Genomic DNA, 115343 nt, shown 5'->3' with positions numbered 1-115343 from the left:
AGGGAAGTAATCTTTTTTATTGAATAATAAAGAGGGCGATTTATAAAAATGGTTGTAGCACTTCAAAGAGTTCAAGAATCAGAAAAAGAAATATTACGTAATTTGTACGCATTATATCTTCATGACCTTTCCAAATTCACCACTAATATAACGATTGGAGTAAATGGTTTTTTGGGAATATAAAGATTTACACTTGTTTTGGAAAAATGACGGAATCACTCCATATTTTATAAAAATTGATAATAGTATTGTAGGATTTTTATTATTATTAGAACGTCCATTTTTGAAGAAAGAAAACGATTTTTGTATGAATGACATTTTCATATTGAATCAATATAGGGGAAAAGGAATCGGTAAACAAGTTATTGAAAATTTACTAGAAGAGAAACGAGGACAGTATTTCGTTATCGAACTTCTAAAAAATGTACCGGCAGTTTCGTTTTGGAAGAAAGTATATAGAGAGTTAAACATTGAATTTGATGAACGAAAACAAATGATTGATGATGAAGAATGCCTCGTTCAAACGTTTAAAATATAATGAAATAAGTGTTCCTCGTATATTACTTTGAAATTTAGCTTTATCCCGCTATTTGTGGGAGTCGGGTTGCTCGTAAACGCCCGATTGGTGAGGGCTGATAATCAGTGGGGGATGAACAGCCCTCCTACTGATTAAAGTTTCACTTTATTTTGAATATAAGGTTCACCCTTGAAAACAAAGTATGTATCGCTTATATTGTCATATAGTATTTGTTTTTTAACAAAGCAATGAACGAACCAGGGGGCGCAGTATGGCAATTAACATGAAAACAATCGAGGAATGGATTGCGGAATCAAACGCAAGACAGGAAGAAGATTTTGGACACGTTGTTGAAGAGATGAAAGAAGTATGTGTCGGACTTGATAATGCGACATTAATTTATACGAAAAATGTATTTTGCTTCGGTAAGAAAGTAGAAGTATTGTTTTTCTTCCAAGACCATGTCGTTATCGGACAAGAAAAAGACGAATATGTTGAGATTGAAAAATTAAAGTATGATGCCATTACAAATAGTAATTTAAAAACAAATGACAAAAATACAACGTTAGAATTAAAGTTTGCTAACGGACAAACTATCAATTTAGATAGTTTAAATGATAACTATGGTACGAAAAATTGGTTATTTGCAAGACAAATTAAGAGTATCTTTAAAGTAATCTAGTAAAAAAGCAGACTCTTAAGGGTCTGCTTTTTTACTTATTTCCGATTACACAGATACAACCTCTTTCTTCATAACATTTCACACTTTTAAATCCCGTCTTATAAAAAAGGTTTATTAATTCTTCCGTCGTTTTAAATTTCTTCATATGATATTGAATTTTGAAAGTTTCAGCCACTAATAAAAAGGATCCGTTCGGTTGTAAGACGCGAAGCACTTCTTTTATATCGTGTTCAACATCGGGCCAAAAATAATGAGTTTGAAAGGCGGTAATGAGATCGAAGAAGTTCGTATTGTAAGGAATAGAGGAGACGTTAGCTTGATGAATGATTACTTTCCCTGTTTTTACATCTTTCATATTTGCTTTTTTTGAGTTTTCAACAGCTTGATCGGAGTAATCAATCCCGTATATTTTCCCAAATGTAGTTCTTTTTGAAAGAGTGTGTATTGTTTTGCCTCCGCCACAGCCGATATCTAATATAACTGCCTCTGTCTTTATATGCACTTTTTGCAACGCCCACTTTGTTAATTTCGTATGTGCAGCGTTCATAATACAAAGCATGGAAGAACCAATTGTTCCACGAGGATTTTTTGCTTGCTGAATTAATTGTTGTAAAATGCTCAAATCAGACTCTCCTTTTATGTAAGAATATATACTTATTTCGCTTTTTATAAATTAAGTCCTTTAAAAAAGCACGCCGGTGGACGGCGTGCTTTTAATTATGCAAAGAACCTTTTAACCAATTCCGCACTCGATACGCCCCAACAGGAATTTGAATAAGTGATGTTTCATTTCCACCATCAATCCCGTACAATTGATCACAAGAATTTGTATCAAAACTTAGTAACGGATGACCACCCATCCCCATAGCGGTCGCAGCGAAAACGAGTTTATGAACGAGTATACCAGCTTCCATTTGGTGAATGCGATATCCTCTATAGCCTAATGCACGTGTGTAGTAATCCTTCTTTCCAACTACATGTAAGCAAAGTGGTACTTGAAAAAGGTTTACGTTATCCATCGTCATACTAGACTGAAGGGGGTAACGAAGGTCTCCATACCGAATTGGGTGTATGGAATGTGTTTTACTGTTATAAGCATAAGCCCCGTTTTCAATAGTTTTTACGTTATAAAAACATCCATATAAGGAGACGCGTGCATTTTCATTTATATACTTGCCATCAAGGTCGTTGTAATAGGGGAAGGAGAGACTCGCTTCTTGTAGTAAAGTAGCGAGCTCAGCTGCATCCCATTTCGTTAAAGTAAAGTCATCGTTAGGGGAGTACCGTTCTTTACAAAGTTGTAAGAAATTATACGATAAACGCTCTACTTTCGGTAGCTGTACAGTGTGCGCATGATGTTGATAGTACTCTTCATGAGCTAGTGTTTGGAAGTGTTCTGTCGATTCAATCATAGATGCTTCATTTATTTTTGTTATCATTGGATATCCTTCCACATGTTTGGAACGAATGAAATGCTCATGTGCTAAAGGTGGAATTTGCTGCAATAAGTCATGAGAAGTAACGGTTTTATTTTTACGATAATCATCGTGGAACCAATCTATATTCGGTTCTGTACTTAAAGGAATAACAGCATACACACTTTCTTCTCCTTCGGTCAGTCCGAGTAAATGATTGATTGCACGGTCTAGAAATTGAAAGTATATGCCATTTTTGTAACCGAACTGTTTCGCACATTCGAGTAATTGACCGATGAGAACGCCGCTATCTAATCCTTGCAGACGATACGAAAAGTTATTGTATTTAAAAAAGTTTTTCCAAAACATAGTGGATACAAATGCAGCACCAAAGCAAGAATGTATGTTACAGCGATTGCCGAGTGTGTCTATAAGATAAGAATCAAAATTTCCTTCGCGAAGTAAGATAAGTCGGTGATGCGCAGCGTCATAATGGTAAATGCCGTCTGGATAATGATTCAATTTTAAATATATATACAATTCATTCGGATATAAAGCACCACCTGAAGGGATAGACCTCCGGAATAAATTTCTTTCGCTATTGAGCTGACATAATTGGGTTATACCAAATGAATACAAAAGGTAAGCACCAATCTCATCCAAAGTAGGTGTAGTAGAAGAGTTCGGCAAAGATATTGGGATTTCTGAAGAGAGAGGGATGACAGGTACATTTCGATATAACTTATAAGGAAGCGGTGCGTCTTCCCAGTCCACCTCATGATTCGGCATAATTTCATCAATAGTGAAATGGAGATGATGTAAAAAAGTATCTAGCTGCATGAAATCCCCCCTTTACTATGGAAATGGATGAGGATGTGGATTTAATTGTTCGTTTGTTAAAGGCTCAGCCCTATATCCAAGTGTCATCGGTACAGTGTACACTCTATCCAGTCCGGTAACACGAGTGAGATGGTGACCGAACGTCATCGGTAGCATGCCTGGGATCATGACTTTTACACAATGTAATCCGTTCTGCTCTATAAGGGGGACGGTTTGATCTACAACGATTACTTCGAGCCCAGATTGATGCAAACGATTTAAAAGTTGATGAAGATCAGATGTCAAATCCATATCAAACGATTGTAATGCATTCATTTCTTGGAACGATTGCACCGGAGCATCTTCACGTAAAAGGAAATGAAGACGTTCTTCCGTTTCTTTTAATCCGTACAGCATACTATGGTCTTCCATTTTATTAACGAGATAAGGATCTTGTAAGCATTTTTCGTAGTACTCTCTTTTTTGCTCGAGCTCATCATCTGCTATTAGTAACATGCCTGCTATTTCGTGAATTGCACTTTTTATAGCTCGAATAGGATCTAAATGAGAGCCCCCTGCACAAACAACGTTCATTCCATTTGCACGCGTATTTTTCGCAATTACCCATAAACTCGGGATGCCATGTTCCATCGTCGCGTTAAAAACGTGTAATTCATACCCGGTAATCGTGCGTAACCGCTGAATCATTAATTGTAATTCAGTATCGTTTGCTGAGCTAAGATCAAGGCGGGGAAGAGGTAATTCAGCATACCAAGTGAGCAAGAAGGCATCACGCTCTACAATTTCTAAAATGCCGTGAAAAATTGCTTCTTCTAAACTACCACCAATTGCACAACCATTGGATGTTTCATACACGAAAGCATCCCGATGACCGAGGCTATAATAAGCGATTGATTCTGGAACTAAAAGTGGCTTGTTTTGTGATAAAGAATAGCCCCATACCCAGTTTTGTTCATAGTCAGGATCAAACGGCTTAAACGGAAAACTATCACGATTATAATGTTCATTTGTATGTACACCGAGTGTGAGAGGATTCAGTGCATGATCCTCTAAATCATGAAAACTACCATGCACATTTGTCTTTTTTCCTCGAGGTGACATACCACAATATCGTTCTAAACCTTCTAAAATAGCAGTTGCTTCACTCAGTGCAAATGAATGGGTTCGACCTGCAACACCTTCATTCCCAAACATTAACGGCATGTTTATAATGACGTCAGCGAATGGTAATAAAGAATGCTGCATTTTTCCATTCAACATACCAATCCGGTAATCTAAATAGTCTCTCGTTAAAAATGTATTTAGTTCATGAATAGAACGACAGCGATACGTTTCAGCACTTGTTTTTAAGCTCGGTTGTAAAGAAATCTGTGCCGCATCCGCAGTATCAGTAGGTAAATTACTACATATAGGACAGAGAGGATCTGGAAGAAAAGAATGCCGCGTACATTGCAGTGTTTGTAAGTTTAGTAAAATGAGTTCATTTTCTAAAGAAGAATGTCCGTGAGCTAATATTTTCTCCGTTTCAGCATGAATGAGCTGGCACATTTGCAGAATGCCATTTTGAGTGGCGCGTACATCACGCCTCGTTACGTGCTCTGATTTCAATGCATATTTCCGCTGTAATTCCCACATTTCTTGTTGATCAAATCCGGCGATAAAGCGTCGTCCATCGGCACAATGGGTGCATCCCGTTGCAAGAGGATGAATATAAGGTCCGATAACACCTTCACCAAATGAAGTAAACGCACGTAGCCACGGAATATGATTGGAACGAAAAACAAGCTCAGCATCATGATGAATAGTAGAAGGAGAGCCGTCATGTAATACGAGAGCGAGGTTGATATTTTCAGGGAGTTCGTCTGTAATTGTATGTTGGCGAATGATGGAATATTGTTTGCGTAATTGATCATGTACATAGTCTGCAAGTAGGCCATCTCCTATAAGCAATATATGTTGAGTCATAGACCGTCCTCCTTTGCAATTAATACCCCGTACACACCATCTAAATTTTCTTTCAAAAATGATTCAATCGCTAAATCAAACATGAATGGATAAAAATTATGTTCTCCTAAATGCTGCAAGGCAAGCTGTAAAGATTGCACATCTGGAATTTCTTCGTCCGCTTGTATTTCTATTCGAAAAGAATCAGTGTCATATAAAATAATAGATGATTCGGGCAAAACAGTAGCTCTGTATGGAGTTTCTTCATTTTGAATGTGAAGAAGAGATAGTTGTAGTGCGTTACGTAACGCTAACGTCATATTAATACTGGATGCGCCATACCATCTATCATTTACACCGACCCAAACGACTGGAAAACTAAGAATCTCTTCACTCATTGCTATTTTAGGTGCTTCATGAATTGTAGAGAGAGCATCGTAATAAAACTTACAATGTGTATCATGAATTTCAGCTAGGTCAATCGTTGTAATTTCTTCTAGCATATGTGATTGCCGCTCATATAGTTTATTGTTTAAATGTTGTTGTAGTGCCCGGTATACACCTTCTGTCATCGTTTCCCCAGCACCAATACCGATATCGTTATGTTCAGGAATAAGGCGATGAATGATTTCAGCTACATATGTTTCAATTCCTGTTAAACCAGCTTCACGGCGAGCTTCATTATGAGTCAAACCAGCGCAAGTCATAAGAGGCAGGAGGGAAGCGGGACCATCGGATAGTGGTGTAGCTACTTGAATATTACATTGTGATAACGGTAGTTGATATGAATTTTGTTCATCCCACACATGGAATATACCAGCTTCTTTAGAAGTTAATGAGTCGAAAAAACGGAACAATTCAGTTGAAGTATGTTGGTTGGACCGCTGCGCAAGTTTTTCGGTAAGATTTTCTATTGTATCAATTGTAAAACTTTCATCAGTTGCGAGAGGATGTTTTATAAAAGGATGCCATGTCCCTTCGAGTGTTTCACAGTTTAATAAAAAGAATTGTGGCTCTTTTTCTCGATATGAATCATCAGCGACGTGTTTAAATAATTCAAAAACAATTATATTTGCTAACATTGCGCCAGTAATTGGTGAAAAAGGAGCTGATGCATTTTCATTTTGCAAAGTAGTTTCATGTAGCCGATGCCAAGCTGATTCCCAGCATTCTTCACGATCAGCTGTTACGACAGGACCAGCCAAACCGAATGTTGATAAACAAATGGCGGGTATGAAGTTCTTTCCTACTTCCTTGCAAATCGTGTGAACTGTTCTTAAGCCTTCAATGTCTCCATTTTGAGAAACGTATAAAATCCAGTCAAAGGGTTCGAACACTTCATGCAGGGGGCGGTCAATTGTAGTATCTATTTCTTGAACAAGTACATTGTCATCAACTTCATATGCACGTTCTACTAGTTCATGAATTCGGTCGTAATTTGTTTCCATATAATCTGTGACAAGGTAATGAAATGTAGGTAATCCGGATTCTAGTAAAGAAGAAACTAAGGAAGTAAGCATATCCCCAGAACCAAGTATAAGGACATTTGCTGCGCGGTACGTCTGGAATTTTAAAGCACCTGAATGAGAATCAGCTTCTAGAAATTCAATTTGCGAAGCATACCTATCGAGTAATGCACTGTTTAATTCATGAGGTGCATCTTGACTTACATCACGAACAAAACCATTTTCATATAAAATCTCTCCAATTTCAAATACACGATGTTGATAGGGGAGAGGAAGACCATCGGTTATTTCTGCTAAAGAATGATCACCATTAAACATAGGCATTAATTTTTCAATCCAGTTATAAATTCCATCACCGTCCATGCGGAATGAACTGGCGTTATTTCGAAAATAGACACCCCCGTTTGAGTCGGGAAGGAAGAAAGTATCCTTATTTGCTTTAAGCTTTGCATGAGCTGGAAGGTTATTCATTTTAATCCTCCTTACGTTTTAAGCATACATTATTAGCTTATGTCATGAAATTTGTCCCGTATGAACGCAATAAAAAAAGGCTGTAGAATGATTTATTCTACAGCCTCTAATAGACTATTAGTCTATCAACCTTCTAATAATAATGATTTTGGATCTTCAAGCATATCTTTAACAGCAACAAGGAAGCTAACTGCTTCTTTACCATCAACAATACGGTGATCGTAAGATAGTGCAAGGTACATCATCGGACGATTTTCCATACGTTCTGCATCAATTGCAACGGGTCTTACTTGGATTTTGTGCATTCCTAAAATACCTACTTGTGGGCTGTTTAGGATTGGTGTTGACATTAGAGAACCGAATACACCACCGTTTGTAATTGTAAATGTACCACCTTGTAGCTCTTTTAATGAAAGTTTATTATCACGTGCTTTCATACCTAAATTACGAATTTCGCTTTCGATTTCAGCGAAGTTTAATTGGTTAGCATCGCGTACAACTGGAACAACTAATCCATCTGGAGCTGCTACTGCAATACCGATATCATAGAATTTTTTAATGATAAGCTCGTCGCCTTGAATTTCAGCATTTAATAATGGGAATTGTTTTAATGCTGCAACAACTGCTTTTGTGAAGAATGACATAAAGCCAAGACGTACATCATGTTTTTTCTCGAAAGCATCTTTACGCTCTTTACGTAATTCCATGATTGCACTCATATCAACTTCGTTAAATGTTGTTAACATTGCAGATGTTTGTTGTACTTCTACAAGACGTTTTGCAATTGTTTGACGGCGGCGGGACATTTTTACGCGCTCAACTGGTTTTTCAAATTCCGTTTTTGCAACTGGAGCAGGAGCTGGACTTTTTGGAGCAGCTGGTGCTTCTTTTGGTGCTGCAGCATGAGCTTGTACATCATGTGGTCTCACACGTCCAAGTGGATCTGTGCTACGTACGTCGTTTAAGTCGATTCCTAATTCACGAGCCATTTTTCTAGCAGCTGGTGATGCGATAGGACGGTTCGTATTTGGTAAACCTTGTAGAGCCGTAGCTTGTTCAGCAGTTGGAGCAGCAGCTTTCGGTGCTTCAGCTGTTTCTTGTTTTGGTTGCTCAGCCACTGGTGCAGGTGTACTTACTGCCACTGGTGCGCCATTTGCATCTAAAATTGCGATAGTTGCGCCAACTTCAACTGTATCCCCAGGCTCGCCTAGTAACTTTGATACAATACCTGAATCTTCTGCAATGATTTCTACATTGACTTTATCAGTTTCAAGCTCAACAACGCTGCCACCTTTCTCAACTTTGTCACCTACGTTGATAAGCCATTGTGAAATAGTTCCTTCTGTAATAGATTCTGCAAGCTCAGGTACTTTAATTTCGATCATTTTAAATGTCCTCCCCTTATTTGCCTAACGGTGTGTTTTGTCTTCTTTAATCTTCGGTAATCTCCATTTGTTAGCTCGACTTGGGCAGAATATCTGCCCAAGTCGAGCCGGGAAAAATTCATTGTTACTTTTAGTTGCTATAAACTTCAATTTCTTGTTTATCTTGACGGAAGTTATACTTCACATCTAAAGCGTGCGCCACAATTAGTTCTTGCTCAGCTTTGTGAGCGAACGGATCGCCACCAGATGGGCTAGAACGATCTGGGCGTCCAATGTAACCTGTTTTCACTGTATCTCCAGCTAGTTCGAACAGAATTGGAGCCATGTAATGCCATGCACCCATATTACGAGGTTCTTCTTGAACCCAAATAATTTCTTCTAAGTTTTTAAAGCGTTTCATAATAGATTGAACTTTTTCAGCAGGGAATGGATACAACTGTTCAATGCGAACGACATGAACTTCATCTAAGTTGTATTCATGTTTACCAGACTCGATTTCCGCTGCTAAGTCAATCGCCATTTTACCTGTACTTAAAACAAGACGTTTAACTTTATTTGGTTTCATGCCAAGGTTTTCTTGTTCTAAAGCAGGTTGGAAACGTCCTTCGCTTAACTGACTAGCAGTTGAAAGCGTAAGTGGGTGACGTAATAAACTCTTCGGCGTCATAAGTACTAAAGGTCGAACAGCTTCTGTTCCTAAAATAGATGCTTGACGACGCAAGATATGGAAGTACTGTGCTGCGCTCGTTAAGTTTGCAACTGTCCAGTTGTTTTCAGCAGCTAACTGTAAGAAACGCTCTGGACGTGCACTAGAATGCTCTGGTCCTTGACCTTCATAACCGTGTGGTAATAGAAGAACTAAACCAGATTTTTGACCCCATTTTGCTCTTCCAGCTGAAACGTATTGATCAAATAATGCTTGCGCAGTATTTGAGAAGTCACCATATTGCGCTTCCCACATAACAAGAGTTTCTGGAGCAAATACGTTATAACCATACTCGTAACCAACAACAGCAGCTTCTGATAACGGACTGTTATGAACAGAGAATGAAGCGTTAATGTTTGGTAAGCGATGTAATGGTGAATATGTTTCATTTGTATCAGTATCGTGTAATACGATGTGACGATGCGCGAATGTACCACGCTGTGAGTCTTGACCAGTTAAACGAATTGGTGTACCTTCTTGTAAAATAGAAGCGAATGCTAATGACTCAGCAAGTGCCCATTCAATTTTACCGTTCTCTTCAAGAGCATCTTTACGGCGTTCAAGAATTTTCTTCACCTTCGGATATACGTTAAAGCCTTCTGGCCAAGATAATAGACCTTCATTCATTGCACGAAGTGAGTCAAGTTCAACACCAGTATCAATTGGCTGAATGCCTTTTGCAACAACATCTGGTACTTTAACGTGAATTGTTGCATCGCTCGTATCAGCTGGTGGTACTTGTGCATAATCAGATTTTAATTGTTCTTGTATAAATTGAGTAATTGTTTCAACCTCATCTGCATTTAGAACACCAGCAGCTTGTAATTGATCTGCATAAATTGCTCTTACAGTTGGGTGATTTTTAATTTTTTTGTACACTTGTGGTTGCGTAACTGCTGGGTCATCCATTTCGTTATGACCGTAGCGACGGTAACCAATTAAATCGATTAAGAAGTCTTTTTTGAACAACGTACGATATTGAATAGCCAGGTTAGCAGCAGCAAGACAAGCTTCTGGATCATCAGCGTTCACGTGAACAATCGGAATATCAAAACCTTTTGCAAGGTCGCTTGAATATTTCGTAGAACGAGAATCATAGCTATCAGTCGTAAAACCAACTGCATTGTTTGCGATAACATGAATTGTTCCGCCCGTTTGATACGCGTTCAATCTGCTTAAGTTTAGTGTCTCAGATACAATACCTTGACCAGGGAATGCAGCGTCACCATGAACTAAAACTACGAATGATTTAGAAGTATCTTGTTCTGGAAGACCAGACTTTTTACGATTCTCTTGAGCTGCACGTGCGAAACCTTCCACAACAGGGTTAACGAACTCAAGGTGACTCGGGTTATTCGCTAATGTAACGCGAGTGCTAACTTCTTCATTCCCAACGACTTGTTCTCTACCTAAATGGTATTTCACGTCGCCAGTCCATCCAGCATTTGCCACTGCGCCTTCTATTTTTGCATGTTTGAATTCAGCAAACATGTGAGTATATGGTTTTTCTAATACGTGAGCAAGTACGCTTAGACGCCCGCGGTGAGCCATACCAATCATGACATCTTCAACGCCGCCTTTAGCACCTTCAAGGACAATTTCATCTAGAACAGGTACAAGCATATCAACGCCCTCGATAGAGAAACGCTTTTGCCCAACGAATGTTTTATGCAAGAATTGCTCGAAACCTTCAACAGCTGTTAAACGTTTTAAAAGAGCAGTACGTTTTTTATTTGATAATGGTTGACGCAATGAATTTGATTCCACCATTTGATGCAACCACGCGCGTTCTTCACTATCTTGTATATGTGAGAATTCATAAGCTAAAGATTTTGTATAAACGTCTTTTAATCTATGAATTACATCAAGTGCAGTGTGAATACCCTCTGGTGCATCTTGCCATACTGTTTTAGCTGGAATCGCTTTCAAGTCAGCATCGCTCAATTCGTTCATTGCTTTCTCAAGAAGAGATTGTCCGTTTGCAGCATCTTCCATCGGGTTGATGTGAGCCAACGTATGCCCGAAAGAACGAATCTGTTCAACAAGTTGAACGACTTTAAGAATTTTTTCAATGTTACCTGTGTTTTGAGGAGAAAAATGTGTTGCTGTGTTGTCCCCTGTTACGACATCATCTTGAAACGAAGGAGCTCCAAAAATTTCAAAAAGCTCTTGTAATTCCGGATCAACAGAACCTGCTCCAGTTACGTAAAGATCATACTGTTCAATAACATAACCAAGGTTCGGACCATGGAACTTGGCCCAAGGGTTTGTCGTTGTATTCTTCCTCGTCATTTGTTTAAACCTCCCAATGCATATAATCCTTTTCCTATACAAAAGGTGCATTTTGCTCTTTTTCAATAATTGATGAACTAATAATTAATGTAAATGTTGTCTTTACTCTTATGTTATTACAATAATTTACATAATACCAAACACTATTACTTATCTGTTTTGTAAAAAAACATTCACAATAACTTATCACCCAAGTTAATCTTTCATGTTATAAAGTAATTTTACAGAAAAATGGAGTGGATATATTTGGTATACCTACACTAACAACTATAATTGTTGCATTTACATATAGGTATAATAGTTAGAATGTTTCGATAAAATAAAGTTCGAATTATGTATATTGAAATAATAAGCGCTTTCATTGATATTATACAACAATATAACGGAATATAGTATAAAAAATAAAAAATTATGAATTTAGAGTAAACTTTATTTCGGTAGTGTTAAATATTGAAAGGAAAACGAAGGATTTCTACAAAAAAAGTGGCTAAACATAAAAAATGCTTCATAAACCGTTAGTTTCTATTAATATGCCGAAAAATACCGTAAAACAAATAACGCATTTCATCTAATAAAGCGGCAAATAAAATATTTTAAAAGGATAAAACAAATATGGAGATATTAAATTTTTATAAAAATGGAGAAGGGATATAGTAACGGATATATACATTGTTCCATGTTGCATTACAAAATAGACGTGCTGAAATTGAAAAAGTTTCTTCTATAATAAAGTGAAACTTTAATCAGTGTGGGGTTTGTCCATCCACCACTGATTATTAGCCTTCACCAATCGGGCAGTTATTTCCCACCTAAATTCCTCGTATTCACTGAATTTTGAGGTGTGAGTCTTACTGCCTGTTAATGCGGGATAAATAGCGTGAAACAAACTGAAATATATGTAAAGGAAACTTGACGTAAAGTTTACTTTACATATATACTCGATATAAGGGAGGAGGGAGAAATTTCCTTGGAAAATAAAATGGTCGAATATCGAAAAAAATTTGGACTATCTCAAGAAAAATTGGCTGAGAAACTTGGAGTTTCCAGACAAACCATCATTTCAATTGAAAAAGGGAAATATGATCCATCACTTCCATTAGCATTTGAAATAGCGAAAACATTTCAAACAACGATAGAACATGTATTTATTTATGAAGGAAAAGAAGAGGGGGAGAAAGGATGAATGATTCACAAAAGTATTTTGTTATTATGGGAATTATCTTTTTAATTATGAGTGGATTTATGATACTAGCAGGTATAATGACACATTCAGCACCACCAAGTCCTACTTATACGTTACTAGCAATGATGATTATGTGTTTCTGCTTAAGTTACTTACACCCGCAATTTAAAGAAAAAGATGAGCGAATGAAACTCATTCGTTATAAAGGGATGTTCTTCAGTTTTTTTGCATTAACAGCGTATTATCTCCTTTTCTCTATCGGCTTAAATTTAAAAGTAATGACACTATCTGCGGTTGAACTATTACATATACTTATGGCACTTACAATGAGTACCGTCTTTATCTCATTTGTTGTTTTGGCAAAAAGATATTAAGATGGAAGAGAGAAAGGAAGATTAACATATGCAAATGATGTATGCTTTTGGTATGGGGATCGTTTTATTTTTAGCGGTGTTCCTATTCATTCGTAAAGACGTTCAAGGCGGGACGTTAACGAAACGAGGATTTTATAAAATGATTGGCTGTTTAGTTGTTATGTTTATAGCGATCATCGTAATGATTGTATTAATTACTCAATCATTATAAATTTTAAAAATGAAACCTTACTTTTTGCAAGGTTTTTCTTTTTGTATAAAAACCTAAAAATTACCACAAAAACCATTTACTACATGGACGCTATATTGTATAATCCAATAAAATAATAGAAAAGGAGAATAGTATATGAATCAAAAAGCTATCTTCTTTTTATTAACAAGTCTACTACTTGTAGCTAGTATTACTTATATAATATGTAACACACGAGAACAAGTACCACCTATATTAGTATGGGAGGACCAAGAATACTACGTTACGGATGAACCTGCTCAAGCAGAAGAAGTCGGGCAAAGGCTCGGAGAAGTGACAAAGAAAATTGAAGCAAGTAAAGCACCTACTAAAAATAGTGAATCTAATACATTACAAGAAAAAACAGAAGTATTCACAATGATTGAAGAAAAAAAAGATGATCAATCGCCTTTAATCATAAAGGAACCTTATGGTGATGAATATAGAATAGTAAGGCCGATGTTAAAGCAAGTACTATAATAGAAAAGGAGACTCATATGCAGACAATAGCTTCATATCCGTGGTCGTTAAGAAAAATATTTGTCTTTTTCCTTTGCTTTATTCTGCCTCCTATCGGTTTCATTTATATTTTGATGAATAGAGAAGCACTACAAAAGAGAGATTTCATTTTATATGTATTATTTGCTGCTATTAATATATCGCTTTGGTTATCATTGATGATTTTTGATAGGAGTATGTGGATGGTAGCGGGGCATGATGTGCTTAGCGTAATTGTTATTATTGTTTCGAATATGAATAAGGGATAACCCAGCAATTTTAAAGTTGCTGGGTTTTATTTTGATATTTATAATGAAATAACAAATCTTTAATAGAGAGTAGTGGCATTATGAGATGGAGAGCAGGAACGTTTGAAAAAATAGAAACAAACCATGCATCTATTGAACAAATTATAAATACATATAAGAAACAAAACTTAAATGGTGGAGCGGTTATAAGCTGTTTTAAAGTACATAACGAAAACTTTTTCAAAGAAATACCACATGGAGAAGATGGACACGAGCACTTTTTCAGAAGAATCTGCAACTCTTTAGATATAATCAATAACTTAGAAGAATTAAAAATACATACATCAGATAAATATAAGTTTCGTTTTAAAGAGCATCAGGCAGTCATGCTTGATGGTAGCATTGCCGCTCAAATTTTGTGGGGCGGAGCGTATGAAGCATTTCAAGAACGGCCGGTTGCTGCGAAGCAATTAGCGATTAATGTATGCCAATATATGTTCCAAGATCGATACGAAGATATTAAAGTGTTTGAAAGTGACCACCCTTGGACAGATTGGTTTTACGATGTTGTATGGGATGCTACTTGGATGGTATTAGATAGTAAGGAGCATAAAATGTGGTTAATTTGTGCTACGGATACGGATTAAAAGATAAAGAGTCTTGTAGAAATGCTACAAGGCTCTTTATCTTTTGGGAAAGAATAGAAAATAAATCGTATAAATGTTATACTAAAAAATGTTTGTAATGTAAGTTTTATACTGTTGTATAGTGATGGCTTACTAGAAAAGAAAAGGTAAGGTAAGAGGAGAATGAACGTGAAAAAGGTAAAGAAATTATTGCTACTAATGATGGTAATAGGGTTAACAGTTGGTGTTCTAGCAGGATGTGCAAACCCGAAAGATACTGCTGAAGAATTTTTAACAGCAATACAAAAAGGGGATGTAGAGAAGGCTCGTACATTCGTTGAAAGTGACAAGGAATTTAATAAACTAAATGAAAAAACAGATGATGCTGAAGCAAAAGAAATGCTAAGCGCAATTACGAAAAACTTTAAATTTGAAAAACTAGAAGAAGTATCAAAAACAGATGATAAAGCAGAAGTGAAAGTGAAAATTACATCTGCTGATCTATCTGTTGCCGTAACGAAAGCAATGGGAGAAGTTATGCCAATGGCCTTCGCTAGTGCCTTTAGCGAAGATAAAGAGCAATCTGAAAAAGCAATCGAAAAAACAATGACATCAGCTATCATTAAACATTTATCAGATAAAGATGCAATAATGGCAACACGCGAAGTTACATTGAACTTAAAGAAAAACAAAGATGGTGACTATAAAATCGTTGCTGATGATAACTTGAAAGAAGTATTGTTTGCGAATGCTAAAGCTTTGGAGAAGATGTTTGGTGGGAAGTGATTGACTTACATAAAAAAGAGACATCATATCACGTAGTAGGGTGATATGGTGTCTTTTTTTATGACCATGGAGAGGTTTGAACTCACGATATCCATTCTAAAAATTTTATATCATGTTTTTATAAATATATAACATAAAGCTAGTTGTAACAGGGAAGATACTGTATTCGATGTTTTCTTAGGCAGATCCTGTAACGTAGAAAAGTGAAATTTCTAGACCAGATTTTAATTAGTTTTCTTTCAGTTTTAATGAGGAGATGTACGAAGATGTTGTGACTATGCCTGCTGAATACTATTAATTGTGAAGTTAAATAAGACAACAATTTATTAGAGGAAGATTAGTTAGTTTAATTATAAGATTTAGGTGTTTAACAGGGTTACTAATTAATTTCAGTTCTCCCATGAAAAATTAAAGAAAAAGTATTGATTAACAAATTCGTGTTTTAAGTGAATGTGGGGGCTTCTTTAAATAAAGGTGGTCAACACTATGTAAATAATTAGGAGTGCTAAAATATGCAAAATTGCATATTAATTATTTTAAATCTTATGCTAACCTTATAATGCGAAATATAACATTTGTTGGTAATGATTCATTTTTGAAGGATAAAAAATGAGATATTACAGTGAATTGTGTGCCATCGTCCTATATTATAAACGATAATAACGAAAGCTATTTGAAGTCCTTTGAGGGAAATAAGTTATTAAAGAAGATACCATATAGAAGATTTTTCGGAATTTAAGATGTTACAAATGTCATCTTATTTTTAATGTCTGATAAAAGTGATGCCATTAGAGGGCAAAATATTGTGGTTGACTATGGATATACAATTGTATAAATAAATCATCTTGGGAATTAAGGTTGTGGATAATGAGTTTACTAATTAAAGATTTAACAAAGAAATTTGACGAGCATGTTGCAGTGAATAATTTGAATATCGAGATACCGAAAGGTGAAATATTTGGGTTCTTGGGCGGGAATGGAGCAGGTAAAACGACTACATTTCGAATGATACTTGGACTTTTATCGAAATCAAGCGGAACCATTTCATGGAATGGTAAACCTATAAATTATGATGTTACAGATAAGATTGGGTATTTACCAGAAGAACGTGGTCTTTATGCGAAAATGACTGTCAAAGAACAAGTTAACTTTTTTGCAAAATTAAAGAATATGAAAAGTAAAGATGCAGAAAAAGAACTGCACTATTGGCTGGAGCGTTTTAATATAACTGAGTATCTGAACAAAAAGGTAGGAGAACTTTCAAAAGGGAATCAGCAAAAAATTCAGCTGATAACAGCGATTATACATAAGCCTGAACTCTTAATTTTAGATGAACCATTTAGTGGTTTAGATCCAGTAAATGTTGAAATGTTAAAAGAAGCTGTTCTTGATATGCAAAAACAAGGGTCGTCGATTCTTTTTAGTTCACATCGTATGGAACATGTGGAAGAATTATGCCAACACATTTGTATCATGCACAAAGGAGTATCTGTTGTTCAGGGAGACATTGCCAAAATTAAAAGTGACTTTGGTAAAAAGAATGTTGTAATCGTTGGCGATCATGACTTTGATTATTTAAAAGAAATAAAAGGTGTGGAAAGTATGAAGAAACGTAAGAATGCAGTTACTCTTAAAATTTCATATGAAGAAGTTTCGCATGTTTTATTTAAAGAGATAACGAAATTAGGGTATGTTAAAAAGTTCGCAGTGGAAGAGCCTACACTAAATGACATCTTTATTGAGAAAGTAGGTGCACAGCATGAATAGTTTCTGGACGATTTTTTTACAAAACTATAAATCTAAGGTAAAAGCTAAATCATATATTGCTATTACAATCATAATTTCTATGTTAATTATAGGACTGATGAACTTTGACAAAATTTATAACTATTTTGTAGGTAACGAGGAAGAGCAAGTTGTCATTGTTACAGAAAAAGAAGAATTATATACAACTATTCATCAAGTGTTTAAAAATGTCGATAGTAAGATGCATGTTAAACATAGTACGGATAAACAAAAAGCAGAATCGGGCGTTAAAAATGGTGATTATTCATATGCTATCGTTGTAGAGGAATTGGAAAATAAACAACTAAAGGCTACGTATATAACTGAGACAGATGTAAATCAGCAAGATGTTAGCAAGGTTCAAACGATTTTATCTCAAATACAATCTTCTAATTTCGCTCAGCAATTGAATCTATCGCAAGATGAATTAAAGGTGTTAACGACGCCAGTAGAAATTCATACCAAAACTGTTTCAGATAAGGTTAAAGATGGAGAACATACAGAGGGTGTAGGAATTTTAATTAATACCTTTATCATGCTAAATTATTTTATGATATTATTGTATGCTGCGCAATTAGCTACAGATGTTGCAACAGAAAAATCTTCTCGTGTAATGGAGTTAGTTGTTTCAAGTATTTCGCCTACAAAACATTTATATGCAAAGCTATTCTCAACATTATTGGCAGGTATTACACAAATGATAATTTGGGGCTTGGTCGCAACTGTTGGGTATAAAATAGCAATTAATGAATCGAAAAATGATATTTTAAATAGTATTGATTTAAACTCTGTTGCTCCTACTCTAGTGGCGTATGGGATTTTATTCTTCACATTAGGATTCTTATTATATGGCTCATTATCTTGTCTACTCGGCTCTATTATTAGTCGTATAGAGGAGTCTTCTCAAGCTGTTATGCCACTGATGTTTATGTTAATTGCTGCTTTGTATATCGCACTTTATGGAATGTCAAATCCAAGCAGCACGGTTGTTACCGTTACTAGTTATATACCTTTCTTTACTCCTATTGTTATGCTCGTACGAATTGGATTCCTCAATATTCCAGTATGGGAGATTGCGCTTACATTAGCAATTCTATTAGCAACAATATGTATGATGATTGGTTTAACGAGCCGTGTTTACCGCGGCGGCGTATTATTATATGGTAAAGGTGCATTTAGTAATATAAAGAAGGCAATCAAGTTAGGGAAGAAATAAGATTAGCTCATTCATTTTTGAGACTTATATTTACAAAGAACTACATGGTTAATCTATGTAGTTCTTTGTTTTTTTGTAAAATGTATATAAATAAATATAAAAGAATGTGTTGTCAATTTAGAAAGCGTTGATAATTTAAAAAACCTTATGTTGTAAACGATAGAAAAAGAAGAAGTAGGATCATAAACACATATGCACCATTAGGTAAATACGTGGAATTTATAAAATAGGTAAGGACTGTTTCGTTCCCTACCTATCCATTTCTGAATATTAATATTCAATTTTGTATATAAAAAAATAAGCTCCGAAAAGCTTATTTTTTCATGATTATTCTCCTCTTCCTATAACTGTCATTCCTGCTGTGTAAATTGTATCTACAGAACCATCAGCGCTTACAATTTCAACTTTGTAACGGTATGTTCCATTATCTCCAATATCTTCGCCATATCCTGTGAAAGTAGAAATTTCATCATTACTTCCAGCTGGAACCCATTGATTTTTCCAATTGAAGAAAGTATCATATTCTCCCCAGCTATCTCCATATTTCTTTTCGATGCTGACATTGTAATGAATATCCTCAGTTCGGTCATTTGTAATTCTTGCAATTACGTTTTGCCCAAATCGGTATTCCGTAGCGTGTACTTGAACTGTAACACCATTCACCGTTTCGCTAGGTCCACAGATATAACGACAGAACTCGCTTGCTCCGTCGGCATGTGCTTTAGTTGTATCAATGTTCATAACCGTGAAACCGCCCAAAGCTAAAGCTCCTGTTAATAATACTTTACCAAATGTTTTCACTTGAAATTCCTCCTAAGTATATTCTCAATTCGTTCAATAGATATCACATTAAGTAGTTTTATAACATGAATCTAATCGAACGCTGTTTTTCCTCGAATGTATTCGCTAGTAATCTTGTGTCGTGTAGTAATCTAATCTCTACATAAAATTCCATAGTTTTGATTCCATATATGTATCATGATTTACATAGAATAAATCTGTTAATACGTTTTGGGTATTTACTTATCCCACCTTCCTCGTTACCTTTTATTGGTAAAATATTTTTTTTATTATATACTACTATTACCTATTTACAAGAGAAAATAATCCTGTATGCAAAAGTGCATAATAAAAAACGAACCAATACTATAGTTCGTTTTTCATCATGCTAAGTCTGATAAAGTCTCATTAACATTTTCTTTAATTTTTTGATGATTCGATTTTTTAACATCTTCAATTATAGATTTGTACCCTCATTCCATATCCTTTAACCATTCTTCACGTAGAAATATACTCGTGCCTTTCGTCCGTCTGATGGGTTTGATTTGTCCCTTTTTCAATAGCGCATTCATACGAGCCATTGAAATCCTCAATATTTCAGTCACTTCCGAAGTCAATAAAATTTCTGTTTTGGCAAATTCCCTTTTATCGAATGGTTGCATTATATATACGTCGATCATAGCAATTACTCCTTATAAAAAATGGGCCTATGTCAAACATAGACCGTTGTATACCATTGTGCTGAGTAGGTGCTTGGGTTACCTCGTGAGATATGTTCAATTTGCTCAGCGGATTGAAAATCAAACAATTTTATTACATGCAGTAAATCACAGCATCTCGTTTCCTTGAGAATTTCCGCTACCAAACTTGCATCTTCTAACGGCCCCATTTCTACATAGCGCTCCATTGTTCTGATTCCTATTTCTGTATCTTGATGCACGTAAATATGGCCATCAAAGCATACACATTCATTTTTTAATCAATAAACCCAGTCATAAATAAAATTTGTTGTAATATCGGTCATATAGAATATTTGAGCATTTTGTGTTCCATGAAATGCTTTTATACTATTAAACATAAGAAGGAATTGATTCAATGATGTTGGGGCGTGAATTCTGTTTTACTTTACTATCAATAAATCTTTCGAATACGCGTTCAACAGAATATTCTTTTGAAATTTTGCTAGTTTTCCGTTTGTGGGGTTGTCGTTTTTTTACGATTTCTTTTTCTGTGAAGTATGTTAAAGACATAAAAAAACTCCTTCATTCTCATTTAGAGTTAAAGGAGGAGTCTCGATCAAAACTTGAGCGGTACTCACCGTTAGTTTTGCTCAAAATATGAAATTATCAACAGTTGATACAAAAGGATATGATCCCGGAGAGGTTCGAACTCACGACCTCCACCCTGTCAAGGTGGCGCTCTCCCTGCTGAGCTACGGGATCTTCAAAAATACTTATGTAATAGCATCTTTAATAATAATGATAAAGCAATTATATATAATTAACTGAAATTTTACAATATTTATACAGGAAGTTTTTAAAGATGGATCTTGTACAATCATGCTAGAAGTGAATAAAGGAATAATTAATAAGAAGGAAACTGAATAGAAAGTAGGTTTTAAATGTAGAGGTTATATTATTTACGATATTTATCCAAAGGGTTTTCATCGCTTAAATCAACAAGTAAAGGACATAAGAATAGCAAAGGTAAAGCAGCATTAGCATGATGAAAGGTATCGTTAGAAAGGTATTGCCTTCCAAAACAATACGGACAATCTTTTTCAAATGTCACAAGTATCGACCATACATCTTTTATTTTCCACTTCGTCTTACAATATGTACAATGTGCCATAGAATTCCTCCTCATTTTTAGTTTTTTTAATATATTCCATTTGATTGTACGAAAGCAAAGTGTATTTGATGTGATAAAATGAAAGTTGTGTTGTTTTTATACGGATGTATTTAGTAATGTATGACAAATTGTATAACGTGTGATGGCTATGTAGAATAAGGGATTTTCACTTTCGATATTCAAATTGGCCAATATATCCTTTTTACAATTTACTTAAAATCATGTATAACAGAGATACAAGATTTTTTTACCCCGCATTAACGGGCAGTAAGATCCCCGCTCAAAATTCAGCGAAAGCAAAGAAGTTAGGTGGGAGATCAACTGCCCGTAAAAGCCCGATTGGTGAAGGCTAATAATCCGTGGGGGATGAAGAAAATCCCCACGGATTAAAGTTTAACTTTATAAATATTCAAGAGTAGAGGGAGAATTATTGTAATGGTAAGAAAAACGTTCAAGATGCGCGTTTCTAGAAATAGAACGATTTCGATTAATGGCTCGATTCTTGATGTAGATGTTACGCATGATGAGTTTTTGCAAGAGCTTGTTGAGTGGGTCGATTCTAAAGGTTGGTCATTTATGGGGATGACGGATGAGATTACGCCTGAGGAAGCAAGTCAGAAGTTAATAGATTCGTTAATTGATGAGAAGGATAAGAAAGAGTAATTCCTTCTTATTTTTATTGTATAATTATGTCCTTTATCGTAAAAATATGATATAGTAAAAAATAGTGATTTTTCTTCCAATTTAATACAAATTACATATAGATTGGTAGATTCATTTTTTATTTGTAGGAGTAAAGTGAAAAGGGAGAGTCATATGGTAAATTTCAAGAAAATTTTGGTTTTTATTACAGTTATTAGTTTGTTTTTATTGACACCTATGACGTTGCGTGCTGAGACGAATATTGGAGTGAATCCGGAGCAAGTGGCACCACCACCTAAGGAAGGGCCAAATGTTTTTAGTCAGTTTGCAGCTACGATTGATGCGAAAACAGGTGATTTGTTGTATGACAAAAATGCACATCATCGTGCGTATCCAGCTAGTGTGACGAAAGTGTTAACAGCGATTTTGTTAATGGAGCATACGAAGCCAGAGGATCAGTTTACATTTTCGCAATTAGCATTAGATCAAGAGAAGAGCAATTATCAAATTGAGTTTCAACCCGGTGAGACGGTGAATAGAAATACCGCGCTTATGATTTTAATGGTGTTAAGTGCGAATGATGTGTCGTATGCGATTGCAGAGCATATTGGTGGAAGTGTTGAGAATTTTGCTAATATGATGAATGAAAAGGCAAAACAGTTAGGTGCTACAGATAGTCACTTTGTAACACCAAATGGACTGCATGATCCGAACCATTATACGACGCCGTATGATATCGCTATGATTACGAGAGGTGTGCAAAAGTATCCTGAAATTTTGCAAGCGATGAATACGAAAAGAACGACAGTTACTACATCTAGGCAGACGGTGTCTATTTTTAATAAATCTATTTATTTTGAGAACCCATATAGTATCGGCGGTAAGACGGGGTTTACGAATGAGGCACGTAATACGCTCGTTTTATTAAATGAGAAAGATGGAAATCGTATTATAAATGTAGTAATGGCTTCTCAAAGACCTGAAATCTATGAGGATTTAAAGCAGATGGCGGAATATTCTTTTGGGCAATTTACGAAACAAACGGTGCTAGATAAACATAGTTGGCATCAAAAGACAACGTATTTAAATAAAGATATTGATAGCGAACTTGAAAAAAGTGCAGAGCTTGTGCTTAAGAAAGATGAAGGGAAAAATGTGAAAACTATTTTTCGGGCCGCTTCATTAGATAAAGACTCTTTGTATCATAAGGGAATCCATCGTGGTGAGGTAGTTGGTGCAGTCGATATTACGAAAAATAATCAAACAATTGCGACGATAAATGTTCTTTCAAAAGAAGATGTTACTTTTGCGATGCCTAAAAAGGATACAATTGAGCCTGAAATAACAGAGTCAAATGTGAAAGTGATAAGTATTGGGATAGGTGCGATTGTATTAGTTGGAGTCATTTTATATGCTGTGGTGCGCCATAATAGACAAGGAATAAAATCAGAAGAAAAGTAAAAAAGCATGAGGACTGTGAAGAGATTTTGTCACAGTCTTTTTTATATACGGAAAAGAAGTTTAACTAATAATTGTAAATTTTCTTATTGCAATAACTCGAAGTTCGTTATATCATTTACTTGTGTTCTTGTTAAAGAACACAAGAAGCATTGCATACTTCAAATAATATAAAACAACGGAGAGGGAGAGAGACGATGAAATTAATTTGGAAGATAATTAGCAACGCGATCTCATTTGTTTTATTTGCATTGATGGTTTTCTTAGCTTTTGTAGTCATTTCTTCAAAAGCGAGCGGTGGGGATCCGACAGTGATGGGATATCAGTTTAAGAGCGTTCTTTCAGGATCGATGGAACCGACGTTTTTAACAGGATCAATCATTGCAATAGAGCCAAAGAAAGATGGTTCTAAATATGAAAAAGGTGATGTTATTACCTTTAAAGAGAAAGATCAAAAAATTATCACTCACCGTATTATCGGTGTGAAAGATACAAATGGAAAAGTAATGTATGAAACAAAAGGGGATAACAACAACGGACCAGATTTAGAACCAGTACTTGCAGAAAATGTAGTTGGGAAATATGCAGATATTACAGTTCCGTACGTTGGTTATTTACTGAATTATGCGAATTCAAAAGCGGGAGCAGCATTACTTCTTATTATTCCAGGCGTCTTTTTACTTGGTTATTCCGCGATTTCTATTTTTGGCGCTATTCGTAGCATTGACGGAGAAAAGAAAGATAAAAAAGTAGAACAATCCGTCTAGATCGTTTGGTTATACTTTCCGTTTAGGAAGTTAACAAATATATATATATTAAGGGGATATGGACATGACTTTAAAGAAAAAGTTAGGAATGGGTATCACATCAGCAGTACTAGGAGCAGCATTAGTTGGTGGAGGAACATTTGCGTTTTTCAGTGATAAAGAAGTGTCAAACAATACATTTGCGGCTGGTACACTTGATTTAGCATTAAATCCATCAACAGTTGTTAATGTATCGAATTTAAAACCTGGTGATACAATTGAAAAAGAATTTAAACTAGAAAATAAAGGCTCCTTAAATATTAAAAAGGTTCTACTGAAAACAGATTATAATGTAGAAGATGTAAAGAAAGATAATAAAGATGATTTTGGTAAACATATTAAAGTAACATTCTTAAAAAATGTAGATAAGCATGAGACAATTGTGAAACAAACTACATTAGATAAATTGAAGGGTGACACACTTACAGCCGTAGATAATGATTTAGCTGCTTGGTTCTGGGATGAAAAAGGTATTTCTGCAGGTAAATCTGATAAATTCAAAGTGAAATTTGAGTTCGTTGATAATGGGAAAGATCAAAATCAATTCCAAGGCGATAAGTTACAATTAAATTGGACGTTTGATGCACAACAAACAGCAGGTGAAGAAAGATAATAATAAAAAAGGGCTATCATATGGATAGCCCTTTTTCTATTTTTCTAGTATATAGCTATCATTTTATATAGTTCTTTATTATAATAAAGATAATGTTCTGTATAAAGAACGGAATGTTCGATGGGAGAGATTAAGATGCTGAAAAGACCACGTAATTTAAAAAAGATGCTTATATTGCCGTGTATGTGCTCTATTACGTTTTATTTAGGATCTCAAGTTATGACGCATACAGAAGCGGCATTCATTCATGAAACGAAAGTAGAAGCGAGTATTTCTACAGCAATTATATTTCCGAAAACAGTTACTACATTAAAAGAACAGGCTGAGCAACATAAAAAGTTTATTGAGCATGAGTATGGAACAATGAAGGGGAAACTGAAAGTAACTTCTATTGAAGAAATAAAACAGGCAATTTCTGTATGGCAACAAGGTCGTGAGAAAATTGTTTCTGAGAAGGAAGCCTTGCAAAATGTATATACTGAAATAGAAGCTCCTTACAACCAAATACAGGAAGAATTAAAAGTAACTAAAGATGAGTCGATTCAAAAAGTAGCCTTATATGTGAATGAAGGCTTTCAGATTATAAAAGAGAAGCGAGATTATATTGAGAAAGAAGTTAGTTTGAAAGCTATTGATGAGCAAATTCAGGCTCTACAGCAACAATTAAACGTTGCACTTGAAGCGGAAGGACAAAAGAAAGTAGAAGAACAGAAGAAAGCAGAAGAACAAAAGAAAGTAGAAGAACAGAAGAAAGTAGAAGAACAGAAGAAAGCAGAAGAACAGAAGAAAGCAGAAGAACAGAAGAAAGCAGAAGAACAAAAGAAGGCAGAAGAACAAAAGAAGGTAGAAGAACAAAAGAAAGTAGAAGAACAGAAAAAGCTAGAAGAGCAGAAGAAAGCAGAGGAACAGAAAAAATAGAAACAGATAAAAGCGGGGTAACTGCTTTAGTGAAACAGCTGGAAAACAAGAATGTGGTGCAAGAGATAACGAGCGAATAAGCAAAACGATTAATGTTTTATAGGAGTGTGAGGGAACGTTAGCCCTCACCTCTTTGTCTTTCTTTTTTCTTATAATATGAAATGTATTTGCGTGTGAAAAAAGTTATAAATTAGTATAAAGTAGTATATATTATTTTCTGAAAAATCGAAATAATATTGAGAAATAAAAATAATTGAAAATACTAAAAAATGTTGTTGTATTTACATAAGCTTGTTCGTTATAATGAACTTAAGGTTTTTGAAAAAGAACAAATATTAGCATCGCTAATATAGTTTTATTTACATCTCTTAATTTATATGAGAGATAGCAATGTAAAAATACAAAAAACAGCTAGGGGGAATTGATTGTGAGTCTGAAAAAGAAATTAGGTATGGGAGTTGCATCAGCAGCATTGGGGTTATCTTTAATTGGTGGAGGAACGTTTGCATTCTTTAGCGATAAAGAAGTATCAAATAATACATTTGCAGCTGGGACGTTAGATCTTACATTAAACCCTAAAACGCTTGTGGATATTAAAGATTTAAAACCAGGGGATTCTGTTAAGAAAGAGTTCTTACTAAAGAACGATGGTTCGTTAACAATTAAAGACGTTAAATTAGCAACAAAGTATACTGTGAAAGATGCAAAAAATGATAATGCTGGGGAAGACTTTGGCAAGCACATTAAAGTAAAATTTATTTGGAACTGGGATAAACAAAGTGAGCCTGTATATGAAACAACTTTAGCAGACTTACAAAATGCGGATCCAGATCTTTTAGCTAAAGACATCTTTGCTCCTGAGTGGGGAGAAAAAGGTGGATTAGAAGCTGGTACAGAGGATTATCTATGGGTACAATTTGTATTCGAAGATAATGGTCAAGACCAAAATAAATTCCAAGGTGATACATTGAATTTAGAGTGGACATTCAATGCTAACCAAGAAGCTGGGGAAGAAAAATAAAAAAAAGCGGGTATCCCCCGCTTTTTTTTATAAAGAAAAAGAAGTGCCAGTTTGTAAGCACTCCTTTTTATATATTATTTTTGATTTTTCTTCCACTGTGTAAATTCAAGAAATTCACGAAACTGTTCTTTAGAGACACCAGAGTTCATTGCGTCTTTAACGAGCTGTGTCCATTCGGAGTCTAGGCGAGCTTCCTTTTCTGTTTCGTCATGAAGTAAAGTATCAACTGGAATTTGTAGAACTGCTGCGATTTTTTCAAGAAACTGAATGGAAGGGTTTTTTTGTAAATTTCGTTCTATAGAACTAATGTAAGATTTAGCAACACCAGCTTTTTCGGCAAGTTCAGTTAATGAAATACCTTTTTGTAAACGAAGGCGTTTTATACGTTCTCCAATCATGTTTGCGCACCTTTCTATCAATATGTCGTCGTCTTATGATGTCATTATTATAACATAAACTTCGTTAAAAAGAACAAGGCTATTGAGCTTGACTTGATGGCTTCATACGTTGGAAAAAGTGTTCGATATCTTGTAGGGCGATACCAGCATCTAGAGCTTCAAGTATTAAATCAATCCATTCTTGATCCAGTGTGTCCGTCTTATCTTTGTACAATTGTAATTCCTCCCTAATTATCGGTCATAACTGCTGCTACAGAATAAATGATAATAAAACCGAATTTTTTATTTTATGTATCGAATTATCAAATATTGTGTAGGTAAAACAAAGATAAAATCCCCATTAAACTCCCTCGATGGAAATAATTATAAATTGTTCGATAAAAACTTTCAATATTTTCAGAAAACATTGTTGAATTGTGATATATCCGTATACTAACTATGAAATTTTTACAAATATATTAAAAAAATTACATAATATAACTAAATATTGAAAAAATATTGAATTTTTAATAAAATTCAAATTGTAATACATATTATTTATTAGGGGAGGAAATAAGGGATGAACAAGAAACCATTCAAAGTATTATCATCAATTGCTTTGACAGCTGTATTAGGTCTTTCATTTAGCACGGGCACTCAGTCTGTGTACGCTGAAACGCCTGGGAATAAAGCAGCTACAAGCCCAGTTGATGACCATTTAATTCCAGAAGAGCGTTTAGCAGATGCACTGAAAAAGCGTGGGGTAATTGATTCGTCAGCTTCAGAGAAAGAAACAAAGAAAGCTGTCGAAAAGTATGTAGAGAACAAAAAGGGTGAAAATCCTGGGAAAGAAGCAACGAATGGGGATCAACTTACGAAAGAAGCATCAGACTTTTTAAAGAAAGTGAAAGATGCGAAAGCAGACACGAAAGAAAAACTAAATCAGCCAGCAACAGGGACACCTGCAGCGACAGGCCCAGTTAAAGGCGGATTAAATGGTAAAGTACCAACTTCTCCAGCAAAACAAAAAGCATATAACGGCGATGTTCGTAAAGATAAGGTACTTGTTTTACTTGTAGAGTACGCTGACTTTAAACATAACAACATTGATAAAGAACCTGGTTATATGTATTCGGAAGACTTTAACAAAGAACACTATGAAAAAATGTTATTCGGTGATGAGCCATTCGCATTAGAGGATGGAAGCAAAATCGAAACGTTTAAACAATATTACGAAGAGCAATCCGGTGGTAGTTACACAGTGGACGGAACAGTTACAAAATGGTTAACAGTTCCTGGTAAAGCTGCTGATTACGGTGCAGATGCTGCTACAGGCCATGATAATAAAGGACCAAAAGGACCACGTGATCTAGTAAAAGATGCATTAAAAGCAGCTGTAGATAGCGGTCTTGATTTATCACAGTTTGATCAGTTCGATCAATACGATGTAAATGGTGATGGAAATCAAAATCAACCGGATGGTTTAATCGATCACTTAATGATTATTCATGCGGGTGTTGGACAAGAAGCTGGCGGTGGTAAATTAGGTGATGATGCAATTTGGTCACATCGCTGGACAGTTGGACCAAAGCCGTTCGCAATTGAAGGTACGCAAGCGAAAGTTCCATATTGGGGCGGAAAGATGGCAGCATTCGACTACACAATTGAACCAGAAGATGGTGCGGTTGGTGTATTCGCGCATGAATATGGTCATGATTTAGGTCTTCCAGATGAGTATGATACAGACTATACGGGTCATGGTGAGCCAATTCAAGCTTGGTCTGTTATGAGTGGCGGTAGCTGGGCTGGTAAAATCGCTGGAACAACGCCAACAAGTTTCTCACCACAAAATAAAGAGTTTTTCCAAAAAACAATCGGTGGTAACTGGGCAAATATCGTAGAAGTAGATTACGAGAAATTAAATAAAGGTATTGGTCTAGCAACATATTTAGACCAAAGTGTTACGAAATCTAACCGACCAGGTATGATTCGTGTTAACTTACCAGATAAAGATGTAAAAACAATTGAGCCAGCATTTGGTAAACAGTATTACTACAGCACAAAAGGTGACAATCTTCACACGAAAATGGAAACACCACTGTTTGATTTAACAAATGCAACGAATGCGAAATTCGATTTCAAATCATTATATGAGATTGAAGCTGAGTATGATTTCCTTGAAGTACACGCTGTAACAGAAGATGGACAACAAACGTTACTTGAAAGACTTGGCGAGAAAGCAAATAGCGGAAATGCAGATTCGACAAATGGAAAATGGATTGATAAATCATATGATTTAAGTCAATTCAAAGGTAAGAAAGTAAAATTAACATTTGAGTACATTACAGATGGTGGTTTAGCATTAAATGGTTTCCTACTTGATAATGCATCATTAACAGTAGATGGTAAAGTTGCATTCTCAGATGATGCAGAAGGTACATCACAATTTAAATTAGATGGTTTCGTTGTTTCTAGCGGAACAGAGAAGAAAAAACATAACTACTATGTAGAGTGGAGAAACCATACTGGATCAGATAGCGCATTGAAATTTGCTCGCGGTCCAGAATATAACTCAGGTATGGTTGTATGGTATGCAGACTCAGCTTACTCAGATAACTGGGTTGGTTTACATCCAGGACACGGTTTCCTTGGTGTAGTTGATTCTCATCCAGAAGCAATTGTAGGAACTTTAAATGGTAAGCCGACAATTGACAGTAGTACACGATTCCAAATCGCTGATGCGGCGTTCTCATTCGACAAAACGCCAGCTTGGCAAGTTGTATCTCCAACGCGTGGAACGTATACGTACAATGGCTTAGCTGGTGTACCGAAGTTTGATGATTCGAAAACGTATATTAATCAACAGATTCCAGATGCAGGACGTATTTTACCGAAGCTTGGTCTTAAGTTTGAAGTAGTAGGACAAGCTGATGATAATTCTGCAGGTGCTGTTCGTTTATACCGTTAATACCGTAAAACTACCGAGAGATTTTCTTTCGGTAGTTTTTTGTGAGCAATGAATTTTATATAAAAGAAAAAATTATATATAATGTAATTTTACGAGTAAAAAAGTTCTATATAAATAATGAAAGAATTGGATAAAAATAGTGGGAGAAGGTGAATAGATGAGCATTTCTTCTATTGTAAATAAACAAAAGCAATATTTTTATAATGGATATACGAGAAGTATAGAAACAAGAAAAAATAATTTAAAAAAGCTTTATGATGGAATTCAGCGTTTTGAAGAAGAGATATTTCAAGCATTGAAATTAGATTTAAATAAGTCAGTTCATGAGGCGTTTACAACGGAAGTGGGATATGCATTAAAAGAAATTTCTTTTCAATTGAAACATATGTCATCGTGGAGTAAACCGAAGCGAGTTCGAACAGCATTAACTCATTTCGGATCGAAGGGGAAGGTAGTACCAGAACCGTATGGTGTGACGCTTATTATTGCGCCATGGAACTATCCGTTTCAGTTAGCAATCGCACCTCTAGTAGGAGCGCTGGCAGCTGGGAATACAGTTGTTTTAAAGCCGTCAGAGTTAACGCCTAACGTTTCAAAAGTGCTTACGAGAATGTTAGAGGAATTATTCCAAGAAGAGCTTGTAGCGGTAATAGAAGGCGGGATAGAAGAGAGTACGGCATTGTTAAAGGAAAGGTTTGATTATATTTTCTTTACAGGTAGTGTTGGTGTTGGAAAAGTTGTGATGGAAGCAGCAGCCAAAGAGTTAACGCCGCTTACGTTAGAACTTGGCGGAAAAAGCCCATGTATTGTACATAAAGATGCAAAAATAGATGTAACAGCAAGGCGGATTGTTTGGGGTAAGTTTTTAAATGCAGGGCAGACATGTGTAGCACCGGATTATATGTACGTTCATTCTTCCGTGAAAGAACAGTTAATCGAGGCGTTAAGACATGAAATTACGGAGCAGTATGGAAAAGAGCCACTGAACAATGACAATTACGTAACAATTGTGAGCGAGCGTCATTTTGAACGATTATGTCGATTCTTACAAGATGGTCAAGTCGTAATTGGCGGGAACTATAAAAAAGATACATTACATATTGAGCCGACAATAGTAACAGATATCACGTGGCAAGATGCTGTTATGGAAGATGAAATTTTTGGTCCGATTTTACCGATTATAGAGTATGACAAAATAGAAGATGTTATTGGCACAATTCAGCAACATCCGAAGCCGTTAGCGCTATATGTATTTTCTGAAAATAAAGAAGTGCAAAAGAAAGTGACGAGTAATATTTCATATGGCGGAGGGTGCATTAATGATGTTGTCTATCATCTTGCAACGCCATATTTACCTTTTGGGGGCGTTGGAAGTAGTGGATTAGGTAGTTATCATGGGGAAGAAAGTTTTCGGACTTTTTCACATTATAAAAGCATTTTAGCCCAATCTACGGCATTCGATATGAAAATTCGTTACTCTTCTACAAAAAGTGCTTTAAAATTCATACGAAAGTTGTTAAAATGATGATGGTGTTTATCAGTAGGCGTAGCCGTATGATAATAACCCCTTCGCAATGGAAGGGGTTTTTCTGTTCGACATTATGTATCATGAAAAAATGAATCAAACATACTACATAAAGAATAGAAGTGAACGCTTGCTAAATAACCATTTTGTTTGGATCGAAACAAAAAATAGTCTATAAAACATAAATATTTATTCATGAATATAAAAATTAAAATTTAAGGTAGATAGGACGGGAAAATGAAAAAAATTATTAAAGTTGAAGCAGTAGAAAAACATTTTGGAAATCAAGTGATTATCCCACCGCTTTCTTTAGATATTAAAGAAGGAGAGTTTTTAACAATTTTAGGGCCGAGTGGTTGCGGGAAAACGACGTTACTTCGTATGATCGCAGGATTTGAAACTCCAACTAAAGGGAATCTTTTATTAGATGATGAAAAGATTAACGATTTGCCGCCATATAAGCGTCATATGAACTTAGTGTTCCAACATTATGCACTATTCCCGCATATGAATGTGGAGAAAAATATTTGTTTCGGTATGAAAATGCAAAAAGTACCAGCGGCAGAACAGAAAGAACGTGCTGAAGAGGCAATGCGTTTAACGCAGTTACTAGAGTTCCGTAATCGTAAACCTATGAAGCTGTCTGGTGGGCAGCAGCAGCGTGTAGCAATTGCGAGAGCGATTGTAAATAACCCACGTGTATTACTATTGGATGAGCCACTTGGAGCGCTTGACTTTAAGCTAAGAAAAGATTTGCAACGTGAATTGAAAAACTTACAACGCAATTTAGGGATTACGTTCATATACGTAACGCATGATCAAGAAGAAGCGATGAGCATGAGTGACCGTATTGTCGTTATGAATAAAGGACATATTGAACAAATCGGAACACCGAAAGAAATTTATAATAAGCCGAAAACGTTGTTCGTTGCGACATTTATCGGTGAAAATAATATTGTGAAAAACGGGGAAGACTACGTAGCAATTCGCCCTGAAAATGTAAAGGTACGTTCGGTTGAAGAACCAATTTTAGAAGATTACCATCTTGGACATATTGAAGACATTGAGTTTGTTGGAAATATGGAAAAGCTTTATGTACGTGATGAGAAAACAGCAGAATTATTGATGGCGTATCAAACAGCTGAAGAAGCAGCACAGTGGAGCATTGGAGATAATGTATATGTAGGATGGGAGCAAGAGGACGAGGTGACCTTAAATTGAAAAAAGGGAAATTACTCGCACTACCTACAGTCGCGTGGCTGTTAATCTTCTTCCTAGTTCCACTTGTATTCGTATTGGGTTTTGCCTTCATGCAGCGCGGAGCATACGGAACAGTGGAAATGCAATTTACGTTAGATAATATAGTACGTGTGTTTGACCCATTGTATATGGGAACATTATGGGAAACAGTAAAGATTGCTGTTATTACAACAGTACTTTGTTTATTAATTGGTTATCCATTTGCGTATACAATTACAATTGTTGATCGTAAATATCGTTCTATTCTTTTATTATTGGCAACGATACCGTTTTGGATTAACTTCCTTGTTCGTTCATATGCGTGGATTGTTATTTTACGTTCACAAGGTCTTGTGAACACACTGTTATTAAAATTAGGTATTATTAGTGAACCGTTAAATTTACTATATAATACGCCTTCTGTAATACTTGGAATGGTATATTCTTTATTACCATTTATGATTTTACCAGTGTATGCAGCAATTGAGCAGCTGGATAAGCGTAAGCTAGAAGCAGCTTATGATTTAGGTGCAACACCAGTAAAAGCATTTTGGAATGTAACAGTACCAATGACGATGTCAGGAATTGCTACTGGTTCTATTTTAGTATTCGTTTCTTCTATCGGAATGTTTGTTGTATCAGACGTGATGGGTGGATCGAAAGTAGCATTAATCGGAAACGTAATCCAAAACCAATTCTTAGGTGCGCGTGACTGGCCGTTTGGATCTGCGTTATCTATGATTGTTGTTCTATTCTCTGTTCTGTTAATTTACTTATATTATCGTGCAACGAAAGTATATAAATATGATGGGAACGGAGGGGAATAGGCAAAAATGAAAAAGTTTTTAGTTTCTTATTCTTGGTTAATTTTATTGTTCTTGTATTTTCCAATGATGGTTTTAATGGTATATTCCTTCAATGATTCTCGAATTAATGCGGAATGGGAAGGCTTTACATTCCATTGGTATACAGATTTATTTCAAAAACAAGATGTTATTGATGCGTTTGTAAATAGTATGACGATTGCAGTTATAACAACAGTTGTAACAACGATACTTGGTATGTTTTTTGCGATAGCATTACATCGTTACAAATATCGTTTTGAAGGGGCCATTAATGGTCTTGTATATTTACCTATTTTAATTCCTGATATATTAATGGGATTATCTTTACTTATCCTATTTAGTCAATTAGGTATGGAACTTGGACAAACAACAATTATTATCGCACATATTACATTTAGTATTTCATTTGTTGTTGTTATTTTAGCGGCCCGTCTTTCTAGCATGGGACGTGATTTAGAAGAGGCTGCAAATGATTTAGGAGCAACGCCATGGCAAACGTTTCGCCATGTGACGTTTCCGGCAATTGCACCGGGAGTTGTTTCAGCAGCGTTATTAACATTCACATTATCAATTGATGATTTTGTAATTAGTTTCTTCGTATCAGGACCAGGATCAACAACATTGCCATTATACATTTACAGTATGGTTAAGCGCGGAGTATCACCTGAAATTAATGCCCTTTCTACAATTTTAATTGTTGTTATTGTAGGATTAATGGTGCTATCGGAAATCTTCCGTAACAAAGGTGCAGATGGTGAAGAAAACTCTGGAGGACACCTTCCTTTATAATACGAACGATATAAAAAGTACGAGGGGGTAAAACCGATGAAATTAATGAAAAGAATAGCTGGCGCAGCAATTAGTTTTAGCCTTGTTGCTGGTGTACTTGCCGGTTGTGGTGAAAAGAAAGAAGAGTTAAACATTTATAGCTGGGCTGACAATTTTGATGAGCAAGTGCTAAGAGATTTTGAAAAGAAATATAACGTAAAAATTAACTATGATAAGTATGCAAGTAACGAAGAAATGCTTGCGAAATTACAAGCTGGTGGCGCAAAGTATGACTTAATTCAGCCGTCTGATTACATGGTTAAGACAATGGCGAAAATGGATTTATTAGCGCCGTTAGATAAGAAGAATATCCCGAACATCGAAAATATGATTTCTAATTTCAAAACGCCAGCATTTGACCCAGAGAATAAATATTCTTTAGTATACACTTGGGGCGTAACAGGGATTGCATACAATAAAAAGTATGTGAAAGAAGCACCTACAAGCTGGGCTGACTTATGGAACGAGAAATATAAAGGACATGTAACATTACTAAATGATTCTCGTGAAGTATTAGGAATGGGTCTTAAGAAGCATGGATTCTCAAACAGCACGAAAGACGATGCAGAGTTAAAGACAGCAGCTACTGATTTACAGAAGCTACTTCCAAATTTATTAGCATTTGATACAGATAACATTAAACAAAAGTTCATTACAGAAGATGCTTGGATCGGAACAGTTTGGTCTGGAGATGCAGCATTTATCGCAAAAGATAATAAAGATGTAGAGTACGTTGTACCAAAAGAAGGCGGCACAATTTGGGCCGACACGTTAGCAATTCCAAAAGGTGCAAAAAACAAAGAGCTTGCAGAGAAGTTTATGAACTATTTATTAGATGAGAAAGTAAGTGTGAAAAACTACGAGTCAATTGGGTACAGTAATCCAAATGAAAAAGCTCACCCTCTTCATAGTAAAGAATATCGTGAGAACCATATGATCTTCTTAACGAAAGAAGAATTAGATCGCACAGAATGGCTTGTTGATGTAGACGATAAGTTAAAAGACTATGATCGTTACTGGACAGAATTAAAAACAAAAGGTAAATAAGTAAGGAAATGCGGTTTCTAAAGTAGAAATCGCATTTTTTCATAGTAGGAGGAAATCGTTTGAAGAAGAAGTTACATCAGTATGAGGTAATGTGTGTTATTTTATTACTTATGGTATTTAGTATTATTGCTTGGCGCGTACATGCAGGTGGCGTTACAGTGATGGATACATATGTCCGCGGATTAGTAAAGGGGTTACAAACGGAGAGCTCACTTACTTTTTTCTCATACTTTACAAAGTTAGGATCAGCAATTGGAATTGTAACTATACTTATTATAAGTTTGCTTGTTTTTTGGCAGAAACGTTATTATGCTGCAATGATCGTGTATCCAATGGGGGTTTTGATCACACATCTCGTTAATAAAGGAATAAAAGAAATTGTGAAAAGGGAGCGTCCGTCGTTAAATGAAGCATTAGATGCACTTGGGTATAGCTTCCCTAGTGGGCATGCAATGTTATCTATTATGACATTCGGTTTTCTTACTTATATCATTGCGGCAAATTTGAAGAGTGTAACTGGGAAATACGTTATAACCATTTTGATGGGTATATTAATTGTATCGATTGGATTAAGTAGAGTTATTTTAAATGTACATTATCCAACTGATATTTTAGCAGGTTATTGCGTAGGTGGTATTTTGTTAATTATCGCGATTTATTATCATCGTTTACTTACTAAGAGGCTTCAGCTCAATAAAGAGAGATAAAAAACGTCTGGAAAAACTATCATTATAGTGTTTCCAGACGTTTTTTGTTTGTATGAAGATGTGATACAGTATAAGTGATAATTGAATTATTTAAAGTAGGTGAAAATGTGTGAAGACAAATGTACATAAAGTGGATAAGTGGGGGAAGTTAGGAACTTTCTTGTATCAGTTTCGTTATACAGTAATTGTAGCGCTACTATTGCTTGCGATAGCACTCGGTATTTTTGCTCCAAAGCTACCGGGAGTATTAGGTGGTGATGGTTTTCAAACGGAAGGGGACTATCAAAAGACGAAAGAAATTTTAGATAAAGATTTTAAGAGGTCTCAAGATACGCTCCTACTCGTTTTTGAAAGGAATAAGGATGCTTCACATGAGGATTTTAAAAAGCAAATAGAGAGCATTGTAAAGAAGGTTGAAGAGAACGAGAAATATGAATCTTTCCATCATCCAGTGCAAAATAAAGAAATGTTACAAGATAATATCGGTTATGCGACAATATTATTTTCCGGGAAAACAACTAAAGAACGTATGGAAAAGACATTACAGTTCGCTGATACTATTGAGAAGGAAAGTAATACAGCATTAAAAGTAACACCTACAGGATTTCCAAAAATTAATCAAGAGATTAATGAAAGAACACAAAATGATTTAAAAGTAGCAGAGATGATTGGTTTACCAATTGCATTTCTCGTATTACTATTTTCATTTGGTAGCCTTTTGGCATCTATTTTACCGATTGTAAATGGCGCGCTTAGTGTCATTAGTACGATGGGGATTTTATATTTTATAGGTAGCGACAAAGAGTTATCTATTTTCGTATTAAATGTTGCACCGATGATTGGACTTGCACTATCCATTGATTTTGCACTGTTATTTGTGAATCGTTTTCGAGAGGAAGTTGCGAAGAGAACGGTGAAAGAAGCGATAGCGATTACGTATCAAACGGCAGGACGTGCGATCGTATTTTCAGGATTATGCGTATTCGTTGGTTTATCAGGCTTATTTTTCTTTAAAATTGATTATATTCAGTCTGTTGCCATAAGCGGGATGATTGTTGTGATTATGAGTATTTTATTCTCACTTACACTTCTTCCAGCACTATTATCTTTAATTGGAAAACGAATATTAAAAAAGAATCAAGTAGCACATACACCGGCAAAGGCATGGCGTAAATTTGCACAATTTGTAATGAAACATCCAATCATAATGATTATTGCTGTTACAACATTTATTGTTATTTGTTTATTACCGCTACGTACAGCTAATTTGCAGTTTCCTGGTGTTGAAGCGTTACCTGAAAAGAGTGACACTAGAGTTGCTTATGAGAAATATGAAGAAGCATTTAATAAAACGGTCCAAACACATGCTGATGTTACATTAGTAGTAGAGACGAAAAAAAATATAAAAGAAAAAGAGAGTTTACAAAAGATAGAAGAAGTTGTTCAAAAGTTAAAAGATGATGAGAAAGTATATGAGGTAAGAAGTTTATACGATGGGTTAACCGGAATGAAAGCAGATCAAGTTGCTGGTATATTGCAGTCGCCAGAAGCGGCAAAAATAGCTCCTGTATTTGAAGCGTACTCAAAAGGAAATAAGACAATAATAGAAGTCTTTTTGGATACGAAGCCTCGTACAGAAACTGCGAAACAGTGGGTTCGTGATTTCAAAAGTAATTATAAAGAAAATGATGTTACGTACTACCTAGGCGGAATGACGACGTTCCAAAAAGAGTTAGAAGATGAAATTAAAGATAAAGTTGCAATTGGTATGTCAGTTATATTCGGATCAACCTTTGTCATTTTATTATTCGCATTCCGTTCTATACTCATTCCAATTAAGGCAATTATTATGAACGTACTTAGTTTAAGTGCAACAATTGGAATTGTCGTTTGGTTATTTGAGGGTGGTCATTTTGGTTTAGAAGCGAGTCCTGTTTTATTTGTATTACCAATCTTCATTTTCGGCCTTGTATTTGGGCTTAGCATGGATTATGAAGTATTTCTTATTTCACGTATTCATGAGCTTTATGAAGAAACAGGAGATAATGATCAAGCAACGTTAGAAGGGCTCGTTTCAACGAGTAGAATTATAACGTCAGCTGCTTTAATTATGATCGTTGTAACGGGTGCGTTCGCATTTACTGATATTTTACCAGTAAAGCAAATGGGTCTTGGCGTGGCATTAGCGATATTCCTTGATGCAACCGTTATTCGTCTTATGCTTGTACCAAGCTTAATGAAGTTGTTTGGAGACTGGAATTGGTGGCTGCCATTTCGGAAAAAACGAGAAAAATCATCATAAAAAATACTCATCTTATAGATGAGTATTTTTTTATGAATAGCAAGGCCTACATTTTGCAAATAGTATGTGATAAGAACATTACATATAAGTAGGTGAAGGCAATGTTTCGTTATTTCAAATTTAAGCTAAATGATACAGTACAATTTTCAGAAAACGATGGGCATATGTATCGCATTGTCGGTTATCGATTAGAAAAAGGATTTTATCCAAAAGATGAATGGACTCATATCATTTATGAACTGCTTAGAGAGTTTGATGGATATACGATGGACGCAGAAGAGGAGGAACTTGTAAAGGTTATTCAAGTAGAGGATGAGTATTACAAAATACAAGAGCTATCGGGCTATCGGTATCCAGTAAAAATGAAGCAAAAGCAGCAAGTTATGAAAGGAGAGAAAATAGACGACTTATTAGATACATACAACGACTATAAACGATTGGCGGATTTCTTCAAAGATTTATCGTATGAGCAAAAAGCTGAAGAAGTATTGCAGGAAATGAAAAGGCTTAGAGCGTGAGGGGCAGTCGATTATAAGGCTGTCCTCTATTTTTGACGATGCATCAAAGCGTGTTTTCCGTTACAATGAGAGAATCAATAGAAATAAGGTGATATAGTATGGAAACAAAGAAGAAGGGCGAATGGTGCGAAATTACTGTACCGGCTAAATGGAATGGTATAAGTATCGAATCGTTATTAAAAGTAGAATGGGAACTACCGAAAAAGTTATTACATCAGCTTCGTATGGAAAAAGGTGTTACTGTTAACGGTGAACAGAGAAGATGGAATGAGCTTTTAAAAGAGGGCGATAAATTCCAAGTTCACATGTTTATGGAGGAAGAGTACGGTGTAGAGCCAGAATATGGTGAGTTACATGTAGTATATGAAGATGATCACGTACTTATCGTAAATAAACCAGAGAAAATGGACACACACCCTGCCGAAAAAGGTGGAACGGGAACACTTGCAAACCTTGTTGCTTTTCATTTTCAAATGCAAGGTTTAGAGACGAAGGTTCGCCATATTCATCGTTTAGATAAAGATACGACAGGTGGTGTCGTGTTTGCTAAACATAGAATTGCTGGCGCGATTATGGATCGTTTATTAATGGAACGAAAAATAAAAAGAACGTATGCTGCGCTTGTTGAAGGGAAAGTGAAAAAGAAGAAGGGTACAATTGACGCTGCTATTGGAAGGGATCGACATCATGCTACGAGACGTCGTGTTTCCCCAAAGGGTGATGAAGCTATTACATACTATAAAGTAGAAAAGTATTTTAAAAAGCACAATACAACCTTTGTAACCTTACAATTAGAAACAGGTAGAACGCATCAAATTCGTGTGCATATGAGCCATAATGGTAATCCGCTAGTTGGGGATGTGTTATATGGTGGACAAACAACATATATGTCAGGGCAAGCGTTACATGCAATGAAAATTAATTTCTTGCATCCAATTACGAAAGAAGAGATCGAAATTGATGTACCGTTTCCTACAAAATTAAACAATATAATGAAAGAATTTCAAAGGGAAAATGTGTAAAGTGTAAGTTTTAATTTGAGAAAAGTAAATTTTTGCAGGAATTTCTCTAAAAGAAGCGAAGCCGTAAAGAGAAAAGAGAGGTGAGAATTACTTGGTCAAATATAAATATATACTAGGAATATTTTTCGCTTGTCTTTTATTTACCCTATGCATCTATCCATATTTACCAGAACGTTTGGCAGTACATTGGAACGAAAATGGTGGGCCGAACGAATTTATGAGTAAACAAGTTGTTGTTGCATTTATTCCGGTTCTTATTATTTTTTTACATGGATTTGTGTATATTATTTCACATAATATATATAAGTTTAATGGAGGAGAGCATTTCATTATAGGCGGATTTATAAAGACGATTACTTTATTTATGTTGTTTATTCATATGCTTATTCTCGTTATTAATTTTGGAAGTTTTATATCCTTTCAGACAGGATTAACGATCGGGATTAGTATGTTTCTTTTTATGCTTAGCAAAGATTTTAAAAAGATAAAGGGTAAAGAAAAAGATCCAATTAAATTACAAAAAATTCGTTTAGTGAGTAGACGAATTTTTCAAGTGATGGCATGTGGTATACTGTTTTCCTTGTTTTTGAACTTGAAGTGGGGATTTTATGTATTGCTTAGCGTAATAAGTTGCGGATCTATTTTGTTTATGTCCTACATTTTATATTCATACATAATAGAAAGTTACGAAACTTAAAAAGAGTCTTCTCATTATGAGAAGACTCTTTTTATCTATTTACTTCGTAATAAATTGTTGTGTCCAGTAGTTACCGCTTTCTACATAACCAACACCGATGTGAGTGAAGCCGTTATTTAAGATGTTTGCACGGTGTCCAGCACTGTTCATCCAAGCTTGTACTACCTCTTCAGGTGTACGTTGGCCTTGAGCGATGTTTTCACCTGCAGATGTATAAGAAATACCAAATTTCTTCATCATGTCAAACGGAGACCCGTATGTAGGGCTGTTATGATCAAAGTAGTTATTTTTTTGCATATCTTCAGATTTAACACGCGCTACTTTGCTTAATTCAGTATCGATTTTTAGTGCTGGTAAGCCTTGTTTTGTACGCTCAGCGTTTGTTAATTCAACAACACGTTGTTCGAACTCGCTTAAAGATTTTGCTTCTTCAGCAGGCTTTTGCTCAGCTGGTTTTTGTTCTGTAGGTTTTTGCGTATTATTGTTTTCAGCAGGCTTTTGAGCTTCTGGCTTTTGTTCAGCAGGCTTTTGCTCAGCTGGTTTTTGTTCAACAGGCTTTTGAGTTTCTGGCTTAGCTGTTGGTTGCTCAGTTACAACATTTTCAGTAGGTTGTTGACCAGGAACGAAGCAATTTGGTTGGAAGTTTCCTTGTTGCCATTGTGCTAATGATTCAACTCCCATAGATTGTAAGAATGCTTGTAACTCTTGTTGGTTCATTTGCTTCATCATCACTTTTGAATGCTGAATATTTTGAACCTTTATGTTAGATGGTTGTACTGTTGCAGCTTGTGCATCTAAAGAAGATACTCCTAAAGTAAGAGCTGTTGCAGCAGCTACAGATAATAAAACACGCTTTTTCATGATGTGTGTCCCCCTATATAAAGTTTTAATTTGTTTTCACACGATTTGTTTTTGACAGCCTGTCTGACTGACAAATCCATCGTAGCATACAATTTACGAGAAAAAAGATGGAAAAAAATTCATAGACTTAAAATTTACCTAATTTATCCTAAGGAGAGAAAAGGAGAGAAATAAGAGAAACGTAGAGTGTAAAAGGAATTTTCAGCATTTTTATACTTCGTTTTAATAGGAGGTTTTTGGATAAATGTACCTATATTGAAAATGAAGAATCCTATTGTATCAATGGTTTGAACGTTTTTTTAAGGAATATACTGGATTGTTTTTTACAAAACTGTAATGTTTCTGTTGTTCTTTTTTATAATAAAGTAACATATTTTTAATGTTGTAGCAGACAAAAAAGCGGCTATCTCTTTACATAGACGAAGGAGATAGCCGTTTTCCTATTATTACGTATGTTACGAGTTATTACGAGTTAGTTTCAATTGCTTCTAATAATAAATCTACAATGTGAATTCCTCTCATTTTATGAGAAAGACCTTCACGTTCAATACCTAGTTTCATTTGTAATAGGCACCCTGGATTTGCAGTGACAATTGTTGCTGCATCTGTTTCATGTACACGGTCCATTTTATAATCTAGAAATTCCATTGATAATTCTGAGTGTACAATGTTGTATATACCAGCCGAACCACAGCAGCGATCCGCATCTTTCATTTCACGGTATGTTGCGCCTTGAATGGCTTCTAGTAGCATACGAGGTTCAGAAGATGTTCGCATAACGTTACGTAAATGGCAAGAATCTTGATACGTAATAATTTGCGGCGTGAGTCGTAAGTCAGTTCGTTTATGGAAATCTAGTTCTACTAGAATAGCGGTAATATCTTTAATTTTAGAAACAAACTGCTTTGCACGTTCAGCCCATTCTGGATCATCTTTTAGAAGATAATCATAGTCTACGAGGTAAGCCCCGCAACCACCTGCATTCGTAATAATATAGTCGATGTTTAAGTCTTCGAATGCTTTTATATTTCGTTTCGCTAATTCTTTTGCTCCACTCTTTTCACCAGCATGTCCATGTAATGCACCGCAGCAACTTTGTGTTTGCGGGATAACGATATCACAACCGGCTAATTGAAGAAGTTTCATCGTTGCGTTATTTGTTTCTAAAAACATCGTATCCATTAAACAGCCTGTGAAGAATGCAACTTGTTTTTTCTTTGTACTTTCAGCAGATAAAAATGTAGGACGATCTTTCATTGCTTTCATTTTAGGGACTTTTGGTAAAACGAGATCCATCGTTGCAAGTGTTTCAGGGAATAACTTCATAATACCTGTTTTATGAGTTAACGTTTGTAAGCCGGAACGTTGGTAAAATCCGATAAGTCCAGTTAAAGTTCTCATTCGATTTTGATGTGGGAATAATCCTTCAAAAACGATTTTACGAACGGCTTTCACTGGCATAGAGAATTTTTTATTTTGATTAATAATATCACGGGCTTCTTCTAATAAATGTCCATAATTCACACCAGATGGACAAACAGGTTCACAAGCACGACAGCCAAGGCAAACGTTTAAAGTATTTTCAACATCTTCATCTGGCTCGATTAAACCATCAACGACAGCTTTCATTAATGCGATACGTCCGCGCGGCGAATGTGATTCTTTATACCCAGATTGAATGTAAGTAGGGCAAGTAGGTAAGCAGAACCCGCAGCGCATACAGTTTAGTAGCTCATCTTCACTTAATCGTTCTTTAAATTCCTTTTGAATGTTTTCTTTATTTAATGTTGTCATCGCTCAACCACCACTCTTTTACGAGTGTCTTTCGCGAACATCTTTCCAGGATTCATAATGTTATTTGGATCGAAGGCTTGTTTAATCCCTTGCATAGCGGCAATACCTTCTTTACCTAATTTCATTTCTAAATAGGGAGCTTTCATCGCACCAACACCATGTTCACCAGTAATCGTACCACCAAGCTCAATTGCTTTCGCAAATATTTCAGCAAAAGCTTGTTCAGCACGGTGCATTTCTTCTTCATTACGGGCATCTGTCATACAAGTTGGATGTAGGTTTCCATCACCAGCGTGTCCAAACGTACAAATAGGAATATTAAATTTTTTTGCGATGGCATTAATAGCTTCAACCATCGGAGCAATTTGTGAACGAGGTACTGTTGCATCTTCTAATATTGTCGTCGGTTTTAATCTTGCAAGTGCTGATAGTGCGCTACGGCGTGCTGTACGAAGTGCATCTGCTTCCGCTTCATCTTTTGCAACGCGAACATCAACTGCATTCATAGAGTGGCAAACGTTAGCCATTTTTTCAATATCTCGATCGACCACTTCGGGTGGACCATCTTGTTCAATTAATAAAATTGCTTTTACGTCAGTTGGTAAACCGATTTGTGCAAACTCTTCTACAACTTCAATTGTCGGTTGGTCTAAAAACTCAAGTGTCGCTGGAATAATTTTATTTGCAATAATAGAAGAAACAGCACGTGCAGCTTCATTAATATCTTCGTAGAGTGCCAGCATTGTTTTCTTCGTTTCAGGCATAGGAACAAGTTTTAATATCGCTTCTGTTACTACTCCAAGTGTTCCTTCAGAACCGATAAATAGACGAGTTAAATCGTAACCAGCAACATCTTTTGCTAATTTACCACCAGTACGAATGATATCACCATTTGGTAAGACAAGTTCAAGACCCATTACATAATCACGTGTTACACCATATTTTAATCCACGTAATCCGCCTGAGTTTTCATTAATATTACCGCCGATTGTAGAAATTTTCATCGAGCTTGGATCTGGCGGATAAAATAATCCCTTTTCTTCTACTGCTTTAATAATATCAAGTGTAATGACACCAGCTTGTACGGTAATTGTTAAATTTTCTTCATCAATCTCTAAAATATTGTTCATATGGCGGAAAATAAGGACGATACCGCCTTCTAGTGGACAAGTTCCTGCACAAAGGTTTGTTCCAGAACCACGAACATACACAGGGATTTTGTGAGAGTTACATACTTTTAACACTTCAGCTACTTCATTTGTATTACGAGGAGCAATGACTGCATCAGGCATTGCTTGGAAGTTTGGAGTGGCATCATAACTATAAGTTAAGCGCCCCATATTGGATGTATCTACATTATCTTCGCCAACAATGGATACGAATGAATGAATAATTTGCTTGTCTAACATTGGAAATCCCCCTCAAACTGTTAACGTGTTTAGTCATAATAAAAACGTTGTAACAGTGCTTTCATTATAATGATAAAAAAGTTGGAGGATTCTTTCTATGTATAATCATCTGAAGATTAATCTGTTTTATCGTTCTTTTTTGTATGATTATCTAATAAAAGGAGTGCGAAGTATAAAACATTTAAATCTTTGAATTGTTTCGGATCAAGTCCGGTATGTTCTTCAATTTTTTTTAGTCGGTAATGCAATGTATTAATGTGTATATGTAATTGCTCAGCTGTCTGTTTATAAGATTGGTTATAATCGATAAATAAACGTAAAGTGTGCATGAGCTCAGGAGATTGTACTAAGTTTTCAATGGTACGCTCTAGAAACTGTTCTCGCGTTTCGATAGAAATATCTTGTAAGCACATTTCTAAACGTAAATCTTCATTAAATACAATTTTTTTCGTTTCAAGTGACACAGAAAGCGCTCGTAGTGCTTGTTCATATGATATGTGCATCTTGCTTGGCGTAACGGTTTGCCCAATCCCGATATATAAAGGGATAGAAAATAAAGTTTCACAGTCATGTTTTAACCGTTTTAAAAATAGGTAAGTTTGTTCTTTAGAGCTCATCGCTGAAAATAAAATAAATCGATCATTTCCCCAGCGAACAAATAGATGGTCTTTTGCTAATAGATTGCGAATATGTTGCCAAACTTTACGCTGGAGCATCGTATCATTTTGATCAATCGAAAACAAAATAAGTTGTTTCTTCTTATATAAATCAACGCCAAGTGTTTTTGCACGATCGAGAAAACTTGAAGACCAGTCTGTATTTTGAAGCCAATCAAAGACAAATGCTTCATAAGAACGGTGTTCAAGTTCTAATTGCTCTAAAAAGTAGTTTTCATGAATTAATAATTCGGTCATCTTCCGTAATATTTCTCCGTATTGTGAAATATTGTCGGGTTCTCCTGTAATTCCAATAACACCAATTACTTCGTCATGAAATAGTAAAGGAAGATTCATCCCGGCTTTTACACCTTGCAACCGTCGTTCATCTTCTTTTGTAATGATGACGGTTTTCTTTTGTTTCGCGCAGCGGAGTGCTCCCTCATGAAATTGACCGATTCTTTTTGCATCTGTACTGGCGATAATAACACCTTGTATATTAATGATAATAATATTTTCTGTAATTAGTCTGCGTACTTCCCGTACAATTTTATTCGCTAAATCAGGAAAAAGCATAATTTGCACACCTCAAATTCTATTTGTTGTACATTATATATGTAAGTTGAATAAGAAAGGAAGATTTCACACTTTCCACACATTTATTTGTTATTTTACAATTATAACGAAATCATTCGAAAATGGAGGGAATCTTTTGAGAAAGTATGTTTTTCTTCTCTGTTTTTTATTTCTATTAGTAGGGTGTCAAGGAAGTTCATATACACCAATTACTGAAGATAAAAGTATTATTATAACAACGAATATAAAAGAAGGCAGTATTAGTTTTATTGATAAAAAAACTAATAAATTAATTACGACATGGGAATTAAATGAACCGATGGCAGGAATTGCACTACTTCCAAACGGCGAGGACATACTTGTATATGGTAAGCAGTTAGAATACATGTATGTATATTCACTAGCAGAAGGAAGGCAAGTGGAAAAATATAAAACTGGAAAAGGCATTGTAAATGTGGTTGTATCAGAAGATAAAAAACAATTGTTTGCCGCCGATCAAAATGCACAAAAGGTAAGGTTCTTTACGATAGAAGGGAAAGAGACAGAAAGTGTTTCAACAGGAAAAGGACCGATAACCCTGGTAGAGTATCATAACCAGTTATCTGTACTAAACTTTTATGATACGAAGCTAACGACAATTGATACAAAGAAAAAAGAGGTTATACAATCCTTTATGATTCCACCAGCATCAACAGGAGCAACGATTAGTCCGGATGGAAAAGAGATATGGATTGGCGGACATGGTGATGGAAATCAAGTGAATGAGAAAGTATTAGTGTATTCTTTACAGAGCGGCGAAATGGTACGTTCTTTACACGCCCCGTTTATGCCTGTGAACATAACGAAAGATAATAAGTACGTATATGCATTAAGCCATGGTTCGAATACGCTTAGAAAATTTGATATTAGTACGTATAAAGAGGTAGCTTCCGTTGAAGTAGGCTCAAATCCATTTGCATTTTTGAAAAGCGGGGCAGAAGGATATGTAGCAAGTTATGATAGTGATGAAGTGTGCGTCATGGATATGAAGAGTATGAAAATAAAACAAACAATTAAAGTCGGAAAAGGACCATTTCAACTCATAGAGAGGGAAGGGAAGGACAATGGGTAAATATAGAGTGCTAGTTGTAGATGATGAAAGTGACATGAGGCAACTTGTCGGAATGTACTTAGATAACTTCGGATACGAGTGGGGAGAAGCTGAAAATGGAAAAGAGGCTCTAAAAAAATTAGAGTCAGATCATTATGATTTCGTTGTATTAGATATTATGATGCCAGAGATGGATGGACTTTCAGTTTGCAAAGAGATTCGAAAAACGTCAGATGTGCCAATTATATTTTTAACGGCAAAAGGTGAAGAGTGGAATAGGGTGAACGGTTTACGCATGGGAGCAGATGATTACATTGTAAAGCCGTTTAGTCCAGGTGAATTAATTGCTCGTATGGAAGCTGTACTAAGACGTTATACAAAGCAAGAACAGCAAGAGGAGATTCAATTTGGTCCCATTCTTATTAATGAAAAAAGTAGGAGGATTGAGGCAGATGGCGATCCGATTTCTCTTACAGTAAAGGAGTTTGATTTACTATATTTCCTTTGCCAACATACAGGACAAGTATTTAGCCGGGAACAATTGCTTGAAAAGGTGTGGGGGTATGATTATGCGGGAAGTACAAGAACAGTAGACACACATGTGAAAACGATGCGTTTGAAACTTGGAGAAAGTGGAAACTACATTCAAACTGTTTGGGGTGTAGGCTATAAATTTGAGGTGTAACGTATGTTTACGATGGTACAAAAGCTTTGGCTTACAGTAGTATGTGCAGTATGTGTAACAGTTTCCTTTCTTTATTTTGTATCTTTATACTCGTATGAAAAGTTATACGTTGATAATTTAAAAGACTCATTAGTAATGGAAGGAAAGCGTCTTGCAACGCAATATGATAAGAATGAAGGAATGTCAACTTTTGAAGAGAAAGTAAGAGCATTTGATCAAATATCTAGTTCAGACGTTCTTTTCGTTTCCAATCCTCGTGATCTAAGCGCATGTTTGCCTTTTGATGTGCATCATCATTCTCTTATAAGTGAAGGGGATAGACAAACACTACTAGATGGTAAAACGGTGACAAAGGTAGGATATGAAGAACATTTTGATCGGAATATTATGGGGGTTGTTATCCCTGTTTTAGATAATAAAAAGTTAGTTGGAATTGTATATTCTTATATTCCTTTAAAAAGTATAAAAGACTTAATATATGATATGGGTCTTATTTTAGCCCCGCTAGCAATTGCTATGATTTTAATTACGATATGGATTGGGAGAAAAATTATTATAGCGATTACGAAGCCGCTTTCGCAAATGGAGCGGGTTGCCAATCATTTCGCTACTGGAGATTTCTCGGAGCGGATTACCATTTCTTCAGAAGATGAAATTGGACGATTAGGAAAAGCATTTAATAAAATGGCGCATTCTTTAGAAACAGAAGATGTAAAGCGTAAGGAATTTTTGGCTAACGTTTCGCATGAACTTAGAACACCGCTTAGTTATATAAAAGGGTATAGTGAGGCTATCTTAGATGGTGTAGCAAAGGGACCGCAGCAAGAAAAAGTGACGCAGCTTATTCATAAAGAAGCGGATCGTATGCAGCGTCTCGTTCATGATTTATTAGATTTAGCGCAACTAGAAGGTGAACATTTTCCTCTAAAGAAGCAACCTATTGTGTTCTCGCAGCTTATTGAAGATGTGTTAGATACGTATGAACTAAAGTTTATAGAAAAAAAACTTCGTATTTCAACGAATTTAAATCCTGAAATTATCGTAATGATTGATGAAGATCGTATGCAACAAGTTCTTCATAACGTGTTAGATAATGCGATACGGTATACAAATCAAAACGGGAATATCATAATAACGCTAGAGCAAATAGACGATTACTGTGAGTTGAAAATAAAGGATACAGGAATAGGTATTGATGCAGAGCATTTAGAGAATCTTGGTGAGCGTTTTTACCGAGTTGATAAAGCGAGAAGTCGCCAACATGGTGGAACAGGTTTAGGGCTTGCGATTGTAAGGCAAATTGTTCATATACATGATGGTGAGTGGAAAATAGAAAGTGAAAAAGGTAAGGGAACAACAGTATTTATTAAGTTAAAAATACAAGATGAAGGAAGCATGTTCTAATGTAAAGGACATGCTTTTTCAATTGAATATAAATGAATATAGGAATAGATATAAATTAATAGCAAATAAATATTAAAAATTTGACTATTTTATGAACAAAACATTTGTACTTCTTACCAATTCGTTCTAAAATAGGTATGGATGCTAAGTTCTTATAAATCGTTTCAATTGTTGTTTGGAAGATACTGAGGTGATTTAACTGGAGTACAAATCTATTAAACCGAAAAAAATTTACGAAGAAGTATCTGAAGCTATTTTAACAATGATTAAAAATGGTACGTTAAAACCTGGTGACAAGCTACTTCCTGTGCATCAATTAGCTGAGCAGTTTCAAGTTGGCAGATCTGCTGTTCGTGAAGCGTTAAGTGCGCTAAGAGCGATGGGCTTAATTGAAATGAAGCAAGGAGAAGGCACATATGTGAAGAACTTTGATTCTTCTTCATTAACAAAATCATTAAACAATAGATTATTAATGAAGAAAGAAGATATTTTGAATTTATTAGAAGTGCGAAAGGTGCTTGAAGTGGGGGCAGTTCGAGCAGCAGCGGCAAAACGTACGGAAGATAATTTGCAAAATATGAAACATTGGTTAGATGAAATGGCAAAGAGCATTGGAGATGAAAAGGCTGGCGAAAAAGCAGATTTTCAGTTCCATATGGGAATTGCAGAGTCTTCGCATAATAGCATTTTGCTTGAACTCATGAATCATGTTTCAGAGATGATTGCTGAAACGATTGGTGAATCAAGACGCATTATTTTATATGGTGAACAAACGACATCAGAACGACTTATAGAAGAGCATCAAGTTATATATGATGCGGTTTTAAAACAAGATGTAGAATTAGCGCAGCAAGCAATGCTAGAGCATTTAACAAATGTAGAACATATTGTCACAGGTAGAAACGATATAAATTCGTAATTTAATCTTCAAAAAATCTAATTTTCTGATAAAATAGAGAAAGATTAAGTAAGCGTTTTCTTTAGAAAAGGGAGAGGATAGGCCATGGTTGAGCCTATTTCTTCTCTCTTAAGTCATCTGATGACCATATGTCTGTTGGCGAAGTTGTAAAGAGGGGGAGTAATAATTATGAAAGTTACTTTATTTGTTACTTGTTTAGTCGATATGTTTGAAACAAATGTCGGTAAAGCAACAGTTGAAGTATTGGAGCGTTTAGGTTGTGAAATTGAATTTCCGGAAGCACAAGTTTGTTGTGGTCAGCCTGCTTATAATAGCGGCCATGTAGAAGCAGCAAAAGAAGCGATGAAACATATGATTGAAACTTTCGAAGATGCAGAATATATCGTTACGCCATCTGGCTCTTGTGCGACAATGTTTCATGAGTATCCGCATGTTTTTAAAGATGACCCGAAATGGGCTAAACGTGCACAAAAGGTTGCTGATAAAACATATGAATTTACACAATTTATTGTAGATGTTTTAAAAGTGACAGATGTTGGTGCAAGTTTACCAGGAATAGCTACTATTCATAAGTCTTGTCATATGACACGCCTGCTTGGAGTAAAAGAGGCACCAGGAATTTTATTGTCTAATGTAAAAGGATTAACTGTGAGAGAACTGCCAAACGTGCAAAATTGTTGTGGGTTTGGGGGAACGTTTTCAGTTAAGATGACTCCGATTTCTGAGCAAATGGTAGATGAAAAAGTAGATAGTGTAATGGAAACAGGTGCTGATTATTTAATCGGTGCAGATTGTGGGTGTTTGTTAAACATTGGCGGACGTATTGAGCGTTTAGGAAAAGAAGTAAAAGTAATGCATATTGCTGAGGTACTGAATAGTCGCTCATGAAGGGGGAACATAAGCTATGTCTATGAAAATCAGTGAGAAAAAATTTAATGATCGCGTAGGCGATGGAATTCAAGATTCGTTTATGCGTGGAGCAGTATCTTCTGCACAAACGCGTTTATATACGAATCGATTAAAAGCAGCGGACGAATTGGGAAACTGGGAAGAGTGGCGTGAACTAGGTGAACAAATTCGTCAACATACGTTAGAAAATCTTGATTATTACTTAATGCAGTTAAGTGAAAATGTATCAAAAAGAGGCGGCCATGTGTACTTTGCGAAAACGAAAGAGGAAGCAGCAAAGTATATTCAAGACGTCGCGAAAAAGAAACAAGCGAAAAAAGTAGTGAAATCAAAGTCGATGGTAACAGAAGAAATTAGTATGAACCATGCGCTTGAAGAAATTGGTTGTGAAGTGTTAGAAAGTGACTTAGGAGAGTATATCTTGCAAGTAGATAACGATCCACCTTCACATATTATTGCGCCTGCACTTCATAAAAATAGAACGCAAATTCGCGATGTATTTAAAGAAAAACTTGGCTATGAAAATTCTGATGATCCATATGAGATGACAAAGTTTGTTCGTAAACAACTTCGTGAGAAATTTATGGATGCGGAAATTGGTGTGACGGGTTGTAACTTCGCTGTTGCAAATACGGGATCTCTTTGTTTAGTAACGAACGAAGGTAATGCGGATCTTGTTATGTCAATTCCGAAAACACAAATAGCAGTAATGGGTATGGAACGTATGGTTCCGACAATGGAAGAGTTAGATGTTTTAGTTGGTTTACTATGCCGTAGTGCGGTAGGTCAAAAGTTAACAAGTTATGTAACAGTAGCAGGACCAATTCAAGAAGAGGAAGTTGATGGACCTGAAGAGTTCCATTTAGTTGTTGTTGATAATGGTCGTTCTCAAATTCTTGGATCTGAATTCCGTTCAGTATTGCAATGTATTCGTTGCGCAGCTTGTGTAAATGTATGTCCTGTATATCGTCACGTTGGTGGACATTCATATGGATCGATTTACTCAGGACCAATCGGTGCGGTATTAACACCACTTTTAGGTGGATATGATGATTACAAAGAGCTTCCTTATGCATCTAGTTTATGCGGAGCATGTACAGAGGCTTGTCCAGTAAAAATTCCATTACATGATTTATTATTAAAGCATCGCCAAGTAATCGTTGAACAAGAAGGACGTGCGCCACTTGCAGAAAAATTAGCGATGAAAATGTTTAGTATGGGTGCTTCTTCAGCTGCATTATACAAAATGGGCTCAAAAATGGCACCAGCAGCAATGAGTCCATTCACATCTGGTAACCGTGTATCAAAAGGTGTTGGACCACTTAAAAACTGGACGGATATTCGTGAATTCCCAGCGCCAAGTAAAGAAAGATTCCGTGATTGGTATAAAGATCATAAGAAAGGCGGGAATAAATAATGGCAGGATTAATTCAAAACCGTGATTCCTTTCTAGATAACATTGCAAAAGAACTTGGGCGTGCGCGTAAAAGAGAAGGTGTCGAGCGTCCAGTATGGAAAAGTAATGTGAATATAGAAACGTTAAAAGATTATTCACAAGAAGAATTACTAGAAGTATTTAAAAAGCAATGTACAAACATTCATACAACTGTAGTAGAAACGACAAATGACCGTTTGTATGAAGACCTTCAAAAAGTAATCATGGAAAACGGCGGGGGACCTATTTTATTATCAGCAGATGAACGCTTTGATGCATATGGTTTAACATCTTTATTTAAAGAAGAACTTCCAAAGCGAGATATTGAAGTAAACGTATGGGATCCAGAGAGAAAAGACGAAAATATGCGTATAGCTGAAAAAGCGAATATCGGTATTGCATTTAGTGATTATACATTAGCTGAATCTGGTACAATTGTTGTACAAAGTCATAAAGGGCAAGGACGTTCTTTACACTTTTTACCGACTGTATACTTTGCTATTATTCCACGTGAAACACTTGTGCCTCGTATTACGCAAGCAGTTCAGGATATGAACTCACGTGTAGAAAATGGCGAGACAGCGGCATCTTGTATTAACTTTATTACAGGACCTAGTAACTCTGCTGACATTGAAATGAATCTTGTTGTCGGAGTACACGGACCATTAAAAGCGGTATATTTCATCGTATAAAAGAGGGGAAAGCAGGCCAGAAAATGGCCTGCTTTTTTAGTAGAATAAAGGATAATATGAAGTAGAAGTTCTCTCCTTTTTTTGTTATGTTCTTTTGGAAAGGAGAGGAAGGGATGTTCACTTATATATATGCATTGTTAGTGGGTATGGTGTTTGGTTCTTTTTTTATGCTAATCGCAATAAGGGTTCCTTTAGGCGAGTCTATTATTACACCGCGTTCGCATTGTCATTATTGTAAGTATGTACTAAAGCCAAAAGAACTAATTCCAATCATTTCATTTTGTATACAAAGAGGGCGCTGTACGGATTGTAAGAGGGGAATTCCGATTCTGTACGTAGTATTTGAATTTGTAACCGGTACAATATTTTTTCTTACTGTATATATGATTGGAGTAGAACGAGAGCTTCTCATCATTTTATCGCTTTTTTCGTTACTTCTTATTATTTCCGTTACAGATTATATATATATGTTAATTCCTGATCGTATTTTAATTTCGTTTGCTTTTCTGCTTATTTTAGAATGTATTTTTGTACCGTTAGTTACGTGGATAGATAGTATAGTTGGTAGTGGGGTTATACTCTTTTTGTTATATTGTATGCAAAAGATATATCCAGAAGGGCTTGGTGGAGGGGATATAAAATTACTCTCGCTACTTGGATTTATAGTGGGATTGAAAGGGGTTTTTATTATTTTATTTTTAGCGTCTTATTGTAGTCTTTGTTTTTTCGGGATGGGTATTTTATTAAAGCGTATAGAAGCAAGTAAACCAATTCCATTTGGCCCTTTTATTAGTCTTGGAGCAATATGTTATGTATTAATTGTGTATTCAAAATAGAGGGGGATAGAGAATGAATATATATATGGATGATCAAAGAGGTTGTCCGTTTGGATATGTGCCCGCAACTACAGTAGAAACTGCCTTGCAATTTGTTAGGGAGAATGAGGTAAATATTATTTCTCTCGACTTTAATATGGGATGGCGGCAGAGTAATGGATTTGATTTCGTAAATATTTTTTGTAAAGAGGGATTATATGTTAAGGAAATCCACTTTCACACAAATGATGTCATTGGTATGGATAAGATGAAACAAAGAATAGAGGGTGGAAAAGAACAAGGAGAGATTGAAGCAAGTATTATTGTGAAATATGTGGGGAGCTAAAAACTCCAAAGTCTAACTTTGGAGTTTTTAATGTTTCATATGTGCTTGTAAAGGAATAATCTCTTCTTGTTGAGCTGCTGCGATTACAGTCTCTTCCTGTTTAACATCAGGTGTTTTCTTTGTTAAGTAGTGATATACCATACCGACAAATACGGACCCGCCAATAATGTTACCGATTGTAACTGGAATTAAGTTATGAATAGCGCCTGCAAAAGAAATTGTCTCAGGATGTGGTGATACTAAAGATAAAGCAAACAGTGATAAGTTTGCAATGCTATGCTCATAACCAGATAAAAAGAAAGTGAAAACGAGCATCATCATCATTAATATTTTGGCTGTGTCACCTTTCACTTGAGAAGGTAAGAAGCAGGCAAGACAGACAAGCCAGTTACATAAAATTGCTTTAAAGAATAATTGCATTGTAGGTGTATTCATCTTTCCTTCAACTACTTTATTCATTAAATGACCGTGATCAATCGCTTCGAAAATGCCAGTTGCGTAAAATAGTAAGGCAAAGAATAAAGCACCCGCTAAGTTACCTGCATAACATGCAATCCAGTTGCGAAGTGTATCAGAAATCGTTGTTTCTTTTCTTAAAGTTGCTACTGTGAAGTACATTGTATTTCCAGTAAATAATTCAGCACCACCATATATAATAAGTACGAGGGCAATCCCGAAAAACATGGAAGCAGCTAAATAAGTTGCTGGTGAATCTGCAATGTGAAAAAAGTTACCTAATTTAAAACATAGTACAATAATAAAACCGATATAAATGCCCGCAAGTGCAGCACGAATGAAATATTGCATCGGATTTATATCTAGCATTTTCTTTTTGCTCTTAGCCAGTTTGACAACATAATCTAATCCTTGTTCTAGCATGAGTCATACGCTCCTTTAGTAAATCTTCTATAAATACTCCTTATATGAATAAAGTACATGGATTCGTTCACAGTTTCAATAAGTTTGTGCAATGTTTCACAAAAAGGACATACATAAAATAAGAAAGCGATTACAAAAGGTAGTATAATGGAATTTTTTCTAAAAATAGAGAGGGAATTGAAATAAAAAAGAAAAAGCGCTGTAATTACAGCGCTTTTTCGTCTAAATTCTTTTCTACTTTTACTTCTACTTCTTTCGAGAAGAACCAACCGCCAACTGCGATTCCAACTAATACAATCCAGAATGTAAGTTTCCACGGAGTAGATTCTGGGAATGAATGCGGAATTACATTTAATGCAGGGTGTGCTAATGTATAGATTGCTAACTTCACACCAACCCAACCTACAATTAAGAATGCTGCAGTTTCAAGTCCTGGTTTACGTTTTAATATTTGTACGAAAGCAGTTGCTGCAAATCGCATAATGATTAATCCAATAAGTCCACCTACAAAGATAACAACGAATTGCCCAGTATCAAGACTACCAATTGTACCTAGTCCTGTTTTCGGTAAAGTCATTGCTAATGCAACAGCAGCTAAAATTGAATCAACTGCAAAGGCGATATCAGCAACCTCGACTTTAAATACAGTCCACCAAAAATTCTCTTGTTTTTTCTTTGCTTCTTTTTCTTCTGTGTCTTCATCCGTATTCTTTTTAACATACGTTTTAAATAAGTGATTACCAGCGATAAACATAAGGTAAATAGCACCGATTGCTTGCACTTGCCATACATCGACTAAGAACGAAATCATAAATAACGATCCGAATCGGAAAACAAATGCCCCCGCTAATCCGTAAAATAGTGCTTTTTTACGTTTTTCTTCTGGTAAATGTTTAACCATAATTGCAAGAACAAGCGCGTTATCAGCCGCTAAAATCCCCTCAAGTGCAATCAGGATGAGTAATACCCAACCATACTCCAATAATAATGATACATCCATGTACATTCTCCTCTCATTTCTATAAGTACTAAATAAGTGAAGAATTTCCCCACTATTTAGTTTCCCCATACTCCTGCCTATTAACTTTGGAAGAATTTGGTAATGAATACAAAAAAGACCTCTGCCGTTAATAGGCAAAGGTCTTGCTAGACATATGTAATAAAAATGCCAACAAAGCCGGAAGAACTAAGTTCTACGTAATGACGACTTTGTTTCCAAGAAATATTCTTGGACGCTACTCCCCTTTGGAGATATGCTATTGTACTCTCATTATATGGATAATTTATACGGTTGTCAACCTGTTAAAATATCTTCGTTCGGATATTTTATTTTCCGGTTCTTTTTGCGTGCAAATGAAAAAGCCAATGTTAATGGTCCCATTTTTCCAAAAAACATCATAAAGATAATAATAGCTTTTCCAATTATCGTTAAGTGTGGCGTTAAATTCATACTGAGACCGACTGTTCCAAATGCTGAAAATACTTCGAAAGCACTCATCAATAGAGGAACTCGCTCAGTAATACTTAAAATTAAAATAGCAGCAAAGATAAATGAAATGGAAATAATAGTAATGGTCAATGATTTGACAATGAGCGTATCTTTAATGGATTTTTTAAACACAACAATATCATCTTGTTCTTGTAAAAATTTAAATACGCCAAAAAACATAATTAAAAATGTTGTTAACTTAATTCCACCACCAGTTGAAGCACTACCAGCACCAATAAACATAAGAAGCATCATTAATAAAAGGGAAGGTTTTGTTAATGCAGAAATATCAACGGTATTAAATCCGGCAGTGCGCGTTGAAATTGCTTGGAAATAAGCAGCCATTCCTTCTTCAAATGGGGTAAAACCTCTCATAGAAAGAGAATTATGGAACTCGAATATGAAAATAAAAACGGTAGCAATAATATTGACGATTAGAGTAGAAGAGAGCATGAGTTTTGAATGTAATGTAAGGTTTTTAAAGTTCTTTTTTCTTTTTATATCTATAATCACTGTAAAACCGATTCCACCTAAAATTATGAGAGAAGAAATAACGAGATTGACGAGAATACTATGAGAATGGGACATTAAATTATCGCTCCACACAGAAAAACCAGCGTTGTTAAAGGCAGAGATCGAATGAAAAAAACTATAATAGAACCCTTTAGCAATTCCGTATTTTGGTACCCATTCAAAAGAGAGGAGCAAAGTAGCAATACATTCTACTGTAAAAGAGAATAGAAATAATGCTTTGGAAAGACGAATGACACCGCCGATATTCGTTTGATTTAGTGCTTGTTGTAACAAAATGCGATTCTGAAGACCGATTTTTCTGCCAAGCATAATTGCAATTAAAACAGCGAAGCTCATAATGCCAAGACCGCCAACTTGTATAAGTGTTAAAATTACACATTGACCAAATAAGGTAAATACTTTTCCAGTGTCCACAACACCAAGCCCTGTAACTGTACAAGCAGAAACCGTTGTAAATAAGGCATCGAGCCATGAAATAGATGTTGTTGTAGCAATTGGTAGTTTTAATAAGCATGTGCCGACAATTGATAATACAATAAAAGATAAAGTAAGAACACGAGGAGGGCTCATGCTAATATTAATCCGTTTCATCTCACATATCGTTCCTTTCAGTTTGTTCTTACTAGTATGTGAAAAAGCGCTATTATGTATGTTGCAAATAGAAAGAGGCAGAGAATATCTGCCTCTAAGCCATATGTTATAGTATTATCCGCGTAATTGTTGTTGAGCTAAAGCAACAAGACGTTTTGTTACTTCACCGCCAACGGAACCGTTAGAACGAGATGCTGTATCTGAGCCTAAGCTAACACCGAATTCTTGTGCAATTTCATATTTAAATTGTTCAAGTGCTTGTTCTGCACCTGGAACTAGTAATTTGTTTGTTTTTACCATGTTGACACACATCCTTTTGAGTAGTCCAGTTCAGCCAAGTTAAGTACTATCTAAACTGGTAACGTTATTTTATGTGGAAACGATGTACTCATACCCGGAAGTAATCGGTGTGATTAGAAGTTCTTGGATAGAAAAAAGAGTAGCAAATTTGCTACTCTTTTTTCAGTATTGTCGCTGTACCTTCCACGACAATATCATCGGATTGATTGTAGATGTTTGTTTGTAATGTAATGATTTTCTTATCATCCCGTTTTTTAATGACTTCTGCCACTACACGAAGTGTATCGCCGATTTTGACAGGAGCACGGAATGAAACGTTTTGGGATAAATAAATCGTATTTTTTCCTGGGAGTTTCGTTCCAAGAACAGTAGAAATAAAACTTGAAACGAGCATACCGTGAGCAATACGTTCTTTAAACATTGTCGTTTTTGCAAAAGAGTCTAAAATATGAATAGGATTTACATCTCCAGTCAATTTTGCAAAATTGATAACGTCCTCATCCGTAATTGTTTTTGTTAGAGATGCTTGATCACCGACTTGAATCTCATCATAACGAAGCTCCGGAACAGTTTGTGCTTCTTGGAATGGATTCATTTTGTCCTCCTTCTTTTCCATATCGAAAAATGTAAGCCATCTTGATGTAGTAGGAGGAAGAAAGAGTTTTGTTTGTGCTGCAGTTAGTTGCCACATTTTTCTTACTTGATGGAAGTAAATAGATTTTTTGAGTTTTCCTCGAACTGCTTTGCGAGTTCTAGTTGTTTGGACTTGAACTCTCCCAAAAAAACTTCTAACTGTTTTTGAACCTCTTCGCGTTGCGATTGTTGTTGTTCTATAAAGTGTTTTGTTGTTTCTTCAAATTGACCGCTAGTTTGAGTAAGAATAGACAAAGATGTTTTTGTAGGAGAAACAGTAAGTTGATGCATTTGAGTAGAAAGCTCATTCCATTTCCCTTGCCACTCGTTAATTTGATCATTTAAGGAGTTTCCAGTTAATTGCTTCACGTAATCTGTATATTGGTTATTGAACTGAGCTGTGAATTGTTGTAGTTCTTTTTCTAGCTCATTTACTCCTGATGTTAATTTATGCAAAGCGTCTTGTTGTTGTTTTAACGTTTCTAAAGTAAGTTGCTCTAATTGTTTCCCAGCTGAAGAGAAGAGGGAAAGAGATTGAGACCAGTTTTTCCAAAATGCATCGACTAATTCGTATGGTTTAGTTTCCATTGTTTGACCTCCAAATGTTTTTTTGCATATTGTGAACGCAGATTACTCTGCTGTACCACCAGGTGAAGATGAAGAATCCTTTTCATCCTTTTCTGGAGAAGTAGAAAATGGAAAGAATGCATTGGTGTATAACGTGAAAAACGTCCGCAACATATTTTGATAATGTTCAAAAGAAGTCGCACATGTTGATAAATATTGCTCTCCATATTCAGTTAAAGAATAAATTCTTTTTGCTGGCCCTCCATCGCTTGTATCCCAAGTAGAAGAAATAAGGTTTTCTTTTTCTAACTTGCGTAGTGTTCTATAAACATTACCTTGGTCAACAGAAGAAAAGCCGATGTCCATTAGCATTTGAATGAGTTTGTAACCATGAAGACTCCAGTCTTTTAGACAGAGAAGTAAGAAAGGAACTAAGAAGTTTTTTGGCATGGAGTTTGGTTGTTTCGCTTGGTTTTTTTCCAAACTTTCTGGGTGTTCTGGTTCATTATGTAGCATGATTGTGCATCACCTCATGAATCAGTTAGATGGAATTTTTTGCTTATAAGTGCAATTTACACCTATCTGTTTTTAATGTCAATACATTTGTTGGAAAATAAAGAAAAATAAAATATAGACTTGAAGTTTTATTCAGAATATTAGAAAATAGTGAATAGGTTGAATTGTTTCAAAAACAAAAAAGGGAGTGTAGGCGAAGTGATTGATCAAAAATTCGATCCATTGCAAGCATGGAAAAATGCTTATGAACAAACCGAAACATTTTGGGGAAAAGCGCTCAATGAAACAATTAAAACAGAAGAATATTCTGCTTGGATGGGCAGCGTTCTAGACTTGAATTTGTTTTATCAAAAAGCATTAAATGATACGACAAAAAGTTATTTAGAACAAGTGAACGTGCCAACGAAAGAGGATATCGCTAGAGTAGCTACGCTTGTTATTAACTTAGAAAATAAAGTTGATAATATTGAGGAAGTTCTAGAAGAGAAAGTGGATTCGTTAGGACAAGCTCCTACATTAAAGCGTGATGTTACGAAAGTAAAACAAGATATTCGCACGTTAGAAGCGAAAGTTGATCAAATTTTAGAATTGCTAGAAAAGCAAAATGCAGTACTAGCTAAACTACAAGTACCTGTAAAAGAAGAAGTAAAGCCGGCGAACAAGCCAGAAAATAAAAAATGATAATAGCGTTTGTTTACAACGTGTAAAAGAGAGAGGGAGAATCTCGTTTTCACGTATAAACAACGAAACATAATTAATATATGGACTCTATTAGTATGAGTACCAAAATGATTCATAATAATCGTTCACAAATTCATTTAAGGGGGAAAAGAAATGGTTCAATTAAATGGCAAAGTAGCAATCGTAACAGGTGGGGCAAAAGGAATTGGAAAAGCAATTACAGTAGCATTAGCACAAGAGGGAGCAAAAGTAGTTATTAACTATAACAGCAGTAAAGAAGCAGCTGAAAACTTAGTAAATGAACTAGGAAAAGAAGGGCATGACGTTTATGCAGTTCAAGCGGATGTTTCTAAAGTAGAAGATGCAAACCGACTTGTAGAAGAAGCTGTGAATCATTTTGGTAAAGTGGATATTCTTGTTAATAATGCTGGTATTACAAGAGATCGTACATTCAAAAAATTAAATCGTGAAGATTGGGAACGCGTAATTGACGTGAACTTAAGTAGTGTATTTAATACGACAAGTGCGGTACTTCCATACATATCGGAAGCAGAAGAAGGAAGAATCATTAGTATTTCTTCTATTATTGGTCAAGCTGGTGGATTTGGACAAACAAACTACTCAGCAGCAAAAGCAGGTATGCTAGGATTTACAAAATCATTAGCGTTAGAACTTGCAAAAACAAATGTAACTGTAAACGCAATTTGCCCAGGATTTATCGATACTGAAATGGTAGCAGAGGTACCAGAAGAAGTGCGTCAAAAAATCGTTGCGAAAATCCCGAAAAAACGTTTTGGACAAGCTGATGAAATTGCAAAAGGTGTAGTATACCTATGCCGTGACGGTGCGTATATCACTGGTCAGCAATTAAACATTAACGGTGGATTATACATGTAATGAAGTAAGAAAAAAGTGCATATCCATATCAGGAATGCACTTCTTTTTTTAGAAAGAAATCGACCGAAAAGGAGATAGAAAAATGACTACATTCGTAACAGAATGGGAAAAGCAATTGGAGTTGTACCCAGAAGAATATCGCAAAGCATATCGCCGTGTGAAAAGAGCGAGCGAAATTTTATTACGCGAACCAGAACCACAAGTTGGTTTAACACCGAAAGAGGTTATTTGGACGAAGAATAAAACGAAGCTTTATCGTTACATTCCAAAACAAGAAAAAACACAGAGAGTCCCAATCTTATTAATATATGCTCTTATTAATAAGCCATATATTATGGATTTAACTCCTGGAAATAGTTTAGTGGAATATTTAGTAGATCGTGGTTTTGATGTGTATATGCTTGATTGGGGCACATTTGGTTTAGAAGATAGTCATTTGAAATTTGATGATTTCGTGTTCGATTATATTGCAAAAGCAGTGAAAAAAGTAATGCGAACTGCAAAATCGGACGAGATTTCTTTACTTGGTTATTGCATGGGTGGAACGCTAACGTCTATTTATGCGGCACTTCATCCGCATATGCCAATTCGTAACTTAATTTTTATGACAAGTCCTTTCGATTTCTCTGAAACAGGATTATATGGTCCTTTATTAGATGAGAAATATTTCAATTTAGATAAGGCGGTTGATACATTCGGAAATATTCCGCCAGAAATGATTGATTTCGGAAATAAGATGTTAAAACCAATTACGAATTTTGTTGGTCCATACGTTGCTTTAGTTGATCGTTCAGAAAATGAGCGCTTCGTCGAAAGCTGGAAATTAGTTCAAAAGTGGGTTGGCGATGGCATTCCGTTCCCGGGTGAATCATACAGACAGTGGATTCGTGATTTTTATCAAAATAATAAATTGGTTAAAGGTGAACTCGTTATTCGTGGACAAAAGGTAGACCTTGCAAATATTAAGGCGAATGTCTTAAATATTTCCGGGAAACGTGATCATATCGCTCTGCCATGTCAAGTGGAAGCTTTACTAGATCATATTTCTAGCACAGATAAACAATATGTATGTTTACCAACAGGGCATATGTCTATCGTTTACGGTGGAACAGCTGTAAAACAAACATATCCGACGATTGGAAATTGGCTTGAAGAGCGTTCCAATTAAAAATAAAAAATCCAACTAGCGTTGTGTTAGTTGGATTTTTTTATGGGAAATAACAAAACATAGAAAGGAGAAATTTACATTTTAGGAGTATAATTATGAAGCTTATGACTGGTAAGTTGTTTTGGAATAGAGGGGTTTCTGTACCTTGTTATCCAACGTTAGAAAATGATATGATATGTGATGTGCTCGTAGTCGGAAGTGGCGAAGCGGGTGCTCATATAGCGTATTCATTAGCGAAGATAGGAATGCGTGTTACGCTCATTGAAAAAAGAGCAATTGCATGTGGTAGCACAGCTGCCAATACAGGTTTATTACAATTTCTTCATGATAAATCGTTAACCTCTCTTATTCATACATTTGGGAAAGTAAAAGGGGTACGAGCATATAGGCTTTGTTATGAAGCCCTTAGAACAATGGAGAAGGTTGTACCGACTCTCGATATTGATCCCCATTTTATTCCGCGAAATAGTTTGTATTATGCGAGTAGAGATGAGGATATTTCATTTTTACAAGAAGAATATAATACGTTACGCTATTATGAATTTCCGGTTGAATATTTTACAGAGTCTGATATTAAGAAACGTTATTCATTTGCAAAACAAGCAGCATTATATACAAGCGGTGACGCAGAAGTGAATCCATATTTGTTAGCACATAGTCTTTTGCATAAAGCAAAGCAAATGGGTGCTACTATATATGAACATACAGAGGCAATACATATTAAACAAATTCAAAATGATTTAATTTGTTACACAAAAACAGGAAATAAAATAGCAGCAAAGAATATTATTATGGCGACAGGTTATGAAGCGCTTTTTGGAAAGAAAGAAAAAAATACAACAGTAGAAACGTCTTATGCAGTTGTTACAAATAAGATAGATCAGTTCGAAGGTTGGCATGAGAAATCATTAATTTGGGAAACGGCACGGCCTTACCTATATTTTCGAACGTATCAAAACCGCATTATTGTAGGCGGATTAGATGAGGCGTTGAAAATTCAAAATATCGGCGATACGAAATTATTGCATAAGCGTGATATCCTTATTAATATTGTAAAAGAAATGTTCCCGCAGTTTAATAATATACAGGCAGAGTATTATTGGGCAGCAGCATTTGGTGGTAGTCATGATGGTCTCCCCATTTTAAAAGAAGATAAAAAGATACATAATTTATATTACGCACTGCCATATGGGGGAAATGGAACTGTATACGGAATGGTATTTGCAAAACTATTTCAGCAGTTATTTACAAATAAAGAAAGTGATGATTTTTCTTTATTTAATCGATAGAAAAAAGGTAGCGAAGTGATGGAATGAGAGATATAAAAAAGTTTTTACAAAAATTACGTCCCGTACAACTTATTGTTTTGTTTTATTTATTAGCAGTAGTCGTATCGGTAATATTACTTAGTTTACCATTTGTTACGAAGGATGGTGTGAAATGGACATTTATCGATGCCCTATTTACATCTGTTAGTGCGGTAAGTGTTACAGGACTTTCAGTTGTTACGATTTCAGATACGTTTACAACAGCAGGAATTATTGTATTAGCTCTAATTTTACAATTAGGCGGATTAGGCATCATGGCACTTGGCACATTCGTTTGGATTATAACGGGTAAAAAGATTGGTTTGCAGCGAAGAAGATTAATTATGGCAGACCATAATCAAGGAAATTTATCGGGTCTTGTAGAATTAATGCGTTCTATTTTAATTGTAATTATTTCGATAGAAATCATTGGAGCAATCCTGTTAGGTACAAGATTTTTACTGTACTTTCCGACTTGGCAAGAAGCTTATTTTCACGGTTTCTTTGCCGCTGTTAGTGCAACGACGAACGGTGGATTCGATTTAACAGGGCAATCGCTAATCCCGTACAAAAAAGATTATATCGTTCAAATGATTCATATGTTACTCATTATTTTAGGGGCGATTGGCTTCCCTGTGTTAATGGAAGTGAAGCAATTTCTTAGTAAGAAGAGAGAACAACTTTTTCGTTTTTCGTTATTTACAAAATTGACGACAACAACATTTTTTGCACTTGTTGTTGTTGGAACCATCATGATTTTTTTTCTAGAACGAAATCATTTTTTAGTAGGAAAGTCATGGCATGAAACGGTTTTCTATACGTTATTCCAATCTGTGACGACGCGAAGCGGTGGACTCGCTACAATGGATATACGTGAATTGTCACAACCAACGCTTTTATTTATGAGTATATTAATGTTTATTGGAGCATCTCCAAGTTCGGTTGGGGGCGGGATACGTACGACAACATTTGCGGTTAGTATATTATCGTTATATACATTTGCAAGGGGCGGTAGAACGGTTCGAGTCTTTAAACGACAGCTACATGAAGAGGATGTATTAAAAGCATCTGTCGTTATGACGATGGGGATATTATTATGTGCCACGGCACTATTTATTTTATCCATTACGGAAAATGTACCGCTTATGAGCTTGATCGTTGAAGTTTGTTCTGCTTTCGGGACGACAGGTTTATCGACAGGTATTACGCCAGATTTAACAACTGTGGGTAAACTTGTACTTATTGTACTTATGTTTATCGGACGCGTCGGTATTTTAACATTTATATTAGCTAGTGGTGGAAGAGAACAACCACCTCGCTATAAATATCCGAAAGAAAGAATTATTATTGGATAGTATGAAACCATTCTACCTGCGTTAGGTAGAATGGTTTTTTTAATCGTTAATTCCGAATTGGGGATGCATAAAAGCGTCGTTTTTATTATCAACTTCTTTTTTAAGTAATTCTTGATTTTCTTCTGCAATCCACCCGATATCATTTGTAGGATGGATCCATTCATCCCCAGCCATAATGGCAGGGTCTACCTCATCACTCCAATTGTTTAAGGGGCTGTTCTCGGAATTGTATTTACTGTCTCCAATTACAACATCATATTGATTTACAAAAGGTTGTTGCATCTTTTTTCCTGTTCCTTTAAAAGAAGGGAAGTTCATTTGATGAGGGAGCGTCTCGTCTAAAATTGGCGATTGGATTGTTTCTTTCTCTTTCAAAGTAATCGCTCCTTTTTGTAAAGGTTTGTTCGTATGTAGTATTTCCATCTATAAGCTCTTATGTACTTGTTAACACTTACCAGTAATAGTTATTTCAGATTGCTCCAAACTAGAGTAGAAAGTAATTTCTTGAGAGCAGGTGAACGTATTGGTAAAAAGAAAAGTGAAACAAAATGCAGCAATTAACAATAATAAAACTCCGAAAGAAAGCTTACCAGATGCAGAATTTGCATTAGAGTATGAAGGAGAAAACAGTGCAAAGTATGCAAATCGAAATTCAAAAAAAGGTAAACAAAAATGAGGCGTTTTTTACAAACGCCTCGTTTTTTTGTGGGATTATAAAGGTTTTTTAAATTATTTGTAAATTTAATATTTTCTATTAGCAGAAAAATGTGAAAAAACATAGAAGTAGCAACGTATTACACAAAAACAAACAACAAACAAAAGATTAATGTTGGTTTAATACTGCTTTTACACTAATTGTTTATATTTGAGTTGTACATAAGATTTGTAAAAGGAGAGAGAGACAGTGAAAAAAACAATCTTTAAAGCTGTAGCAACTGGAATGGTATTTTCGTTATTAATGGGGTGTGGTGCAAAGAAAGAAGAAAGTGCTGGAGCAAAAGTGAAAGATGATAAATTATCTGGATCGTTAACTGTTTATACAGCGATTGAAGAAGAGCTTGTACCGATTTATCTTGATTCTTTCAAAAAGAAATACCCGGATGTGAAGTTGAACATTGTTCGTGATTCAACAGGAGTTATTACAGCGAAATTGCTAGCTGAAGGAAAAAATACACAAGCAGATGTTGTGTGGGGAACTGCGGCGTCTAGTCTATTAGCTTTAGAGAAAAAAGATATGTTAAAAGAATACTCTCCAAAAGGAGCGGATCGTGTCCTTCCGCAATTTAAAGATGATAAGAAACCTGAAAAATGGGTAGGTAATACTGCGTTTATGACGGGGATTGCTGTAAATAAAGAAGAATTAAAGAAGAAAAATTTACCGATGCCAGAATCATATGAAGATTTAACGAAACCAGAATATAAAGGAACACTTGTTATGCCACATCCAGCTTCTTCTGGAACAGGATTTTTAACAGTTTCTGCATGGTTGCAAATTATGGGTGAAGATAAGGGCTGGGATTACATGAAAAAACTTCATGATAATATGGCATCTTATACGCATTCCGGTTCAAAACCAGCGAAATTAGCAGGTGCAGGTGAATATCCAGTTGGTGTGTCAATGGTTTATAGCGCTTTAAAAGAGAAACAAAAAGGTGCACCAGTTGAAGTTGTACTGCCGAAAGAAGGACTAGGCTGGGAAGTAGAAGCGAATGCACTTATTAAGAAAGATAATGCGAAAAATGATAAATTAGCACAAGCGTTTTTAGACTGGGCAATTACAGATGATGTAATGAAGTTATACTTCGAGAAAAATGGATTTGCGACAATTAAAAATAACTATAAACTTCCAGATGGATTCCCGAAAGATGTGACAGAAAAGTTATACAAAAAGAATGACTTTAAATGGGCAGCAGAAAATCGCGACAAAATTTTAGAGCGTTGGGAAAAAGAGTTTGGTCAAAAAGCAGAACCGAAAAAGTAAGTGAGTGGGAGAGAGAAAAATGAGCGAATATTTATCAATTCAACACATTCAAAAACAGTTTGATACATTTACAGCGTTAAAAGATATTTCTTTTACAGTGAAAAAAAATGAGTTTGTTTGTTTATTAGGCCCGAGTGGTTGTGGGAAAACGACGTTGCTTCGCATTTTAGCAGGGTTAGAAGAAGCGACAACAGGTAGTATAGCTGTGAATGGAAAAGATATTACAGCATTGCCGCCTGGTAAGCGGAACTTCGGAATGGTTTTTCAATCGTATGCATTATTTCCGAATTTAACGGCGCTTGAAAACATTGAATACGGCTTAAAGACAAAAAAATATGAAAAAGCAGAAGTAAAAGAGAAAGCGCTATTGGCGTTAGAACTTGTTGACTTACTGAATGTAAAAGATAAATATCCTGCTCAAATATCTGGTGGACAACAGCAGCGAGTAGCACTTGCACGTGCGCTCGCTCTGTCTCCCGATATTTTGTTACTAGATGAGCCGTTATCTGCTTTAGATGCAAAAGTGCGTGAAAAGTTGCGTAGAGAAATGCGTGATTTGCAAGAAAAAGTCGGAGTAACAACTATTATGGTAACGCATGATCAAGAAGAGGCATTAACGATGGCTGATAAAATTGTTGTAATGAATCATGCGGAAATTATGCAGATTGGAACACCAGAGGAGATTTACCAAAGACCAGCCAATCCGTTTGTGGCAGATTTTATTGGTTCTATTAATTTCTTTTCGAAAAATAATGAAGAACACGCAATTCGTCCTGAACATGTAACAGTTGTGCACAATAATGGTATGAAAACTGTTGTAGAAAGCATGGAATTCCGGGGGGCTGTATACCGGACGGAAGTGCGGGTCATAGAAGAGAAAACACACCTTTATAACGAGAAAATCGTAGTGGATATATTGGCATCAGAAGTAGAAGCAACTTCTATTAGGAAAGGAAAGCAAATTCAAATCTCTTTCTCAGAAAATCATATGTTGTCATATGGAAAGAAGGTCATTGTATAGATGGAGATGTTAGAAAATTATCAGGTAGAAAATACGAAAAAAAAGATTAAGAGACGTATCGGTAAAGAAGAGTGGATACAGAGACTAGTAATTATCGGTATGCTTCTTTCATTTCTTATCATACTTGTATTGCCTTTATTACAATTGTTTACACAAGCCTTTTACGATAAAGATGGAGCTTTCGTTGGTGTTGCGAATTTCAGTAAATATTTCACAACATCAACTTTAGTTCAATCATTACAAAATACGATATGGATTTCGGGCGCGACAACAATTATTTCCGTTACACTCGCTTTCATTTACGCATATGCGATCGCTCGTACGAATGTTTTTGGAAAGCGCATATTTCAGTACGTAGCGTTATTACCATTATTCGCGCCAACGATGATGCACGGTATAGCACTTACATATTTATTTGGTAATCAAGGGCTAGTAACGAAAGGAATGTTTGGTTTATTTGAAGGTATACAAATCCCTTTATATGGACCGGTAGGAATTGTAATGGCTGAAGTTATGTATACATTTCCGCAAGCATTCCTTATTTTATTAATTGCTTTTCAAGGATCTGACTATCGTTTATATGAAGCTTCTAATATGTTAGGAGCGAGTAAAACAAAGCAGTTTCTTACTGTTACTTTACCTAGTGTAAAGTACGGATTAATTAGTGCAATGTTCGTTGTATTTACACTTAGTTTCACTGATTTTGGGGCGCCAAAAATTGTAGGAGGACAATATAATGTGCTTGCTACTGACGTATATAAACAAGTAATTGGACAGCAAAATATGCCAATGGGGGCAACTGTCGGAATGATTTTATTAATCCCAGCTATCTTTGCTTTTGCAGTTGATCGTATTACGCAAAGAAAACAGGCGAATTTTTTATCTTCAAAAGCAGTACCTTACAGAATAATAAATAATAAGAAAAGAGATGTTATTTCGTTCGTATATTGTAGCGTAATAACGCTTATGATTATTCTTTTATTCGTTGCAGTTGGTATTGCTGCAAGTGTAAAAGTATGGCCGTATAATATGAGTTTTACATTTGAGCATTTTAATTTTTCAAGTTTAACGGGAGATGGACTTGAAGCGTTTAAAAATAGTGTAATTGTTTCAGCGGTTACAGCGGTTATTGGGGCAATTTTAACATTTGTGTTCGCGTATGCAATTGAGAAAATAGACCAGCTACAATTTTTCCGAAAAACAGGTTACTTTTTCTCTATCGTACCTTTAGCAATACCAGGTTTAGTACTTGGGTTAGGCTACGTTTTCTTCTTTAGTCAACCAACAATACAAATATTTGGACTTTCCGTAACGAACCCGTTTCATTCTCTATACGGAACAATTGCTGTGTTAGTACTAGTTAATATCATTCATTTTTATTCTGTAACATTTGTTACGGCAACGACAGCTTTAAAGAAATTAGATCGAGAGTTTGAACTAGTTTCACAGTCGATGGGGATCCCGTTTTATAAAACATTCTTTCGAGTTACGGTACCGATGTGTCTACCAGCCATTTTAGAAATGGTAATGTACTATTTCGTAAATTCCATGGTGACTGTCTCGGCAGTTGTATTCCTATACGCAGCTGATTTTAAACTAGCTGCTGTGTCAATTGTAAATATGGATGATGCAGGAAATGTGGCACCAGCAGCTGCGATGAGTGTACTTGTTGTTGTTACTAATATTGTAGTAAGAGTTGTATATGAATGGGGAACGAAAGCACTTCGTAACCGAACGTCAAAATGGCAACAAGGATAAAGTGAAACTTTAATCAGTGGGGGCATCCCCCGCTGATTAATAGTTGAACCAATCGGACTTTTAAGGCAGCATGATTCCCGCCTAACTTCTTTACGAGGGGGAGTCTTACTGCCTGGCGAACAGCGAGATAAATAAGAAGGGTGATGGATAGAATGAAAATAGAAGCAGTTATTTTTGATTGGGCAGGTACGACAGTTGATTACGGATGTTTTGCACCACTGGAAGTATTCATGAAAATTTTTCATAAACGTGGTGTTGAAGTTACAGCAGAAGAAGCACGTAAGCCAATGGGATTATTAAAAATAGATCATGTAAGAGCACTAACAGAAATGCCTCGTATTGCGAATGAGTGGAAGCGTGTTTTCGGACAATTACCAACAGAAGCAGACATTCATGAGATGTATAAAGAATTTGAAGAAATTCTCTTTGCTATTCTGCCAAACTATGCCACGCCAATTGATGGGATAAGAGAAGTGATGGCTTCATTACGTAAAAGAGGCATTAAAATTGGCTCAACAACTGGCTATACGAGAGAAATGATGGATATTGTTGCAAAAGAAGCAAAATTACAAGGGTATAAACCTGATTTTCTTGTGACGCCAGATGATGTTCCAGCAGGTCGTCCGTACCCGTGGATGTGTTATAAAAATGCGATGGAACTTGGTGTGTATCCGATGAATCATATGATAAAAGTGGGAGACACGGTGTCAGATATGAACGAGGGCAGAAATGCTGGGATGTGGACTGTTGGCGTAATTCTCGGTAGTAGCGAGCTCGGCTTAAGCGAGTGGGAAGTTGAAACTATGGATCCGGTAGAACTTCATGAAAAGATGGAAGCAGTTCGTAATCGTTTCGTTGAAAATGGAGCTCATTTTACGATTGAAACGATGCAAGAACTCGAGAACGTAATTGAACATATCGAGAAACAAGAACTTATTATTTCATAAAAGGGGCAAAGGATCATGAATGGAAATCACTACTTATTATTAACGCCAGGACCATTGACGACAACAAAAACGGTAAAAGAAGTTATGCTATACGATTGGTGTACATGGGATGTTGAATATAACACAATGGTGCAAGATGTAAGAGCTAAACTTGTATCGTTAGCAACGAAAGAAGAAGAGAAATATACAACGGTTTTAATGCAAGGAAGCGGTACGTTTTCAGTTGAAGCAGTGATTGGTTCTGTCGTTCCTAAAAATGGAAAGCTTCTTGTTTGTGCAAATGGTGCATACGGTAAGAGGATTGTGCAAATGGCAGAGATGTTACATATAAATGTGGTCGTGAGTCAAACAGAAGAGTGGGAACCTACTAATATTGCAGAAGTAGAAAAGTTATTGCAAGAAGATAAAGAGATTACTCATATTGCAGTAGTTCATTGTGAAACAACTACAGGTATTATTAATCCAATTGTAGATGTATGTAAATTAGGAAAGCGATACGAGAAGGTTACAATTGTTGATGCAATGAGTAGTTTCGGCGGGATTGAAATAGACATTGCTGATTTGCAAATTGATTTTTTAATTAGTAGTGCGAATAAATGTATTCAAGGTGTTCCTGGATTTGGTTTTGTTATCGCAAATCGTGAGGAATTACTAAAGTGTAAAGGGCAAGCACGCTCTTTATCTCTTGATTTATATGATCAATGGGAAACGATGGAAGAGCAAGATGGGAAATGGCGTTTTACTTCACCTACGCATGTTGTACACGCTTTTTATCAAGCCTTGCTTGAACTAGAAAAAGAGGGCGGAGTAAGAGCACGTTGCAATCGATATTATAACAATCAAAAATTATTGGTCAACAGAATGAAAGAAATTGGATTTAAGTCATTAGTAGATGAAAAATATCAATCTCCTATTATTACATCGTTTATTTACCCAGAGGGATTTGAATTTCAGGAGTTATATAACGAGTTAAAGAAGTATGGATTTGTAATTTATCCAGGGAAAATTTCGAAAGTAGATACGTTCCGTATTGGAAATATCGGTGATGTACATGAGGAAGATATAAATCGTTTAGTTGATAGTATCGCCAAAGGAGTTGTTATAGGTTGAAAGTATTTTGCTTAGGTGGAGCAGGTAAAATTTGTCGTGAAGCGATTTTGGATTTAGTTCAATTTTCATCTTTTGAGACGATCACAGTAGCCGATTTTAACGAAGAAGAAGGTCGTAAAGTAGTAGAATGGCTCAACGATCCTCGTGTTGATTTTGTGAAAGTCGATGTGACAAATCATGAGGATACAGTTGCAAAAATGAAAGGCTATGACATTGTAATGGATGGTACGACGATAAAGTTAAATGGATTGTCTACTCGTTGTATTGCGGAAGCTGGGTGTCACGGTGTGAATTTGAATGGATTTGGTGAAGAAAATGAATCACATGCTATATTTGTTCAAAATGAAAAAACATGTTTACCCGGATTTGGTATGACACCAGGTGTAACGCAAATGATGGCCATGCATGCAGCAAATCAGCTAGATACTGTAGAGTATGTTCGTGTAAGTCACGGTTCGTATCGTCCAATTGCTTTTTCTGCATCAATTACAGAAACAACGACATATGAATATGATCCAAATTTACCATCGCGTACAGTATATGAAGATGGTAAGTTTAAGCAAGTACCTCCTTTTGCGCGACCAAGAGAAATTGAATTGCCAGCGCCTTATGGTAAAACAATGCAGTATATCATTCCGCATTCTGAAACGATTACGTTAGCAAAGGCACTAGAAAATAAAGGTGTCAAACTGATAGAGACGAGAGGAACTTGGCCAAAGAAAAATATGCAGCTCGTACGTGCTTTATATGATTACGGCATATTGCGTAATGATCAAATTGAAATAAACGGGAAAGAAATTGGCATTATGGATTGTATTTCGCAGTATTTATTACAATCGAAAGAAGGTCAAGAGACGGAAGTATACGGTTATGCACTTCATGTAGAAGTAGTAGGTATGAAAAATAATGAGAAACAGAGACATGTATTATATCATACACATCCGTTATCTGATGGATCTATTGTAGGATGGGAAAATTTAAGAGCTTATACGAGAAACGTCGGTATTCCATTTGGAATTGCTACCGAGTTAATTGCAAATGGGAATGTAAATAAAATGGGTGTTGTTACGCCTGAAGAAGCTTTCGAAAACCCACAACTTGTTTTTGATGAACTAGAAAAGCGCGGCATTTATATTCATGAAGAGGTTTCTACTTACAAAGAAAATTATAATTTTGTATAAGCAAGGAACTTTATGAGGTAGATACAAATGGGGTGAAGCTATGTCTGTAGTAGGAGAAGAAAGAAAGCGGACTATTCTTGAAAAAGTAGAGTTTAAAGGAAAAGTAAAGGTTTCAGAATTAGCGAGAGAATTCGCTGTATCAACAGAAACAATTCGTCGATATTTAGAAGAGTTAGATCGTGAAAAAAAGTTGAAGAAAGTGTATGGTGGAGCTGTTCAACTTCCAGGTGCCGGGATAGAGGCGCCGATGTTAGAAAGAGAAATGCTACATATAGAAGAGAAGAAAAGAATTGGTTATAAAGCAGCAACATTTGTAGAAGATGGTGATGTCATTGCAATTGATGACGGAAGTACACCACTTCAGATGGTTCCATATCTTGTTCATCGAAAAAATTTAACGATTGTTACGAGTTCTTTTCCAGTAGCGACACAATTAATCTCTTCTATTAATAAAAAGATGTTTCACGGTGAAGTTTTATTTATTGGTGGAAAAGTATCACCAAAGCATTCGCGTGTATCAGGATCTATTTCTCAGCAAGTGATTCATCAATTTCATTTTCATAAAGCGTTTGTTTCGATTGATGGGTTATTACCTAGTTTTGGCGTTTCCAGTTTTGAATTAGAAAAAGCAAAACTGTCGGAAGCGATGATGAAATTAGCTGAGAAAACATATATTTTATGCGACCATACAAAAGTAAGTGTAAAAGGGAATTATAGAATAGCAGGATTTTCTCGTATTCAACATGTTATTTGTGATAAGAAAATGCCATATAGTTTTGAAGAAGAAGTTAAGAAGCATAATATTCAATGGACAGTGTGTTAAATAAAGTGAAAGCAGTAATGAAATAAAAGGTTTGCATTCATGCAAAAAGTGGACACATTTTCTCATTTCCTTCATATAATTTACCAATATAAAAAAAGTTGGCTGAAGGAAAGAAGGGGGAATATGTCAGAACGCATATATAATAAACTTGTATTGTATGCAAATATTTTACAAAAAATTGGTTTTATTAATGAGAAAGAAAAAAGTGAAATTCTTCATACGATAGGTAAAAAATCCCTTTGAATAAAGGGATTTTTATTGTGTATCGCTAGAAACATATTTTACATGTAATATTGCAGTTATCAATATAAGGGAATTTTATTTTGAAAAAATTATATTAAGGCGCTAGTAGTAGCAACATTAGGCGACAAAGAAACAGAGAAAGCAGATGATAACTCTAATTCATGCTATACGGAAACAAAGAATCAAGTGGATAGCCAAAATATGATAACAGATAAATAATTAAGAGAATTTGTTAATAAAAAAGTATGTAATAGAAAAGATTTAAATACACCAATTACGAAAGAAGAGTTATTGCAAGTAAAGGACTTGTTTTTAAATACGAATGAGATTATTGATTATCGTGCATTGAAATATATGCCGTATTTTAAATTTTTAACAGTTGCGAATGCGAAGATAAAAGATCCGTCATTCTTTACGAACTTAAAGCAAATGAGAAAAATACGTTATTCTTTCATTAGAAGAATAACGTATTTTTTATTGTAAAATGAAGTAGGACATGGACGGCGGGATTGGTATGTGAGTAGCCTATTTTTACGAGGAGCGTTGAAATCATATTGACAAAAAAGCATTCTCATGTGATAATTCAATTAAATTTTTAGAATAATCAAAAAATATTCCTTTTACATAGAAAGGATTCGAACATTATATAAATATTACGACGGGGGTGACGAAATGTTATTTTTTCTGAAGAAATGGAATGAATTAAAAGATGTGAAATCTGAATTGGCACTTCGTGATTGGTTTTATGGTACAAAAATTAGTTTATCGTTATGTACGTCAAAAGAGCCATTAACATTTTTAGTGAATGTCGAGGGAAGAGATAAAGGATTGTTTTCAGAAGAGGATTTTATTGTTGTCAATTGCATGTGTGAGCCAGTGTTTGAAAACGAGGAAAAACCAGCGGCAGAGTCATTTATGCATGCGGATATTTATAAAAAAAGCAGTGCGGAATGTATTTTACAAGTACAGACTGTAGATAGCCATTTAATATCAGAGTTATACGGAGAAGAAAGAGAAGTAACATTCGATAAACGTAGCGTGGAACGTGTTTTTGGAAAAGAAGGTATAACAGAAATGACAATTCCAATTGTAGAAGATGAAAAGAAATTTGCTGATTTGTTAGAAAGTAATGTTCCGAATTTTATTGAAGGTGGAGGAGTAGTTCTCGTTCATAATTACGGCATGATTGTGTGGGGGAAAACGCCAGAAGAAGCGAAAAAATGGCTAGAGGGTATAGAATATTTAATGAACTATCATGTAAAGTTGTTAATGATAAAAGGTGCGAAGAGCTCTGTTATATAAAAATGTTTGCGATGTTGTTACAATTCCATAAATAAATGAAAGCGTTTTAAAAATAATTTTACTCATAAAATATAGGTCTCCTTATTATATATAGATTACATGTTGACATGTAAGGAGGAACATATTTTGCGAGTTAAATATCATTTTCTGCCAAAACAGCAGGTGACTTATTGCAAGATAAATGATACTGGTGAAAAAGCATTACAAATTATGAATGAAACGGGATTTCGAGCAATCCCTGTATTAGCAGAAGATGAGAAGCTATTCATGGGGATTATTTATAAAGTAGATTTATTAGAAAAGAAGTGTAATAGCGGATTAAAGCATGTAAGTACAGGAGATATGTTAGAAAATTCCTCTGCATTTATTTTTGAAAAGGATTCTTTCTTCAGAGCTTTTTATGTGATTCGTCGTCTCCCATTTTTAGCGGTGCTAAATGATTATAATGAATTTGTTGGTATCTTAACACATTCCAATGTATTTGATGTTATTGAAGACTCATTCGGTATGCGGACGGGTGGTTATATATTAACAATTGCAACACAAGATTGTAAGGGAACGATTAAAGAGCTTGGGACATTGTTAAAAGCATATAATATCGGTGGGTTGTTTACGCTAGATAACGGTGATCAATATATTCGCCGTATTATCGTAAATATATCAGATGAGTTAGATGAAAAAAGATTAAAGAAATTAATCGAAAAAATAGAAAAAAAAGGATTCAGAGTGAGTCATGTAGATTATATTTAAGTGAAAAGGAAAGGTACCAATCTGCTATATGTAGAGTGGTACCTTTTTTTCGTGTAAGTGATGAATTGTCTCCCACTATTTTTGGGAGCACCGCCGCCCGTAAACGCCCGATTGGTGAGGGCTAATAATTAGTGGTGAATGCCCCACTAATTAAAGTTTCACTTTATTTTGAAACAGCAGGTGGAGATAATGCTAAATCAGACAAAAAAATAAAGTCTGCATGCTCGCGAATTTTGGGAATAGAGGTTTCTATAACACGTGATGTAATTTCACCTGGAGGCCCAACGTGTCCGATAGCTACCATAATTGGTTTTTCTTGAATTTTTTTGATAAGTAATTGAGCTTGTTTTGAAATATGTCCTGCTGTATAAACATCATCAAAAAATAGTTGGTTTTCAATAATAGGCACCCCTAATTCTTTTCCGATTTGTGGGACGACACTATTAGGGTTTGTTTTGCTATCTAAATAAAATAAACCGTGTTTTTTACAAGCTGTAAGTATAAGACGTACAATTCTTTCGTCAGCTGTTACTTTTGATCCCATATGATTGTTCATTCCAATTGCATGCGGTACTTCTTTAATCGCTTGTTCGAGTCGGTTGTTTATTTCTTCATCGCTTAAATCAGTTGTAAGTGCTTTTGGTCCAAGCCATTCTTTTTTACCTTTAATAGGTTCCATTGGCATATGTATAATAACTTCATGGCCTTTTTTATGGGCTGCTATTGCATCTTCTTTTGTAGAAGGAAGGAAAGGCATAACAGCAACAGTCAGTGGAATGGGAAGTGATAACATTTTATCAGTTCCCTTCATATTATTTCCGAAGTCATCAATGACAATAGCTACTTTATTTGTATGGGCATTGGCTTGAATCGGAAACAAGAAGGATGGTAAGAACATAGTAAAAATGAGCAATGCAATCGTATATTTGCGCATATAAATATTTCCTCTCTATTTTATCCCGCTATTTGCGGGCAGTAAGATTCCCACCTCAAAATTCGGCTGGAGCAAAGAAGTTAGGGGGAAGATCCACTGCTCGTAAACGCCCGATTGGTGAGTGCTAATAATCAGTGGGGGATGAACAAAACCCCCCACTGATTAAAGTTTCACTTTATCAATCATCATTATGTTTTGCTTTTTTATATAAATTAAACAAAAAATGTCGAAGAAAAGTATATGGTAAATAGAGAAACCGCTATTTAATTGGTATTTGTAAAAAAAGAAGATGAAAAAAATGTCTATTATTGCGAATGTATTTACAAAGATAGAATAATTTGTAATAATTCTCAAAGTGAGGGTAAAGATTTGTAAATTACAGGGAGAAAATGTTTAATTTTCTGATTCTTCAAATTTGAATATGATTAAGCAGGTAAAAGGTCAATAGTGAAGTGAAGTTGAGAGCATGGAAGAATAATAAGGGGGATATGGATGTTTACTGTAAAAAGGAAGTACACATTAGAAAAGCTTTCACGTGATATTCATATGAAGCGTGAAGAAATGATTCAACTAGGATTAACAAGCGGATTAACTAGTAGGGAAACAATTCAAGTTAGTCAAGAATTGGACAAGCTTATTTTACAATACCAGCGCTATAAAGAAAAACAAACACCAAAATGGTTTTCCATTATAAAGGTACCTATTTTCCAAATCGGATATGAAGGAAAATCGAATAATTTTTGGCGAATGCTTGTGGCGGGTTTTATGAAATAAGTATAATTACCCTTTTGTGATAAGGATAATTATACTTTATGTAACGGTATTTCGATATGAACTGTCGTTCCTTTGTTTTCTTTACTGTCAATAAAAATATGCCCATCGTACATCTCTACAATTCGTTTACATATGACAAGTCCAAGACCTGTTCCAGTATCTTTATTAGTAAAGAACGGATGAAAGAGGTGTTTTTGAATATGTTTTGGAATACCTTTTCCAGTATCAATAATTTGCAATTGTGCGTGTGTTTCATTGTCTGTTACGACAATGGTTAGTGTGTCACTAGAAGTCATGGCTTCAATTGCATTTTTTGTAATGTTTAAAACCACTTGTTTCATATGGTCTTTTGAGCAACGGATATGAACAGGATGGTCTGGCAAATGTAGATGGAATACAATGTTATGTAGATTCGCCTCAGATTGAATAATCAATGCTACCTCATTTAGAATAGTTCTCACATCATATGTTTGTTCAATGATAGCAGTTGGCTTTCCAAGAATAAGAAATTCACTTACAATTTCATTAATTCTCTCTATTTCTTGTTCGATGATGGAAAAGTAAAACTGATCCTGTTCATCTTTATATTTTTCTTTTAATAGCGCAACGAGTCCTTTAATTCCCGTAAGAGGATTGCGGATTTCGTGGGCTGTACTCGCTGCAAAAGTTCCAACCAATTCAATTTTTTGCAGTTCATTTTGTTGTCTTTCCAGCTTTGTTTGCCGTTTTAATAACATATATTGAGCGAGTAAAAATAAGATAGACATTAAAAATAAAGTAGCTATACATTCTATTGCAACCCATTGGTATAAAGTTTGCTTGTGGATAGGTAATGGAGAAACAGAGACCTTCCAATTTAACCTTTGGAGTGGGGTAGTGAGCATATTAGAATGCGCATCGCTTGTTTCATTATTGTCATCAGTTAGAAAAACTACATCATGTTTATCAGTTACTTCGAAATGGTATTGTGGTTTAATAGCATTTAAAGAAGATGAAATGTAGTCAAAGCGTAAACTTGCTAACAATAAGCCTGAGAGTTCCTTCTGTTTGTTAAATATTGGGGAAGCGATTATAATAGCTTGATGTCCAAGGACGCGATCTGTAATGACGGATGATACAGTTGTTTTCTTAGTTTGTAATGCGTCTTGAATATACTTGCGGTCTGAGACGTCTACAGGTCTTGATTCGCTTTCTGATGCGATGGTAATGATTCCTTCTGGTGTAACGTAATATAGACCAGAAAAGCGCGCATCGTTTCCATCTGTATCATGCACAATTTGTTTAATCCCATTTATGTTACCAGTCTCGGTACCTACGACTTTTGCAAGCATTTCTAAGGCAGAAATTGCTTCACCAAGGTGATGATCTAAATAGTCTCTATATAAAAAGAGAACCGTATGAGCAGATGTTTTGTTTTCCTGCTTCATTTTATACGTATGATAGGAATAAAATGTAGCACCAATCACTATCGTTGGTAGGATAACAAGCAATATATATAAAACTATGCTTTGGAATTTGACTTTCAAATGTGGTACTCCTTCTTTTTTTATTATCATTATATATAAACTATGTTAAAATTGTCATGTTTTTATTCAAGAATGATTCGTAATATATTAGGGGAGAAGAAATGGATGAGTGAATGCTCATTCGGAACTCACATGAAGTATTAAGCTGTATTTTCTTTTTATTGCTGAGAATTTAAGTGAAGGGTTGAAAGTTGTATGACATCAAATAATGAACGAGAAGATATTTCTCAATCTTTAAAAGTATTTATTGCATTATCTCGTGTACACCGTTCTGTTATGGATACTACAAATAAATCTATACAAAGTAACGGGTTAAATCCAACTGAATTTGCTGTATTAGAACTGCTATATCATAAAGGTGGTCAACCACTTCAGCAAATTGGTGAGCGCATTTTAATAGCTAGTGGCAGCATTACATATGTTGTAGATAAGCTGGAAAAAAAGGGATTAGTAAAGAGAATCCCATGTCCGAATGACAGACGTGTTATTTATGCGCAATTAACGGAGTCTGGGGAGAGTTTTATTGCTTCTATTTTTCCGGGGCATGAGCAAGTTATACATCAGTCTTTTGAAATGTTAACGAAGGATGAAAAGGATGAATTACTTGATTTGTTGAAAAAAATTGGAAAGTATGAAAAGTGATACTATGTTCCAAAGGAGCTTTGGATAAAAAATCCAAGGCTTTTTTGCATATAAGTAAGTAAGATGGAAGCTGCCGAATTTTGTTGAAAACTAAGAGGGGATTTGGGAAGAAGTATTGAATTATAGTAAAGGTATACATAATGGAGAGGAGGCTCGTTCATGTCATTTAAAGACTATGAATATAAACGGCCAAATATTGAAGAATTAAAAGAGAAATTTACTGTTGCTTTAGAGAAATTTGATAACACAAAAACTGTAGAAGAACAAAAACAAGTTATCAATTCAATTAATGAAATTCGCAATGATTTTGGTACAATGGGGAATCTTTGTTACATTCGTCATTCTGTTGATACGACAGATGCTTTTTATAAGGAGGAGCAAGATTTCTTTGATGAATACTCTCCAGTTGTACAAGGATATGGAACAAAATATTATAAGGCGTTAATTAGTTCTCCATTTCGTGAAGAATTAGAAGCCTATTACGGAAAGCAATTATTCGCTCTAGCAGAATGTGATTTAAAAACATATTCAGATGAAATCGTGAAAGATTTACAATTAGAGAATAAATTGTCTTCACAATATACACAGTTGTTAGCATCTGCAAAAATTGACTTTGCGGGAGAAGAAAGAACATTATCGCAACTGATTCCATTTATGCAAGGAAAAGAAAGAAGTGAACGTAAATCAGCAAGTGAAGCATACTACGGATTTTTAGCTGGAAATGAGGAAGAACTAGATCGTATTTATGATGAGCTTGTTAAAGTAAGAACGAAAATTGCGAAATCTTTAGGTTTCAAAAACTTTGTTGAACTAGGATATGCAAGAATGTATCGTACAGATTACAATGCGGAGATGGTTGCGAATTATCGTCAGCAAGTACTTGATTATATCGTTCCAGTTACAACGGAATTAAGAAAGAGACAAAAAGCACGTATCGGTGTAGAAAAGCTAGCATATTACGATGAAAACTTTGAATTTGCTACAGGTAATCCAACTCCAAAAGGAGATGCAGATTGGATTATTAATCATGGGAAAACGATGTATAAAGAGTTATCAGCTGAAACAGATGAATTTTTCAATTTCATGTTAGATAATGATTTATTAGACTTAGTTGCGAAAAAAGGAAAAGCTGGTGGCGGATATTGTACATATATCGAAAATTATAAAGCGCCATTTATTTTCTCAAACTTCAATGGAACATCTGGTGACATTGATGTATTAACACATGAAGCTGGTCATGCTTTCCAAGTATATGAAAGTCGTAAATTTGAAATTCCAGAATATAATTGGCCAACATATGAAGCGTGTGAGATTCATTCTATGAGTATGGAATTCTTTACATGGCCATGGATGAAACTATTCTTTGAAGAAGATGCAGATAAATATTATTTCTCACACTTAAGTTCAGCACTTCTGTTTTTACCATATGGTGTATCTGTCGACGAATACCAACATTATGTATATGAAAATCCAGAAGCATCACCAGCAGAGCGTAAGACAGCATGGCGTAACATAGAGAAGAAATATTTACCGCATCGTGATTATGAAGATAATGATTATTTAGAGCGCGGTGGCTTCTGGCAACGTCAGGGGCATATTTATAGCTCGCCGTTCTACTATATTGACTACACGTTAGCTCAAATTTGTGCACTGCAATTTTGGAAGCGCGCAAGAGATAATAGACAAGAGGCATGGGAAGATTATGTGAACCTTTGCCAACAAGGTGGAAGTAAATCATTCTTAGAATTAGTAGAAGTGGCAAATTTAACATCACCATTTGCTGAAGGTTGTGTGAAAAGTGTCATTACAGAAATTGAAGCATGGTTACATGCGATTGACGACACAAAATTGTAAAAAACATGCGCTTTTTTTCACATGTTTAACATCGACATAATGGGAAAATGATGAGATAATAAAAGAAAATTCAGAATGCTAAAGAGGTGTTTCTAATAAGGAGCACCTCTTTTCACCAACAAAAAGGGGGGAAAGAAGTATGCTTCAATCTAATATGGATGTGAGTTTAGAAAGTTTGGTGAACTCATTGCAGTCTACCCGAAGCACGCTATTATCAGAAATTGAAATGTTAAATGATACAGAAGTGAATGTAAAGCCACGCCGTGATAAATGGAGTATTATTCAAATTTTACATCACTTACATTTAGTTGAACAATCTGTCACATCTGCCCTTGTATATGCTCTACACAAAAATGAAAGAAATGCGACTCCATTTAAAGACCTCCAACTTACGCTTGATCGCACACATAAAAGAGAAGCTCCTCAGCAAATGCAACCAACAGAAACTTTAATGAAAAAACAGCAAGGAATTCAATTGCTAGAACATTCACGACAAGAACTATTACATGCGCTTCATAGTATCATAGATGAAAAAGAATTAGTTGAAAATGGATTAAAGCATCCTGTTTTTAATGATTTGAATTTGTATCAGTGGGTTCAATTTCTTGATTTACATGAACAAAGACATCTTACACAGTTAAAAGAGGCGAAATACGCAATTTTGCAGCGATAAAGTGGAAGAAGTGGGAAACCACTTCTTTTTTGATACATGCATAGTTTTCTTTCTTACTTTGGAATACTACATGGAGAAAGAAAAGAAGGAGTTGAAAAGTATGTCCAAGAAAAAGAGAGAAGAAGAGCGTGCTTGGAAAGCACGTAAAGAGAATCAAAAACCACATGGAAAAGTGAAAGCTTTTGCTGAATTAGTTGAAGGAACAGAAAAAACGTGATGATTATTTCATCACGTTTTTTGTATGAGTGGAAAGGTTAATAAGAAGGTTGTACCGATTCCTTTTTCACTTATAATATCAATTTTTCCATTCATAGCTTGAACAACACTGAATACAACCATCATTCCAAGACCAGTCCCTTTTTCTTTCGTTGAATAGAAAGGAGAACCGAGGCGCTTCACCTGTTCTTGATCCATGCCAACTCCTGTATCTTTTATATATAGCTGGATATGCTTATGATCAGGAACTAATGTGAAATAAAGATCGCCACCTTTTGGCATAGCTTCAATGCAGTTTTTTAAAATATTTAATAAGCATTGGTTTAGTTTTTGCTTCTCTCCAGCGATAAAGAAAGAAGTACTTTGCTTTATGTAATGAGTACGGACATTTGTTAAATTGGCAAGTGGTGTAATTAAAGATAGTGCATGCAGTAATTCTTCCTCGAGTTGTAGTGTTTGTTCTTTTTCAATACTCGGTTTTGCAAAGGTTAAATAGTCTGTGAGAACATGATTTGCTTGCTCAATACCATTAATGGCAATATCGATATATAATTTCCGTTCTTGCTCGGTACATGTATCAGACTGCAATAGTTGTAAAAATCCTTTCGTTGAAGTTAAAGGATTGCGAATTTCGTGCGAGATGGAAGCTGCCATTTCACCGATTAAATGAAATTTCTCAGCGTTCATAAGCTCATTTTGGAGACGAACCTGAGTTTGTAATATGTGTAGTAAATATAAAATAAGGATCGTACCAAGCATCGTACATAACTCATACACAATAATATGGGGTATATAATCTACCTTATTTGTAACTTCTGAAAGGAAGAAGGGTATCCAGCTAAATCCATATGTGAGACTGTAAATAATAGCAAGTGCTATTTTTATACGATTAGAAGTTCGATTGAAAAATTTGTACGTTAATAGTAGAACAATAAATAGAACAATAGAAGCGATAAGGGATGGGAAAACACCTATTCCTCCTAATAAGAAGCGATATATGTTTAATACAGCTAAAATAGAACCACCAGCAATAGGCCCTCCTGTCAATGTACCGACAATTAATACGATATGACGCATATCAAATTGAAAACCATTATTTGTTTTTGCTGCAAAAGTGATACATAGTATTGTAGCGAGGCAACACAGTACAATAAATATAGCTGAATTTAATTTAGGAGACCGTTTCCCTTTTTGATTCCAAAATAAGTGATAAATAAGCATTGTAACGAGAATGGATAAAATATTTAAAAAGAGGTAAATAATAAAGTGTTTCAGTGGGATGCCTCCTCTCTCCGAATAGTAAATTAATCATACTATAAAATGAAAGAAATGGAATATAAAATAGCGGAAAAATCAGAAATTTTTTCTGGTAGTATACAATATGTTACAATATGTTTTGTCAATGAAAGAAGAAATTCCATGCACCGCATGGGAGAGGTTCGCGAACTCCCTCTATAAAAAACTATGGAAACAACAATATCCTTAGGTATTGTTTTGTTTTTTTATTGTGACAGTTCAAGAACGTTCTTTCTTCTTATTCGTAGTAGAGAAGGAGAATGAGTGAAATGAAAAAAGAAAAAGCAGTTGTTGTTTTTAGTGGTGGACAAGATAGTACAACATGTTTATTTTGGGCAATAGAGCAGTTTGCAGAAGTAGAAGCTGTAACATTTAATTACAATCAACGTCATAAATTAGAAATTGATTGTGCAGTGGAAATTGCGAAAGAGCTAGGAATTAAACATACGGTACTAGATATGAGTCTATTAAATCAACTTGCTCCAAATGCGTTAACGAGAACGGATATGGAGATTACACATGAAGAAGGTGAATTGCCATCGACATTTGTAGATGGACGAAATTTACTATTCTTATCATTTGCTGCTGTATTAGCAAAACAAGTTGAGGCACGTCATATTGTAACGGGTGTATGTGAAACTGATTTTAGTGGTTATCCAGATTGCCGTGACGTGTTTGTGAAATCGTTAAACGTTACATTAAATTTATCTATGGATTATCCATTTGTCATTCATACACCACTTATGTGGATTGATAAAGCAGACACGTGGAAATTATCTGATGAACTTGGCGCATTCGAGTTTGTTAGAGAAAAAACATTAACATGTTATAACGGAATCATTGGTGATGGTTGCGGTGAATGTCCAGCATGTCAACTTCGTAAAGCAGGATTAGATACGTACTTACAAGAACGCGAAGGAGCGAACAACTAATGGATAATTTCTTTGGATTTCGCATCGTAGAAAATTTGCAAAAAATGGACAAGGATATTCAACGTAAACAACTCAAATATCATAATAAAAGAGTAATGGTCAGCAAGGAATTTACATTTGATGCAGCACACCATTTACACTGTTATGAAGGAAAATGTAAAAACTTACATGGTCACACATATAAAGTTGTATTTGGGATTAGTGGATATGTAAATGAAATAGGCCTTGCAATTGACTTTGGAGATATAAAAGAAATTTGGAAAAACGAAATTGAAATATATTTAGATCATCGTTATTTAAACGAAACATTACCAGCGATGAATACGACTGCTGAGAATATGGTCGTTTGGATTTATGAAAAGATGGCAGAAGCATTAACGAAAGATAATCGTGTGAACGAATATAAAGGAGCTCGTGTTGAATTTGTTCGTCTATTTGAGACGCCAACTAGTTATGCGGAAGTAAGACGGGAGTGGATGCTCGATGAGTAAAATCCCTGTCTTAGAAATATTCGGTCCGACTATTCAAGGAGAAGGCATGGTTGTCGGGCAAAAGACTATGTTTATTCGAACTGCTGGCTGTGACTATAGCTGTTCTTGGTGTGATTCTGCTTTTACATGGGATGGATCGGCAAAAGATCAAATTAGACAAATGCCAGCGGAAGACATTTGGAATGAGCTTGTTGAAATTGGAGGAGAAAATTTCTCTCATGTTACGATTTCGGGTGGGAATCCTGTTTTATTGAAAAATATTGAGTCGCTTCTTTCTATATTAAAAGAGAATGGGATGCGAACGGCGATAGAAACACAAGGGAGTAAATGGCAAGATTGGTTACTTCAAATTGATGAGATAACCATTTCGCCAAAACCACCAAGTTCGGGAATGAAAACAGCTTATCAAAAGTTAGATGCTGTAATTCAGAAACTAGCAGGAAAAGATATTAGTTTAAAAGTAGTAGTATTCGATGATCGCGACTTTGAATATGCAGTTAAGATGCACGAACGTTATCCATCTGTACCATTTTTCTTACAAGTAGGGAACGATGATACGAAAACAGTGGATGATGCAATGCTTATTAAAAAATTATTAGATAAGTATGAGTGGCTTATTGAAAAAGCTGTTAATTGTAAAAAAATGAATGATGCGAAAGTATTGCCGCAGCTTCATGCGTTAGTATGGGGAAATAAACGAGGCGTATAAAGAGAAGGGATGTTTAAAATGGCAGGAAGATTAGATGAAGATTTAAAAGATGTAACATTATTAGGAAATCAAAATACAAAATATTTATTTGAATATAGCCCAGAAATTTTAGAGGTATTTGATAATAACCATCCAAACCGTGATTACTTTGTAAAATTCAATTGTCCTGAATTTACAAGCTTATGTCCGAAAACAGGACAACCAGACTTTGCAACAATTTATATTAGCTACATTCCTGAACAAAGAATGGTAGAGAGTAAATCTTTAAAGTTATATTTATTTAGCTTCCGCAATCACGGTGACTTCCACGAAGATTGTATGAATGTAATTATGAATGATTTAATTAAATTAATGGATCCGCGTTACATTGAAGTATGGGGCAAATTCACACCACGTGGTGGTATTTCAATTGATCCATATTGCAACTACGGTCGACCAGGAACGAAGTATGAACAAATGGCAGATTACCGTATGATGAACCACGATCTATATCCGGAAACGATTGATAATCGTTAATAGAAAGAAAAGTCCTGTATACTATACAGGACTTTTCTTTCTATTATATTATGCATTTTGATTAATGACAGTATAGTTTTTATGACTTACAACTGTAAGAGGTTCCATATCTAGTTCTCTAAAATTCTCCATAATTGTTATATCAACAATAACAGAGTTTTGATTTACCTTTTGAACACGGCCTTGCATTCCACCTTTAAATTCGATGATATCTCCAGTTTCTGCGATCTGCATAAGCAACTCTCCTTGTTACAGTTTTTCCAAAAAAGAATAATTTGGGATTTTTTATTTTCCTTTATTTTGAACTATGTTTCCTGTTTTGTAAATGTTTTCAAAGGAAAAAGTCGAAAAATATTCATATTTTGTAAGATAATATCCATATTTCATATGATGCTGGAGAAAAAGTGTTTATATCTTTATAATGAAAATGGATGTTGGTCTGTTTAATAAGGGGGAAATAGGAGCGGTAAAATAATGTTTGAAATTATGGGGAGCTTTATAGCTTTGTTCTTATATTTATTTTCTTATACACAGTTGAAGAAAATTCGTCAACATGAAACGAATACATATTTTGATGGAATAGATGCTTCAGTTACTCATAGTAGTGGCGGAGATATGTAACAATATGTAACTTTTATTTTCAGCATGTTATGATGAATGTAAGAAATAGTACATAATATAGTTCGTAAGTGATGAATGGAGAGTGAAAAGAATGTGGATATCTTTTATTCGTCATGGTCGCTTGAATAGTACTATAGAACCGATGACAATTACTTCATTTCATGAATGGCTGAAGAGATATGATGTAGATAGTATGAGTAGGGAATGTAACATACCGATTGAAACAATTGAGGCAGTAGAATCGGCAAATTTAATTGTATCGAGTGATCAAAGACGTGCTGTACAGTCAGCAGCGGAATTAATGAATTCTTTGTCCTTTGTGCAAAATTCTCTTTTTAGGGAAGTAGAAGTACCGTCGAGTTTTTTTGCACCAGAATGGTTTAAATGTAAGCCGGGGACTTGGTTTTTTATTGGACGTGCTTTATGGATGGTTGGGTATCATAAAGATGTTGAGTCGTATAAGGAAGCAAGGGGAAGGGCAAAAGAAGCTGCTAACATGTTACATCACTATGCAATGGTGCACGGGAAAATCGCGATAGTAGGACATAGCTATTTTAATACGATGATTGGTGCGGAACTGAGGGCGATGGGATGGTCTGGACCTCCTATTTTTCATCGGAAGCCGTGGGGATATACAAAGTATACGTTCCATGAGGCGATGAATGGAAGTGTATTAAATACAAAATTAACTTAAAAGCACACGATTTTATATAAAATCGTGTGCTTTTTTTTAAGATATAGAAACCAATGTACGTAATGGTTTTATTAGATGAGCATAAGGTTCGCCAACGAGCATTACGGTTTTATCTTTGTTGTAACCTAGTTTTTCATACAGTGAAAAAGCACGCTTGTTCTCTAAATTAACAAGTAAGGCGATTTTTTCATAACCTGTTTCAGCTGCATGAAGTTCAGCTGCATCGATTAACTTAGAGCCAATGCCACGTCCGCCGTACATATTTGAAACTGACAACGTGTCAATATAATACTCATCAAGTTCAGCTTCTTTTTCTAACGTAATGGATTCATCTTCATGTAGTTCTCTTAAGTGGCGTATGATTGGTGCATCAAGTTGTTGAGCGTCACTACCGTGATAAGCGACAATAACCCCAACTACCTTTCCATCTTGTTCCGCCACTAAACAGTTTTCATAGCTCAATCGATTATTTTCTTTTACGAACCATTTTTCAAGTCCTAGTAATACATTTGCTTCAACTGTGCTACCAGTGATTTTTTCAGCAATTTCATGCAGAGCATTATACAATAAAGGAGATATTGCCTTTGCATCTGTCTTTGTTGCTTTCCGAATCATAGTATCCCTCCTAGTTCTATTTGTATATTGTAACATAGTGGTATGGAACTTTGTATGATTGAATGCCAAAATGTTTGATATAGAGAAGTAGCTATGTTAGTATATGATATTTAGTGGACATATAATAAAGCAATACTGCTTGTAAAATAATGAAAATGAAATGAAGGCATAGCAACAGGAAAAATTTACAGTTGTTGACCTATAAAAGATACGATAAAATAAAATATTGCATAGAGGTGAAATACATGGATGAACAATTAGCAAATACAATTTTGGATCAGCTGAAAAATGGTGAGATAAAGGAGTATGTTGCAACGAAAGATGTATTTTATACGTTTAGGAAAGTTGTAGTAAGTCGAGAAGATTTTAAACATATTATTGGGAATGCACAACGCGGTGGACAGGTAATTTATACATATTCAAAAACGCCACGTTCATAAATAGAAGATAAAGGGGAGGAGAATTATGGGCGATTTTAAACAAGGCATTTTACCGCATTGGGATTATATGTGGAAAGATAGAGCCGGAAATAGATGTATGGGAATGGTTATGTATCCAGAGAAACGAAAATGTTCAACAAAAATGCTTCAGAAAATAAAAAGGGCGTATGAGCAAGCGGCAGAAATTAAAGTAACTGTACAAGTTCAACAGACATATGAGTACGTAGAAGGAATGATCGTATACTTTGATGAAGAAGCTCCTGTATGTACAATGCTTGATAAAGATGAGAATCCGCATCACATATTTGTAAAAGATATTTTGCGTATTGAGCACTCTGAATAAACTTTTCATACATAAATTGAAACGCCATAATAATAATCTTTTTCTATAATAGTTATCTTTTAGTATGTAACGAGCAACGAAAGTATATGTATAATATTTAATAAAGTAAAATTGATAAATGTAATCGTTTGTTAGAACAGATTATCGTTTCATGTCTGTTCTTTTTTGCGTGATGCTGGAGAAATATATTCCTCCAGCATTTGCCGTTTTATGACAAAATATATTGTTAACTTTTTTTAAAATGAGGTTAAATTCGTTGACAACTTTTTTGAAAAGCACTTTATTGACATGAGTTTTAGAATGTTGTTTCATAGTCATTGTATTGAAAAAAATCGGCGGTCTTGTCGAAAAGTAAAAGTTAAAAAAAGAAAGAATTTATACATATATCTTGTGTCTTATTTTGAAACGTAATACAATATATAGAGAAATCAAGAAATGACATACAAAGAGTATAGATTGGAGAGGGAGGGTCGGAAATGTTAGTTGCATATGATTCTATGACAGGAAACGTGAAGCGTTTCATTCACAAATTAAATATGCCGGCCGTTCAAATTGGTGAAGATCTAGTAATAGATGAAGACTTTATTCTTATTACGTATACAACAGGTTTTGGCAATGTACCAGAACGTGTTTTAGAATTTTTAGAGCGCAATAATGACAAATTAAAAGGCGTATCTGCAAGCGGCAATCGTAACTGGGGAGACATGTTCGGTGCAAGTGCTGACAAAATTTCTGCTAAATATGAAGTGCCTATTGTATCAAAATTTGAGTTATCAGGAACAAATAACGATGTAGAATATTTTAAGGAAAGGGTGCGGGAGATTGCGACACATTGAACTGAATAATGAAATCACGCAAATGCAGGACGGTTTTTATCAGCTTCATAAAGATAAAGAGGCATTAGAAGTCTTTATGGAAGAAGCTAGAGAGAATACCGTTCCTTTTAATAGCGTGGCAGAGCGAATGGAGTATATGAAAGAACATGATTACTATTACAATGTTCTGGACGAGTATAGCTTGGAGGAAGTAGAAGGAGTATATAACATCGCTTATGGTGAAAACTTCGAATTCCAATCTTATATGGCAGCATCTAAGTTCTACAAAGATTATGCGTTAAAAACGAATGATCAAAAACAATACTTAGAAAGCTATGAAGATCGTGTAGCAATTGTGTCATTATACTTAGGACGCGGTGATGTTGCGAAGGCAAAACAATTCGCAAGCATGATTGTAAAACAAAACTACCAACCAGCGACACCAACCTTTTTAAATGCGGGAAGAAGCAGAAGAGGAGAAATGGTGTCTTGTTTCTTGTTAGAGATGGACGATAGCTTAAATTCAATCGGCTTTAACATTAATACTGCAATGCAATTATCAAAAATTGGCGGGGGAGTAGCTTTAAACTTATCTAAGCTACGTGCGCGTGGTGAGCAAATTAAAGGGATTGATAACGCTGCAAGTGGTGTAGTACCTGTTATGAAATTGCTTGAAGATTCGTTTTCATATGCGAATCAACTTGGCCAACGAAAAGGTGCTGGTGCAGTATACTTAAACATCTTCCATTGGGATATTATCGAATTCCTTGATACAAAGAAAATAAATGCCGACGAGAAGAGCCGTATTCAGTCTCTATCAATCGGAATTATCGTTCCAAGTAAGTTCTTTGAGCTTGCTGAGAAAAACGAACCTTTCCATGTTTTCGCGCCTTATACGGTGTTTAAAGAATATGGCAAGCATTTAGATGATATTGATATTGATGAAATGTACGATGAATTAATGAGCAATCCGAAAGTGAAGAAGAAGCCGCTAGATATTAGTGCACGTGATATGCTTATTAAAATCGCAATGATTCAGCTTGAGTCTGGTTACCCATACTTAATGTTTAAATCAAATGCAAATAACCAGCATCCACTGAAGGATATTGGAACTGTGAAGATGTCGAACTTGTGTTAAATATGTAGCACCTTCTAGTAGAAATGCTAGTCGAAAACTCCGTTAAACGGGGAAAGCCTCAAGTTTGAGGTAACCTACCGTGCTAAATCTTATCTTAGAATGAGCATAGAAAAGTTCAGAATGTATCTTATTATTTTGTATAGCAGAGTGATCAGACAACATAAAGTAATAAGAGACTTTCTGAAAGATTAAGATAAGTAAAAGCCTAACGACTATCCCTTATGGGAGTAGAGCGCAAGCGATTGGCGTTCGAAAAGCGGAGCACCTAATCAGGTAATGCTGTAGGTGATGATATAGTCTGTCCTGTATGGTGACATACAGCAGTTGCATGAGCAACGGACTGAGGAGTAGCGAACTCGGTTGAACATTCGAGACAGAAATCTTCCAGCTACAAGAAACTTCTGAAATAAATGATTACGGTACAGATGACATTATCCGCCGCGATATTAACTGTAACTTAGGATCACTAAATATCGTAAATGTAATGGAAAATAAAGAAATTCGTGAAGCAGTTCATGCAGGAATGGAAGCTTTAACAGCTGTTTCTGATATGACAATCATTCCGAATGCACCAACTGTGAAAAAAGCAAATGATGAGCTTCATTCAGTTGGACTTGGAGCAATGAACTTACATGGATATTTAGCAAAAAATAAAATTGGTTATGAAAGTGCAGAAGCGAAAGAGTTCGCTCGTACATTCTTTATGATGTTAAATTACTACTCTATTGAGAAAAGTATGGAAATCGCTAAAGAAAAAGGCGAAACATTTAAAGACTTCGATAAGTCTGATTATGCGAACGGCACATACTTTGAGAAGTATGAAACGACAGATTACAGCCCAGTAACTGAAAAAGTTCAGCAACTATTTGAAGGAATTCATATTCCAACAAAAGAAGATTGGACAAGTTTAAAAGAGCAAGTGCAGAAGAATGGATTATATAATTCATACCGTCTTGCTATCGCTCCAACACAATCTATCAGTTACGTTCAAAATGCAACTTCAAGCGTAATGCCGATCGTAAGTCAAATCGAATCAAGAACGTATGCGAATGCGACAACATATTACCCAATGCCGTATTTATCAAAAGATACGTTCTGGTACTATAAATCTTCTTACGATATGAATCAGTTTAAATTAATTGATTTAATTGCAGAAATTCAAGAGCATATTGACCAAGGAATTAGTACAATTCTTTACGTTAATAGTGATATTTCAACACGTGAGTTAGCACGTTACTACATCTATGCACATAAAAAAGGCTTAAAGAGTCTGTATTATACGAGAACACGTAAATTAAGCGTGGAAGAGTGCGTAGCTTGTACTGTTTAATATAAAAAAGTGAGACATTATGAGCAGGGTTTTCTGAACCCTGCTCATGCTTAGTTATCAATTTTTCATGTTTATTTAGAGAAGGGGCGATTGAATGCGTGCGGTAAACTGGAACAAAAAGGAAGATGATTTTAGTTTAATGTTTTGGAAGCAAAACATCGCTCAGTTTTGGACAGAAGAAGAAATCGCGGTGTCTTCTGACAAAAATACTTGGGCACAATTATCAAAAGAAGAGCAAATTGCTTATAAGCGTGTATTAGGTGGTTTAACACTTTTAGATACGAAACAAGGTGGCGAAGGGATGCCACTTGTACTTGTTCATCTTGAAAATTTACAAGCAAAAAGTGTATTAGCTTTCATGGGAGCTATGGAAGAAGTACATGCGAAGAGTTACAGTCATATTTTTACAACGTTAGCTACGGAAGAAGAAATTGATGATATTTTTGAATGGGTAGACAATCATCCATTACTTGAGAAAAAGGCTGGTATTATTACTCGTTACTATCGTCGTTTATTAAAGCCTCAAGTAACGAAAAAAGAGTTATACATGGCAATGGTAGCAAGTGTGTTCTTAGAAAGTTACTTATTCTATAGTGGATTCTTCTATCCACTTTACTTAGCAGGTCAAGGTAAATTGACGGCAAGTGGTGAAATTATTAACCTAATCATTCGTGATGAGTCCATTCACGGCGTATTCGTCGGTATTTTAGCACAACAACTTTTCGCAGAGCTTTCTGCAGAAGATCAACAAGAAGTGCAAAAAGAAACGCAAGAGTTATTAATGGAACTATATGAAATTGAAATGGCATACACAGAAGAAATTTACACTTCTATCGGTCTTGTAGATGATGTAAATCGTTTCGTTCGCTACAATGCGAATAAAGGACTTATGAATTTAGGACTTGAGCCGAAGTTTGAAGAAGAAGAAATTAACCCAATCGTTTTAAATGGTCTACGTACAGATACGAAAAACCATGATTTCTTCTCTGTAAAAGGAAATGGTTACGTAAAAGCAACGAACGTTGAAAAGTTATCTGACGATGACTTCGCATTCAATTTTTAATATCGTGTCATAGAAAAAGCTGTCTTTATAGAAAAGACAGCTTTTTTCTATGGATAGTTTACATAATGTTATTATTTCATGGAAATATTCCTATCTCATAAAAACCAAATTTGTAAGGGAGTGAAAATAAAAAACACGAATTAAAGTTTTATTTTTTATATTTAGCAGTATGAGAGATTGAATAACTTATGTCAAAATGAATAAAAAATGAGAAGAAGTGAGGCCTCATTCCACCTATATGTTTTCTTTCGAATTGAATTTTTTAATTACATACATTTTGGCTCGAAAATTGCATGATATTTAAAAACAAAAGGGAACTGTAATAGTTGGTGTGATGTATACAGCTATTTGAAAGCGTTTCCTTTTCGCTGTCGATTTTCAAATGAAAATGAGATAGAGAAAGTAGGGGGAATGATAGGTGGGAAAAGTAGTTGGTTTAAAACGTTCGTTAGGGCTTTGGTCAATTGTTATGCTAGGGGTCGGGTATATGACACCGATGGTTGGATTTGATACGTTTGGAATCGTTTCGGAAAAAACAGGTGGGCATGTTCCAGGAGCTTATTTGATTGCATTAGCAGGGATGTTGTTTACCGCTGCAAGCTACGGCAAAATGGTAAAGGTTTTTCCTACCGCAGGATCAGCTTATACGTATACACAGAAAACAATTAGTACAAGACTTGGGTTTCTTGTTGGATGGTCCGCATTATTGGATTATTTGTTTCTGCCGATGGTGAACGCACTATTAACGAGAATTTATTTGTCAGCATTTTTTCCAAGTGTTCCTAATTGGATATGGGTCATTGGTTTTATTCTACTGATTACACTTATAAATGTTATTAGCGTAAATGTTACTGCTAACTTCAATACGTTTTTAGTAATATTTCAAGTGCTAGTAATGGCCGTGTTTGTTTTTCTAGTTATAAAAGGTTTATTAGCGGGAGAGGGAACAGGAGAAGTTTTTTCCATTCAGCCGTTTTTTCAATCAGATATACAAATATCACCGTTAGTTGCAGGTGCAACAATTCTTTGTTTTTCATTTTTAGGTTTTGATGCAGTAACTACATTTTCGGAAGAGACACCAAACGCGAGGAAGACAATACCTCGGGCTATTTTTCTTACTGCTTTAATCGGTGGAGTTTTATTCATTACAACTACGTATTTTACACAATCTTTCTTTCCAGATACATCTGTATTTAAAGATAAAGAATCAGCGTCTCCAGAAATTGCGCTATATGTTGGTGGAAAACTATTTCAAGCTTTCTTTTTAGTAGGAACGCTTATGGGGACACTCGCGTCTGGTTTAGCTTCTCATACAAGTGTGTCTAGATTATTGTACGTAATGGGTCGAGATAATGTCATTCCGAAAAAAATATTCGGATACATTCATCCTCGTTGGCGAACGCCAGTATATAACATTATTATTGTAGGAGTTATTTCACTCTCTGCGATATTCATTGATTTAGAAACGGCAGCATCACTTATTAATTTTGGAGCGCTTATTGCATTTACATTTGTTAATTTATCTGTAATTTCCTACTATGTAATTAAGAAAAAAAGATATAAAACGATAAAAGACTGTTTAAATTTTTTAGTGATGCCTATTTTAGGTGCTGGTACTGTAGCAGTACTATGGTTTAATCTCAATGTTCATTCACTTATTCTCGGTATTTGCTGGGCTGCTATTGGAATGGGATATCTTTTATATATTACAAATATGTTCCGCTTAGCTCCTCCGCAAATGCATTTTGAAGAAGTGCAGGAAATGTAAAAAGCAAAAGACATCGGATAAATCCCGATGTCTTTTGCTTTTTATATTTAATAATCATGCAGTATTGCATAAGTCATTCAAAGCATCATAAGTAGGAGGGTGACACAATATGATTACCGTAGCATTTTCACTTGGCACGATTATTGCTTTGTATAATTAGTAAAAATAAAAAGCGAGGTGTTATCGTGCCGATTCAGTCAGAAAAACATACAGGTGAGGTTGAAAATCCTTTAGAGGAATTTCAAGCTATATTAAAAGAGGCGCTTCATTTTTTACATTATCCAGACGAAGTATTTGAATTTCTGAAAAAACCAATGCGTTTTTTAGAAGTAAGTATTCCTGTTCGTATGGATGATGGAACAACAAAGGTATTTCAAGGGTATCGTGCTCAGCATAATGACGCAGCTGGGCCAACGAAAGGTGGTATTAGATTCCATCCAGATGTTACGGCAGAAGAAGTAAAAGCACTTGCTGGCTGGATGAGCTTGAAATGTGGAGTGACAGGACTGCCATATGGAGGCGCAAAGGGCGGGATTATTTGTAATCCACAGGAGATGAGTTTTAGAGAATTAGAGTTATTGAGTCGTGGGTATGTAAGGGCAGTAAGTCAAATTGTGGGACCGACGAAAGATATTCCGGCTCCTGATATGTACACAAATGCGCAAATTATGGCTTGGATGCTAGATGAATATGACCATATTAGGGAGTTTGACTCTCCAGGCTTTATAACCGGGAAGCCATTAATGCTAGGAGGATCACAAGGACGGGAAACAGCAACTTCTAAAGGTGTATTGTATACGCTTCAGTTAGTAAGTGAGTTAAAACAAATTCCACTACAAAATATGAGAGTTATTATTCAAGGATTTGGGAATGTTGGAGGGTATTTGGCGAAATATTTATATGATATTGGTGTGAAAGTAGTTGGGGTATCAGATGCTATAGGAGGAATTTATAATCCAGACGGCTTAGATGTTCCTTATTTATTAGAAAACAGAGATTCTTTCGGTGTAGTATCGAATCTCTTTAGTAAAACAATTTCTAATCAGGAGTTGTTAGAAAAAGAATGTGATGTACTCATTCCAGCGGCAATTGGGGGAGTCATTACGAAACATAATGCAGGAAAGCTTGGATGTAAGATTATCATTGAGGCTGCAAATGGTCCAACAACAAAAGAGGCGATAACGATGTTAGAAGAAAAGGGAGTTTTGGTTGTTCCAGATATTTTAGCAAACTCGGGTGGTGTTATTGTTTCTTATTTTGAATGGTGTCAAAATAATCAAGGATATTATTGGACAGAGCGATATGTTGATCAATGTTTAAAGGAGAAAATTACATCTAGTTTTTCTAACGTACTTGACACTTCAAAACACTTTGGAGTAAATATGAAAATTGCTGCTTATATTGAAGGAGTTCGTAAGATTGTAGAAGCATCGCGCCTAAGAGGTTGGTTGCATTTTTAACCTAAAGGAGGGCTCAAATGAAACTGGATATTTTATTAGAAGAAGTGGAGAGACAACCAATCGGTTATTATTGTGTTTTGTCGAAAAGTCATCGTTACGATATAGCTGTTACGTATTCACAACAGTTTCTTGGAAAAGCAATGGTTACCTCTATTCAAAATGGGAGAATGATTTTATTAAGTCAAGAAGATATTGTAGAGGAACAATATTGGGCACCGAGGTTAGGAATTGAGATTGAAGACATAGAAGAGTTTCAAAGCTTTTTTTATATGATTCTTCAGTCACAAAGGTTAGAAGAGCAATATTAATAGAATAAAAGAAGGGGATGATTGATTATGTACTATGATATTATTACGAGTCCATGCTATGGAACAATTGAAAAAGTTTCTATTGTTAAGGATTCTCGAGTTTATGAATGGGAGCCATTATTTTCGATTAAAGATATGAATGGTAAACTGGAAGTAATTAAGATGGGATGTAGCGGAGAAGTTCACTCTTTAGAAGTAGAGGCAGGAGATAAAGTAATTCCAGGTATGGTATTAGCTTATATTCAAGAAGACCTTTTCGTTAGTGGTAGTGATTAATGATAGAACAATGAGGAAGATGGAGGTGCTCATCTTCCTTTTTTTATTAAGTAAAGGAAAGAATGTTTTTGTTTTCAGATTAATTAAAAAAATCTGCATTTAATGATACAATACAAATTAAGTAGCCCAAAGGAGGAATAGCAGAATGTTTTCCATTGCTCGTAATAAAATTAGACCTATTGTTTCTCTACCTATCGATCAATCCGAAAAGGAATGGAATATAGACGTTGAAAATATAAAAGAACCTTTTCTATTTTTAAAAAGGGGAGAGAAATTATTTGCATACGTTCATGTCAAGGATCTGCTATCAAACAGTAAGGACTTACATTCCAAGGCATTGCTTGCAAATGCAGTTTCGCTAGATACAATATGTTATCTTAGTAAAAATATTTCTTTAACAGCTCTGTTTCAAATTATTGGAGCGCCGATTGCGATAGTGAAAAATGAAATGGATGAGTTAATAGGATATATAAGAAGAGAAGATGTTTTTGCAGAACTATTTAAACAAGAAAATCAGAGTGTTGATATATTAAAAATTATTTTAACGTCTATTCCAATGGGGATTTTTGTAGTGGATCGTGAAAAGAAAATTGTAAATTGCAATGAATCTGGTTTGAAGATGATTAAATCTACACCTGAAAGAGTAATGAATGTACCAGCAGAACAAATTTTTAACGAAGGACATATTAATAACGTATTTGCAACGGGAAAGACAATTTTGAATCAATTACAAATCACAAATGAGATGGGTGTATTAGTTGACTACAGTCCCATTCCAAACTTTGATGGAAATATTGAAGGAATGGTTATTATCGTACAAGATTTGCCGATGGTTGAGGACATGGCAATGGAAATTGAATATATAAAGGATTTAAACAAAGATTTGCATGCAATTTTGTCTAGTATTTATGATGAAATATTAGTTGTTAATCATAAAGGGGAATTAATTCGTTACAGTGAAACCGTTATTAATGATTTTTGGGGGAGTAATTTGAAGGATCTTTTAGGTAAAAACCTTTTAGACTTAGAACAGAAAGGGTTATTTAGTCCATCTGTTACGCGATTAGTATTGGAGCAACAAAAAAAGGTATCAGTTGTACAAGAAACAAAAAGTGGAAGAAAAATATTGGCAGTTGGAAATCCTGTATTTGATGAAAACGGAGAGCTTCATCGTATTATTATTGCTTCAAGAGATATTACAGAAGCTACGAGATTAAAGACGGAATTACATGAAATAAAGAGAATATCAGAGCAATATAAGAAGGAATTAGATGATTTTAAAAATAAAGATCGTTTTCTTAAGAAACTTATTTACTGTAGTCCGAAAATGGAGCAAATTATAAACCAAGCTAAAAAAATAGCAGATTTCTCTTCCAATGTTCTTATCTCCGGAGAATCGGGCGTCGGGAAGGAAGTAATTGCTCAAGCAATTCATCAACTTGGAAAGCGATCTGCAAAGCCATTTTTAAAATTAAATTGTGGTGCAATTCCAGAAACTTTGTTAGAAAGTGAACTATTTGGTTATACGAAAGGTGCTTTTACAGGAGCAGATAAAAATGGAAAAGAAGGATATTTCAAGCGAGCTGATCAAGGTATTTTATTTTTAGATGAAATTGGAGAAATGCCTCTACATTTGCAGGTGAAATTGCTTAGGGTCCTGCAGGAACAAGAAGTAATTCCTATTGGAAGTACAATACCTACGAAAATAAATGTACAAATTATTGCCGCTACAAATAAAAGTCTGGAAAAGATGGTAGAGGCAGGAACGTTCCGTGAAGATTTATTTTATCGCTTAAATGTAATTCCATTGCAAGTGCCTCCTCTACGAGAACGAATGGAAGATGTCCCAGTACTCGCTTTTCATTTTTTACAACAGTTAAATGAAAAATATAATAAAAACTATCATTTAACTCCGGATGCACTTAACTTACTAGAGTTTTATTCATGGCCAGGAAATGTACGTGAATTACAAAATATGATTGAACGTTTAGTAGTATCAGCAGACGATCCAGTAATTGAAGCTGAGTTTGTTAGTAAGTTTTTAACCCCCGGTTATGACTTTAAAAAATCAAAACCAGTTATTACGAGAGTATTACCGTTACAAGAAGCACTACATTCTGTAGAAGAACAATTGATTTTACTTGCAATGAAGCAGTATAAAACAACGACTAAGGCAGCAAAAGCTCTTGGCATTAGCCAATCTTCAGTGAGTCGAAAATATCAAAGGATTGTCAGTGAAAAAGGAATGCCAACTGATATAATCTCGTATTCCTAAAAAAGGAGAAGGTCACATAGACCTCTCCTTTTTTGTTAGTTTAGCGAGTTTTCCACTATTCGTGGGTGGCAAGTACTATCATCTCACATTTCAGCAAAATGAAAGATGGTAATGGTACTGATATACGTTTTGTTTTATGCGAAATGGAATAGTGTATGCAACAACGCATATTTCTTTTTTATTACACGTAAGAATATAGTTAGTTTTTATAGGATTCCTTTGTGTTTTAAATGTTGGCATGAAACTTGCTTATAAATATATAAACGATCAATAAAGGAGGATTCAATATAGTGCTAGATTTAAAAATGTATGTAAACGGTGAATGGAGAGAGTCTAGTAATCAAGAAAAAAGAACAATAATTAACCCTGCGAATGGCAAGGGTATAGCATATGCACCTGAGGGAACAATTGAGGATACAAAATACGCGATCGAAGTGGCAAGAGCGACTTTCGATAGTGGAATTTGGTCAGAAACATCCACTGCTGAAAGGGCGTCATATTTATTTAAAATAGCAGATGAAATTGATAAAAATATGGAAGAGTTAGTGTATCTTGAAACAATGGATAATGGAAAAACATACCGTGAGGCAGAAGGAGATATTGGAGATGCAGCGGCTTGTTTTCGCTATTATGCTGGATTGATTACAAAGCCAGATGGGCAAACATATCATGTAGCCGATCCAATGCAAGCAATGGTTGTAAGAGAGCCAGTTGGTGTTTGTGGATTAATTGTTCCATGGAATTATCCGCTATTGATGAGTGTATGGAAAATTGCACCTGCTTTAGCAGCTGGAAATACAATTGTGTTTAAACCTTCTGAAGTGACACCAATTACTGCGACAAAGCTATTTGAAATCCTTGAAAAAGTAGGGCTACCAAAAGGTGTTGCTAATATGGTAATGGGGGCCGGCCCAATAGTAGGAAATGAAATTGCAGCGAGTAGTAAGGTGGATATGATTTCCTTTACAGGTGGAACAAAAACAGGTAAGCACATTATGAGAACGGCAGCAGATAATATGAAAAAGATTTCGCTAGAACTTGGAGGCAAATCACCGAATATTATTTTTGCAGATGCAGATTTTGAAACAGCTATTGATTATGCACTATTTGGTATTTATGCAGGTAGCGGACAAGTATGTTCAGCAGGATCGAGAATCCTTGTTGAAGAAAGCGTTTACGATAAATTTATTAATAGTTTTGTGGAGCGAGCGCAGCAAATTAACGTTGGGCCTGGTGATAATCCTGAATCAGAAATGGGACCACTTGTAAGTCAAGAACATATGGAAAAAGTATTACGCTACATTGAAATTGGGAAAGACGAAGGCGCAGACATCGCTTGTGGAGGTAAGCGAATACTGACTGGTGGAAAAAGTGAAGGTTTCTTTATTGAACCAACGGTCTTTGTCAATGTAAAACCCGATATGCGCATTGTACAGGAAGAAATTTTCGGTCCTGTTGTAGTAATTCAAAAGTTTAAAAATGAACAGGAAGCAATTGAGTTAGCAAATGGTACAGATTATGGCTTAGCTGGAGGGGTATTTACAGTTGATGGTGCGAAATCAATGCGTGTAATTCGCAAGCTTCGCGCAGGAATTACGTGGATTAACAGCTATCATCCAACATACAATGAGGCACCTTGGGGTGGATATAAGCAAAGTGGTATAGGTCGTAGTCTAGGAACGTTTGGTTTAGAGGAATTTCAAGAAATTAAGCAGATTAATATAAATCTAGAAGTAGAACCTATTGGTTGGTTTGCAAATAAAAAGAATATAGGAGTGAAATAAATGGGAACGAACGTGGAAAATAAATTGAATGAACAAGATGTAAAAGGTTCAAATGTAAATGAGTATATTACGAAAGTACTACAGTTAATTGAAAAAGAAAAAGTTTCTGAAGAAGAAGCAAACTGGATTCAAAAAGAAACAGTAGATGGATTTAGAGAGCATGTGAATCCTGGTTTTCTAGCATATAGAAAAACAGTAACAAAGGATGGACAATTTGCGGCAGTAGAATGGTCTGATGAAGGATCTTGTTTTATGGATATTAATGGTAAAAAATATATTGACTGTTTAGGTGGATTCGGAATTTACAATGTTGGTCACCGTAATCCGAAAGTAGTAAAAGCTGTGACAGATCAACTAAAGCGTCAAGCATTACACAGTCAAGATTTACTAGATCCACTTCGAGCGATTCTTGCAAAGATTTTAGCGGATATTACACCTGGTGATTTGAAATATGCCTTCTTCACAAATAGTGGAACTGAAAGTGTAGAGGCAGCATTAAAACTAGCAAAAATGTATAGTGAACGAACAACTTTCATTTCTACAACTCGTGCTTTCCATGGTAAGAGCCTTGGTGCTTTATCTGGGACGGCAAAAGGAATGTTCCGCAAGCCATTTTTACCATTAATTCCGGGTTTCCGTCATGTCCCATTTGGCGATATTGATATGATGAGAAAAACATTTGAGACATGCGCATTAGTGGGAGAAGATGTTGCAGCAGTTATTTTAGAACCAATTCAAGGAGAGGGCGGTATTATTTTACCTCCAGAAAATTATTTGAAACAAGTACGAGAGCTTTGTGATGAGTTTGGATCACTCCTTATTTTCGATGAAGTACAAACTGGAATGGGACGTACAGGGAAAATGTTTGCAGCGGAATTATATGATGTTGTGCCGGATATTATTTGTCTGGCGAAGGCATTTGGTGGAGGCGTCATGCCAGCAGGAGCTATCGTTGCGAAAGAAAAAGTATTCCAAAGTTGGTTTGAAAATCCATTTATGCATACAACAACATTTGGAGGGAATCCGCTGGCATGTGCGGCTGCAATTGCAACAATCCATGTATTATTGGAAGAGAAATTACCAGAACGTGCTGCTGAAGTTGGGGCGTATTTCTTAAATGGATTGAAACAAGCAGCAGAAGGGCACGAGGATAAAATCTTTGAAATTCGTGGTCAAGGTTTAATGATTGGTATTGAATTCCATAAAGACGAGATTGGTTACGAAGTGTCAAAGGCAATGTTTGATCAAGGTATTCTCGTTGCTGGAACGTTAATTAACTCAAAAACAATTCGTATCGAACCATCTCTTACAATTAGTTATGAAGAGGTAGATACAGTTATTAATACGTTTAAATCTGTACTAGCGCAAGTAAAAGGAAAGTAATTTTTGTATAAAATTATATACGGATTCAAACTAGTAAAACTATCATATTTTTTACTGTACTAGTTTTGATTGCAAGGAGGCAGTGTAACGAAAGTTGCACTGCCTTTTTATTACATTTTATTTGTAAGTATTTACATATACTCTGTCTTAGTGTACTATTTAACTAGTACACTAAGACGGAAGGAGGGAAGAAATGAAAATAGAATTTTCTCCAAATACACCCATTTACATTCAGGTAATGGAATACGTAAAAAAAGAAATTGTAGTTGGGCATTTATCGCCTGGTGATAAAATTCCCTCTGTACGTGAATTAGCGAGTGAATTACAAGTAAATCCAAATACAATTCAACGAACATTTCAAGAATTGGAACGGGATGGTGTTGTTGTAACGCGTAGAGGAATGGGACGATATGTAACGAATGAAGGGGAGAAAATTATGGAGCTGCGCAAAGATATGGCGAAAGAATTACTTCATTCTTTTATAGATGGAATGGATAACTTAGGGTTTTCAGAAGACGAAATCCTTTCAATTCTTCGTTCTTCCTTACATGAGAAGAGGGAGGAGAGCGAATGACAGAACTATTAAAAATAGAAAACTTATGGAAGAGATACGGGTTAAAAGCAGTGATTCGTGAATTAAACATAGAGATTACGGAAGGAAAAATTATAGGGCTTGTTGGAGATAACGGGAGCGGGAAAACGACGTTATTGAAAATGATTGCAGGTTTACAGCACCCTTCTGAAGGTAACATTACAATTAACGGTAAAAAAGTTGGGTTAGAGACGAAAGAAATTGTTTCATTTATGTCCGATAAGCCAGTCTTTGATGATTGGATGACTGTAAAAGATGCTTTATTTTTCTATCGAGATTTTTATAAAGACTTCGATATTCAAAAAGCGGTAGATACGATTGCGGAATTTAAAATACCGTTAGAAGAAAAAATTAAAGCATTGTCAAAAGGGATGATTGAGAAGCTACAAATCATTTTAACATTTTCTCGAAAAGCGAAGTTATACGTACTGGATGAGCCGCTTGGCGGGATAGATCTCGTTTCTAGGGAACATGTACTTGAGCTAATCCTTAAATTTTATCGTGAAGATTGTACGTTGCTTATATCGACTCATTTAATAAGAGAAATCGAAAATATATTTGATGAAGTAATCTTTTTGAAAGATGGAGAAATAATATTGCATGAAAATGTGGAAGAACTACGATTTCAAAAAGGGAAAGCAGTACATGAGCTGTTTAAGGAGGCCTATGAGAAATGAATCAGCTTTTTCGTTATTTGTATAATTGTAATAAGAGAAAGATAGCCATTATTTACTTCGGATTTATTACAGTTTCATTAATTCTTTTATTTAATATGAAAGGAGTTTCAGGAGCTAGAATTTCAGGTAGGCAAGATATAATCATTATTATATTTTTTATCGTACTAGGTATAAATGGATTTGCAATTTTTCTAACAGGTATATCGTCTTTTCGAAAAATGCTAAAAAACTCTATGCTACGTTGTACTTCTATTTCAGCACAAAAGTATATAAGTGCAAATGTTTTATTTTCTGTACTACTCTTTATGATTTTACTAGGAATAGGAATCATTTTTCTATACTATTTTTCTTTAAATATTTACAATGGAAAAACAAATTTAGGTGTTCAGCAAGCGATCCACAGTTTATATGATTATGGAATATTCCATCATATGTTATCTATTTTCTTATGGGGACTAGATTTTGTTAATATGCTAGTTTCAGTTTATTTAATTATAGTAATTGTGAAGCTATTCAATGTGAAATCATCGATGAGTAAGATTGTTTGCGTAGTCTTATTCTTCATTTTTATCGCATTTAATGGGGGAATAACGTATATCTTTCAGCAAATAGAAAAGTATGTGTTTGCCATAAATAATATTGGATTTATAGATCAAAATGGCTTTTTAAATACATCATTCTATTCTGGCACAGATATTACAGTTTTAAATCTATGTTTTAATTGTTTATTAACAATTATATTACTAGTCATTACAGGTCGCATAATCGACAAAAAACTAGAAGTCTAAAGGAGGAATCGGCATTGGGAAATGTAGTAGTAAAATTAGAAAATGTTCGAAAAAAGATTGGTAGAACAGAAATTATTCGAGGTTTATCATTTGAGGTGCGAGAAGGGGAAGTGTACGGATTCCTTGGACCGAACGGTAGTGGTAAGACGACGACAATTCGTATGATGACAGGTCTTATTTCTATGACGGAAGGCGATATTACAATTTGTGGTCATAGCATTCGCACGGAACGTGAAAAGGCGTTAGAGCAAATTGGAGCGATTGTAGAAAATCCGGAACTATATGATTATATGACTGGGATGCAAAACTTAAAGCATTTTGCGAACATGGCAATTACACCTATTAATAAAGAGCGCATCGCTGAAATTGTAAAGCTTGTTGAATTAGAGCATGCAATTCATAAAAAGGTAAAAACATACTCACTTGGTATGAAACAACGTTTAGGAATTGCGCAGGCGTTACTTCATCAGCCGAAAATATTAATTTTAGATGAACCGACAAATGGATTAGATCCAGCTGGTATTCGCCAAATTCGTGATTATTTACAACGACTAGCGAAAGAAGAGAATATCGCGGTAATCGTATCGAGTCACTTATTAAGTGAAATTGAATTAATGTGTGATCGCGTCGTAATTATTAAACAAGGTGAGTTTGTACAAGAGTACAACTTACATGAACAAGCGAAACATGATGAGACAGTAGTAGTAGCGTTTGAAGTAGATGAAGTTCAGAAAGCGAATGAAATTATTAAAGGTAAAGCACAGGAGAATGTAATTGTGGCATCTGTAACAAAAGAGAGAATTCCACAGCTTGTAAAAAAACTTGTGCATGCTGATGTGCTTGTATATGGTGTTACCGTTCAAAATAAAACGTTAGAGGATGAATTCTTAGCGATTACTGGGGGAGTGAAAGCGTAATGTTTAAATTAATTCAAAATGAATTTTTAAAGTTACATGCGAAAAAAGGTATGTATATTTTAATCGGTGTCATTGCGGCACTCGAAATTTTAGGGAATTTAGCAATGATGAAGTGGGGAAAAGGTGATGAGTTTAAGGGGTCGTATTTAGATTATGCAAACTCAGAGATTGGTTTAATCGTTTTATTCGCAACAATTTTTGGGATCACACTTGCAGCCCGTACTCTTACTGATGAGTTCCAAAAAGGTACAATTAAACAATTGTTAATTCGTCCAAGAAAACGACTTACAGTTTTATTTTCTAAATATATTACTGTGTTATTAGCGATGCTATTTATCATATTTGCTGGTATGTTCATTGCAACGATTATTGGTGGTATTGTAATGGATGGTAGTAAAACAGATTTAACGTTAGGAATTGTTTTAAAAACGATGTTATATCAGCTTGTATCGCCATTTTTCTTTGCAACACTTGCCTTTTTCTTAGCAAATGTATTTAGAAAATCCGTATTGCCATTAATTATTACGTTGTTCTTATATTTCTTGCAAGGAGCAATTACTATTGCACTAATGATGTTTGCAAAAGGTGTAGCGAAGTTTGTAGTATTCTTCCATTTAGATTTAAGAGCTTACGACAGTAATAAATTGGTAAGCGGTGGAATGGAGCCACCATTTGCAGAATTTACGTTTACAACTTCATTATTACTTTTAGCTGCATATTTTGCTGTATTACTTGTAGCATCAAGTGCATTATTCCAAAAACGTGACGTATTATAATAAAAGAAATCCCCGTTTGTAAAAACGGGGATTTTTATTACATAGTTTTTTACATTTCTAGTATTCTGTATTGTTAATTTGAGATGCTGTTAGCGATAGAATACCGGATCTTCTCCAGCTATTTAAGTACAGCAAATGTAAGTTGTAACGAAGTTGAAGAACTGTGATATGGTATATCCAATAAATTCGTTATTATATATGTTAAGAGATACGTTGCTCGAAAGTATTTGAGAAAAACAGGAAGATTTTCAACTATATTCATATTATAATATAGTTATCCTGCTATTTGTAGGAGAAGGGTTCCCTATAACTGATTAAAGTTTTACTTTAACAATCTTTGGAGGTGTGCAATATTGCAATATGCATTTTCACGTATAAGACTACGTAGCTTTTTTGGATGGATGATGATAGGGTTGTTTCTTACGATGATTCCATTAGGTTTATCAAATGTTTCTGATAGCACGTTAGAGGTTATTTCACAAATAACTGTATTTTTTGTATTTCCGTTATTTTGGTTGTACGTAAAAGCGAATAAAAATAATGTTGTTTTTAAAAGTTTCTTTGATAAGCCAGGACGTTTACCATGGGGACTCATTTTATTAGCAACGATAATGGGAATGATTTTTTCAGTCGGTATATCTCATATTCAATTTTACATATTAGCACATACGTTACCGAATTTCTTAGTTACCATGTTAGAAGATGGAAATGTTATTAATACGAGTAACATATATATGACGATATTTACTTTCATTTCAGCATGTGTATTAGCACCTATTATGGAAGAGATTATTTTTAGGGGATTCTTTTTACAGCGAATGGCTTATAAATGGGGAATTAAAAAAGCTGTAATTATATCTTCACTTATTTTTGGTTTAGGACACTTTGATGTTATTGGTGCGTTCATGTTTGGTGTTGTTATGTGCCTTTTATACATAAAAACGAAAAATATATGGACGAATATTGCTGTGCATGCTCTTAATAATTTAATTGCGACAAGTATGCAATTTGTCGGTGGAGAAGAAGATACTGCAATCTCAATTCCTGAATTACAAGCACAAAGTAATTTATGGATTGGTATCGGTCTTACAGTTGTTGGGTTACTTTGGTTAATTCCTTATGTTTGGAAACAATGGCGTACAGTAAAAGAAGTGGGTGTGCCACCAGTGCGCTTCATAAATGAAGAAAAGGTAGTGAATGCATCACAAGAAAATGAATTGTATAGTCAAGTGATCGTAACAGATAGATTGATGGCTGTAGAACTACCAGATGAAGCGGTAAATAAGCTTCGGTTAGAAGAAAATGATTATGTAACAGTTTCTGTAGAAGAAGATAAAATCGTTATAAAAAAAGCACATGATAGATAATTAAAAAACATCTCTCCTGTATAAAAGGAGAGATGTTTTTTAATTCGTAATAATTTCTACACGAAAATTATTACCGTTCTTTACATATTTAATATCTGTAACAGTGCGGACAGTTTTTAAAAGCTCCACTTTTTCACCAATTCGAGGGATCGTCGGAACATTGTCCCAAATACCAAGCAAGTCATCTAATTGTGCTGTTTTTTCATAAAACCAGATTTTCAATGTAAAGCCCCTTTCTCGAACTTTATGTATTTTAATACATAATATATTATTTTTATTCTTTTTGTAAGGGGTTTTTAGATTTTTTGTGAATAAAGTGAAACTTTAATGAGTTGGAGTTTTATTCATCCTCACCGATTATTAACCTTCACCAATTGGGCGTTTACGGGTAGCCAGACTCCCTATTAACTTTTTGGCTGCAACTGAATTTTGAGGTGGGAGTTTTACTGCCAACAAATAGCGTGATAAAAATAAATTAATTTTCTGGGAAGATATGCTCAATGTCTGGAGTAAGAGATACTTCTGATAATACGATATGAGAAACTGTCGTTGCATATGAAGAAACATCATTGATAAATTCTTCAAGTTCAACGAGTGAAGGAACAGAAATTTTTACAATGTAGCATAAGCTTCCTGTTACTCGGTAACAAAAACTTGCAGATGGATAAGATTGGATAAACTGTTGCATACGTGTTGTATCACCATTTTTTAAAGTGATTTCTAAAATACAATCTAAAACAAGTCCTGCTTTTTTATAATCAATATCGATTGTGTATTTTTGAATAATTCCTTCACTTTCAAGTTTACGAACACGTTCTGTAGTAGACGGAGCGGATAAGTTTACTCGCTTTGCTAATTCGCGCATGGAAAGGCGACTATCATTATATAATTCATTTAAAATCTTTCGATCAACACGGTCTAGTTGCATTTGTAAATATACCTCCAGCAAAATGATAATTTTTGTAAAGAAAAAATATGAATTAAGATTCATATGAAATGTAAAGTGAACTTCATTTATTTTACAATAAAATAGAAGGAAATAGGAGGGGAAATGATGGAGAGAATTTCATTATCAAATGTAGGAGATACAAAGTTTCAAAAGTTATTAGGCCATAATCCAGATATATTACATTCGTGGAGTACGTTAGAGGATACACTGTACAATAAAGGAACACTTTCAGCAGAGTTGAAGGAGCAAGTGAGAAGAACATTAGCATACGGGAATGAATGTCCGTATTGCATGGCAAAGGGAAGACCTGATGATGTGCAAAAGGCAGAGGAGATTAGTGTAGCCGTTACTTTTGCGCATACATTTGTTCATGATCGAAAGGCGATAGATGATAATATGTTTCATGTATTAAAACAATATTGGACGGAAAAAGAAATTGTAGAACTTTGTGCTTATATTTGTTTTATTACTGCGTCGCAGCAACTTGGTTTTGTATTTCAACTACAACCAAATTAAGGAGAAAATGATGATTAATCAAATAGCACTTATCATAATTGATGTACAAAAGGCGTTTCAATTACCATACTGGGGGGAGAGAAATAATCTTTTTGCTGAAGAAAATATGAAAAGTTTATTAGAAGAATGGAGAAGAAGGAAGCGACCAGTTTTTCATATTCAACATGTAAATAAAGAAAATGTTCAGTCGATGTTTTATCAACAAGCAGAAACAGTAAACTTTAAAGAAGAAGTGAAACCACTGCGAGATGAAATAATTATCCAGAAATCCGTTAATAGCGCGTTCATTGGGACAAATTTAGAAGAACAATTAAGAGAGAAAAAATGTAATACGGTAGTGATTGTAGGATTAACAACAAATCATTGTGTGGAGACTACAACACGGATGGCAGGTAATTTAGGATTTACAACGTATTTAGTGAGCGATGCGACGGCTACATTCAATCGGAAAGGTCTGGACGGGGCAGAGTATAGTGCAGAGGACATTCACAATATGACACTTGTAAACTTACATGATGAATTTGCTAAAATCGTTACGACTGAAGATATCTTAAAATTATTTTAAGAAAATAATTACGGAATTATGTAGAAAAAAATAAGAATATTTCGTATAATCTAAGTATAATCATTTTGAAAATAGGGGTGGCATCATATGGAGCAAATTTCAGTAAAGAAAATAGAAAAAGTACTCGTTTTAGCAGGTGAGGATAAACAAAAGCAAAAGGAATTTTATGAATTGCTCTTATTAACGGAGTTTTATGTTGCTGGTTCACTTGAAGCAGAAGACGGGGCAACGGAAGGAACACTTCGTTTGCGTCATTTCCAAGGAGAGGGTAGATGGATCGTTCCGTTCTTTACACAATTGAAATTTGTAAAAGATGTGTTGCCAGAAGGTACACCCCTTATTACGATACGTGGAAAAGAATTATTTGGTGGCATTGAGAAGGATGCAACAGCTGTATTAAATGTTGGTACTGATATAAGTAAAACATTTATTCCGGAAGAAATTGCAGATATCGCATCTGGACGAATTTTTAATTATTATAAGTAAAAGGAAAAGCTTAATCGCTTTTCCTTTTTAATTTAAACATGGAGTGCTACGCCTGAAGAAATAGAGAGTGTTTTATTATTTGTATTTATTGTTGCTGTAGCTCCAAGGGGAATACCGATATTTGGATTTATATGTCCAATCGGTAAACCGAATAGGACAGGTATATCATATGGCATGAAATATTCATATAATATTGTTTGCAATGATGGAGATGGTTTAGAAGGGGTGCAATCATGACAACTTGAAAAAATAACGCCATTGCATTCATTAAACTTTCCAGATAAAAGTAGTTGATTTAACATACGATCGATGCGGTACGGTTCTTCCCCGATATCTTCAAGCAATAAAAGTGTATTGGCTGTACTTATTTCATAGGGTGAACCAATTACACTCGTTAAAACAGCTAAATTCCCTCCAACTAATGTACCGGTAGCTGTACAGGCTGAGCTAGGTACGATACATTCTGATGCAGATAAGATAGAAGAATACGGGTGGAAGAGCTGATTGAAAGAAGATAAAGAGAGAGAATCTATACCTTTGCCTACTTCTTCAATCATCGGACCATGAAACGTAACAAGCTTTGCATAACGTGAAAAAGCAGTATGTAAAGCTGTAATATCGCTGTATCCCCAAAAAATTTTTGGATTTTGTTGAATGATTTCATATTGAATGTGAGGGAGAAGACGAGCGCTTCCGTAACCACCTCGTGCACAGAAAATTGCTTTTACTTCATTATTTGTAAAGGCTTCATGTATATCATCAAGACGAACTTGGTCACTTCCAGCTAAATACCCATACTTTTCATAAATACTCTTCCCAATTATTACGGATAATCCCATCTCTTGTAATACATTTACACCTTTTAATACACTTTCAATTGTAGGTGGACCAGACGGTGCAATAATCATTACTGTATCACCATGTTTTAACGCATTTGGATAAATCATTGTTTTCAGCCTCCTTCTCTTTCAATATATTCGCTTCATATGAAGTTCAACCCTTGTAAAAGAAGGGGAAAGCTTGTCAAATAAAGAAGATATAAGGGGGATAGGAGGGGAAATGATGTTCACAAGTCGAGTAATAGACATATTGCAAATTAAGTATCCCATCATTCAAGCAGGTATGGCGGGTGCCATTACAACGCCAGAACTTGTTGCAGCTGTAAGTAATAGCGGAGGATTAGGAACGCTTGGAGCAGGCTATATGAGCCCAGAACAAATTCGTAAAGCGATTTATAAAATAAGGGAACTAACAAATAAGCCTTTCGGTGTTAATTTACTGTTAACGAAAGAGGTGCAGATAGAAAAAGAGAAGATAAATGAGGCGAAAGTCTTACTTAATGGAGTGAATAGAGAGTTAGGTATTGAGGAAGAGGATGTAGTAAATCTTCCAAAAAGTTATAAAGAACAATTACAAGTGTTAGCAGAAGAAAAGGTACCGGTCGTTAGCTTTGCATTCCAAACGTTAGAACAAGAAGAAATAGATGAATTAAAAAGAAGAGGAATAAAAGTCATCGGAACAGCGACTCATGTAGCAGAAGCGAGAGCACTTGCCGAGCTAGGAGTAGATATTATCGCCGGGCAAGGTAGCGAAGCAGGAGGTCATAGAGGAACGTTTATCGGGAAAGAACAAGATGCAATGATTGGTACGTTTGCGTTAATTCCGCAGTTAGTAGCGGCAGTTCCGCATATCCCAATTGTTGCAGCAGGTGGTGTAATGAACGGACAAGGGCTTGTTGCGGCATTTGCGTTAGGGGCAGAAGCTGTTCAAATGGGATCAGCTTTTTTAACGAGTGAAGAAAGTATTACACATGACGTATATAAAGAGGCTGTATTAAAAAGTACAGATACGAGTACAATTGTAACTCGTGCGTTTTCCGGGAAATATGCACGGGGTATTCGTAATGAATTTATAGAGAGACACGAAGGAAAAGAAGAAGGGCTTCCGATGTATCCAGTGCAAAACGTATTAACTTCTAAAATACGCCAAGAAGCAGCGACGCAAAACAAGGGAGAATATATGTCACTTTGGGCGGGACAAGCATCGGCATTAGCAAGAATTGAGCCAGCTCAGCACGTAGTGGAGCGGGTCGTGAAAGAAGCAGAGGATGTAATGGAACAATTACAAAATGTATATAGAAAAAGACCACTTGAATAATTCAAGCGGTCTTTTCATTAGTTTGCTTTATAAAATTGTTGGATGGCCTCGTCGATGTAAACCCAGCCTTTCCAACCTAAGTGCATATGATCTTTTAAGAAGTATTTATCATATTCATGGTTTGAGAAGTCGGCAATTGGATAACCAGCTTTCTCAATTTGCTCATGAACTTTCTTATAGTACGCTTCGCGGCGTTCTTTCGGGAATCCAGCGTAATCGTACCAAGGACCTTTTACAGGAACAGAAATGAAGAGTGGTTTTGCACCAGATTGTTTTAATAAATCAAGTACAAGTTGTAAGTCTTCATACTCTGGTGATTGGTCATAAGCATCATTTTTTAAGTAGCCTTCACGCTGCTTTAATTTCTTCTTAATTTTGCTATTGAAGTAATCGTCTTCAATACCGTATTCATTAGACCCTGATTCTGCTGCACCTGTTTGATCCGCATGTTTACGAGCTTCATCCCAGTTCATTTGTTTTAATGAAGGGTCAAGTTTTTCTTTATGCGGTTTAATATCAAACATTGCTGTAAATAAATCTTTACGATCTAAAATGTTACGATACACATAAGCGAAAGGTTTAGCAGCAAGTGCTTTTACTTTATGCTTTGTATCATCATAAGCGATACCTTCAAGCGAAACTTTAAGTAAAGTTTCTTTCTTAACGATCTCAAAGTTTAATAAACGTTTTGCAATTTGTTTTTTCATTTCAGGCTTTAAGTCATCATTGAAAAGGAAATGATAGCCTTGTTGTTTTGAAAAGTTAGGTGCAAAGTGTGTTTCATCAATACCTTGTGGCACAAACCATTGCGGAGAAAGAACGAATACCATTTTCTTGTCTTTCAATTGATCCATTGTAGATGCAAAGTTTAATACGTGTACAAGGTCTTGTGTTCCGCCGCGTCCAAGAAGGAATGGTGTGAACCCTTCAGGCTTTACTTTGAAATAATTTGATGGATGGAAAGCATCCATACGTGCGAATTCCGATGAACCGTACATCGGAAGATATTTCGGATCTGCTAACATCTTTTGCTGTAAAATCATACTTTGAATCTTTTCTTCTTTCAAAGAAGTTGCAGCTTGTTCTACTTTTTCATCACTTAAAAGTGGAAGTAGGAAGCGCGTCGGAATAAGTAAGAATACAGCAAAAAGGGCCAATGCTAAAAGCATCGGACCAAATTTTGCTTTGTTCATCGGATTTCTTCCAACTTCTTAATAACCATGTTTGGTGTAGCCCACTCGTCACGGTCAAAATCAGAAATAGAAACTTCAATATCTAAACGCTCTTGGAATTCAACTAATAAAGATACTACAGCGAAAGAATCAAGAATACCTTCTTCAAATAATTGAACATCTAAGTTTTCTTTCACAATATCGTTTTCACATACTTCTTCTAAAATATCTAATACTTGCTCTTTGAATTCTGCCATTTTTTAAATCTCCTTTATATCCGAATATATTATATGTGCAACTTCTTAATAGAATAAGAAGGGTGCATTAAAAGTATCTGTTAAGGTGTCCAGAGAAAATAAGGAAACCGAAACATACAACGTGGAACGTAATCACAATCGCAAGGACGTGTGTAAATTTATTGTTTGGCCAAAACTTATGCTTCTTGTTTTTTCGTTCGAAAATATCGAATAGAATAAACAGTGCGGCATGATATAGACCATAAATAACATACTGCGCAACAGCGCTTCCTTGGATGTGCCAAATTCCCATAATGAAGAAGTTTAAAAATGCACCGATATACGAAATAGTGTAACGGTTCTTAATTAACTTTTTCTTCGTTGCAAAAAAGACGAAACGCATGTAAATAAAGTCACGGAACCAGAATGATAAACTCATGTGCCAGCGGTTCCAGAAGTCTTTAATGTTACGACTAAGGAATGGCTTATTAAAGTTTTCTGGCGTTTTAATTCCCATCATGTAACTGATACCAATTACGAACGCACTATAACCTGCAAAGTCAAAGAATAATTGCATGCTAGTAGCGTACATGAAAATCGCATTAGATAAAAGTGTATCTTGATTGGCGAATACTGCCTTTACAAGATATGTTGTTATCAAGTGCGCGATTATAAATTTATACAGAAAACCTTGGAAAATACGGTTAAGCCCTGTATATAGTAACTTTTGATATTCCTCAGCACTAGGTGGCTTTTGGATATCTTTTTGGAATCTACGGTAACGATCGATAGGTCCACTTGAAATCGCAGGGAAGAAT

Annotated in this window: 120 protein-coding genes, 1 tRNA gene, 3 pseudogenes and 2 riboswitches (1 of these 126 running past the window's edge); of the genes and pseudogenes, 88 read left to right on the top strand and 36 right to left on the bottom strand. The window is 35.3% G+C overall.

The window, feature by feature from the left end; genetic code table 11:
- Positions 1-48: 48 nt before the first annotated feature.
- Together A6J74_RS10595 and A6J74_RS10590 are read left to right on the top strand one after the other, a co-directional pair.
- Positions 49-538, top strand: a pseudogene (locus A6J74_RS10595) (GNAT family N-acetyltransferase).
- Positions 539-788: 250 nt separating this feature from the next.
- Positions 789-1199: a DUF3908 family protein gene (locus A6J74_RS10590; protein WP_000996796.1), complete on the top strand. Its 411-nt coding sequence runs from the start codon at positions 789-791 to the stop codon at positions 1197-1199.
- A gap of 31 nt (positions 1200-1230) precedes the next feature.
- On the opposite strand, the gene A6J74_RS10585 is transcribed toward A6J74_RS10590, so the two are convergent.
- The 6 genes from A6J74_RS10585 to odhA all read right to left on the bottom strand — a co-directional run bounded on the left by A6J74_RS10585 (position 1231) and on the right by odhA (position 11718).
- Positions 1231-1821 (bottom strand): class I SAM-dependent methyltransferase, encoded by a 591-nt coding sequence (locus A6J74_RS10585; protein WP_000025730.1) that lies wholly within the window; start codon positions 1819-1821, stop codon positions 1231-1233.
- 91 nt (positions 1822-1912) lie between these two features.
- Positions 1913-3454, bottom strand: coding sequence for a SagB family peptide dehydrogenase (locus tag A6J74_RS10580; RefSeq protein WP_001175562.1), 1542 nt, complete (start codon positions 3452-3454; stop codon positions 1913-1915).
- Positions 3455-3469: 15 nt separating this feature from the next.
- Positions 3470-5419, bottom strand: coding sequence for a TOMM precursor leader peptide-binding protein (locus A6J74_RS10575; protein WP_000191877.1), 1950 nt, complete (start codon positions 5417-5419; stop codon positions 3470-3472).
- The gene (locus A6J74_RS10570) at positions 5416-7335 is read right to left on the bottom strand and encodes a putative thiazole-containing bacteriocin maturation protein (protein WP_001061533.1); all 1920 of its coding nucleotides are present in this window, start codon (positions 7333-7335) and stop codon (positions 5416-5418) included. Before A6J74_RS10570 ends, A6J74_RS10575 begins: the two co-directional genes overlap by 4 nt.
- A 125-nt stretch (positions 7336-7460) precedes the next feature.
- Positions 7461-8720, bottom strand: coding sequence for a 2-oxoglutarate dehydrogenase complex dihydrolipoyllysine-residue succinyltransferase (gene odhB / locus A6J74_RS10565; protein ID WP_000569924.1), 1260 nt, complete (start codon positions 8718-8720; stop codon positions 7461-7463).
- A 130-nt stretch (positions 8721-8850) separates the two neighbouring features.
- Positions 8851-11718, bottom strand: coding sequence for a 2-oxoglutarate dehydrogenase E1 component (gene odhA / locus A6J74_RS10560; RefSeq protein ID WP_000197133.1), 2868 nt, complete (start codon positions 11716-11718; stop codon positions 8851-8853).
- Positions 11719-12685: 967 nt separating this feature from the next.
- On the opposite strand from odhA, the gene A6J74_RS10555 reads away from it, so the two are divergent.
- The 10 genes from A6J74_RS10555 (at position 12686) to A6J74_RS10510 (ending at position 18663) form a co-directional block, all read left to right on the top strand.
- A complete protein-coding gene (locus A6J74_RS10555; RefSeq protein WP_000428507.1) occupies positions 12686-12901 on the top strand; it encodes a helix-turn-helix transcriptional regulator in 216 nt (71 codons plus the stop codon).
- On the top strand, positions 12898-13275 hold the full coding sequence (locus A6J74_RS10550; protein WP_001000064.1) for a hypothetical protein: 378 nt from the start codon (positions 12898-12900) through the stop codon (positions 13273-13275). Before A6J74_RS10555 ends, A6J74_RS10550 begins: the two co-directional genes overlap by 4 nt.
- A gap of 28 nt (positions 13276-13303) precedes the next feature.
- Positions 13304-13486: a DUF3976 domain-containing protein gene (locus A6J74_RS10545; protein WP_001178305.1), complete on the top strand. Its 183-nt coding sequence runs from the start codon at positions 13304-13306 to the stop codon at positions 13484-13486.
- A gap of 135 nt (positions 13487-13621) precedes the next feature.
- Entirely contained in the window at positions 13622-13984 is a 363-nt protein-coding gene (locus tag A6J74_RS10540; RefSeq protein WP_001071986.1) for a hypothetical protein, read from the top strand.
- Between the two features lie 17 nt (positions 13985-14001).
- Positions 14002-14271 (top strand): hypothetical protein, encoded by a 270-nt coding sequence (locus A6J74_RS10535; RefSeq protein WP_001193096.1) that lies wholly within the window; start codon positions 14002-14004, stop codon positions 14269-14271.
- Between the two features lie 80 nt (positions 14272-14351).
- The gene (locus A6J74_RS10530) at positions 14352-14897 is read left to right on the top strand and encodes a hypothetical protein (RefSeq protein WP_001267648.1); all 546 of its coding nucleotides are present in this window, start codon (positions 14352-14354) and stop codon (positions 14895-14897) included.
- 168 nt (positions 14898-15065) lie between these two features.
- Positions 15066-15662: a DUF4878 domain-containing protein gene (locus A6J74_RS10525; protein ID WP_000756068.1), complete on the top strand. Its 597-nt coding sequence runs from the start codon at positions 15066-15068 to the stop codon at positions 15660-15662.
- Between the two features lie 766 nt (positions 15663-16428).
- On the top strand, positions 16429-16497 hold the full coding sequence (locus tag A6J74_RS30675) for a hypothetical protein (RefSeq protein ID WP_131232464.1): 69 nt from the start codon (positions 16429-16431) through the stop codon (positions 16495-16497).
- A gap of 32 nt (positions 16498-16529) precedes the next feature.
- The gene (locus A6J74_RS10515) at positions 16530-17429 is read left to right on the top strand and encodes an ABC transporter ATP-binding protein (RefSeq protein WP_000054721.1); all 900 of its coding nucleotides are present in this window, start codon (positions 16530-16532) and stop codon (positions 17427-17429) included.
- The gene (locus tag A6J74_RS10510; protein ID WP_001084157.1) at positions 17422-18663 is read left to right on the top strand and encodes an ABC transporter permease; all 1242 of its coding nucleotides are present in this window, start codon (positions 17422-17424) and stop codon (positions 18661-18663) included. The genes A6J74_RS10515 and A6J74_RS10510 overlap by 8 nt, the downstream gene beginning before the upstream one ends.
- A gap of 327 nt (positions 18664-18990) precedes the next feature.
- On the opposite strand, the gene A6J74_RS10505 is transcribed toward A6J74_RS10510, so the two are convergent.
- The 5 genes from A6J74_RS10505 to A6J74_RS10480 form a co-directional block, all read right to left on the bottom strand.
- A complete protein-coding gene (locus tag A6J74_RS10505; protein WP_000846643.1) occupies positions 18991-19464 on the bottom strand; it encodes a hypothetical protein in 474 nt (157 codons plus the stop codon).
- Positions 19465-19916: 452 nt separating this feature from the next.
- On the bottom strand, positions 19917-20123 hold the full coding sequence (locus tag A6J74_RS10500; protein ID WP_000568080.1) for a hypothetical protein: 207 nt from the start codon (positions 20121-20123) through the stop codon (positions 19917-19919).
- A 32-nt stretch (positions 20124-20155) separates the two neighbouring features.
- Complete coding sequence (locus tag A6J74_RS10495; protein WP_000443121.1) at positions 20156-20350, bottom strand: hypothetical protein; 195 nt, start codon at positions 20348-20350, stop codon at positions 20156-20158.
- Between the two features lie 462 nt (positions 20351-20812).
- Positions 20813-20885 (bottom strand) — tRNA-Val (locus A6J74_RS10485).
- A gap of 193 nt (positions 20886-21078) precedes the next feature.
- The gene (locus tag A6J74_RS10480) at positions 21079-21294 is read right to left on the bottom strand and encodes a hypothetical protein (RefSeq protein WP_000929646.1); all 216 of its coding nucleotides are present in this window, start codon (positions 21292-21294) and stop codon (positions 21079-21081) included.
- Positions 21295-21729: 435 nt separating this feature from the next.
- Here A6J74_RS10480 and A6J74_RS10475 point away from each other — a divergent pair, with 435 nt between their 5' ends.
- The 6 genes from A6J74_RS10475 to calY all read left to right on the top strand — a co-directional run bounded on the left by A6J74_RS10475 (position 21730) and on the right by calY (position 26752).
- On the top strand, positions 21730-21957 hold the full coding sequence (locus tag A6J74_RS10475; protein ID WP_000251867.1) for a hypothetical protein: 228 nt from the start codon (positions 21730-21732) through the stop codon (positions 21955-21957).
- A 153-nt stretch (positions 21958-22110) separates the two neighbouring features.
- Positions 22111-23397: a D-alanyl-D-alanine carboxypeptidase family protein gene (locus A6J74_RS10470; RefSeq protein ID WP_000247036.1), complete on the top strand. Its 1287-nt coding sequence runs from the start codon at positions 22111-22113 to the stop codon at positions 23395-23397.
- Positions 23398-23591: 194 nt separating this feature from the next.
- Positions 23592-24161 (top strand): signal peptidase I SipW, encoded by a 570-nt coding sequence (sipW, locus tag A6J74_RS10465; protein ID WP_000767788.1) that lies wholly within the window; start codon positions 23592-23594, stop codon positions 24159-24161.
- Between the two features lie 64 nt (positions 24162-24225).
- Positions 24226-24813 carry a CalY family protein gene (locus A6J74_RS10460; protein WP_000172853.1) on the top strand — a complete coding sequence of 196 codons (588 nt, stop codon included), beginning with the start codon at positions 24226-24228 and terminating at the stop codon, positions 24811-24813.
- A 120-nt stretch (positions 24814-24933) separates the two neighbouring features.
- Entirely contained in the window at positions 24934-25731 is a 798-nt protein-coding gene (locus A6J74_RS10455) for a DUF4047 domain-containing protein (RefSeq protein WP_080609482.1), read from the top strand.
- Positions 25732-26158: 427 nt separating this feature from the next.
- Positions 26159-26752 (top strand): biofilm matrix protein CalY, encoded by a 594-nt coding sequence (gene calY, locus A6J74_RS10450; protein WP_000053720.1) that lies wholly within the window; start codon positions 26159-26161, stop codon positions 26750-26752.
- 74 nt (positions 26753-26826) lie between these two features.
- Here the strand turns inward: calY and A6J74_RS10445 are convergent, their stop codons facing one another.
- Both A6J74_RS10445 and A6J74_RS10440 read right to left on the bottom strand, forming a co-directional pair.
- Complete coding sequence (locus A6J74_RS10445) at positions 26827-27150, bottom strand: helix-turn-helix domain-containing protein (protein WP_000578873.1); 324 nt, start codon at positions 27148-27150, stop codon at positions 26827-26829.
- A 79-nt stretch (positions 27151-27229) separates the two neighbouring features.
- Entirely contained in the window at positions 27230-27364 is a 135-nt protein-coding gene (locus tag A6J74_RS10440) for an anti-repressor SinI family protein (RefSeq protein WP_000276222.1), read from the bottom strand.
- 345 nt (positions 27365-27709) lie between these two features.
- Between A6J74_RS10440 and inhA1 the strand changes: the two genes are divergently transcribed.
- From inhA1 to A6J74_RS10385, 11 genes are all read left to right on the top strand, one after another.
- Positions 27710-30097, top strand: coding sequence for a M6 family metalloprotease immune inhibitor InhA1 (gene inhA1, locus A6J74_RS10435; protein ID WP_001035956.1), 2388 nt, complete (start codon positions 27710-27712; stop codon positions 30095-30097).
- A gap of 157 nt (positions 30098-30254) precedes the next feature.
- The gene (locus A6J74_RS10430; protein ID WP_000028365.1) at positions 30255-31622 is read left to right on the top strand and encodes an aldehyde dehydrogenase; all 1368 of its coding nucleotides are present in this window, start codon (positions 30255-30257) and stop codon (positions 31620-31622) included.
- A 237-nt stretch (positions 31623-31859) separates the two neighbouring features.
- Positions 31860-32843, top strand: a complete 984-nt coding sequence (gene potA / locus A6J74_RS10425) for a spermidine/putrescine ABC transporter ATP-binding protein PotA (RefSeq protein WP_000720326.1) — start codon at positions 31860-31862, stop codon at positions 32841-32843.
- Positions 32840-33688, top strand: a complete 849-nt coding sequence (gene potB, locus A6J74_RS10420; RefSeq protein WP_000715502.1) for a spermidine/putrescine ABC transporter permease PotB — start codon at positions 32840-32842, stop codon at positions 33686-33688. Before potA ends, potB begins: the two co-directional genes overlap by 4 nt.
- Before the next feature lie 6 nt (positions 33689-33694).
- Entirely contained in the window at positions 33695-34495 is an 801-nt protein-coding gene (gene potC, locus A6J74_RS10415; RefSeq protein WP_000714202.1) for a spermidine/putrescine ABC transporter permease PotC, read from the top strand.
- Positions 34496-34531: 36 nt separating this feature from the next.
- Positions 34532-35581, top strand: a complete 1050-nt coding sequence (potD, locus tag A6J74_RS10410) for a spermidine/putrescine ABC transporter substrate-binding protein PotD (RefSeq protein WP_000772488.1) — start codon at positions 34532-34534, stop codon at positions 35579-35581.
- Between the two features lie 59 nt (positions 35582-35640).
- A complete protein-coding gene (locus A6J74_RS10405; protein WP_000727805.1) occupies positions 35641-36288 on the top strand; it encodes a phosphatase PAP2 family protein in 648 nt (215 codons plus the stop codon).
- Positions 36289-36397: 109 nt separating this feature from the next.
- Entirely contained in the window at positions 36398-38590 is a 2193-nt protein-coding gene (locus tag A6J74_RS10400) for an MMPL family transporter (protein WP_000856447.1), read from the top strand.
- A 101-nt stretch (positions 38591-38691) separates the two neighbouring features.
- Entirely contained in the window at positions 38692-39108 is a 417-nt protein-coding gene (locus A6J74_RS10395) for a hypothetical protein (RefSeq protein WP_000490306.1), read from the top strand.
- A 98-nt stretch (positions 39109-39206) separates the two neighbouring features.
- On the top strand, positions 39207-40130 hold the full coding sequence (locus A6J74_RS10390; RefSeq protein ID WP_000448340.1) for an RluA family pseudouridine synthase: 924 nt from the start codon (positions 39207-39209) through the stop codon (positions 40128-40130).
- 91 nt (positions 40131-40221) lie between these two features.
- Positions 40222-40827 carry a DUF1648 domain-containing protein gene (locus A6J74_RS10385; protein ID WP_000241828.1) on the top strand — a complete coding sequence of 202 codons (606 nt, stop codon included), beginning with the start codon at positions 40222-40224 and terminating at the stop codon, positions 40825-40827.
- Positions 40828-40866: 39 nt separating this feature from the next.
- Here the strand turns inward: A6J74_RS10385 and A6J74_RS10380 are convergent, their stop codons facing one another.
- The 4 genes from A6J74_RS10380 to A6J74_RS10365 form a co-directional block, all read right to left on the bottom strand.
- A complete protein-coding gene (locus tag A6J74_RS10380; protein ID WP_000747570.1) occupies positions 40867-41688 on the bottom strand; it encodes a CAP domain-containing protein in 822 nt (273 codons plus the stop codon).
- Positions 41689-42153: 465 nt separating this feature from the next.
- A complete protein-coding gene (locus A6J74_RS10375; protein WP_000209622.1) occupies positions 42154-43482 on the bottom strand; it encodes a (Fe-S)-binding protein in 1329 nt (442 codons plus the stop codon).
- Positions 43479-44891: a glycolate oxidase subunit GlcD gene (glcD, locus tag A6J74_RS10370; RefSeq protein WP_000884782.1), complete on the bottom strand. Its 1413-nt coding sequence runs from the start codon at positions 44889-44891 to the stop codon at positions 43479-43481. The genes A6J74_RS10375 and glcD overlap by 4 nt, the downstream gene beginning before the upstream one ends.
- Before the next feature lie 116 nt (positions 44892-45007).
- Positions 45008-46123 carry a CdaR family transcriptional regulator gene (locus tag A6J74_RS10365; protein WP_000898653.1) on the bottom strand — a complete coding sequence of 372 codons (1116 nt, stop codon included), beginning with the start codon at positions 46121-46123 and terminating at the stop codon, positions 45008-45010.
- Positions 46124-46259: 136 nt separating this feature from the next.
- Between A6J74_RS10365 and A6J74_RS10360 the strand changes: the two genes are divergently transcribed.
- From A6J74_RS10360 to A6J74_RS10320, 9 genes are all read left to right on the top strand, one after another.
- Positions 46260-47234: a YncE family protein gene (locus A6J74_RS10360; protein WP_001234167.1), complete on the top strand. Its 975-nt coding sequence runs from the start codon at positions 46260-46262 to the stop codon at positions 47232-47234.
- Complete coding sequence (locus tag A6J74_RS10355; protein WP_000521658.1) at positions 47227-47898, top strand: response regulator transcription factor; 672 nt, start codon at positions 47227-47229, stop codon at positions 47896-47898. The genes A6J74_RS10360 and A6J74_RS10355 overlap by 8 nt, the downstream gene beginning before the upstream one ends.
- Positions 47899-47901: 3 nt before the next feature.
- Positions 47902-49302, top strand: coding sequence for a sensor histidine kinase (locus A6J74_RS10350; RefSeq protein ID WP_000494805.1), 1401 nt, complete (start codon positions 47902-47904; stop codon positions 49300-49302).
- Positions 49303-49564: 262 nt separating this feature from the next.
- The gene (locus tag A6J74_RS10345) at positions 49565-50221 is read left to right on the top strand and encodes a FadR/GntR family transcriptional regulator (protein ID WP_000594444.1); all 657 of its coding nucleotides are present in this window, start codon (positions 49565-49567) and stop codon (positions 50219-50221) included.
- Between the two features lie 168 nt (positions 50222-50389).
- The gene (locus A6J74_RS10340; RefSeq protein ID WP_000869145.1) at positions 50390-51109 is read left to right on the top strand and encodes a (Fe-S)-binding protein; all 720 of its coding nucleotides are present in this window, start codon (positions 50390-50392) and stop codon (positions 51107-51109) included.
- Between the two features lie 16 nt (positions 51110-51125).
- A complete protein-coding gene (locus A6J74_RS10335; RefSeq protein ID WP_000061931.1) occupies positions 51126-52547 on the top strand; it encodes a LutB/LldF family L-lactate oxidation iron-sulfur protein in 1422 nt (473 codons plus the stop codon).
- The gene (locus A6J74_RS10330) at positions 52547-53257 is read left to right on the top strand and encodes a LutC/YkgG family protein (RefSeq protein ID WP_000907756.1); all 711 of its coding nucleotides are present in this window, start codon (positions 52547-52549) and stop codon (positions 53255-53257) included. Before A6J74_RS10335 ends, A6J74_RS10330 begins: the two co-directional genes overlap by 1 nt.
- A gap of 86 nt (positions 53258-53343) precedes the next feature.
- Positions 53344-54093, top strand: a complete 750-nt coding sequence (locus A6J74_RS10325) for a prepilin peptidase (RefSeq protein WP_105299438.1) — start codon at positions 53344-53346, stop codon at positions 54091-54093.
- A gap of 13 nt (positions 54094-54106) precedes the next feature.
- Positions 54107-54418, top strand: coding sequence for a cyclic-phosphate processing receiver domain-containing protein (locus A6J74_RS10320; protein ID WP_001028942.1), 312 nt, complete (start codon positions 54107-54109; stop codon positions 54416-54418).
- A 27-nt stretch (positions 54419-54445) separates the two neighbouring features.
- Here the strand turns inward: A6J74_RS10320 and A6J74_RS10315 are convergent, their stop codons facing one another.
- The 7 genes from A6J74_RS10315 to phaQ all read right to left on the bottom strand — a co-directional run bounded on the left by A6J74_RS10315 (position 54446) and on the right by phaQ (position 59927).
- Entirely contained in the window at positions 54446-55297 is an 852-nt protein-coding gene (locus A6J74_RS10315; protein ID WP_000893032.1) for a formate/nitrite transporter family protein, read from the bottom strand.
- Between the two features lie 205 nt (positions 55298-55502).
- Positions 55503-56297, bottom strand: coding sequence for a TerC family protein (locus A6J74_RS10310; RefSeq protein ID WP_000383309.1), 795 nt, complete (start codon positions 56295-56297; stop codon positions 55503-55505).
- Between the two features lie 90 nt (positions 56298-56387).
- Positions 56388-56553, bottom strand: a riboswitch (yybP-ykoY riboswitch).
- Positions 56554-56591: 38 nt separating this feature from the next.
- Positions 56592-57911 carry a TrkH family potassium uptake protein gene (locus tag A6J74_RS10305; RefSeq protein WP_000822353.1) on the bottom strand — a complete coding sequence of 440 codons (1320 nt, stop codon included), beginning with the start codon at positions 57909-57911 and terminating at the stop codon, positions 56592-56594.
- Between the two features lie 114 nt (positions 57912-58025).
- Positions 58026-58211, bottom strand: coding sequence for an alpha/beta-type small acid-soluble spore protein (locus tag A6J74_RS10300; protein WP_000241211.1), 186 nt, complete (start codon positions 58209-58211; stop codon positions 58026-58028).
- 151 nt (positions 58212-58362) lie between these two features.
- Entirely contained in the window at positions 58363-58806 is a 444-nt protein-coding gene (locus A6J74_RS10295; protein ID WP_001067920.1) for a MaoC family dehydratase, read from the bottom strand.
- Positions 58807-58907: 101 nt separating this feature from the next.
- Entirely contained in the window at positions 58908-59432 is a 525-nt protein-coding gene (phaP, locus tag A6J74_RS10290; RefSeq protein ID WP_000448600.1) for a polyhydroxyalkanoic acid inclusion protein PhaP, read from the bottom strand.
- 42 nt (positions 59433-59474) lie between these two features.
- Positions 59475-59927 carry a poly-beta-hydroxybutyrate-responsive repressor gene (phaQ, locus tag A6J74_RS10285; protein ID WP_000903016.1) on the bottom strand — a complete coding sequence of 151 codons (453 nt, stop codon included), beginning with the start codon at positions 59925-59927 and terminating at the stop codon, positions 59475-59477.
- A 198-nt stretch (positions 59928-60125) separates the two neighbouring features.
- Between phaQ and phaR the strand changes: the two genes are divergently transcribed.
- The 5 genes from phaR to A6J74_RS10260 all read left to right on the top strand — a co-directional run bounded on the left by phaR (position 60126) and on the right by A6J74_RS10260 (position 65335).
- The gene (phaR, locus tag A6J74_RS10280; protein WP_000566959.1) at positions 60126-60608 is read left to right on the top strand and encodes a polyhydroxyalkanoic acid synthase subunit PhaR; all 483 of its coding nucleotides are present in this window, start codon (positions 60126-60128) and stop codon (positions 60606-60608) included.
- A 153-nt stretch (positions 60609-60761) separates the two neighbouring features.
- Positions 60762-61505, top strand: coding sequence for an acetoacetyl-CoA reductase (locus tag A6J74_RS10275; protein ID WP_000250411.1), 744 nt, complete (start codon positions 60762-60764; stop codon positions 61503-61505).
- Between the two features lie 82 nt (positions 61506-61587).
- Positions 61588-62673 (top strand): class III poly(R)-hydroxyalkanoic acid synthase subunit PhaC, encoded by a 1086-nt coding sequence (phaC, locus tag A6J74_RS10270; protein ID WP_000206839.1) that lies wholly within the window; start codon positions 61588-61590, stop codon positions 62671-62673.
- A gap of 95 nt (positions 62674-62768) precedes the next feature.
- Positions 62769-63962, top strand: coding sequence for an NAD(P)/FAD-dependent oxidoreductase (locus tag A6J74_RS10265; protein WP_000772553.1), 1194 nt, complete (start codon positions 62769-62771; stop codon positions 63960-63962).
- A gap of 23 nt (positions 63963-63985) precedes the next feature.
- Complete coding sequence (locus tag A6J74_RS10260) at positions 63986-65335, top strand: TrkH family potassium uptake protein (protein ID WP_080609480.1); 1350 nt, start codon at positions 63986-63988, stop codon at positions 65333-65335.
- A 39-nt stretch (positions 65336-65374) separates the two neighbouring features.
- On the opposite strand, the gene A6J74_RS10255 is transcribed toward A6J74_RS10260, so the two are convergent.
- Positions 65375-65758 carry a DUF3905 domain-containing protein gene (locus tag A6J74_RS10255; protein WP_000404293.1) on the bottom strand — a complete coding sequence of 128 codons (384 nt, stop codon included), beginning with the start codon at positions 65756-65758 and terminating at the stop codon, positions 65375-65377.
- A 100-nt stretch (positions 65759-65858) separates the two neighbouring features.
- Between A6J74_RS10255 and A6J74_RS30010 the strand changes: the two genes are divergently transcribed.
- The 11 genes and pseudogenes from A6J74_RS30010 to cbpA all read left to right on the top strand — a co-directional run bounded on the left by A6J74_RS30010 (position 65859) and on the right by cbpA (position 76451).
- On the top strand, positions 65859-66011 hold the full coding sequence (locus A6J74_RS30010; RefSeq protein WP_000240799.1) for a hypothetical protein: 153 nt from the start codon (positions 65859-65861) through the stop codon (positions 66009-66011).
- A 228-nt stretch (positions 66012-66239) separates the two neighbouring features.
- Positions 66240-67316, top strand: a complete 1077-nt coding sequence (locus A6J74_RS10240) for a putative 2-aminoethylphosphonate ABC transporter substrate-binding protein (protein ID WP_000750904.1) — start codon at positions 66240-66242, stop codon at positions 67314-67316.
- A 19-nt stretch (positions 67317-67335) separates the two neighbouring features.
- Positions 67336-68337: a putative 2-aminoethylphosphonate ABC transporter ATP-binding protein gene (locus A6J74_RS10235; RefSeq protein ID WP_000006203.1), complete on the top strand. Its 1002-nt coding sequence runs from the start codon at positions 67336-67338 to the stop codon at positions 68335-68337.
- Positions 68338-70095, top strand: coding sequence for a putative 2-aminoethylphosphonate ABC transporter permease subunit (locus A6J74_RS10230; protein WP_000425538.1), 1758 nt, complete (start codon positions 68338-68340; stop codon positions 70093-70095). It begins immediately after the preceding gene.
- Between the two features lie 152 nt (positions 70096-70247).
- On the top strand, positions 70248-71042 hold the full coding sequence (phnX, locus tag A6J74_RS10225) for a phosphonoacetaldehyde hydrolase (RefSeq protein ID WP_000687388.1): 795 nt from the start codon (positions 70248-70250) through the stop codon (positions 71040-71042).
- Between the two features lie 15 nt (positions 71043-71057).
- Positions 71058-72152: a 2-aminoethylphosphonate--pyruvate transaminase gene (gene phnW / locus A6J74_RS10220; protein ID WP_001014011.1), complete on the top strand. Its 1095-nt coding sequence runs from the start codon at positions 71058-71060 to the stop codon at positions 72150-72152.
- Positions 72149-73333 carry a saccharopine dehydrogenase family protein gene (locus A6J74_RS10215; protein ID WP_000862167.1) on the top strand — a complete coding sequence of 395 codons (1185 nt, stop codon included), beginning with the start codon at positions 72149-72151 and terminating at the stop codon, positions 73331-73333. Before phnW ends, A6J74_RS10215 begins: the two co-directional genes overlap by 4 nt.
- A 40-nt stretch (positions 73334-73373) precedes the next feature.
- Positions 73374-74156: a DeoR/GlpR family DNA-binding transcription regulator gene (locus A6J74_RS10210; RefSeq protein ID WP_000117657.1), complete on the top strand. Its 783-nt coding sequence runs from the start codon at positions 73374-73376 to the stop codon at positions 74154-74156.
- 357 nt (positions 74157-74513) lie between these two features.
- Positions 74514-74840, top strand: a pseudogene (locus tag A6J74_RS30400) (NEAT domain-containing leucine-rich repeat protein); the annotation flags it as partial.
- Between the two features lie 231 nt (positions 74841-75071).
- A complete protein-coding gene (locus A6J74_RS10195) occupies positions 75072-75701 on the top strand; it encodes a class II aldolase/adducin family protein (protein ID WP_000895994.1) in 630 nt (209 codons plus the stop codon).
- Between the two features lie 126 nt (positions 75702-75827).
- Positions 75828-76451 (top strand): cyclic di-AMP binding protein CbpA, encoded by a 624-nt coding sequence (gene cbpA, locus A6J74_RS10190; protein WP_001264228.1) that lies wholly within the window; start codon positions 75828-75830, stop codon positions 76449-76451.
- Between the two features lie 163 nt (positions 76452-76614).
- Here the strand turns inward: cbpA and A6J74_RS10185 are convergent, their stop codons facing one another.
- A complete protein-coding gene (locus A6J74_RS10185; RefSeq protein WP_001234113.1) occupies positions 76615-77385 on the bottom strand; it encodes a divergent polysaccharide deacetylase family protein in 771 nt (256 codons plus the stop codon).
- 492 nt (positions 77386-77877) lie between these two features.
- Between A6J74_RS10185 and A6J74_RS10180 the strand changes: the two genes are divergently transcribed.
- Complete coding sequence (locus A6J74_RS10180; protein WP_000495542.1) at positions 77878-78159, top strand: aspartyl-phosphate phosphatase Spo0E family protein; 282 nt, start codon at positions 77878-77880, stop codon at positions 78157-78159.
- A 29-nt stretch (positions 78160-78188) separates the two neighbouring features.
- On the opposite strand, the gene A6J74_RS10175 is transcribed toward A6J74_RS10180, so the two are convergent.
- Positions 78189-79685, bottom strand: coding sequence for a DUF3149 domain-containing protein (locus tag A6J74_RS10175; RefSeq protein WP_000865077.1), 1497 nt, complete (start codon positions 79683-79685; stop codon positions 78189-78191).
- Between the two features lie 195 nt (positions 79686-79880).
- On the opposite strand from A6J74_RS10175, the gene A6J74_RS10170 reads away from it, so the two are divergent.
- The 4 genes from A6J74_RS10170 to A6J74_RS30395 all read left to right on the top strand — a co-directional run bounded on the left by A6J74_RS10170 (position 79881) and on the right by A6J74_RS30395 (position 83071).
- Positions 79881-80327, top strand: coding sequence for a MarR family winged helix-turn-helix transcriptional regulator (locus A6J74_RS10170; protein ID WP_000203343.1), 447 nt, complete (start codon positions 79881-79883; stop codon positions 80325-80327).
- Positions 80328-80486: 159 nt separating this feature from the next.
- Positions 80487-82181, top strand: coding sequence for a M3 family oligoendopeptidase (locus A6J74_RS10165; protein ID WP_000008590.1), 1695 nt, complete (start codon positions 80487-80489; stop codon positions 82179-82181).
- Between the two features lie 139 nt (positions 82182-82320).
- Positions 82321-82854 (top strand): DinB family protein, encoded by a 534-nt coding sequence (locus A6J74_RS10160; RefSeq protein WP_000941967.1) that lies wholly within the window; start codon positions 82321-82323, stop codon positions 82852-82854.
- Positions 82855-82954: 100 nt separating this feature from the next.
- On the top strand, positions 82955-83071 hold the full coding sequence (locus tag A6J74_RS30395; RefSeq protein WP_000038354.1) for a DUF6254 family protein: 117 nt from the start codon (positions 82955-82957) through the stop codon (positions 83069-83071).
- Between the two features lie 11 nt (positions 83072-83082).
- Here A6J74_RS30395 and kinB read toward each other — a convergent pair whose 3' ends face one another.
- A complete protein-coding gene (kinB, locus tag A6J74_RS10150) occupies positions 83083-84291 on the bottom strand; it encodes a sporulation sensor histidine kinase KinB (RefSeq protein WP_002038243.1) in 1209 nt (402 codons plus the stop codon).
- A gap of 207 nt (positions 84292-84498) precedes the next feature.
- Positions 84499-84542, top strand: a riboswitch (PreQ1 riboswitch).
- Positions 84543-84635: 93 nt separating this feature from the next.
- On the opposite strand from kinB, the gene queC reads away from it, so the two are divergent.
- Genes queC through queF form a run of 4 tightly spaced genes read left to right on the top strand, consistent with a single transcriptional unit; the run spans position 84636 to position 87014 of the window.
- A complete protein-coding gene (queC, locus tag A6J74_RS10145) occupies positions 84636-85298 on the top strand; it encodes a 7-cyano-7-deazaguanine synthase QueC (RefSeq protein ID WP_000711602.1) in 663 nt (220 codons plus the stop codon).
- A complete protein-coding gene (gene queD, locus A6J74_RS10140; protein ID WP_000368413.1) occupies positions 85298-85789 on the top strand; it encodes a 6-carboxytetrahydropterin synthase QueD in 492 nt (163 codons plus the stop codon). The genes queC and queD overlap by 1 nt, the downstream gene beginning before the upstream one ends.
- Positions 85782-86498: a 7-carboxy-7-deazaguanine synthase QueE gene (gene queE, locus A6J74_RS10135; protein ID WP_000036307.1), complete on the top strand. Its 717-nt coding sequence runs from the start codon at positions 85782-85784 to the stop codon at positions 86496-86498. Before queD ends, queE begins: the two co-directional genes overlap by 8 nt.
- A gap of 18 nt (positions 86499-86516) precedes the next feature.
- Positions 86517-87014 (top strand): preQ(1) synthase, encoded by a 498-nt coding sequence (queF, locus tag A6J74_RS10130; RefSeq protein WP_000918895.1) that lies wholly within the window; start codon positions 86517-86519, stop codon positions 87012-87014.
- 48 nt (positions 87015-87062) lie between these two features.
- Here queF and A6J74_RS10125 read toward each other — a convergent pair whose 3' ends face one another.
- Positions 87063-87248, bottom strand: coding sequence for a YkvS family protein (locus A6J74_RS10125; protein WP_001165081.1), 186 nt, complete (start codon positions 87246-87248; stop codon positions 87063-87065).
- A 240-nt stretch (positions 87249-87488) separates the two neighbouring features.
- On the opposite strand from A6J74_RS10125, the gene A6J74_RS30005 reads away from it, so the two are divergent.
- Together A6J74_RS30005 and A6J74_RS10120 are read left to right on the top strand one after the other, a co-directional pair.
- Complete coding sequence (locus A6J74_RS30005; protein WP_000461689.1) at positions 87489-87635, top strand: hypothetical protein; 147 nt, start codon at positions 87489-87491, stop codon at positions 87633-87635.
- A gap of 91 nt (positions 87636-87726) precedes the next feature.
- Positions 87727-88329 (top strand): histidine phosphatase family protein, encoded by a 603-nt coding sequence (locus A6J74_RS10120; protein WP_000264991.1) that lies wholly within the window; start codon positions 87727-87729, stop codon positions 88327-88329.
- A gap of 36 nt (positions 88330-88365) precedes the next feature.
- Here A6J74_RS10120 and A6J74_RS10115 read toward each other — a convergent pair whose 3' ends face one another.
- Positions 88366-88944 carry a GNAT family N-acetyltransferase gene (locus tag A6J74_RS10115; RefSeq protein ID WP_000619577.1) on the bottom strand — a complete coding sequence of 193 codons (579 nt, stop codon included), beginning with the start codon at positions 88942-88944 and terminating at the stop codon, positions 88366-88368.
- Positions 88945-89189: 245 nt separating this feature from the next.
- On the opposite strand from A6J74_RS10115, the gene A6J74_RS10110 reads away from it, so the two are divergent.
- From A6J74_RS10110 to A6J74_RS10015, 19 genes and pseudogenes are all read left to right on the top strand, one after another.
- Positions 89190-89384, top strand: a complete 195-nt coding sequence (locus tag A6J74_RS10110) for a hypothetical protein (RefSeq protein WP_000344285.1) — start codon at positions 89190-89192, stop codon at positions 89382-89384.
- Between the two features lie 25 nt (positions 89385-89409).
- Positions 89410-89727 carry a hypothetical protein gene (locus A6J74_RS10105; RefSeq protein ID WP_000502193.1) on the top strand — a complete coding sequence of 106 codons (318 nt, stop codon included), beginning with the start codon at positions 89410-89412 and terminating at the stop codon, positions 89725-89727.
- 476 nt (positions 89728-90203) lie between these two features.
- Positions 90204-90563: a class Ib ribonucleoside-diphosphate reductase assembly flavoprotein NrdI gene (gene nrdI, locus A6J74_RS10095; RefSeq protein WP_000959449.1), complete on the top strand. Its 360-nt coding sequence runs from the start codon at positions 90204-90206 to the stop codon at positions 90561-90563.
- A pseudogene (locus A6J74_RS10090) lies at positions 90550-91677 on the top strand (ribonucleotide reductase N-terminal alpha domain-containing protein); the annotation flags it as partial. The gene nrdI and the pseudogene A6J74_RS10090, both read left to right, overlap by 14 nt.
- A 436-nt stretch (positions 91678-92113) precedes the next feature.
- The gene (locus A6J74_RS10085; protein ID WP_370115420.1) at positions 92114-93010 is read left to right on the top strand and encodes a ribonucleotide reductase large subunit; all 897 of its coding nucleotides are present in this window, start codon (positions 92114-92116) and stop codon (positions 93008-93010) included.
- A 94-nt stretch (positions 93011-93104) separates the two neighbouring features.
- Positions 93105-94073, top strand: coding sequence for a class 1b ribonucleoside-diphosphate reductase subunit beta (gene nrdF, locus A6J74_RS10080; RefSeq protein WP_001203010.1), 969 nt, complete (start codon positions 93105-93107; stop codon positions 94071-94073).
- A gap of 418 nt (positions 94074-94491) precedes the next feature.
- Positions 94492-95841, top strand: coding sequence for an APC family permease (locus A6J74_RS10075; protein ID WP_000521249.1), 1350 nt, complete (start codon positions 94492-94494; stop codon positions 95839-95841).
- Positions 95842-96026: 185 nt separating this feature from the next.
- Complete coding sequence (locus A6J74_RS10070) at positions 96027-97301, top strand: Glu/Leu/Phe/Val family dehydrogenase (RefSeq protein WP_002105498.1); 1275 nt, start codon at positions 96027-96029, stop codon at positions 97299-97301.
- 17 nt (positions 97302-97318) lie between these two features.
- The gene (locus A6J74_RS10065; RefSeq protein ID WP_000762558.1) at positions 97319-97609 is read left to right on the top strand and encodes an SAV0927 family protein; all 291 of its coding nucleotides are present in this window, start codon (positions 97319-97321) and stop codon (positions 97607-97609) included.
- Between the two features lie 27 nt (positions 97610-97636).
- Positions 97637-97885, top strand: coding sequence for a biotin/lipoyl attachment domain-containing protein (locus A6J74_RS10060; protein WP_000291046.1), 249 nt, complete (start codon positions 97637-97639; stop codon positions 97883-97885).
- 145 nt (positions 97886-98030) lie between these two features.
- Positions 98031-100160: a sigma 54-interacting transcriptional regulator gene (locus tag A6J74_RS10055; RefSeq protein WP_000491359.1), complete on the top strand. Its 2130-nt coding sequence runs from the start codon at positions 98031-98033 to the stop codon at positions 100158-100160.
- Positions 100161-100450: 290 nt separating this feature from the next.
- Complete coding sequence (locus tag A6J74_RS10050; RefSeq protein WP_000886183.1) at positions 100451-101944, top strand: aldehyde dehydrogenase family protein; 1494 nt, start codon at positions 100451-100453, stop codon at positions 101942-101944.
- Positions 101945-103327 (top strand): putrescine aminotransferase, encoded by a 1383-nt coding sequence (locus A6J74_RS10045; RefSeq protein ID WP_000537092.1) that lies wholly within the window; start codon positions 101945-101947, stop codon positions 103325-103327.
- 193 nt (positions 103328-103520) lie between these two features.
- Entirely contained in the window at positions 103521-103901 is a 381-nt protein-coding gene (locus tag A6J74_RS10040) for a GntR family transcriptional regulator (RefSeq protein ID WP_000687523.1), read from the top strand.
- Positions 103898-104596, top strand: a complete 699-nt coding sequence (locus A6J74_RS10035; RefSeq protein WP_000137712.1) for an ABC transporter ATP-binding protein — start codon at positions 103898-103900, stop codon at positions 104594-104596. The genes A6J74_RS10040 and A6J74_RS10035 overlap by 4 nt, the downstream gene beginning before the upstream one ends.
- On the top strand, positions 104593-105384 hold the full coding sequence (locus A6J74_RS10030) for a hypothetical protein (RefSeq protein ID WP_001072489.1): 792 nt from the start codon (positions 104593-104595) through the stop codon (positions 105382-105384). Before A6J74_RS10035 ends, A6J74_RS10030 begins: the two co-directional genes overlap by 4 nt.
- 14 nt (positions 105385-105398) lie before the next feature.
- Complete coding sequence (locus tag A6J74_RS10025; RefSeq protein ID WP_000528809.1) at positions 105399-106301, top strand: ABC transporter ATP-binding protein; 903 nt, start codon at positions 105399-105401, stop codon at positions 106299-106301.
- Positions 106301-107077, top strand: coding sequence for an ABC transporter permease (locus tag A6J74_RS10020; RefSeq protein ID WP_000475420.1), 777 nt, complete (start codon positions 106301-106303; stop codon positions 107075-107077). Before A6J74_RS10025 ends, A6J74_RS10020 begins: the two co-directional genes overlap by 1 nt.
- A gap of 353 nt (positions 107078-107430) precedes the next feature.
- Complete coding sequence (locus A6J74_RS10015) at positions 107431-108444, top strand: CPBP family intramembrane glutamic endopeptidase (RefSeq protein WP_001198830.1); 1014 nt, start codon at positions 107431-107433, stop codon at positions 108442-108444.
- Between the two features lie 39 nt (positions 108445-108483).
- Here A6J74_RS10015 and A6J74_RS10010 read toward each other — a convergent pair whose 3' ends face one another.
- Together A6J74_RS10010 and A6J74_RS10005 are read right to left on the bottom strand one after the other, a co-directional pair.
- Positions 108484-108666, bottom strand: a complete 183-nt coding sequence (locus A6J74_RS10010; protein WP_000707110.1) for a DUF3913 family protein — start codon at positions 108664-108666, stop codon at positions 108484-108486.
- Between the two features lie 253 nt (positions 108667-108919).
- The gene (locus A6J74_RS10005) at positions 108920-109372 is read right to left on the bottom strand and encodes an Lrp/AsnC family transcriptional regulator (protein ID WP_001175506.1); all 453 of its coding nucleotides are present in this window, start codon (positions 109370-109372) and stop codon (positions 108920-108922) included.
- A gap of 126 nt (positions 109373-109498) precedes the next feature.
- Between A6J74_RS10005 and A6J74_RS10000 the strand changes: the two genes are divergently transcribed.
- The 3 genes from A6J74_RS10000 to A6J74_RS09990 all read left to right on the top strand — a co-directional run bounded on the left by A6J74_RS10000 (position 109499) and on the right by A6J74_RS09990 (position 110960).
- Complete coding sequence (locus A6J74_RS10000) at positions 109499-109909, top strand: carboxymuconolactone decarboxylase family protein (RefSeq protein ID WP_000439732.1); 411 nt, start codon at positions 109499-109501, stop codon at positions 109907-109909.
- A gap of 10 nt (positions 109910-109919) precedes the next feature.
- Positions 109920-110474: a cysteine hydrolase family protein gene (locus A6J74_RS09995; protein ID WP_000609833.1), complete on the top strand. Its 555-nt coding sequence runs from the start codon at positions 109920-109922 to the stop codon at positions 110472-110474.
- 87 nt (positions 110475-110561) lie between these two features.
- Entirely contained in the window at positions 110562-110960 is a 399-nt protein-coding gene (locus tag A6J74_RS09990; protein WP_000435259.1) for an SseB family protein, read from the top strand.
- Between the two features lie 32 nt (positions 110961-110992).
- Here the strand turns inward: A6J74_RS09990 and A6J74_RS09985 are convergent, their stop codons facing one another.
- On the bottom strand, positions 110993-111907 hold the full coding sequence (locus A6J74_RS09985; protein ID WP_002109548.1) for a S66 peptidase family protein: 915 nt from the start codon (positions 111905-111907) through the stop codon (positions 110993-110995).
- Between the two features lie 115 nt (positions 111908-112022).
- Between A6J74_RS09985 and A6J74_RS09980 the strand changes: the two genes are divergently transcribed.
- Positions 112023-113117, top strand: a complete 1095-nt coding sequence (locus tag A6J74_RS09980; RefSeq protein WP_000495235.1) for an NAD(P)H-dependent flavin oxidoreductase — start codon at positions 112023-112025, stop codon at positions 113115-113117.
- 17 nt (positions 113118-113134) lie between these two features.
- Here the strand turns inward: A6J74_RS09980 and dltD are convergent, their stop codons facing one another.
- The 3 genes from dltD to dltB form a co-directional block, all read right to left on the bottom strand.
- A complete protein-coding gene (gene dltD, locus A6J74_RS09975) occupies positions 113135-114310 on the bottom strand; it encodes a D-alanyl-lipoteichoic acid biosynthesis protein DltD (RefSeq protein ID WP_001030274.1) in 1176 nt (391 codons plus the stop codon).
- Positions 114307-114546 (bottom strand): D-alanine--poly(phosphoribitol) ligase subunit DltC, encoded by a 240-nt coding sequence (dltC, locus tag A6J74_RS09970; protein ID WP_000807310.1) that lies wholly within the window; start codon positions 114544-114546, stop codon positions 114307-114309. The genes dltD and dltC overlap by 4 nt, the downstream gene beginning before the upstream one ends.
- 67 nt (positions 114547-114613) lie before the next feature.
- A protein-coding gene (gene dltB / locus A6J74_RS09965; protein WP_000127922.1) for a D-alanyl-lipoteichoic acid biosynthesis protein DltB crosses the window boundary here: on the bottom strand, positions 114614-115343 show its 3' portion. The gene runs 437 nt beyond the window's last position; only the last 730 of its 1167 coding nucleotides appear in the window; its start codon lies beyond the right edge, outside the window; it ends in the stop codon at positions 114614-114616.

This window comes from Bacillus sp. FDAARGOS_235, from assembly GCF_002073415.2.
In the GTDB taxonomy this organism is placed as follows: domain Bacteria; phylum Bacillota; class Bacilli; order Bacillales; family Bacillaceae_G; genus Bacillus_A; species Bacillus_A toyonensis.
Note: the sequence above shows the minus strand (reverse complement) of the source record. Positions and strands in the feature narration are given on the sequence as shown.

Coding starts and splice junctions, on each gene's coding strand:
- A6J74_RS10455 (WP_080609482.1), top strand. CDS start 24,934: ATGGGAGAGATTAAGATGCTGAAAAGACCACGTAATTTAAAAAAGATG.
- A6J74_RS10430 (WP_000028365.1), top strand. CDS start 30,255: ATGAGCATTTCTTCTATTGTAAATAAACAAAAGCAATATTTTTATAAT.
- A6J74_RS10170 (WP_000203343.1), top strand. CDS start 79,881: ATGACATCAAATAATGAACGAGAAGATATTTCTCAATCTTTAAAAGTA.
- A6J74_RS10000 (WP_000439732.1), top strand. CDS start 109,499: ATGGAGAGAATTTCATTATCAAATGTAGGAGATACAAAGTTTCAAAAG.
- queC (WP_000711602.1), top strand. CDS start 84,636: ATGAAAAAAGAAAAAGCAGTTGTTGTTTTTAGTGGTGGACAAGATAGT.
- A6J74_RS10110 (WP_000344285.1), top strand. CDS start 89,190: ATGGATGAACAATTAGCAAATACAATTTTGGATCAGCTGAAAAATGGT.
- nrdI (WP_000959449.1), top strand. CDS start 90,204: ATGTTAGTTGCATATGATTCTATGACAGGAAACGTGAAGCGTTTCATT.
- A6J74_RS10330 (WP_000907756.1), top strand. CDS start 52,547: ATGGCAGGATTAATTCAAAACCGTGATTCCTTTCTAGATAACATTGCA.
- A6J74_RS10295 (WP_001067920.1), bottom strand. CDS start 58,806: ATGAATCCATTCCAAGAAGCACAAACTGTTCCGGAGCTTCGTTATGAT.
- A6J74_RS10210 (WP_000117657.1), top strand. CDS start 73,374: ATGTCTGTAGTAGGAGAAGAAAGAAAGCGGACTATTCTTGAAAAAGTA.
- phnX (WP_000687388.1), top strand. CDS start 70,248: ATGAAAATAGAAGCAGTTATTTTTGATTGGGCAGGTACGACAGTTGAT.
- A6J74_RS10395 (WP_000490306.1), top strand. CDS start 38,692: ATGTTTCGTTATTTCAAATTTAAGCTAAATGATACAGTACAATTTTCA.
- phaC (WP_000206839.1), top strand. CDS start 61,588: ATGACTACATTCGTAACAGAATGGGAAAAGCAATTGGAGTTGTACCCA.
- queF (WP_000918895.1), top strand. CDS start 86,517: ATGGCAGGAAGATTAGATGAAGATTTAAAAGATGTAACATTATTAGGA.
- A6J74_RS10545 (WP_001178305.1), top strand. CDS start 13,304: ATGCAAATGATGTATGCTTTTGGTATGGGGATCGTTTTATTTTTAGCG.
- A6J74_RS10335 (WP_000061931.1), top strand. CDS start 51,126: ATGTCTATGAAAATCAGTGAGAAAAAATTTAATGATCGCGTAGGCGAT.
- A6J74_RS10590 (WP_000996796.1), top strand. CDS start 789: ATGGCAATTAACATGAAAACAATCGAGGAATGGATTGCGGAATCAAAC.
- A6J74_RS10005 (WP_001175506.1), bottom strand. CDS start 109,372: ATGCAACTAGACCGTGTTGATCGAAAGATTTTAAATGAATTATATAAT.
- A6J74_RS10480 (WP_000929646.1), bottom strand. CDS start 21,294: ATGGCACATTGTACATATTGTAAGACGAAGTGGAAAATAAAAGATGTA.
- A6J74_RS10515 (WP_000054721.1), top strand. CDS start 16,530: ATGAGTTTACTAATTAAAGATTTAACAAAGAAATTTGACGAGCATGTT.
- A6J74_RS30005 (WP_000461689.1), top strand. CDS start 87,489: ATGTTTGAAATTATGGGGAGCTTTATAGCTTTGTTCTTATATTTATTT.
- A6J74_RS10550 (WP_001000064.1), top strand. CDS start 12,898: ATGAATGATTCACAAAAGTATTTTGTTATTATGGGAATTATCTTTTTA.
- sipW (WP_000767788.1), top strand. CDS start 23,592: ATGAAATTAATTTGGAAGATAATTAGCAACGCGATCTCATTTGTTTTA.
- A6J74_RS10320 (WP_001028942.1), top strand. CDS start 54,107: ATGAATATATATATGGATGATCAAAGAGGTTGTCCGTTTGGATATGTG.
- queE (WP_000036307.1), top strand. CDS start 85,782: ATGAGTAAAATCCCTGTCTTAGAAATATTCGGTCCGACTATTCAAGGA.
- A6J74_RS10540 (WP_001071986.1), top strand. CDS start 13,622: ATGAATCAAAAAGCTATCTTCTTTTTATTAACAAGTCTACTACTTGTA.
- A6J74_RS10535 (WP_001193096.1), top strand. CDS start 14,002: ATGCAGACAATAGCTTCATATCCGTGGTCGTTAAGAAAAATATTTGTC.
- A6J74_RS10300 (WP_000241211.1), bottom strand. CDS start 58,211: ATGGTAAAAACAAACAAATTACTAGTTCCAGGTGCAGAACAAGCACTT.
- A6J74_RS10315 (WP_000893032.1), bottom strand. CDS start 55,297: ATGCTAGAACAAGGATTAGATTATGTTGTCAAACTGGCTAAGAGCAAA.
- A6J74_RS10265 (WP_000772553.1), top strand. CDS start 62,769: ATGAAGCTTATGACTGGTAAGTTGTTTTGGAATAGAGGGGTTTCTGTA.
- phnW (WP_001014011.1), top strand. CDS start 71,058: ATGAATGGAAATCACTACTTATTATTAACGCCAGGACCATTGACGACA.
- A6J74_RS10355 (WP_000521658.1), top strand. CDS start 47,227: ATGGGTAAATATAGAGTGCTAGTTGTAGATGATGAAAGTGACATGAGG.
- A6J74_RS10120 (WP_000264991.1), top strand. CDS start 87,727: ATGTGGATATCTTTTATTCGTCATGGTCGCTTGAATAGTACTATAGAA.
- A6J74_RS10365 (WP_000898653.1), bottom strand. CDS start 46,123: ATGCTTTTTCCTGATTTAGCGAATAAAATTGTACGGGAAGTACGCAGA.
- A6J74_RS10115 (WP_000619577.1), bottom strand. CDS start 88,944: ATGATTCGGAAAGCAACAAAGACAGATGCAAAGGCAATATCTCCTTTA.
- A6J74_RS10055 (WP_000491359.1), top strand. CDS start 98,031: ATGTTTTCCATTGCTCGTAATAAAATTAGACCTATTGTTTCTCTACCT.
- A6J74_RS10305 (WP_000822353.1), bottom strand. CDS start 57,911: ATGAAACGGATTAATATTAGCATGAGCCCTCCTCGTGTTCTTACTTTA.
- A6J74_RS10570 (WP_001061533.1), bottom strand. CDS start 7,335: ATGAATAACCTTCCAGCTCATGCAAAGCTTAAAGCAAATAAGGATACT.
- A6J74_RS10495 (WP_000443121.1), bottom strand. CDS start 20,350: ATGGAGCGCTATGTAGAAATGGGGCCGTTAGAAGATGCAAGTTTGGTA.
- potC (WP_000714202.1), top strand. CDS start 33,695: ATGAAAAAGTTTTTAGTTTCTTATTCTTGGTTAATTTTATTGTTCTTG.
- A6J74_RS10460 (WP_000172853.1), top strand. CDS start 24,226: ATGACTTTAAAGAAAAAGTTAGGAATGGGTATCACATCAGCAGTACTA.
- A6J74_RS09985 (WP_002109548.1), bottom strand. CDS start 111,907: ATGATTTATCCAAATGCGTTAAAACATGGTGATACAGTAATGATTATT.
- A6J74_RS10375 (WP_000209622.1), bottom strand. CDS start 43,482: ATGACAACATTAAATAAAGAAAACATTCAAAAGGAATTTAAAGAACGA.
- A6J74_RS10345 (WP_000594444.1), top strand. CDS start 49,565: ATGATTAAAAATGGTACGTTAAAACCTGGTGACAAGCTACTTCCTGTG.
- A6J74_RS10180 (WP_000495542.1), top strand. CDS start 77,878: ATGTTTACTGTAAAAAGGAAGTACACATTAGAAAAGCTTTCACGTGAT.
- A6J74_RS10340 (WP_000869145.1), top strand. CDS start 50,390: ATGAAAGTTACTTTATTTGTTACTTGTTTAGTCGATATGTTTGAAACA.
- A6J74_RS10575 (WP_000191877.1), bottom strand. CDS start 5,419: ATGACTCAACATATATTGCTTATAGGAGATGGCCTACTTGCAGACTAT.
- A6J74_RS10020 (WP_000475420.1), top strand. CDS start 106,301: ATGTTTAAATTAATTCAAAATGAATTTTTAAAGTTACATGCGAAAAAA.
- A6J74_RS09995 (WP_000609833.1), top strand. CDS start 109,920: ATGATTAATCAAATAGCACTTATCATAATTGATGTACAAAAGGCGTTT.
- A6J74_RS10580 (WP_001175562.1), bottom strand. CDS start 3,454: ATGCAGCTAGATACTTTTTTACATCATCTCCATTTCACTATTGATGAA.
- potD (WP_000772488.1), top strand. CDS start 34,532: ATGAAATTAATGAAAAGAATAGCTGGCGCAGCAATTAGTTTTAGCCTT.
- A6J74_RS30395 (WP_000038354.1), top strand. CDS start 82,955: ATGTCCAAGAAAAAGAGAGAAGAAGAGCGTGCTTGGAAAGCACGTAAA.
- A6J74_RS10325 (WP_105299438.1), top strand. CDS start 53,344: ATGTTCTTTTGGAAAGGAGAGGAAGGGATGTTCACTTATATATATGCA.
- A6J74_RS10260 (WP_080609480.1), top strand. CDS start 63,986: ATGAGAGATATAAAAAAGTTTTTACAAAAATTACGTCCCGTACAACTT.
- A6J74_RS10165 (WP_000008590.1), top strand. CDS start 80,487: ATGTCATTTAAAGACTATGAATATAAACGGCCAAATATTGAAGAATTA.
- potA (WP_000720326.1), top strand. CDS start 31,860: ATGAAAAAAATTATTAAAGTTGAAGCAGTAGAAAAACATTTTGGAAAT.
- A6J74_RS10040 (WP_000687523.1), top strand. CDS start 103,521: ATGAAAATAGAATTTTCTCCAAATACACCCATTTACATTCAGGTAATG.
- A6J74_RS10350 (WP_000494805.1), top strand. CDS start 47,902: ATGTTTACGATGGTACAAAAGCTTTGGCTTACAGTAGTATGTGCAGTA.
- inhA1 (WP_001035956.1), top strand. CDS start 27,710: ATGAACAAGAAACCATTCAAAGTATTATCATCAATTGCTTTGACAGCT.
- A6J74_RS10475 (WP_000251867.1), top strand. CDS start 21,730: ATGGTAAGAAAAACGTTCAAGATGCGCGTTTCTAGAAATAGAACGATT.
- A6J74_RS10060 (WP_000291046.1), top strand. CDS start 97,637: ATGTACTATGATATTATTACGAGTCCATGCTATGGAACAATTGAAAAA.
- A6J74_RS10230 (WP_000425538.1), top strand. CDS start 68,338: ATGGAGATGTTAGAAAATTATCAGGTAGAAAATACGAAAAAAAAGATT.
- dltC (WP_000807310.1), bottom strand. CDS start 114,546: ATGGCAGAATTCAAAGAGCAAGTATTAGATATTTTAGAAGAAGTATGT.
- A6J74_RS10390 (WP_000448340.1), top strand. CDS start 39,207: ATGGAAACAAAGAAGAAGGGCGAATGGTGCGAAATTACTGTACCGGCT.
- A6J74_RS10255 (WP_000404293.1), bottom strand. CDS start 65,758: ATGGAAATACTACATACGAACAAACCTTTACAAAAAGGAGCGATTACT.
- A6J74_RS10445 (WP_000578873.1), bottom strand. CDS start 27,150: ATGATTGGAGAACGTATAAAACGCCTTCGTTTACAAAAAGGTATTTCA.
- A6J74_RS10195 (WP_000895994.1), top strand. CDS start 75,072: ATGTTATTTTTTCTGAAGAAATGGAATGAATTAAAAGATGTGAAATCT.
- odhA (WP_000197133.1), bottom strand. CDS start 11,718: ATGACGAGGAAGAATACAACGACAAACCCTTGGGCCAAGTTCCATGGT.
- A6J74_RS10380 (WP_000747570.1), bottom strand. CDS start 41,688: ATGAAAAAGCGTGTTTTATTATCTGTAGCTGCTGCAACAGCTCTTACT.
- A6J74_RS10185 (WP_001234113.1), bottom strand. CDS start 77,385: ATGCGCAAATATACGATTGCATTGCTCATTTTTACTATGTTCTTACCA.
- A6J74_RS10310 (WP_000383309.1), bottom strand. CDS start 56,297: ATGGATGTATCATTATTATTGGAGTATGGTTGGGTATTACTCATCCTG.
- dltD (WP_001030274.1), bottom strand. CDS start 114,310: ATGAACAAAGCAAAATTTGGTCCGATGCTTTTAGCATTGGCCCTTTTT.
- A6J74_RS10275 (WP_000250411.1), top strand. CDS start 60,762: ATGGTTCAATTAAATGGCAAAGTAGCAATCGTAACAGGTGGGGCAAAA.
- nrdF (WP_001203010.1), top strand. CDS start 93,105: ATGCGTGCGGTAAACTGGAACAAAAAGGAAGATGATTTTAGTTTAATG.
- phaQ (WP_000903016.1), bottom strand. CDS start 59,927: ATGCTACATAATGAACCAGAACACCCAGAAAGTTTGGAAAAAAACCAA.
- A6J74_RS10235 (WP_000006203.1), top strand. CDS start 67,336: ATGAGCGAATATTTATCAATTCAACACATTCAAAAACAGTTTGATACA.
- queD (WP_000368413.1), top strand. CDS start 85,298: ATGGATAATTTCTTTGGATTTCGCATCGTAGAAAATTTGCAAAAAATG.
- A6J74_RS10035 (WP_000137712.1), top strand. CDS start 103,898: ATGACAGAACTATTAAAAATAGAAAACTTATGGAAGAGATACGGGTTA.
- A6J74_RS10160 (WP_000941967.1), top strand. CDS start 82,321: ATGCTTCAATCTAATATGGATGTGAGTTTAGAAAGTTTGGTGAACTCA.
- A6J74_RS09980 (WP_000495235.1), top strand. CDS start 112,023: ATGTTCACAAGTCGAGTAATAGACATATTGCAAATTAAGTATCCCATC.
- A6J74_RS10105 (WP_000502193.1), top strand. CDS start 89,410: ATGGGCGATTTTAAACAAGGCATTTTACCGCATTGGGATTATATGTGG.
- A6J74_RS10470 (WP_000247036.1), top strand. CDS start 22,111: ATGGTAAATTTCAAGAAAATTTTGGTTTTTATTACAGTTATTAGTTTG.
- kinB (WP_002038243.1), bottom strand. CDS start 84,291: ATGCTTATTTATCACTTATTTTGGAATCAAAAAGGGAAACGGTCTCCT.
- A6J74_RS10530 (WP_001267648.1), top strand. CDS start 14,352: ATGAGATGGAGAGCAGGAACGTTTGAAAAAATAGAAACAAACCATGCA.
- phaP (WP_000448600.1), bottom strand. CDS start 59,432: ATGGAAACTAAACCATACGAATTAGTCGATGCATTTTGGAAAAACTGG.
- A6J74_RS10510 (WP_001084157.1), top strand. CDS start 17,422: ATGAATAGTTTCTGGACGATTTTTTTACAAAACTATAAATCTAAGGTA.
- A6J74_RS09990 (WP_000435259.1), top strand. CDS start 110,562: ATGGAGCAAATTTCAGTAAAGAAAATAGAAAAAGTACTCGTTTTAGCA.
- A6J74_RS10500 (WP_000568080.1), bottom strand. CDS start 20,123: ATGATCGACGTATATATAATGCAACCATTCGATAAAAGGGAATTTGCC.
- odhB (WP_000569924.1), bottom strand. CDS start 8,720: ATGATCGAAATTAAAGTACCTGAGCTTGCAGAATCTATTACAGAAGGA.
- glcD (WP_000884782.1), bottom strand. CDS start 44,891: ATGTTAGACAAGCAAATTATTCATTCATTCGTATCCATTGTTGGCGAA.
- A6J74_RS10045 (WP_000537092.1), top strand. CDS start 101,945: ATGGGAACGAACGTGGAAAATAAATTGAATGAACAAGATGTAAAAGGT.
- A6J74_RS10030 (WP_001072489.1), top strand. CDS start 104,593: ATGAATCAGCTTTTTCGTTATTTGTATAATTGTAATAAGAGAAAGATA.
- A6J74_RS10125 (WP_001165081.1), bottom strand. CDS start 87,248: ATGCAGATCGCAGAAACTGGAGATATCATCGAATTTAAAGGTGGAATG.
- A6J74_RS10065 (WP_000762558.1), top strand. CDS start 97,319: ATGAAACTGGATATTTTATTAGAAGAAGTGGAGAGACAACCAATCGGT.